We start from the raw sequence: 114,014 nt of genomic DNA, 5'->3' as shown, positions 1-114,014 counted from the left end.
ACCGTAACCTATGATTTCGAACGTCTGATGGACGGCGCTAAGTTGCTGAAATGTTCAGAGTTTGGTGACGCGATCATCGAAAACATGTAATCCAGATTCTGGGTTGTATAAGAATGGGAGCCGATTGGTTCCCGTTTTTTTACCTGCAAAGTGCTTTCCTGGAACTTAGACTATTAAACTCATTTTAATAGCACTAAAGATTAAATTTTTATCTTTGTCATTACAATTCTATTTATTGATAAAAGATATCCATATCTTTCAATATTTATTTAATTCTATCCGGGTATGAGAACTAACTATAATTGAGTGGTGTTGGTATATTATTGATTGTTAGATGCAAAACAGTCGTTTTAAAAACAAGAAAATATTGGGAGTATATTAAAGGTGGTGGCGTTTTAATGTTGTTTTACTCTAATTTTAAGTCCATTTTTATCAGCATGCTATGATAATTTGTTATTCTGAATGCTAATAATGTCCAAAAAAGAACATTTTTCCCGATTGATTTTTTATTACCTTTCTGTTTTTATCTTGGCGACATGCTTGAGACATAAAATTCAAAGCATGACTCCTTATTATGTGTGTAACTTACTATTAGTTGATGATGAAAATGGTTATTAAAATGCTAAGTTTAAAAACGGGTTTAGTGGCTGTTACATTTTGTTTTGCTATGACAGTTTATGCAGGAGAAAGCGTAGTCACCGGCGGTTATGTACATACCCGGACAGATGGACAGAACCTTAACGGTCTTAACGCTAAATATGGTTATACCCCAGATGAAAGTGATTTAGGCGTTATAACATCCTTAACTATTTCGGCAAATGACGATAATGATATAGATCGTGGTTATGGTTCTGCATTAGCCGGTGCAAGTTATAAAGTAAATGATGTGATAAAACCTTATGTAATGGTGGGTATTGGGAGAGGTGCGATCAAAGCTAATGGTGAAACTGATACTTCTACAGGTTTTGCCTATGGTGCTGGTATTCAGTTTACCCTCATTGCAGCTTTCACTGTTGATGCAGGCTATGAAGGTTCTAAGGTCTCTGGCGCGCAAGCTAATAGTATTGTAGTCGGCGCCGGCTGGAAATTCTAAGGTTATTTATATGAATAAATTAATGATAATACTGGTTGCATTTTCTACTGTTTCTTTGATGTCTGGTTGCGTATCAGAAGAACAACGCTTAGCTAAGTGCGAAGCGAAGGGAATTAGCCGTGATGTTTGTTATCACGAAGAAAAAGAATATTGGAATAATTACAGTGCTAACATGAGTCGACTGCAGGCTGCTAATACACAAGCAGATGCTTTTAAAGAGTCTATGAGTGATCGCAAGAAGCATAAGCATTATGATGACGATTAATATTTTAGACCACGTACTTACTGTCTTGAGCGCTTATGCTCTTAACATTATAATCATTTATTAATTATTCAAATGCTTATGCTCAGGAATCACTCTCAAAAGCGTATTTTTTTCTGTATATAGTGATGAAATAATGCAGCGCCAGCATGGACTGCAATCAGAAGTAACAGATATTGGCGAGTTGACTCCCCCCAAGGCCAGAGGTATTTATGATAACAATGGCCTTACTTTGATTTCAGAAAAACGCTTCGCCTGCTGTATGCAATCATTCTTTTGATGAAAGTTTGTACGGGAATACGTGCAGGGCATTGGCTGCAATGGGGTAAACACCAAGGCCTTCTGTTCGAGCTTTAATTTCCTCGAATGAGAGTGAAGGGGAAGGTTCTCGTCCTCCCCACAGATTAATACCTTCAGGAACATCGTCCCGACTGTACTCCTCGGCGATCTCAATAGTTCCGCCGCTATTCAATTCGATCACGACGCTTTTTCCGTCAACAGGAATTAGATTCCCTTCATTGTCAGTGATAAAGATTTTCATTTGCTTACCTCTTATTAGTACATTCATATGATAGCAAAATTGGAAGGAGGGATGTCATTATCGTTATGATCTTTCCAGGGATTATTTTTTATAAAAATCAATTTCTTATGTTGTAGCTTTGGAAGTGTGACTGGGCGCATGGCGACTTTTGATTCTATCTACCATGCTCTGTAGAGATAAATTAGAACACGTCAATGCTCATCGCAACGACTGATCAGTTTTCACCACGGGACATGAGAATGCGCAAAGTACTTTTACCGGTAACCGCAGCGGTGTGTCTTTTTTTGATAGGTGTTTTTATTCTTAATATGCAGCTGTGGTATTCCTCTTCGACAGAAATCCTTGGAGGAGCCAGATATGCCGCGAAAAATATGGATAACATACTGGATGAAGCTTTCCAGGCAACTCGAACCGCTATGCACATCGCCGAAAAAAAATGCGATCTGGAGGGTCAATACCAACTTGGAACTGAAGCTGCACTTCGCCCTCATTTGCGAACGCTGATCATTATCCGACAGGGGAAGCTTTGGTGTACGTCACTGCCAGGTAATCGGATCTTGCTTAAGCAAATTCCGGTGATTACTGATACAAATTTGCTGCTTACTCCCGCAAGAAATACGGAAAATGAGATACCCGTTCTGCTGTATCAAACTCGTTTTCAAACCAACCACATCATTGTCACTATTAGCGGGGTGCATATCCGTGGAGCATTGAATGTTCCGTTAAAGGGGGTGACATATTCACTACTCGTAGGTGACGAAGTGCTTGGTTTATTGGGTGATGTGAAAACCGTTACAGCAAGCTCACAGATGTCTGGTCAGGTGAATTCCGCAAAGTATCCGTTCAGCATTATTTATAATGAACCGCCATTGTTTAGTGCAAAAAGGCTGGTTACACAAGGTTCAGGGATTCTGGTTTTTATCCTGTTAATATCTTTCGCAGCCGCTTATGCCATTGATAAATATCTAAATAAGAACGATACCCCAGAAGAAACGTTGCGCAGAGCGATAGTAAAAGGAGAGATCGTGCCTTTTTATCAACCTATCGTAAATGGTCGTGAGGGGACGTTACGCGGTGTTGAAGTGCTGGCCCGATGGAAACATCCAAAAGCCGGATATATCTCTCCTGCCTCCTTCATTCCCGTCGCCGAAAAATCAGGCCTGATAGTGCCACTAACTCAAAGTCTGATGAGGCAGGTTGCGGCGAATATGAACGCCATTGCCAGCAAACTGCCATCTGGATTCCATGTCGGTATTAACTTCAGCGCATCCCATATCACTTCCCCTACATTTGTTGAAGAGTGTCTGAAATTCAAAGATAGCTTCAGCCGCCATGATCTCAACCTTGTGATTGAAGTTACTGAGCGTGAGCCATTACATGTAGATGAAGAACTTGTGCAGAGGCTCAATATCCTGCATGAAAATGGCTTTGTGATTGCGCTTGATGATTTTGGTACGGGCTATTCTGGGCTTTCTTATTTGCATGACCTGCACATTGATTACATTAAAATCGATCAGAGCTTTGTGGGAAGGGTTAATGAGCTTCCCGATTCAACCCGAATTTTGGATTGTGTTCTCGATCTAGCGCGCAAGCTATCTTTAAGCATCGTTGCGGAAGGAGTTGAAACGAAGGCCCAGCTCGATTATCTCAACAAAAACAACATTGTTTTCCTGCAAGGGTACTATTTCTATAAACCAGTAACCTTCACAGAGTTCGTCATGATTCTGCTGGCAAAGCCTAAAGTGAAGGTTTTTGTCGAATAAGTACATGACAACCTTATTGATGAAAAGGGATCATGAAATCTGCTTCGGGAGTAAAAATCCGATGATTATCTTTATCGTGAGACAAATCTCAGATTCTGTTATTTAAAATCTATACCCTTATCGATGTGGTGGTTATTTGTGTTTTCATATACAGCAACTGGATAATGGCATGGCAGATATAACATTCGCGATGGAGCGTGATTCAAGTCACAGTGCAGCGAAAAAAGAGTTGGATGTGCGAAACAATACGAAGTACACAAACCGCAACCAGCTTGCGATTGCCGCAGTACTGTTATTAGGTGGTATCGTCGGGGTTATTGTTTTGGCATTGTATCTAATGGCACAAGAAGGGGTGTTTCTGTATTAATTATTTAAATATTCTTATGTGTTAAATTAAGTTGCTGATTATATATTATGTCGTCTGTTAATAATATCCGACTGGTCGGGGTATTAGTGTGCCCAGACCAGCAGGATTGATAAAATTAGAACTGATAGTTTAACGATACCCAGTAGTTACGGCCCGGGTTTACGTATCCGGTAGTGGATTGTGCAGTCTGATAATAATCACCTGCGTAGGTGCTATTACGGCCCACCTGGTAAAGTTTAACCTCGCTAAAGTCTTTATCCAGCACGTTATTAACTGCCGTATTAAGTGTCAGATCTTTGGTCAGTTTGTAAGACATTCCCATGTCCAGGACGGTCCAGGCTTTTAAATTAGCACCTTTATCGTCATAGACGGCTTTTTGTACTGCGCTGAGATTGTCGTAATTTTCCGTGAAGCGTGGGGCCTTACCGCGATAACGTGCGCTCAGCCAGGCGTTCATATCTTCCGTTGCCTGCCAGTTCAGACGGGCGTTAGCCATATGCTTTGGTGTATAGCTTAACGGCGCGCCTTTATTGTCACCATCTTTTTGCTTGCTCTGAGTGTAGGTGTAGTTGAGAGATAAGGTCAGCACATCCGACCATAGAGGGAAGGTGCTGGCAAATTCAACGCCATCGGTCCTCGCCTTGCCGCTGTTGGTATAACTGTTGGTATTATCATCGATAGAATACGAGACAATTTTATTTTTGTATTCAGTATAGAAGCCGGTAATGTTGGCGTTAAGCCCGGCGTTGTTCTCGTAATACAGCCCGGTTTCGTAGCTGATGCTTTCCTCAGGTTTGAGGTCCGGGTTACCGACTGTATTCACCGTTCCCTGCGCGGTTACACCGCTGATCCCGTTATGTAACTGGCTCAGTGATGGTGCTTTATAACCTGTCGTTACGCCGCCTTTGAGGGTCCATTCATCAGATACGTCCCAGACCATATACGCACGTGGGCTGAGATGACCGCCAAAGACATCGTTATGCTCATAGCGTGTTCCTGCTGTTAAGGCCAGCGAATCGAGAATATGCCATTCATCTTCGGCATAGGCTGCCCACGTTTTTTGGTGGAACGTCTCGCCGGTATTGGCCAGCACCACACCATCTTTCATCCGTGCATCCCAATATTCCCCGCCGAGGGTTAACAGATGCGAATCACCTAGTGGTGTCAGCAGCACGGAGTCCAGAATGACGTTGGTGTTCTTCAGTTCACGCGCGTCACCGGCCCGACCTGCGTTCTCTGGCGTGAGTGCGGAGGAGACCAGTTGTCGGCCCTTGTTCTCGGTTTCATTCCAGCCGAGGGAGGATTTCCAGGTGCCGAACGTTAAGGCGGTATCGTGGCCGAGGGTCACTTTGTTACGCTCATAGCGCAGCGTTTTATCATAACCTCCCGTCAGGTTACCCAACTGACCGTCATCGTTGTCATAACGCTGTCTGGCGGAGTCGAGATCCAGCCACAGCGTATTGCTTTCATTGGCTTTCCAGTCGAATCGCGTGCCAATATTGTAGTTTTCCGACTCGGTTGGATAAGGTACGCGGGTGGAAGAGGTATCGCTCAGCGAAGTGACGCTGGAACCCTGACGCTGGGTTGTGCTCCCCCGAACCTGCATATCCAGTACGCCCGCGATTAACGGGCCGCTTGACCAAAAGTTGGCGACCGTACTGTTACCCCATTTATTGCTCTCTTGCAGGTTAACGCCGGTATTGATGGAAGTGCTCCATTTATCGGTGCTTTTTTTGGTGATGATATTCACCACGCCACCGATTGCGTCGGAGCCATAAAGCGTCGACATCGGGCCGCGGATAACCTCAATATGATCGATTGCCGCCAGCGGGGGCATAAAGCTGGTATTCATGGCAGAGAAGCCGTTTGGCGTCACGTCGCTGCTGCCGTTTTGACGAATACCGTCAATCAGGATCAAGGTATAGCTGGCGGGCATGCCACGGATGCTGATCTCCAGACCGCCAGTTTTACCGGTGCTGCTTTCAACATCTACCCCTTCAACAGAACGCAGGGCTTCACCTAAGTCATTATATTTATTGGTTTGTAACTCTTGCTGCGAAATAACAGAGACGCTGGCGGCGGCATTGGTGATTTTCTTTTCGTAACCGGAAGCGGTTACCACCATGACATCTTCAGCAAATACCAGGGGGCTGGAAAATCCTAAACAGGACAGAACGACAGAGGCAACGGGTTTTAAACGCATAGTCAAACTTCCTTTGTTAAAAATCAAAGGCAGTAAGATAAGTGATCGTAATGATAATACAAATAATTATCATTACAAATTTACATAACTTGTCACTTCTGGTGTTTTTTTTGAATAAATATACATAAATTGTCATTAATTTTAGATAAGGAAATGGCAGGAAGGGTAAATAGTCAGCATGAGTAATTATTAGATAGGGATTAATATTCCTTTGAATAAATGGCGAGGGATTAATCTATATTTTGAGATTCACATCGTACTCATAACGGAGTATCAGAAAAAAGTATGATAATTTTAGAAAATCGTCATACTTTTCTGCGCCGCATCATTTTTTTCGTCATTTCTGTCCGCCATAATCCCTTCCCCAGGAGACTGCTTAACGACTGTAAATCGTTATGCAGCATAAAAATAACGTAAATCTGGATAACATAATGATCAAAGGCAAGCTGGCACTGCTTACGTGCGCATTGACTCTCGCATTAACCTCACCACTTCTCGCCGCGCAAAATGCGAGCGAAGGGCAGACGTTAAAACTGGCAATTGGACCGGAGCCAACGGAAGGTTTTGACCCGATGTTGGGCTGGAGTCATGGCAGCTATCTGCTTTTGCATGCACCATTATTAAAACAAAATGCAGATATGAGCTGGGGAAACCTGCTGACGGAAAAAGTAGAGACCAGCGCAGACGGCAAAACCTGGACGTTGACGTTAAAACCTGACCTTAAATTCTCTGATGGTTCGCCGCTAACCGCTGAAGATGTGGTGTTCACCTATAACAAAGCAGCAAAAAGCGGCGGCAAAATCGACATGGGAAACTTCACCCATGCCAGTCTGAAAGATAACCGCACGGTAGAAATTACGTTGCGTAGCCCGCAAAGTACCTTTGTGAACGTGCTGGGTTCATTAGGAATTGTTCCGCAAAAACGGTATGACGAAAAAACATTCGCTAAAAATCCGATTGGCGCGGGTCCGTATCGACTGGTGAGTTTTCAGCCGGGGCAGCAGTTGATCGTTGAGGCTAATCCCTGGTATGCCGGTAAGAAAAATGATTTCACTAAGCTGGTGTTTGTCTTCCTTGATGAAGATAACGCTTATGCCGCAGCGCGTAGCGGCCAACTGGGACTCGTACGTATCGCGCCGTCGATGGCGGTCGCTCCTCAGCAGAAAAATTTGAAACTTTGGGTACGCGACAGCGTGGAAAACCGGGGCATTGTGTTCCCGATGGTTCCTGCAGGTAAAAAAGACGCCAATGGCTATCCGATTGGGAACGATATCACTGCCGATGTTGCCATCAGGCGCGCCATCAACTACGCCATCGACCGTAAGCAGCTTGCCGATCAGGTCATGGAAGGTCATGCGATTCCGGCGTATAGCGCGGTTCAGGGTCTGCCATGGCAGGGACAATCAGTTGCGTTCAAAGATGGCGATAGCGAAAAAGCGCGAACGATTCTGGAAGAAGCCGGCTGGAAGGTGGGTAAAGATGGCGTACGTGTGAAGGACGGTAAAGATGCTCGCTTAACGTTGTGGTACGCCAGCGGTGACAGTACACGCCGGGATTTAGCCGAAGCCGTACGTGCGATGCTGGAGCCAGTGGGTATTCAGATTTCTCTGCAATCCGGGAGCTGGGAAACTGTTGAGCGGCATATGCATGCCAACCCGACGCTGTTTGGCTGGGGAAGTCTGGATCCGATGGAGCTTTTCCATCACTACAGTAATCAGGCTGCGGGCGTGGAATATTACAATCCAGGCTATTACAGCAATCCTGTCGTTGAGCAGCATCTTAAACAGGCAATTGACGCTCCGGACTGGCAAAAAGCGTTGCCGTTCTGGCAGCAAGTTGAGTGGGATGGCAAGCAAGGGGCTGGCGTGCAGGGCGATGCTGCCTGGGCATGGTTGCTGAATATTCAGCATACCTACCTGGCAAATCCGTGTATTGACTTAGGTAAAGGCGCACCGGAGATTCACGGTAGCTGGTCACTGCTCAATAATCTGGATGAATGGACCTGGACCTGCCGTTGATGAAGTCTGTTGTGGGCCATTTTCTACGGCTGATAGTGTTATTAGTGCTGGTTGCGGCTGGCACTTTTGTGCTGCTCAGCTTTTCTCCGGTCGATCCGATTCGGGCTTATATCGGCAACGATCTCCTGCATGTGCCGCCGGAGCAATATGCGCGTATCGCGGCTCGCTGGGGATTGGACCAACCGCTATGGGAGCGTTTTGGTCACTGGTTTGGCCGTGTATTACAGGGCGATCTCGGCTACTCAATGTTGTTTAACGCGCCGGTTGCCAGCGTGATCAAGGAGCGCTTTGCGACTTCGTTTGCGCTGCTTGGTGGCGCGTGGCTACTCTCTGGCATATTGGGAACGGCAATGGGGTTTGTCGCGGGTCGCTACCTGAATCGCTGGCCGGATAAAGCAATCTGTCGCCTCAGTTATCTGCTTTCTTCGCTGCCGACCTTCTGGATTGGCATGCTGTTGCTGGCATTATTTGCCGTGCGCTGGCCGGTATTTCCGGTCTGCTGCGCGTGGGAGCCGGGCAATAGCGGCGATATGGCGACGCTGACTGAGCGTCTGCGCCATCTGGTGCTTCCCGTTTGCGCGCTCAGTTTGCTGGGACTGGGACAAATTACGCTTCATACGAGGGAAAGCATCGCCAGCGTGATGAAAAGCGATTTTGTCCGTTTTGCGCGTTCTCAGGGAGATAAGGGCTGGTCACTGTTACGCCATCAGGTTCTGCGTCATGCAATTACGCCTGCGCTGTGTTTGCAGTTTGCCTCGCTGGGGGAGCTGTTGGGAGGCGCATTATTGGCCGAAAAAGTCTTTGCTTACCCGGGACTGGGGCAGGCCACTATTGATGCCGGATTACGTGGTGATCTGCCGTTACTGATGGGAATTGTATTGTTCAGTACCGTATTGGTGTTTATTGGTAACTCGCTGTCTACCTGGCTTGTCCGTATGTTGAACCGTGCTCTGGAACGACCTGATGCTCTATAACCCGACGCCGACGCTGATTCGTCTTTTGCTCTCTTTTAGCTGCCTGTTATTCATTGCAGTGTATGGTGCCGCAATGCTGGATAACCCGTTGAGCGTTAATCTGCTTGCCCGGCATTTACCGCCTGATGCGCTGTACTGGTTTGGCACCGACAACCTTGGTCGCGACCTGTGGATCCGTTGTTTTCAGGGTGCACTAACCAGTCTGCAAATTGGTATTGGTGCGGCGTTGTGTAGCGGTTTCATCGCGTTAGTGATGGCGGCGGTTTCGCGCATACATCCGCGTCTGGATGTGCTTATGCGCCTGATTACCGATGCCATGCTGTCGATGCCGCATCTGCTGTTGCTCATTTTGATCTGTTTTACGCTGGGCGGTGGGAAAAACGGCGTGATTATGGCGGTTGCGCTGACCCACTGGCCGCGTTTGGCGCTAATCCTGCGTGCTGAAGCGCAGCGCGTGGCCCACAGTGACTACTTGACGCTGACCTGGCGTCTGGGGCACGGCCATTTTTACTGCTGGCGACATCACTATCTACCCGCCTTATTACCTCAATGGCTAACGGGAACACTACTGATGTTTCCCCACGCGGTGTTGCACAGTGCGGCGTTAAGCTTCCTCGGTTTTGGGCTGGCACCGCATGAACCGTCACTGGGACTGCTGCTGGCGGATGCGCTGAGATTTATCAGTCATGGCGATTGGTGGTTGGTGCTGTTTCCGGGACTGATGCTGTTCAGTCTGGTGATGTTATTCGATCAGCTCGCAAGGGCGGTACATCGTTTATGGTTACGAGGTGACGCATGTTGAGTTTAAGACAGGTCTCGCTGGAGGTGGCGCGTTATCGCTGGTACGGCGCGAGAAACTGGTCTTCGCTGTTGCAGGATATCTCTTTCGACGTGGCACCGGGTCAAATGGTGGCGTTAGTGGGAGGAAGCGGGGAGGGTAAGAGCCTGCTGCTGCAATGCCTGCTCGATCTCTTACCGGAGAATTTGCGCTTCCAGGGCACTATCACACTGGAGGGCAAAACGCTGAACAGCGATGATATTCGCAAATGTCGTGGCGATACCTTCAGCTATGTCCCGCAAGGCGTTCAGGCGCTTAACCCGCTGCTCTCGATTGAAAAGCATCTGCGCAGGGCATGCCAGCTTTCTGGCCAACAATGGAATGCCGGAAAAATTGAACGATTGCTCCAGCGTAGCCGACTGGAAAGTCGCGTATTAGATGCTTTTCCGCGCCAGCTTTCAGGCGGTATGGCGAAACGTGTCCTGGCCTGTCATGCGTCTCTGAGTCAGGCTCGCTATATTCTGGCGGATGAAATTACCGCCTGGCTTGATGCACCTCTGGCTAATCAACTCCTTGAACAGTTGCGTGAGCAATGTGAGCAAGGGGCTGGCGTTTTATGGGTAACGCATGACCTCACGCTGGCGGCCCGCCATGCGGATCGTATTGTCGCGTTGCATCAGGGAAGGGTGTCGGATAACGTCAGCCGGGAACAGCTGTTACGCGGAGAGATTAGCGAACATCTGCAACGACAATGGCGGGCGCTGCCTGAAAGAAATCAACTTTTTGGAGAGCGCGATGTTGTGCTGTCGTGATGTAACAATCCGTCAGGGAGAAAAGGTTCTGTGGCAAAATCTGACCTTCTCTCTACACCCTGGAGAACGTATTGGGATTTGTGCGCCAAGTGGGACGGGCAAAACGACGCTGGGACGCGTGCTGGCGGGCTGGCAGAAACCAACTTCGGGTGACATTCTGGTTGATGAACAACCGTTACCGATGCACCAGTATTGCCCGGTGCAACTGGTGCCACAGCATCCGGAATTAACTTTTAACCCCCGACGCAGCACCGGTGATGCGGTTCATGATGCCTGGCGACCGGATGCTGAAATGCTTACCCGTCTTCACATCAACCCAGAGTGGTTAACTCGCCGCCCCGGACAACTTTCTGGCGGTGAACTGGCGCGAATTGCTTTACTTCGTGCGCTGGACCCGCGGACACGTTTTCTTATTGCTGATGAAATTACCGCCCAGCTCGATCCTTCCATTCAACGGGATATCTGGGCGCTGCTGCTTGAAGAATGCCAGCGTCGGCCATTGGCTATGCTGATTATCAGCCATCAACAGGCCCTGCTTGAGCAGCTTTGTTCCAGCAAACTCCTTGTAACGTGAAATGAGATAAGGCTTGTAGCTGATCTATTGATTAAATTGATATGTTATATTATAACATTCACTCGCAAATGATTTGAGGGTGAAATTTTGGCTATTTGTATTAAAAAACTGACAATTGCTCTGGGGATGCTTGTAGTCAGTGGTTCGGTTATGGCGCACGGTCATCATTCCCATGGTGCGCCGATGAGCGAAGCAGAACAAAAGGCGTCGGAAGGGGTTTTTGATGATAACCAGGTGCAAAATAGGGCGCTGACCGACTGGGATGGCATGTGGCAATCTGTCTATCCGTATCTGGTCAGCGGCGAGCTTGATCCGGTCTTCAAAAAGAAAGCGGAGAAAGACAAAAGCAAAACGGCAGAACAAATTAAAGATTACTACCGTAAAGGTTATGCAACCAACGTAGACACCATCGGCATCGAAAATGACGTAATGGAATTTCACACCGGTAATCAGGTTGCATCATGTAAATACGACTACGCCGGTTATAAAATTCTGCACTATAAGTCAGGCAAGAAAGGTGTACGTTATCTGTTTGAGTGTAAAGACGCTAACAGCAAAGCACCTAAATACGTGCAATTCAGCGATCATATTATCGCGCCGCGTAAATCGAGCCACTTCCATATCTTTATGGGAAATACCTCGCAGGCAGCCTTGCTTGAAGAGATGGAAAACTGGCCTACCTACTACCCTTACCAGTTGAAGGGAGAAGAGGTTGTGGATGAGATGCTGCACCATTAATCCGGGCTAACCTTATCTGTACACACCCGTCACCAGTGGCGGGTTTTTTAATTCATAACCTTCTCTTTCCATCACCCGATGCATTCGTTAGCATATTGTCTCGCAGCAAGTGCATGTGTTTTTTCAGGAAGAGGTTAACGTGTTCGCAGAGTATGGAGTTCTGAATTACTGGACGTATCTGGTGGGGGCTATTTTTATCGTGCTGGTACCGGGGCCAAATACGATATTTGTGTTGAAGAACAGCGTTGGTCGGGGAGTGAAGGGCGGTTATCTCGCCGCAAGCGGTGTGTTTATCGGCGATGCCGTGTTAATGTTTTTGGCCTATGCCGGAGTTGCCGCATTGATCAAAACAACGCCCGTTTTGTTCAACATCGTTCGCTATCTTGGCGCGTTTTATCTGCTGTACCTCGGTGCGAAGATCCTGTATGCAACACTGAAATCGAAAGCTGGCGATGCCGCGCCTGAAGAAGTCCCGTTTGGCGCTATTTTTAAACGTGCGTTAATTCTGAGCCTGACGAATCCTAAAGCTATTTTGTTTTATGTGTCGTTCTTCGTGCAGTTTATTGATGTCAATGCGCCGCACTCAGGGCTGTCATTCTTTATTTTGGCTATTACGCTTGAGATAGTGAGCTTTTTCTATCTGAGCTTTCTTATTTTCTCCGGCGCGTTCGTGACGCAGTATATCCGTACGAAGAAAAAACTGGCCAAAGTGGGTAATTCCCTTATTGGTCTGATTTTTGTTGGTTTTGCCGCTCGTCTGGCCACGCTTCAGTCGTGACGCCATTGGCCCGTTGGTTACGGCGGGCCTTCAATATTACACCCTGCAATTCATTTATAATTGTATTGTTATAACCAATAAATGGTATTTCAAATGAATATTATGAGGCGTACCCTGTGTACAGCAGCGGTTCAGTAAGAACTCGCTGGTTGTCGACTGGAAAAGGGAAGAAAAATGCTTCAAATTCCACAGAACCATATCCATACACGCTCTACCCCATTCTGGAACAAAGAAACGGCACCTGCCGGAATTTTCGAACGCCACCTTGATAAAGGAACCCGTGCCGGGGTTTATCCTCGACTTTCGGTTATGCAGGGGGCGGTCAAATATCTCGGATACGCAGATGAACATAGCCCGGAGCCCGTAGAGGTGATGGTTATTGAAGCCGGTCAGTTTGGCGTTTTTCCACCGGAAAAATGGCATAACATCGAAGTGATGACCGACGACACTTACTTTAATATCGATTTTTTCGTTGCCCCGGAAGTTCTGATGGAGAGCGCGAATCAACGAAAAGTCGTGCGTACCGGCAAGGAGTAAATCATGGGCAAAGCAACCTATACCGTAACAGTGACCAATAACAGCAACGGCGTGTCAGTCGATTATGAAACTGAAGCGCCGATGACGCTGTTGATTCCGGATGTGGCCGCTGAAGTGGTTAAAGACCTGGTCAATACGGTACGTTCATACGATACCGAGAATGAGCACGACGTCTGCGGCTGGTAGATGTTAGCCTCTGCCTCTGATTGCATATTTTCGTTTTTGATTTATAAACCGCACTGCGTTTCTCTGGCGCAGAGCGGTTTTTTTATCCGTGTTAAACCTGGAAATATCCGGAAAAAGATTTCTTAAGAATACCTTAAGAAATCCGCATTGATTGCTAATGTTGGATCATTCACAGGGGTTATGATCGTGAAACAGTCACAATACAGAACCTCGCTTATGAAACTGAATACCCGACTAACATTACCCACTTTCATTCTTGGGCTGATCATCGTAGCGATCCCGTTCACTGCGAACTGGAATCTACCTTTGCTCAACGGTACTGTCGTCAGATGGATTGAGAATGGCCAGGCGTTATGGCTGCTGTTTGGAGCGCTTTTTACTCTCAGCTACATCCGGCCTTTATCACGTCCTGAAGGCGAGAAACAATTTTGGCTTTGGGCGGCTGTGTGGTGGTTGGTGTTGCTGGGTCGCAGTACCAGTTGGGGCCGTGATTATTTCCCCGAGCACCCTAAACTTCTGTTCAGAGTTATCTCAGTGGTATTGATTGCAATGATTATTCTGCCTGTCCTGATATCAAAACGCTTACGCCAGGATATTGCCCGTCGCTTACGCAATGAACCGCTGCCGCTATGGCTGTTAGCGATCACCACCTGTGCATTTTTGATCTCCGATACGGTAGAGCATCATCGTCTGCTGGCCCCTGTCTTTTTGCACAACGCGCAGTACGGCGATCTCATTGAAGAGCTGTATGAACTCCCGTTTATGGTAGGATTGTTCCTGATGAACCTCGGTTTTATGCAGCGGGATAAGCAGGAAGAATCTGCTGCCATTCGCTTTAGTGAACCACAGCTGGCGAAGTAACGAGAAAATACCTGAGTCTGGATGACCAGACTCAGGCGGTTAGCGAGGTGACTTACGCAATGGCCTCGCACAAGCGTGATTTCATGTCGCTATACGTCTGTGCGGCATACTTTTCAGCCCATCCCTGATCGCTAATGTGCTCAATACTTACGGCGCAATATTTGGTTTCCGGCGTTTTCGAAATAGGATCGAGGTTATCCTGGGTTAACTCGTTACACGCACCAATCCACCATTGATAGGTCATATACACCGTTCCGGTATTGATACGCTCGGATACATCCGCGCGGCTGATGACCTTACCACGACGCGAGCTGACCCATACCAGGTCACGATGACGAATACCCAGTTTTTCTGCATCATGAGTATTGATTTGCACATACCCAGGCTCATCTGCCAGGGCTTGCAGCGCTGCGCAGTTGCCGGTCATTGAACGACAGGAGTAGTGCCCAACTTCACGCACGGTACACAGGACCAGCGGATACTTTTCATCAGGAACTTCTGCGGGCGCTCGCCATTGTGCGGCAAACAGTTTGCCTTTGCCATTGGCGGTATCAAACTGGCTGTTCGCGTAAAGGTAAGGTGTGCCGGGGTGATCGAGCTCCGGACATGGCCACTGAACATGCCCCATTTCACCCATTTTCTCATAGGTTACGCCGTAGAACAGCGGGCACAGCTCGCGCATCTCATCCCAGATTTGCTGGTTACTTTGATACCGCATGGGATAGCCCATTTCACTGGCCAGCAGGCTGATGATCTCCCAGTCACGCTTGACATCACCTGAGGGTTCAATCGCTTTTTCAAAACGCTGGAATCCACGATCGGCGCAGGTAAAGACGCCGCCGTGTTCGCCCCAGGAGGTAGCCGGCAGGAGGACGTCGGCCATTTCCGCTGTCTTGGTCATGAAGATATCCTGCACGACAATAAAATCGAGCGCGTTAAACCCTTCGCGGACCAGACCTAAATCGGCCTCGGTTTGCAACGGATCTTCCCCCATGATGTAGTAGGCTTTAATTTTGCCTTCAATAGCCAGATGCGGAACTTCGGTGATGCGCGTCCCAACCTTGTCATCCATCTGATTAACGTCAATGCCCCAGGCGTTGGCGAATTTCTCCCTGACGGTGAAATCGGTCACGTCCTGATACCCAGGGAACTGGTTAGGCAGTACCCCCATATCGCACGCGCCTTGCACGTTATTCTGCCCACGCACCGGCCCAACGCCGACGTTAGGACGTCCCAGATTGCCGGTCAGCAACGCCAGGCTCGACAAACCACGAACCACGTCAACGGCCTGGCCAAACTGGGTGACGCCCATTCCCCACATCACGGTTGCCGATGGCGCTGCGGCAAATGTACGCATCGCCTGACGAACCTGCTGTGCGGGAACACCCGTTAAATGTTCAACGGCTTCAGGCGCATAGTCCTTCACGGTTTCCCAGTATGTTTCCAGTCCTTCCGCATGCTTTTGTACATACTCGCGATCGTAGAGTTGCTCTTCGATGAGGACATGGCCAAAGGCGTTAACCAGTGCCATATTACAACCGTTTTTTAACTGCAAATGTTGGTCAGCGATACGAGCAGTTTCAATACGACGTGGGTCGCAGACAATGATTTTTGCGCCGTTCTGGCGAGCTTTAATTACCCGGCGGGCCACGATCGGGTGCGAGTCGGCGCAGTTATAGCCAAAGATCAGCAAGCATTTTGAGTTTTCAATGTCGCTGATGGAATTGCTCATGGCGCCATTGCCTAATGTTTCCTGTAACCCGGCAACGGAAGGGCCGTGACAGACACGGGCGCAGCAATCGACATTATTGGTATGGAGAACGCCACGTGCGAATTTTTGCATCACGTAGTTGGTTTCATTCCCTGTTCCACGTGAAGACCCGGTGGTCATAATGGCGCGGGGGCCATAGGTATTTTTGATTTCAGATAAGCGTTTTGCGGTGTAACGAATGGCTTCATCCCAGCTAACGGGAGTGAATTTTCCACCTTTTTCATAACGGATCATCGGGCGAGTCAGACGGGGAGTCAGAAGGCGAGTGTCGTTAAGAAAATCCCAACCATAGTAGCCTTTCAGGCATAACTGATTTTGGTTCGTTACACCCTCTGCGGCCTCGGCGCGGATGATTTTGTTATTCTCAACAACAAGCTTGAGCTTGCACCCGGCCCCACAGTATGGGCATACACTGGTGATTTTTTTCATCAATAACAGACCTGTTAAATGCTGAAATAGCGCGAATTGTAAACGGAGCCGCGCGATACGCATCGCGGACTACGATTTGTCATAGTGACCGGCTGTTTAAGCATAAATCGTGCCAGAAGTGAAAACCCAGTAATTGCAGGGACTGAGGGCGAATGAGTAAAGCAGAATGACTGACGATTCGACATTAATGACGAGCTACGTCAGGGAAAATGTCGCATCGAATGGTTTAACCTTATGAAAGATCAGAAAAAGATGAAAATAGCAGGTGATACCGATCACAAATTTTAATTTTTCAGCGCTATGCTATGCTTTTATACAACGAGCGAATCGTTAACTTAAAAACATAAGTGAGGGATATTATGGGCATTATTTCATGGGTGATTTTCGGTCTTATCGCTGGGATTTTGGCAAAATGGATTATGCCGGGTAAAGATGGCGGCGGATTCTTTATGACCATCATCTTAGGGGTTGTCGGTGCGGTAGTGGGTGGCTGGATCAGTACCTTCTTTGGTTTTGGTAAAGTTGATGGTTTCAACTTTGGCAGTTTTGTCGTAGCGGTTATCGGTGCGATTGTGGTGTTGTTTATCTATAGAAAAGTCAAAAGTTAAGTAAACATGCAGACAATAGAGGCCACTGATAAGTGGCCTTTTTCTTTGGTTACCACCACCCCAGTTCCGTGCCCAGAACCACGATGATAGCCACGCCAATCATAATAAGCGTTGTTTTTTTCATCGTTATGCTCCAGGCGCAGCGTAACCGCCAATAAAAAACCAGGATAAGAAAACGACAGCGGAAATGAAAATAATGACAGGGAAAATAATACCGAGTCGCATACGATTATCTACCAGAGTTATTTAAAGACGAGTCAGCATAGCAGGGGTTAATGTACGACAAAAGCGGTTTTATCCTGACGCTTTTTATCCTTGTACATTGCGCTGTCTGCGAGATGAAGCGCACAGTTTACATCAGTCTCCAGCGGATCAATTTCCACCACGCCCAGACTGGCACCAGGATAAAACAGATGAATATCGCCCAGGTGATAGTCGCCGCAAATTTGCTGCTGCAACTGATGTTTCACCTGCTGCAGACGAACACGTTGCTCCCTGTCATCTTCCGGCGACAGGCGAGCGACTAAAAATTCGTCACCGCCCAGTCGACCGAGAATGTCATTATCACTACATTTACGCAGCAGGCGGTGGCCAATCTGGATCAGGAACTGGTCGCCAACCTCGTGGCCAAAGCGGTCATTGATCAATTTGAAATCATCCAAATCGATATAGGCGACAACTATCTTCTGCCTGAGGTGGCGGGCGAGCGAAAAAAGGGTCTCTACATTTTCAAAAATTGCGCGCCGATTCGGTAATCCGGTCAGGGCATCGGTGTAGGAGTGAGCAATCAGCGCAGCGTTCGCTTCACGTAACTGAGCAACCAGCGACTCTTTTTGAATAGACTGGGCGATTAGTCCGGCAAACAGATGCAACACCTGTTCACCACGTTCGCTTAACGCATGCTGGCGGCGACTGGTGGCGCAGAGCGTACCGTAAAACGTTCCGTCCGGAAGATGAACGGGAGTACTCAGAAAAGTGGTGATGTCCAGTGCGCGAGCGGTGGTACATTCCGGCCATCGTACGGGCACGTTGTCGCTGTACAGACAGTTTTCCTCAATAGCGCGTTTGCACAGCGTCTCATCCCACGGTACGGACAGCCCTTCGGGGATCTGCATTTGGCAGCTATTACGCGCATACAGAATATGCTGCAGACGGGCATCCAGATCGACCTTGGTCAAGTATGTAGATTCCATCTCAGTCACTACTTCCAGCATTTCCAGAAGTTGGCGTACCAGACTCTCAACTGACTGCTCCGTGGCTAAGGATTGTGAGACTCTGGCAAGGATCATGTCCGACATGAGGTGTAAATACTCCTGAGTGATGACAAGGCTGGCGTGGGCGCATGATAGAACATCAGGGAGCAAGATGAAACACGTGTTTCTGGCTGAAATGTAATCATAAAATTGAAATTAGAACGTAAAACATGGAGATAGAAGGGAAGTCGGGGTAACCTGCCGGAATAATACTTTTAAACAGGAGTAGAGATGAAACTAGCGTCTATTATTTTGCCCGGCTTGCTGGTGCTGGCGGGGTGTACAACGCAGCCTGATGCCCCTAAACCACCAAAAATCGGCATGGCGAATCCGGCATCGGTGTATTGCGAACAAAAGGGCGGTACGCTGGTTGCGGTGCAGACTCCGCAAGGCGTAAGGTCAGACTGCAAACTACCCGGAGGGGAAGTGATTGATGAATGGGCGCTCTGGCGTAGAGATCATCCGACAGCGGGCAAGTGATACGCGGTCAGCATTGACGTAGCCACTCAGCGAGCACCAGCGCGTGGTTTTGCTGGGTATTTTTCGCCGCATACAGTAGCGTTAAGGTTTGCTGTCGGGCAATCTCTGCGAGGCGCTTTCCTTCTTGCTGCTGTTGAGCCAGTTCAGCGCGATATTGCTCAGAAAAATGCGAGAAATCAATCAACTCTGCGTGGAATGCCTTACGTAAATCAGATGACGGGGTAAGTGCTTTATTCCATTCGTTGAAAATAAGATCGCTCTTTTTCACCCCGCGAGGCCATAACCGGTCGACCAACACGCGGTAACCATCGCTTTTTTCTGCCGGGTCATACACACGTTTGCACTGAATATTCATCTCTTCATCCGCTCCATTAAGCTATCGCTATTACGGTTAAATAAGATCGTAAAACGTGACCATTATAGCATTCCGCCAGCCCTGACTCCCAATTTAAGGGATTGTGATACCAACAAAAAATCGGTAGGCTGAGGCTCCTTATAGTGTCCCTCATTGTCTGGACATAAGGAACGTTTAATGGAAATTTCCCCGATTAAAGATACGCTTCGCATTGCGCTGGTGGGCGATTACAACCCCGATATTGTGGCGCATCAGGCTATTCCTCTTGCCATTGATGATGCCGCTGCCGTCCTGGAATTAGTGGCTGATTATGACTGGCTAACCACATCTGATATCAGCAGCAGTGAGGACCTGGTAGGTTATGATGCCATTTGGGTCGTTCCAGGCAGTCCTTATCGCCACCTGGAAGGGGCGCTGATCGCGATACGCTATGCGCGTGAAAACAGCATCCCATTCCTGGGTACCTGTGGCGGCTTTCAACATGCCATTCTGGAGTATGCCCGCAACGTGCTGGGCTGGATCGACGCCGCCCACGCGGAGACGGACACCACGGGTCGGATGGTGATAGCACCGTTGACCTGCTCGCTGGTAGAAAAAACGGATGATATTGAGCTTCGGGCCAATACGCTGATTGCCAAAGCCTACGGACGGGATGTTATCTCGGAGGGATATCACTGCAACTACGGCGTATCGGAAGATTTTGCCGCTGAGCTGGAGCGTGGCGATCTCCGTGTGACCGGTTGGGATGAGGCTGGTGATATTCGTGCCATTGAGCTGGTGACACATCCATTTTATGTCGGCACGCTCTTTCAGCATGAACGCGGAGCGCTGGCGGGAAAACCCGTACCTCTGGTTCAGGCGATGCTGCGCGCCGCGCGCGGATAAATATTGGGCAGGTTGTCCGCGAACCTGCCCTCTGCATTATGCGCTCGCGATCTCCCGATTGCGCCCCGCGCACAAACCAAACACCGCCATCAGCATCGCTAACACGGCGACACCCGTTAATGGAATCAGCCAACTACCGTTGAGGTCGTGAATTTTCCCCATCAGCGGTGGCCCGCAGGCGGCCAGTAAATATCCGACAGACTGCGCCATGCCGGAGAGCGCTGCAGCCTGATGCGCTGAGCTTGCGCGCAGGCCAATAAAGGTTAAGCCGAGGATCATCGTCGCGCCTGAGCCAAAGCCAAACAGGATGGTCCATAGCAATGCCTGTTCGGGCATTATGGCGAATCCCGCCGCGCCGACGGCGCACATTAACGAAACCAGAGCGGCGATGGCGCGCTGATCCTTAAATCTGTTCAGGACGAGAGGGATCAATATTCCCGGCGCGGCAGTCGCCAGCTGCAGTAAACCATGCAACGAACCGGCCTGAGATTCACTGTAGCCATGGCTAATTAAAATGGCGGGTAGCCAGCCAATGATGACGTAATAGACAAGGGAGTTGATCCCCAGAAACAGCGTCACTTGCCAGGCTAGGCCAGAGCGCCAGATCGCGCGGGAATGCAAGGCGCGCGAGTTACTCAGGCTGGCATGAGCAGTCTGGCGGCATTGGGGCAACCAGATAATCAGCGCCAGCAGCGGGAAGGCCATCAGCACCATCAACGCACCGCGCCAGTCAAATCCATTTAGTGCCAATGGAACCACAATTGCCGAGCCCAGTGCCGCCGCCGCGCCCATGGTCAGCGAGTATGCGCCAGTGAGTTTCGCCACATGCTGGGAAAAATCACGCTTAATCAATCCGGGTAACAGCACATTTCCCAACGCGATTCCGCAACCAATGATGGCGGTACCGCTAAACAGGAACCCTGAGGAAGGCAGCGAACGAATCGCAATACCTACGCAAATCAACAGCATCGCGGCAAACAGGCTACGTTCGATGCCCCAGCGGCGCGCAACGGCGGCAGCCAGGGGTGATACCAGCGCGAAGGCCAGCAGCGGCAGGGTAGTCAGAAGCCCAGTCTGGGCGGTACTCAAGCCGTAGTCGGCGCGAATGGCATCCAGCAACGGGGCTGCGCCGGTAAAGGTGACGCGCAGTGTGGTGGCAATCATCAGGATCCCCGCGATCAGCAACGCTGCATTTTTGCCACGGGAGGAAGGTGTAGTAATCATTTTTTTCTCATATCGTCAGGCGAGGCGATACTTTAGCGTTTTTACACTATGGATGAATCAAGCTAAAATGACAGATTATCGCTAAAATAGGACATTCTTATGTTGGGACTGAGACTGGATGGATATGAGCCCGATTTGCACCACGATGCGGCGGTAGCATTTTGTATTCAGGCTCGGGAAGATGAACTTTTCAGTCCGCTGCATCAGCATCGTAAGGGACAGTTGATCCTGGCGCTGCATGGCGCGATCACCTGTGAAGTTGAAAACGCTATGTGGATGGTGCCTCCGCAATATGCGGTGTGGATCCCTGGCGAAATTCCACACAGCAACCACGTTACCGTGGGCGCGCAATTGTGTTTTCTATTTATTGAGCCGCAGGCTGTCGTGATGCCTGAACGTTGCTGCACGCTGAAAATCGCCCCGTTATGTCGGGAACTCATTCTGGCGCTGGCGTCCAAATCGGATGCTCAGCGACTGGAACCGGCAACTCAGCGGCTGACGCAAGTGTTGTTTGATGAACTCCCGCAGCAACCCCAGGAGCAGATGCAGTTACCGGTTTCCGATCACCCGAAAATTCGCAGAATGGTCGCAACGATGGCGAAAGAGCCTGCACAATGGCAGACGTTGGGACAATGGGCCAGCGTATTTGCGATGAGTGAACGTAACCTTGCTCGTCTGGTCGTCAAAGAAACGGGGTTGAGTTTTCGCCGCTGGCGTCACCAGCTCCAGCTGATTCTGGCGTTGCAGGCGTTGATCGATGGCCGCAATGTACAACAGGTCGCGCAAATGCTCGGGTACGATTCGACCACGGCATTTATCACTATGTTCAAAAAAGGCCTGGGGCAGACGCCAGGCCGTTATCTGAACGGGCTGGCTACTGCTTCCCAACAATCAACGAGACCAGGCCTGCCGCAATAAGCGGCCCCACCGGCACACCGCGAAACAGCGCCACGCCCAGTACCGTGCCCACCAGTAATCCGGCAACAAGCTGGGGCTGACTGCCCATTAGCGTAACGCCGCGTCCGCCGAGCCATGAGACAAATACCCCGACGGCAATAGCGACCAGTGATTTCCAGTTTACAAAGGAGTGGATGAGCGTGGAGGGCGGTAGCGTTCCGCTGGCGATCGGTGCCATGACGCCAATGGTCAGAATGATAATCCCGACGGTCAGGCCCTGTTTTTCAATCCAGGGGAAGAAAGTATTCAGAGGGGTAACACGGACAATGATCAGCACCAGAATTGAAACAGCGACAGTGGTGTTGTGGCTGACAAAGCCCAGAGCTGCCAGTCCGAGGAGGATCAGCAGAGTGACATCAAACATCGTAGTTTCCTTGCCAAAAGAAAAAATAAGCCTGCTTACTGTACGCGTAAATGCGTGACGGAACAGGCTTTTTTTAATGATTATGATTTTTTTTGGGCTAACGCACGATGCGACGTTTTTTACTGCTAACGCAGACTATTATTGTTCGCGGCGGAAAGGGATTAATTCAGGTTGCGCGATACGCAGGTAATCTGCGGTATCCATGATCACGGATTTTTCCAGCAACCCGGCATTAAACGCAATTTCATGAAAACGCTCAAACAATAGCGGATCAGCGACCAGCTTGAGATTAGGATGAAAACTGAACGGTGGGATAGCGCCAAATACGCAGCCAGTCAGTTCATCTACCTCCGCCGGGCTGGCAAGAGACGCTCTCAACCCGCCAATATGGCTGGCTAACCGGCTCAGGTCGGCCTGCTGATCGGCAGAGAGGATCGCCAGAACATGCTGATTGACGCCGTTGCCTTTTACTTTGCAGACCAGCGCTTTTGCTCCCTGGCCCAGTGCGGTACCACGAATTTCAGAAACTGCCTCACATTTGCCGACGGCTTCATGGCTTACCACGCGGTACGTTGCGCCTTGCTCTGACAACAGCGAGATTAAACGCTGATGCGTTGCGTTACCTTTGTTCACTTCCGTCATGACTTACTCCTGGTACAACAATGAAAATCCTGCAGAAAAATAATCACGCACCGGCGTGTTTTTTCTGTTTGTTCAGATAGAGCTGTGCATCAGATGCTTTGTAAGCATCATCAATAGTGTCGTTCGGCTGCATATTATAAACCCCGGCGGAGAAGCTGATGGATATATCATGCGCAATAATTTGTAAGTTATAGCGAATTCTCTCCAGCAGGCGGGGCGTTAAATCACTGGGGTGGTCGATGAGGATAATACAAAACTCATCGCCGCCGAGGCGGATGGCGTAGTCGCTTTTGCGAATAGAGCTTTGAATGGCTTTGGCCAGATGAGTGATAATCCGATCGCCTTCTTTATGCCCTAACGTGTCATTGATGACTTTCAGTTTATCGCAGTCGATGGCGATAAAGGTGACGAGCGTTCCCGTGTTCACCAACTGTTGCAAACGCTGCTCAAGCGCCGGCGTTAAAATTTTACGGTTGTAGAGCCCGGTCATCGCATCACTAACATTTTCCCGCGTGACGTTGTGATACAGCCGAAAATGCGTTCTGACCATATTCAGCAGTAATATCGTTGCCAGTAAATAGAATGCGAATATCTTCCAGGACGAGACAATAAAATACATAACATCGAGTGAGAGTGTGATGCGTATACCACCGGGTATGTCCTTCTCATAGTGAACATAGCGGAACAGATCGGTTTCACTTTTATGAACGAGAATCTCTTTACCGGAGCTGGTATCCGAGACCGTTACGTTAAGATAGCGCCAGACGAGAGGGCGGTCGCTGGTATAGAAAATATTCTGTAAATTCTCTTTATTAATATCTACCATCACCACACCTTTTAACTTACCGGTGTAGTAGACCGGTGTTAAAAAGCTCATCACTTTTTTCTCGGTCAGGTTATCTTCATAAATACTGGAAATCACCGTGCGGCCGGTGAAAATACCATCAATATCATTTTGGTCGATTCCCAGCGTACCTTTTTGCAAAAACGACCAGTTGTGTATCGCAAATTTCCGCGAGTCGATCAAATCATAGAAATAGACGTAGTTATTTTTGAGATCGACGTAATATCGAAATTTATACTCTAACGTCCCTAATCCCTGACCGTAATCTTTCTGCTGACGATTAACATTGACCGCCCGGTCAAAAGAAGGCAGCAGAAAAATGTCATCAAGCTGTTCACTACATTTTGTTGAGGTGGTCTGCAACGTACCGTGCAATGGCAGATAGTTGTGCTTAGTAAGGTTGAGCCCATGAGCGCCGTTAACGCTGTCGAAAGCGGTGCAAAGTGCTTTTTGCTGTTCGAGAGAGGCTGGCTCCTGGGGGGACGAAAATGTGCGCATCAGATGGGCTGCGATGCTTTGATTTGTGTACTTATCATAGAGAAACGATGAGTCGGCTTTCTCATTGATATAGCGCATGTACGCATTCATTGCTTTATCGCTGGCAATGAGCTCATAAACCAAAAAAGAAGACGTCAAAACAATTACGCTGACGGAGATAAAGAGCCTGAGCGCTTTATGATGCAATTTCATAATGATTTACAGCCCTGTAAGTCTGATAGTTCAGTCTATCACACGGCATACATCCGCTCTAACGCTACGGGCAAGGACATTTTGTAATAAAAATCATTCGCGCGCTTCACCTTTAACTCTTAATGTTGTATTTATAATGCATCTTATAAAAGGAGACAGGCCAATGAGCGCGACTGAAAAAGCGGGTCATACATTTTTAGCCAGCCTGGGCAAAACACGTCTGCGTCCGGGCGGCGTTGAAGCAACAGAATGGTTGTTTAGCCAGTCACAACTGACGCCCGGCAGCCAGGTTCTGGAAGTGGCCTGTAATATGGCCACCACGGCAATAGAGATAGTTCAACGCTTTGGTTGTACGGTCTACGCTATCGATATGGATAAAACCGCGCTGTCTAATGCCAGAAATAATGTGGCAGCAAATGGTCTGGAAAATCACATCCATGTGATGGCTGCGAATGCCAGTACCCTGCCTTTTGCGGATAACAGTTTTGATGTTGTGATTAACGAAGCCATGCTGACAATGTATGCCGATAAAGCGAAGGCGAAGTTAATTGCCGAATATTATCGCGTGTTGAAGCCCGGTGGGCGCCTGCTCACCCACGATATTATGTTCACCGTCCAAAAACTGGGCGCGGGCGAACAGGGCCAGCTTGTCGATGTGGTGAAATCAAACGTTAGCCCAATGACCAGACAAGGCTGGCGTGATTTGTTTCTTAACTGCGGGTTCGAACAGGTCTTGCAGCAGAATGGCAACATGTCGCTGATGTCACCGCGCGGATTAATTCGTGATGAAGGGCTTACAGGGGCAGTTAAAATTGTGTTTAACGGCTTACGCACGAGCGAAAATCGTCGTCGGTTCCTGAAAATGTTTCGCTTCTTCCGTTCGCAACGTCATCAGCTAAACTACATTGCCTGCTGCTCTGTTAAGGGAAAATAAAAACAGGATGGGGCACTATTTATAAAATCAGTCAGCACATCTACGCGCTGACTGATTTGTTTAGATTAATTGTTACTGGTCGTACTTTGCTTATGAAACAGTTCGCGAAATACCGGGTAAATATCATCCTGGTCGCGGATATGCTGCATCGCAAAGTTATCAAAGGTTGATTGCAGATGTTCGTATTCACGCCATAAGGTTTGGTGGGCGCGGCGAGTGATTTCGATATAGCTGTAATAGCGTACCACTGGCAGTAGCTTTTTCGCCAAAATCTCATGACACAGCGGTGAATCATCTGCCCAGTTATCACCGTCCGATGCCTGTGCAGCATAGATGTTCCACTGGGCAGGGTTGTAGCGATCTTTCACCACTTCATCCATTAACTTCAGCGCACTGGAGACAATGGTTCCCCCGGTTTCCTGAGAGTAGAAGAACTCATGTTCATCCACTTCTTTCGCCTGGGTATGGTGGCGAATATAAACCACCTCCACGTTCTTATAGGTCCGGCTTAAGAACAGATACAGCAGGATATAAAAACGTTTAGCCATATCTTTGGTCGACTGATCCATCGAACCAGAGACGTCCATCAGGCAGAACATCACCGCCTGGCTGGAAGGGTCGGGGCGTTTTTCATAATTTTTGTAGCGTAAATCAAAGGTGTCGATAAATGGCACGCGTTCGATTTTTGCCCGCAGTTCGGCAATCTCTTTGCGTAACCGTTCCTCTTCCAGCAACTGCGCTGGTTCGCTTTTCGCGATGGTTTCCAGATCCGCTTCGAGAGCATGCAGTTCGCGACGCTTACCCGCTGTCATCGCCGTACGGCGCGCCAGTGAGTTTTGCAGGGATCGCACCACGCTAATGTTGGCAGGCACACCGTTAGAGGTAAAACCTGCCCGGTGTGTTTTATACTCCGTTAACTGACGCTGCTGATTCTGCTTCAGGTTAGGAAGTGCTAAATCTTCGAACAACAGATCAAGATATTCATCTTTAGAGATCTGAAAGACGAACTCATCCTGACCCTCACCATCCTGGCTGGCCTGGCCTTGTCCACTTCCTGAGCCGCCACCGCCGCCCTGTGGGCGTTCAATGCGGTCATTCTGCACAAAATGGTCGTTACCCGGATGTACGCGATGGCGCAGGCCACCACGTCCCTGATGAAACATTGGTTCGCTAATATCATCAGTCGGAATAGAGACAGATTCGCCGCTATCCACATCAGTCACCGAACGCTTGTTAATGGCCTCGGAGATCGACTGTTTAATTTGCGATTTATAACGGCGTAAGAAGCGCTGGCGGTTTACCGTGCTCTTGTTTTTGCCGTTAAGACGCCGGTCAATAAACCAGGTCATAAGCCCCCCGTACTGCCAACTGTTCGCCATGTCTGTAAGTGCCGGATGGCGCTGTCGCTATCCGGCCTACGGAACATTGTTTTGCAAGCCCGGTAAGCGCATGCGCCACCGGGCACTTATGTTAAGACGATTTACGTACGCGCAAATACCATTCGCACAGTAAACGCACCTGTTTACGCGTGTAGCCTTTTTCCATCATACGGTCGACAAAATCGTCGTGTTTTTTCTGCTCGTCAGTCGAGGTTTTAGCATTGAACGAAATGACCGGCAGCAGCTCCTCGGTATTGGAGAACATTTTCTTCTCAATAACCGTGCGTAGTTTTTCGTAACTGGTCCAGTTTGGATTGCGACCGCTGTTATTCGCTCTGGCACGCAGAACAAAGTTGACGATCTCGTTACGGAAATCTTTCGGGTTACTGATACCCGCCGGCTTCTCAATTTTCTCCAGTTCTGAGTTCAGTGACTCGCGATCAAACAGCTGACCGGTATCTGGATCGCGATACTCCTGATCCTGAATCCAGAAATCCGCATAAGTGACATAACGGTCGAAAATGTTCTGTCCGTATTCGGAATAGGATTCGAGATAAGCTGTCTGGATCTCCTTGCCGATGAATTCAGCATATTTCGGGATCAGATAGCCTTTCAGGAACTCAAGATAACGCTCAGCTTGCTCCTGCGGGAACTGTTCACGCTCGATTTGCTGCTCCAGTACGTAGAACAGATGAACCGGGTTAGCTGCCACTTCGGCATGGTCAAAGTTAAAGACGCGAGAGAGGATCTTAAACGCGAAACGCGTGGACAGACCGTTCATTCCCTCATCAACCCCGGCGTAATCCCGATACTCCTGATAGGATTTCGCTTTTGGATCGGTATCTTTCAGGCTTTCGCCATCGTAAACGCGCATCTTCGAGTAAATGCTCGAGTTCTCAGGTTCTTTCAGGCGAGAAAGAATGGTAAAGCGAGAGAGCGTTTCCAACGTGCCCGGTGCGCAAGGCGCATGGGTCAGCTCACTGTGGTTAAGCAGTTTTTCGTAAATTTTGATCTCTTCAGAGATCCGCAGGCAATAAGGCACTTTGACGATGTAAACACGGTCAAGGAACGCCTCATTGTTTTTGTTATTACGGAACGTTACCCATTCAGACTCGTTCGAGTGGGCAAGAATAATCCCGTTAAACGGCAGGGCGGAGATACCTTCTGTCCCGTTGTAGTTTCCTTCCTGGGTGGCGGTCAGCAGAGGATGCAGCACTTTAATCGGTGCTTTAAACATCTCAACGAACTCCATAATCCCTTGGTTTGAGCGGCACAGTGCGCCCGAATAACCGTAGGCATCAGGATCGTTCTGGGCGTGGTGTTCGAGTTTACGAATATCCACTTTCCCGACCAGCGCAGAAATATCCTGGTTGTTTTCATCACCAGGCTCCGTTTTAGCGATAGCGATCTGCTCCAGAATAGACGGCCAGACTTTTACGACGCGGAATTTTGTAATGTCCCCGCCAAAATCATGCAGACGTTTAGCAGCCCACGGCGACATGATCGTACCGAGATAACGACGCGGGATCCCATACTCTTTTTCCAGGATCTGCGCGTCTTCCTGCGGATTAAACAGGCATAACGGATGATCGTTGACTGGGCTACGTTCGCCATTCGCGCTCAGGACATAAATCGGTACTCGTTGCATCAGCGACTTCAGCCGCTCAGCAAGAGATGATTTCCCCCCTCCCACAGGCCCCAGCAGATACAGAATCTGCTTCTTCTCTTCCAGACCTTGAGCCGCATGCTTCAAATAAGAAACAATCTGCTCAATGGCGTCTTCCATGCCGTAAAACTCTTCAAAAGCGGGATAGCGTGCAATTACCCGATTCGAAAAGAGTCGAGAAAGTCGAGGTTCATGGGCAGTGTCAACCATGACAGGCTCACCAATAGCCATTAATAGCCGCTCTGCCGCGTTGGCATAAGCACTGCGATCTTGCCGACAAGTGGTAAGAAACTCCTGCAGCGTGAACTCTTCGTCCTTGGCAGCTTCATAACGCTGGCGATAGTGATCGAATATATTCATGGTATGCCGTCCTTTCGTTTTTTAGCACATGTTAAGAGCCGTTCATATGAATAGTAGAGGCCCCTGAAGAGGTAAACTGAACGACGTCGCTGCTGAAGAAATAAGCAACTCTCATGCCATTTTAGTGGTCAGGAGATCAACGTATTCGGTGATACACCTTCTAAAATTAAGCGTAGATGGCATTTGCAAAACTTGCCTGTGTGCGCAAATGAATTTCAATGGCATATCAATAACTCATCAGCAAAAAAAGCACATCTTATGTAAAGAATTGGAGCGGGATTCATGCGGTGTTCACCGTGCTGCAAGCAAAATGTCATCACTCGCTGAGAAATTAGGGGGTTACATTCTGGGGTGAATACGTAAAATAGTTGGGCTGAAGCGTATTGGCGGTTACACTTTGACCGCTACACATTTGAATAAGGAATTATGGATTGTGACCAAACTCAAACTTCTGGCACTTGGCGTCCTTGCCGCAACCGCAGTTAGCACCGCACAGGCGGAAAGTCAGTGGACTGTTGGCGCGGGTGTTGGTGTGATTAACAGCCCGTACAAACAGTATGACCGCGATGTTTACCCTGTTCCGGTTGTCACCTATGAAGGCGATAATGTGTGGTTCCGCGGCTTGGGTGGCGGTTACTATTTGTGGAATGATACGGCAGATAAGCTTTCCATCATGGCGTACTATGATCCGACGCATTTCAAGCCGGGTGATAGCGATAGCCATGCTTTACGCCAACTCGACAAGCGTAAAAGCAGCTTGATGGCTGGTCTATCATATGTACATAACACCCAGTATGGTTTCCTGCGTACCGCACTGGCGGGTGATACCCTGGATAACAGCAACGGCTTTATCTGGGATCTGGCCTGGCTCTACCGTTACACCAATGGTGGTCTGACCCTGACGCCGGGTATCGGTGTGCAGTACAGCAGCGAAAACTACAACGACTACTATTATGGTGTGTCCAATCACGAGTCTCGCCGCAGTGGTCTGAATAGCTACAACGCTGACGATGGATGGGACCCGTACCTGGAGTTGACCGCGAGCTATAACTTCCTTGGCAACTGGAACGTGTACGGCACTGGCCGTTATGTGCGTTTGAGTGATGAAGTGAAAGACAGCCCGATGGTCGATAAGTCCTGGTCTGGCATCTTCTCGGTAGGTGTGACCTACAAGTTCTGATACTACTCGGTGTCAAACTCAAGCCCGCGCGATATGCGGGCTTTTTTACGTCATTAAAATTAAGACAACCCCCAGATCATGATGGTGCAATTTGTGCACCCTAACAGGACACATGCACGTTGTTTTGCTTTACTGTGGTGCATTAACACAGGAGGGTGCGATGACAGCGAAACAGGTGACGTTTACAGACCAGGTATCGCTTCCTGCTATTGGGCAGGGAACATGGTACATGGGCGAGGATCCAAGCCGACGCCGGGATGAAGTGTCTGCGCTGCAGGCCGGACTGGATCTCGGTCTGCGATTGATTGATACCGCAGAAATGTACGCTGATGGTGCAGCGGAAGAGGTGGTGGGTGAAGCATTAATGGGACGGCGTGATAGCGCTTTTTTAGTCTCGAAAGTTTACCCATGGAATGCCGGTGGACAGAAAGCCATTGCCGCCTGCGAAGCCAGCCTGCGTCGACTGAAAACTGATTATCTGGATCTCTATTTGCTGCACTGGATGGGCGATTTTTCATTTGCAGAGACCGTCGATGCCATGGAAACACTGATTACGCAGGGGAAAATCCGCCGTTGGGGCGTCTCAAATCTCGATTATGATGATATGCAGGCGTTATGGCAGGTACCCGGTGGACGGGAGTGTGCAACTAACCAGGTGCTTTATCATTTAGCCTCGCGCGGTATTGAATATGATTTACTGCCGTGGTGCCAGCAGCAGCAGATGCCGGTCATGGCATACAGTCCGCTGGCCCAGGCGGGACGGCTGCGTGGCGATTTGCTTTCTAATTCCGTGGTGAATGACATTGCGCGCGTGCACAATGTTAGTGCTGCACAGATTTTGCTGGCGTGGGTGATTCGTCAGTCGGGTGTAATAGCAATTCCAAAAGCCGCAAGCGTAGCGCATGTCGAACAAAATGCCGCCGCGCTGGAGATAACGCTCTCTGTAGATGAGCTGAAGCAGTTAGATAAGGCGTATCCGGCGCCAAAAGGTAAAACAGCGCTGGATATGGCCTGATTTGCCAAATGACGCTGCTCACGCAGCTTATCAGGCCAACGGCTGCGTGTGGTTTGCATGCCGCATCCGGCATGTTGCACTGATTTGCCTGATGGCGCTGCGCTTATCAGGCCTACGACTGCGTGTGTTTGTAGGCCGGATAAGGCGTTAGCCGCATCCGGCATGATGAGCAGAGTTATCTTAGCGTTTAGCAACACGAATAGTCTGCGCGAGGCGAGATGGTTTTTCTTCGGTGGTTTTCTGCGGAGCGGTCGCGTAAGCCGTTTCTACACAAACAAACGTTTTGTAGCCATCATCCGGCATGTCGCCCATACTGACGGACAGCGCCGGGCCAGGGTTCCAGCCCACGACATTCAGGTGGTGGTGGTGGACAACGTCGATATTGCGATTCAACGCATTATCATGAATCACGCTGCACGCTTCCGGATTCAGATAGACACGATCGGTGCGGTCCGGGAAGGTCTGGATACCATCAGCCAGCACATCTTCTTTAGCATCATTCACTTTATCGATCAGGCGATCGCCGAGACCACTAACTTTCACTGCCGCAATGTCACCAACGTTGAAATAGGTATGCAGTGCCGAGGTGGTTTCAAACTCACCGTGAGCTTCCAGCACCATCTCACAGGTGGCTCCCACTTTGAAACGGGCCAGCAGGCAAAACTCGTGCGGCCAAAGCTGACGCGTTTCGGCATTACTCTGCAGTTCAAACGTCAACACCACGCCATTGTCGTCTTCGTTGTGCGCTTTCAGCGTCCATGGCAAGTTACGGGCAAAACCATGCGAAGGCAGGCCCTGCTGAGCAGCCGGACCAAACCACGGCCAGCAAATTGGTACGCCGCCACGCAGCGCTACGCCGGTTTTAAACGGGGTATTGTTGCTTAACCACAGGACTTCCTCTTCGCCGTTTGGTTTCCAGGAAAGAAGATGTGCGCCCTGTAGCGCGAAAGACGCTTTAACCTGGGGGTGATCGACAACAAGAACCTCAAGCTCATCAAGCTGACGGCGGGAGAGGACAGGGGTAAGCTGTTCAATGACCGGGAGAGCGAAAATTTTGTTAATCATGATGCAATCCTTGGTATGTGAATATTTTGGTCATAAAAAAAGGCGACCGAAGTCGCCTTTTTGGATCAGATACTCATCTCAACTTATTTGGAGATGTGAGCAATCAGGTCCAGAACTTTGTTGGAGTAACCGGTTTCGTTGTCGTACCAGGATACCAGTTTCACGAAGTTGTCGTTCAGTGCGATACCAGCTTTAGCATCGAACACGGAAGTGCAAACTTCACCGTTGAAATCGGTAGATACTACGTCGTCTTCGGTGTAACCCAGAACGCCTTTCATCGGGCCTTCGGAAGCAGCTTTGATTGCTTTCTTAATTTCTTCGTAAGAAGCAGCTTTTTCCAGACGAACGGTCAGGTCAACAACGGATACGTTCGGGGTAGGAACGCGGAACGCCATACCAGTCAGTTTGCCGTTCAGTTCTGGCAGTACTTTACCTACAGCTTTAGCTGCACCGGTAGAGGACGGGATGATGTTCTGGGATGCGCCGCGGCCGCCGCGCCAGTCTTTGTGAGACGGGCCATCAACGGTTTTCTGAGTAGCGGTGGTCGCGTGAACAGTAGTCATCAGACCTTCGATGATGCCGAAGTTGTCGTTGATAACTTTAGCCAGCGGAGCCAGGCAGTTAGTGGTGCAGGAAGCGTTAGAAACGATGTCCTGACCTTCGTATTTGTCAAAGTTAGCGCCTTTAACAAACATCGGAGTGTTATCTTTGGACGGACCAGTCAGAACCACTTTTTTCGCGCCAGCAGTGATGTGCTTACGAGCGGTTTCATCTGTCAGGAACAGGCCAGTAGCTTCAGCTACTACGTCAACACCAACTTCGTCCCATTTCAGGTTAGCCGGATCACGTTCAGCGGTAACACGGATTTTTTTACCGTTTACGATCAGATGACCGTCTTTCACTTCAACGGTACCGTTGAAACGGCCGTGAGTGGAGTCATATTTCAGCATGTAAGCCATGTAGTCAGCGTCTAACAGGTCGTTGATTGCAACGATCTCGATGTCAGAACGTTCTTGAGCAGCACGGAAAACAATGCGACCGATACGGCCAAAACCGTTGATACCTACTTTGATAGTCATATATTCCACCAGCTATTTGTTAGTGAATAAAAGGTTGCCTGTAAAATTACAAAAACCTTACGCAGCGTCAAGCGGAATCGTGTCAATCATTGCGACAAATCAATCTGCTGCCTAAGCTTTGCGCAACTGACTCGCCTCACTCTTCCTTTGGGCTTGAAACCACATGGGGTCGGCGGCCCGAATTTTAAAGGGCAATCAAGATAAAAACGTGATTCTGATCACGAATTGCAGGCTGCCATTTCGCAAGGATCAAGTTTAGAACAAAAGTTCGCACTCCGGTGTTAATGTTTTGTTAGAATCTGTCTCGCGATGTGAGTTTAGATAAAGCGAGATGTGAGCAAATGGCTAATCAACCTTCTCCAGAAGAACTGAAAAAAAATTTAACCGAAATGCAGTTCTACGTGACGCAGAATCACGGGACAGAACCGCCATTTACCGGGCGTTTGCTGCATAACAAGCGAGACGGCATCTACCACTGTCTGATCTGCGATAAACCGCTATTTCGTTCCGAGACAAAATATGACTCTGGCTGCGGCTGGCCCAGCTTTTACGAGCCTGTCAGCGATGAGGCTATCCATTACATAAAAGATACGTCACACGGCATGCAGCGCATAGAAATCCGCTGCGGAAACTGTGATGCGCACCTGGGACACGTCTTCCCGGATGGGCCGAAACCTACCGGTGAACGGTACTGCGTTAACTCAGCGTCTTTGAACTTCACTGATAGTGAAAACGGTGAGCAAACCAAGGGTTGAAGAAACGATTCAGCAAATTATTCTACGGAGAGTGGATTTAACATGAATCTTGATGAGATGATCAACAGTATGACGCCGGAAGTTTATCAGCGCTTATCGACTGCCGTTGAGCTCGGAAAATGGCCGGATGGGGTAGCGCTAACAGCAGAACAAAAAGAGAATAGCTTACAGTTGGTGATGTTATGGCAGGCGCGTAACAATATTGACGCGCAGCATATGACGATTGATACCAACGGTGAGATGGTGATGAAGAGCAAGCAGCAGTTGAAGGTTGAGTTTGGTATTACGCCCGAACCGATTGCGACGTTTAAATCCTGATTACCCAGGCCCGGCAGACATCGATGTCGGGCCTGCAGTTGATGTTATTTCTTATTCATCATCGCTTTCAGATCGGCGAACGGGTTGTATTTCGCTTCGCCTACGGCCTTTTGCGCATCTTCTCCTGCAACCACCGTTGAACCATACTGGTCCGCTTCCGTATATTTGGAATGCTCGTGATCGTGGCAGTACAGGCACAACATTTCCCAGTTGCTACCATCTTCTGGGTTATTCGAGTGATCGTGATCGATATGGTGTACCGTCAACTCGCGCAAATTTGAATACACGAACTCACGGGAACAGCGTCCACAGACCCAGGGAAAGAGTTTAAGCGCCTTTTCCCGGTAACCGACTTCCAGACGGGCGTAATTTTTAGGGATAAAAGCCATAAAGCTCATGCCTCCAGTAGAAAATGAAGAGCTGCGCCAAAAGCTGGCGCAGCAGAATGCGCTAATCATAACCTATTGTGTCAGGCGTTGGGATCAGTGTTTGATGCCTAATGAATCGGCTAACTGCTTCGCCAATTGATTATTGTCATCTGCGCCGTACTCCCAGAACATGGCGCCTCCCAACCCTTTGCTTTTGATGTAGTCGGCTTTGATCGCCACCGAACGCGGATTTTCATAGGAGAGGGCAAAGAGTGTTTTTCCATCCGCAGACTGCACCGACAGCCACGGCACTTTCGCTTCATCATCCCAATGTTGGCTAAAGCGTTTTTGCGGATCGTTGATCAACTTCGCCACGATATCGTTGTACTTCACGTAGGTATCTTTGCTCAGGTCGACGCCCAGTGATTTGAACAACTCAATTTGAGCTGACTCGAAATAGGGCTGGGTAGCCGGTTTTTTCTGCGCGTCAGGTTTGCTCCAGTCAATACCTGGCTCAACGGCGCGTTTTGGTACGCGTCCATAAAAGCCAATGCCCAGATTCATTTGGCTCGGTTTCAGACCGGCTGCGAGATAGTTACTGACCACAAAATCGGCGCTGTATTTATCCGCCGCGGCGACCGTCGGCCATTGCGTCGAATCATACAGGTTCGAGTTAAAATACTGGGTGCCGTAAGCCATGTCATAGGTCATCAGGTTGATGTAGTCGAGCGATGGTGCAATGGCTTTTACATCCACCCAGCTTTTCGGACTTTCTGCATTTGCGCCCACGGCGATGGTCAGCAGTTTTTTATGCCCCAATGCGGTCCGCAGTTCTGTTAGCAGCGCGGTAAAGTTAGCGCGGTCAGCCGGTTGGCTTTCGACCAGTCCCCAGGCTCCGTTAACCGGATATTCCCAGTCGAGGTCGATGCCATCCAGACCATATTTCGCAATTATCTCTTGCGCAGACTGAATAAACACTGCGCGCGTATCCTTCGTTGCCGCCGCACCAGAGAATCCACGCGCTTCCCAACCGCCGACGGAAAGTAACACTTTCAGGTTTGGATTTTGTTTACGCAGCTGTGGAATTTTCAGCAAATCATCCTGCACTTTCTGTGAAAGCCAAATTTGATGCAGTTTGCTGGCGTCTTTTAAGGCGTCATTGGTCTCGTCTTTTTCGTTGTTGTAGACAAGGCCAAACGAATAGTTGAGATGAGTTATCTGGCGAACATCCAGTTTATTGATGTCGCCGCCAGGACCGGCAGTGACGTCGCCACCGCCATTAAAGTAGCCAACTGACATCAGTGAATTGGCGGAAACAACGCTGGCGCAGAGCAAGGGTAATGCTGCCAACAAAGGCAATAGTTTCATCGGTGTTCCTCTTTGACATTTAAACAAGTAAACACGCCACGGAAATGGCGTGGCGAAAAAAACAGCACCCGCAGGTTAACAGTTTCATAACAGGAAAAATGCGAAGGGGTTCACGCCATTTTAGCGAAGCGGCTGCCAGGTTCACTTGGTTTTCAATTCATCTTTGCACTTATTTGTGATCTTGGTTGTGAAATGCAGATAATAATCTGTGTTTTAAAGATTTTGTGTTGACCTCAAAAATTATATGGATAAGTATGATTGTCACTGATGCAAAACTGAACACAAAGGAAAATTCAATGAAAGCACTGGCAAGATTTGGCAAGGCCTTTGGCGGCTATAAGATGATTGATGTACCGGAACCAGTTTGTGGCCCGGATGACATCGTGATTGAAATCAAAGCGGCGGCTATCTGCGGCGCGGACATGAAACACTACAATGTTGATAGCGGATCTGATCAATTTAACTCCATCCGCGGCCATGAGTTCGCCGGTAAAATTGTCCGCGTTGGCGACAAAGTTAAGGACTGGAAAGTCGGTCAGCGGGTGGTTTCTGACAATAGTGGACATGTCTGCGGTGTTTGCCCGGCCTGCGAACAAGGCGATTTTCTGTGTTGTACAGAAAAAGTGAACTTAGGTCTCGACAACAACACATGGGGCGGAGGGTTCTCTAAATATTGCCTGGTGCCGGGAGAAATCCTCAAAATTCACCGCCATGCGCTGTGGGAAATCCCACAAGGCGTTGATTATGAAGAAGCGGCGGTGCTGGATCCTATCTGTAACGCCTACAAATCTATTGCTCAGCAATCCAAATTCCTTCCCGGCCAGGATGTCGTGGTTTTCGGCACCGGCCCATTAGGGCTCTTTTCCGTGCAAATGGCGCGCATTATGGGGGCCGTTAATATTGTGATGGTCGGGCTGGAAGAGGATGTTGCCGTACGCTTCCCCATCGCCAAAGACCTGGGCGCGACAGCTGTCGTTAACGGTTCGACCGAAGATGTGGTTGCACGTTGCCAGGAAATCTGCGGTAAAGACAATCTGGGGCTAGTCATTGAATGCTCTGGTGCCAATATAGCTCTGAAACAATCGATCGAAATGCTGCGCCCGAATGGTGAAGTCGTTCGCGTCGGCATGGGCTTTAAACCTCTCGATTTCTCCATCAACGACATCACCGCGTGGAACAAAAGCATCATTGGCCATATGGCCTACGATTCTACATCCTGGCGCAACGCCATACGCCTGCTGGCCAGCGGAGCGATCAAGGTCAAACCGATGATCACTCACCGTATCGGCCTATCGCAATGGCGCGAAGGATTTGACGCCATGGTCAATAAAACCGCGATTAAAGTCATCATGACTTACGACTTTGATGAATAACATGTTTATTAAAAGGACGTTATCGCATGGAACAAATAGCAAAACCGCACTGCGGCGCCAGACTGGACAGGCTACCTGACTGTCGCTGGCATACGTCAATGTTTGCGATGGTTGCCTTCGGATTACTGGTTTGCTGGAGTAATGCCGTCGGCGGATTAATTCTCGCGCAGTTAAAAGAACTTGGCTGGACTGATAATTCCACCACCGCCACGTTCTCTGCCATTACGACGGCAGGAATGTTTCTCGGCGCGCTCGGTGGGGGAATTATTGGCGATAAAATCGGGCGTAAAAACGCATTTATTCTATATGAAGCGATTCATATTATTTCTATGATCGTGGGTGCGTTTTCACCCAATATGACCTTTCTGATCGCCTGCCGTTTTGTAATGGGAGTTGGATTAGGCGCGCTGTTAGTGACCTTATTTGCCGGGTTTACCGAATATATGCCTGGTAGAAATCGTGGTACATGGTCGAGTCGGGTCTCGTTTATCGGCAACTGGTCTTATCCACTCTGTTCGCTGATTGCGATGGGGCTGACGCCACTTATCAGCACGGAATGGAACTGGCGCGTACAGTTGTTGATTCCTGCGGTGCTGTCGCTCATAGCAACGGTTATTGCCTGGCGCAGTTTCCCTGAGTCGCCTCGCTGGCTGGAGTCTCGCGGGCGCTACCAGGAAGCCGAAAAGGTGATGCGGGCAATTGAGGAAGGTGTCATTCGACAGACCGGTAAGCCGCTGCCTCCAGTCGTAATAGATGATGATGGCAAACAACCGTGTTCTGTTCCGTACTCCGCATTATTAACAGGGGTGTTACTGAAGCGGGTTATTTTGGGTTCCTTTGTTCTGATTGCCATGAACGTCGTCCAGTACACCTTAATTAATTGGCTACCGACAATATTTATGACACAGGGCATTAATCTGAAAGACTCCATTGTCTTAAATACCATGAGTATGTTCGGCGCGCCGTTTGGGATTTTTATCGCCATGCTGGTAATGGATAAAATTCCGAGAAAGACCATGGGTGTGGGGTTATTAGTGTTAATTGCCGTGCTGGGATATATCTATTCACTGCAAACCAGCATGCTGCTGATTACGCTAATTGGTTTCTTCCTGATTACTTTTGTCTATATGTACGTTTGCTACGCCTCGGCAGTCTATGTTCCGGAAATATGGCCAACCGAAGCGAAACTCCGCGGTTCTGGTCTGGCGAATGCGGTAGGACGTATCAGTGGTATCGCTGCGCCTTATGCGGTCGCGGTATTGCTTAATGGTTATGGAGTGACGGGTGTATTTGTACTGCTGGGTGCGGTCTCCATTATTGTCGCTGTCGCCATTGCTACCATCGGAATTGAAACCAAAGGCGTCTCTGTCGAAAGTCTCGGTATTGATGCAGTTACCAGCAAATAATATTGATGGGAAATAAAATGAAAAATTCAAAAGCGATATTAAAAACGCCGGGCACGATGAAAATCATTGCCGCCGATATCCCGGTGCCAAAAGAGCACGAAGTGCTGATTAAAGTGGAATACGTTGGAATTTGTGGATCAGATGTTCATGGTTTTGAATCAGGTCCTTTTATTCCGCCGAAAGATCCCAATCAGGAAATTGGTCTGGGGCATGAATGCGCCGGTACGGTGGTGGCAGTAGGGAACCGTGTGACTAAATTTAAACCCGGCGACCAGGTGAATATCGAACCGGGCGTGCCGTGCGGTCACTGCCGCTACTGTCTGGAAGGGAAATACAACATCTGCCCTGATGTTGACTTTATGGCCACGCAACCTAATTATCGCGGCGCGCTAACCCACTATCTGTGCCATCCGGAGAGCTTCACTTACAAGTTGCCCGATAATATGGACACCATGGAAGGCGCGCTGGTAGAGCCCGCGGCGGTAGGGATGCATGCCGCAATGCTGGCGGACGTTAAACCGGGCAAGAAAATCGTCATTCTGGGGGCGGGCTGTATTGGTTTAATGACCCTGCAAGCCTGTAAATGTTTGGGTGCTACCGACATTGCGGTGGTTGATGTCCTGGAAAAGCGTCTGACCATGGCCGAGCAACTTGGCGCGACGACCGTGATCAACGGGGCGAAAGAGGACACCGTTGTCCGCTGCCAGCAGTTCTCCGGAGATATGGGGGCCGATATTGTTTTTGAAACCGCAGGTTCAGCGATCACTGTTAAGCAGGCTCCATATCTGGTAATGCGCGGCGGGAAAATCATGATCGTGGGTACTGTACCTGGTGATTCAGCGATTAATTTCCTCAAAATTAACCGTGAAGTGTCTATTCAGACCGTTTTCCGTTATGCCAACCGCTACCCGGTCACGATTGAAGCCATCTCCTCAGGGCGTTTTGATGTGAAGTCGATGGTGACGCATATTTACGATTATGAAGATGTTCAGCGCGCGTTTGATGAATCCGTTAATAACAAATGTGAAATTATCAAAGGCGTTATTAAAGTAAATTATTAATCTATTGAAAAGGGAGAAATAACCATGCTGGCAGATATTAAATATTGGGAAAATGATGCTCAAAATAAACATTATGCAATTGCCCACTTTAACGTGTGGAATGCGGAAATGTTAATGGGAGTGATTGATGCGGCGGAAGAATCTAAATCGCCGGTAATTATCTCCTTCGGTACCGGCTTTGTGGGTAATACCTCGTTTGAAGATTTTTCGCATATGATGGTTTCTATGGCGAAAAAAGCCTCGGTGCCGGTTATTACCCACTGGGATCACGGACGCAGCATGGAGATAATCCATAACGCATGGGCCCACGGCATGAATTCACTGATGCGTGATGCTTCCGCTTTTGATTTCGAGGAGAATATTCGCCTGACCAAAGAGGCGGTCGATTTCTTCCACCCGCTGGGTATTCCGGTCGAAGCAGAGCTGGGCCATGTGGGTAATGAAACGGTCTACGAAGAGGCGCTGGCGGGTTATCACTACACTGACCCAAGCCAGGCGGCTGAGTTTGTCGAGCGTACCGGCTGTGACTCGCTGGCGGTAGCGATTGGTAACCAGCACGGCGTCTACACCTCCGAACCGAAACTGAACTTTGACGTGGTTAAACGAGTGCGTCAGGCGGTATCCGTTCCGCTGGTGCTGCACGGCGCGTCCGGCATTAGCGACGCGGATATCAAAAAAGCCATTTCATTAGGCATTTCGAAAATCAATATTCACACCGAACTGTGCCAGGCCGCAATGGTGGCGGTGCAGGAGAACCAGGACCAGCCGTTCCTGCACGTTGAACGTGAAGTACGTAAAGCCGTAAAAGCGCGCGCGCTGGAGAAAATCAAATTGTTTGGTTCAGACGGTAAAGCGGAATGACAATATGGATAATATCGAGGTTATTTGTATAGGGGCGGCAATTGTTGATATTCCCTTGCAACCAGTGAGTAAAAATATCTTTGATGTTGAATCTTATCCATTAGAACGAATAGCTATGACCACGGGAGGTGACGCTATTAATGAGGCGACGATTATTTCTCGCCTCGGCCATCGCACGGCGTTAATTGGCCGGGTAGGTGACGATGCTGCGGGGCATTTTATTGTCGACCACTGCCGTCAGGAGAATATTGATATTAAAAGCCTGAAGCAGGATGCTGATATTGATACTTCCATTAACGTGGGTTTAGTCACCGCTGATGGTGAACGCACCTTTGTGACTAACCGTAACGGCAGCTTATGGAAACTGAATATAAACGATGTTGATTTTGACCGTTTCTCTCAAGCAAAGCTGCTGTCGCTGGCGAGTATTTTTAATAGCCCGTTGTTGGATGGCGATGCACTGACGGCAATTTTCACGCAGGCGAAAGCGCATAAGCTCATTATCTGCGCGGATATGATTAAACCGCGACTGAATGAAACGCTGGACGATATCCGTGAAGCGCTGAGCTACGTGGATTATCTGTTTCCCAATTTTGAAGAGGCAAAACTGCTCACTGGGAAAGAGACGCTGGATGAGATTGCCGACAGTTTTCTGAACTGTGGCGTGAAAACCGTCGTGATTAAGACCGGCAAGAGAGGCTGTTTTATAAAGCGTGTTGACATGAAAATGGAGGTCCCGGCGGTGTCAGGAATTACCGCCATCGACACCATCGGCGCGGGGGATAACTTTGCTTCAGGATTTATCTCCGCGCTGCTAGAAGGCAAACCGCTTCGCGACTGCGCGCTGTTTGCTAATGCAACGGCGGCAATATCGGTACTGAGCGTGGGTGCCACGACGGGTGTGAAGAACAGAAAGCTGGTTGAACAACTTCTTGACGAATACGAAGGGTAATAGCGGCAGATGAAAATGATTCCTTTAGGAAGTACGGATATTACGCTTTCCCGCATGGGATTAGGCACATGGGCTATTGGCGGTGGTCCGGCATGGAATGGCGATCTCGATCTGCAGATTTGTATCGATACCATTGTTGAGGCGTATCGCTGCGGTATCAATCTGATTGATACCGCGCCAGGCTACAACTTTGGCAACAGTGAAGTGATTGTCGGTCAGGCGCTGAAAAAGCTGCCGCGCAGCGAGGTAGTGGTTGAAACCAAATGCGGCATCGTCTGGGAGCGAACAGGCAGCCTGTTTAACAAAGTGGGCGATCGCCAGCTGTATAAAAACCTTACGCCTGAGTCTATTCGCGAAGAGGTTGATGCCAGCCTGCAAAGATTGGGTATCGACAGTATTGATATCTATATGACCCACTGGCAGTCGGTCGAACCCTGTTTTACGCCGATTGCGGAAACCGTAGACACGCTGAACGCACTGAAAAAAGAGGGGAAAATCCGTTCGATTGGTGCGGCGAACGTCAATGCCGGGCATATCAGGGAGTATCTCAAACACGGTGAGCTGGATATTATCCAGGCCAAGTACAGCATTCTTGACCGGGCGCTGGAAGCTGAACTGCTGCCGCTATGTCAGCAGAATGGCATCATCGTGCAGGTATATTCACCGCTTGAGCAGGGGTTGTTGACCGGTACTATCGCCCGAGATTATGTTCCTGGCGGCGCGCGGGCTAACAAGGTCTGGTTTCAGCGGGAAAATATGTTGCGGGTGATTGATATGCTTGGGCAGTGGCAGCCGCTTTGTGAAAAATACCGCTGCACAATTCCCGCACTAGCTCTGGCGTGGATTTTAAAGCAAAGCGATTTGATCACCTTACTGAGTGGCGCAACCGCACCTGAACAGGTTCGCGAGAATGTCGAGGCGTTAACCATTCCCCTGACAGATGATGATTCATTATTGATGAGGCGAATGGCGGAAGCGTTGGATATAAATTAATTCAGATAGGATTGACCTCTGTTTCTGTGTAAAAGAGTATTAAAATCTGTGATTCAGACATGTTCTTTTGAAAATAAATATAGCCTGTGAGATACTAGGGTCTTATTATTACTTTGCAGGAAACAGAGGTATCATCGTGGCGGCAAAAGACAGGATTCAGGCCATTAAGCAAATGGTGGCTAACGATAAGAAAGTGGTGGTATCTAATTTAAGTTCAATCTTTCAGGTGACTGAGGAAACGATTCGCCGCGATCTTGAAAAACTGGAAGATGAAGGTTTTTTGACCCGAACATATGGCGGTGCAGTGCTCAATACCACTGCGTTGTCCGACAATATTCATTTTTATAAGCGTGCGAAATCTTTCTTCGAAGAAAAGCAGATCATTGCACGTAATGCATTACCGTTTATTAAAAATAAGACCACAATGGCTGCCGACTCCAGCAGTACCGCGATGGAATTATTAAAGCTGTTGAAGGAAAGAAACGATCTGACGTTGCTTACCAATTCGGCTGAAGCATTTCATGAGCTGGCGCAGTCAGAAATTAACGTGGTCTCTACTGGCGGTGAGCTGAATAAGAATACGCTGTCGCTGCAGGGAAGAATCACCAAGGAGATTATCAGCCGCTATCATGTTGATATCATGGTGATGAGCTGCAAAGGTTTGGATATGCAGAGTGGGGCGCTTGATTCTAATGAAGCGGAAGCGGAAATCAAAAAAACCATGATCCGCCAGGCGACTGAGGTGGCCCTGTTAGTTGATCACTCAAAGTTTGATCGTAAAGCTTTCGTTCAGCTAGTGGACTTTAGCCATATTAATTACCTAATAACCAATAAGGCACCGGGTGCAGAGTGGATTGCATTTTGCAAAGAGAATAATATTCAACTCGTTTATTAACTATAGCGAGGGTTGTGTCGATATTATTTTAGTTTGCACCTGGGAAATGCCATAAGAATCTAATGATGATGGATGGCGCGGCAAAATTGCTTCTGCCGCGATCGCCATACTTTCTATTTAGCTGAATTTGAGGCATCCAGATGGAACAATGTGACCCTATCGGCGCAAGATTAGATCGCTTACCTTTATCTCGATTTCATTTTCGTATTTTCGGCATTATTAGTTTTAGTTTGTTAATAACCGGTTTTCTCAGCTATTCCGGGAATGTGGTATTAGCAAAATTAGTCAACACTGGCTGGTCAAACAATTATCTAAATGCCGCGTTTACCTCAGCGCTGATGTTCGGCTACTTTATCGGTTCACTAGCCGGCGGCTTTATTGGTGATTATCTCGGTCGACGCAAAGCGTTCCGCATCAATTTGTTAATCGTCGGGGCCTCAGCCTGCGCTGCAACGTTTGTGCCCAACATGTACTGGCTTATCTTCTTCCGCTGTCTGATGGGGATTGGAATGGGGGCGCTAATTATGGTGGGCTATGCCTCATTTACAGAATTCATTCCACCCGCGGTACGTGGGAAATGGTCTGCCCGTCTGTCATTTGTCGGCAACTGGGCACCAATGCTATCTGCGGCAATTGGCGTCGTGATCATTGCACTTTTAAGCTGGCGGGTGATGTTTCTGCTCGGTGGCATGGCAATGCTGTTGGCCTGGTATCTGTCGGGAAAATACTATATTGAATCCCCACGTTGGCTGGCTGGTAAAGGGAAGAGAAGCGAAGCTGAAAAACATCTTATGCAGGTTGAATCGCAAATTGAGCTAGAAAAAAACATCACTTTACCATCCTGCCGGAACGAATGCCCGTCGGCGGATTTAAGCACGGCAAGTGGTTCATTTTGGCTATTGTTTAAGGGGCCAATGTTGCGCTGTACACTGGTGGCGATCACGGTGCTTATCGCAATGAATATTTCGCTCTACACCATTACGGTATGGATCCCGACTATATTTGTTAATTCGGGAATCGATGTAACGAAATCCATATTTATGACCGCGATAATTATGATTGGCGCGCCAGTTGGGATATTTATTGCCGCGTTAATTATCGATCGCTTTCCACGGCGATTGTTTGGCTCATTCTTGTTGATTATTATCGCATTGCTCGGGTATTTCTATTCACTTCAAACTGAAGAGTGGGCCATTCTGAGCTACGGGCTGGTGATGATTTTTTTTCTGTATATGTATGTCTGCTTTGCCTCTGCAGTTTATGTCCCAGAACTATGGCCCACGCACCTAAGATTGAGAGGATCAGGTTTTGTTAATGCGGTGGGAAGGATTGTCGCTGTGTTTACGCCCTATGGCGTCGCTATTTTGTTGACCCGCTATGGCTCCGTTACGGTCTTTATCGTGTTAGGGAAGGTGCGAACAAGTTCCTGATATGAGATCATCATATTCATCCGGAGCGCATCCCAGAGGGACATCATGAGCCATCAACTCACCTTCGCCGATAGTGAATTCAGCACTAAGCGCCGTCAGACCCGAAAAGAGATTTTCCTCTCCCGCATGGAGCAGATTCTGCCATGGCAGAATATGACCGCTGTCATCGAGCCGTTTTATCCCAAGGCGGGCAATGGCCGACGGCCCTATCCGCTGGAGACCATGCTGCGTATTCACTGCATGCAGCATTGGTACAACCTGAGCGACGGTGCCATGGAAGATGCCCTGTACGAAATCGCCTCCATGCGCCTGTTTGCCCGATTATCCCTGGATAGCGCCCTGCCGGATCGCACCACCATCATGAATTTCCGCCACCTGCTCGAGCAGCATCAACTGGCCCGTCAATTGTTCAAGACCATCAATCGCTGGCTGGCCGAAGCAGGCGTCATGATGACCCAAGGCACTTTGGTGGATGCCACCATCATTGAGGCACCCAGCTCTACCAGGAACAAAGAGCAGCAACGCGATCCGGAGATGCATCAGACCAAGAAAGGCAATCAGTGGCACTTTGGCATGAAGGCCCACATTGGTGTCGATGCCAAAAGTGGCCTGACCCACAGCCTGGTCACCACCGCGGCCAACGAGCATGACCTCAATCAGCTGGGTAATCTGCTTCATGGAGAGGAGCAATTTGTCTCAGCCGATGCCGGCTACCAAGGAGCGCCACAGCGCGAGGAGCTGGCCGAGGTGGATGTGGACTGGCTGATCGCCGAGCGTCCCGGCAAGGTAAAAACCTTGAAGCAGCATCCGCGCAAGAACAAAACGGCCATCAACATCGAATACATGAAAGCCAGCATCCGTGCCAGGGTGGAGCACCCGTTTCGCATCATCAAGCGGCAGTTCGGCTTCGTGAAAGCCAGATACAAGGGGCTGCTGAAAAACGATAACCAACTGGCGATGTTATTCACCCTGGCCAACCTGTTTCGGGTGGACCAAATGATACGTCAGTGGGAGAGATCTCAGTAAAAACCGGAAATAACGCCAGAAATGGTGGAAAAAATAGCCTAAATAGGCTGATTCGATGTGTTTGCGGGAAAAAAATCGGCCCAGATCCGCGAAATTTTAATCAGCGAGTCAGCTTGGGAAGAAATGACCTGCTTATTCGCACCTTCCTTAGGAGTAATGTTGGTTCTATGCGCGCTGATTCTTTTTTGTTTTGGCATCGAAACACGCAAAGTATCGCTGGAAGAGATTTCAGCGCTGGCCTGAGATAACGCGCCGACAGGAGTGACCCTGTCGGCATCGCTTACGGTTGGGTTTCCAGCCAGTCGTCCAACGTATACAGCGTTGCACCCGCCGCCGCCATTTCTATAAAGGCGTTTGCACTGTCCTGGGGTTGAATATTAACCCCACGGCAGCCGTCGGTAATAACGCTGACGGTGTAGCCAAGATCGAGCGCATCCAGTACGGTGAATTTAACGCAATAGTCGGTTGCCAGACCCATGATGATGAGCTCGGCAATGCGGCGTTCGAGTAGCCATGCATTCAGCGCGGTAGCCTGACGACGACCGTTATCAAAAAACGCACTATAGCTGTCGACCAGCGGGTTCTCACCTTTAGTGAACGTTTGAGTTATCGCACGCTGGTTCAGCAGCGGATGCAGGGCTGCACCTGCGCTGTTTTGTACGCAATGATCGGGCCAGAATGTCTGCGCCAGTCCATCGAGTTGTCCCTGGCTGTAGGGCTCGACCTGATGCTGGCTGGCAAAACTACTGTGATTAGCCGGGTGCCAGTCCAGACTGGCAACGACCATGTCGCCGCGTAAGGCACACCAGTCAATCAGACGGTTGGCAATATCGATTGTGCTGTCACCTTGTGGGACCGCGAGGGCACCACCGGCACAAAAGTCATTTTGTAAATCGACCAACAGTAAGGCTTGGGCCATGGGCATAGACTCCTTTAATCGTCAGGCGTGAGCTCACCACGCAGATTTTGCGTCATCGCTTCACGGATCGTCTGCGTATCCAGTCCCTGACTCAGCAAATAGTGCAGTTTGGTGAGTGTGGCTTCGACGGTCATATCCGCGCCGCCAATCACGCCAGCATGCGCCAGCGCATTGCCTGTCGCGTAGCCCCCCATGTTCACCTTGCCGGACATACACTGCGTAAGGTTCACCACCACAATGCCACGCGAACTCGCATCTTCAAGTTCTTTCAGGAACTCTTTATTCTGCGGCGCATTCCCCACGCCGTAGGAGCGCAAAATTAATGCTTTTACAGGTTGGCGCAGGAAGTTGCGTACTACATCAGCGGAGATCCCCGGATAAATGGTGACCACGCCAATCGGTTGCGGAGTGATAGGATGCACAATCAACTCACCTGTACCGTGAGGTGCGGGCGGAGTTCCCAGCCGACGAATGTGGATCCCGGCTTCCAGCAGTGGTGCAAGGTTGGGTGAGGCAAACGCGTCAAAACCATCAGCATGCGCTTTAGTGGTCCGATTGCCGCGAAACAATCGATTGTTGAAAAACAGGGTAACTTCATTGATCGGGTAATTTGCTGCAACGTACAACGCATTCAGCAAATTGATTTGTCCGTCAGAACGTAGCTCTGCCAATGGGATTTGTGACCCTGTCACAATGACCGGCTTGCCCAGATTCTCCAGCATAAAAGAGAGCGCCGAAGCCGTAAACGCCATGGTGTCAGTGCCGTGCAGAATGACAAAACCATCGTAATCGTCGTAGTGCGCTTTAATGTCTTCCGCAATATGCTGCCAGTCTTCCGGCGTCATATCGGAGGAATCCATCAGCGGGGCGTATTCGTGGATGGTGAAATCTGGCATCTCCGGACGGTGGAATTCAGGCATCAATGCCAGCTGGCGCTGCAGATGACCGGAAACGGGAATATAACCCTGTTCTGAGCGCTGCATACCAATGGTACCGCCGGTATAGGCAACGTAAATTGATTTTTTCTGCATGACTTTTCTTCTGTCTCAAAGAAAACCCCTCTTCATCCCGAAGAGGGGTCAATAGTTAGCGAACGTTGGCGCAGGTCAGGCAAAACGCATAGCGGTTTTGCGGATCGTTGAATGCGGCCAGCTTATCGCTTTCGGCTTTTACTGCACTGGCCGCAGAGGCCAGCGGTGGTGGGAGCATAGCCTGAATGGCGTCAGGCAGCATGGCGCGAACGGAGCCTGACATGCTGTCCATCACCATATCAACGAATGTCGGTTCGTCCTGATAATACGCAATGTGCCATTGTTTCAGTTTGGCCAGCTCAGCCGCTTTCGCCACGGCGTCATCAAAATCACCCAGACTGTCTACCAGACCGTTGGCTTTTGCATCCTGTCCGGTCCAGACGTGGCCCTGCGCGATTTTGTCAATCTGCTCAGGTGTTGTTTTACGCGCATCTGCGACCAGCGTGATAAAGCGCTTATAGCCGTTCTCGATGCTAAGTTGCATCATTTGCTGCACTTCTGGTGGTAACGCTTTGGTGATGGAGATATCCGCCAGTGGGGATGTCGCCACGCCGTCGGTGTGTACGCCAATGGAATCCAGACTGTTTTCCACGGTGTTGATCACGCCAAAGATGCCGATTGAACCGGTCAGCGTGCTGGGGTTCGCCACAATGTAGCTTGCTGGGGTGGAGATCCAGTACCCACCGGATGCCGCCATGCCGCCCATGGACACCACAACCGGTTTACCCGCCGTTTTTGCCGCAGCCAGCTCAGCACGAATGACTTCGGAGGCACTGACGCTGCCGCCAGGGCTGTTCACGCGCAGAACAATTGCTTTCACTTTCGGATCAAGACGGGCTTCGCGGATCTGCGCGGCAGTCGTGTCACCGCCCACATTCCCAGGGGTTTCTTCACCGTCCATAATCGCGCCATTGGCGAAGATAACGCCAATGCTGTCTCCAGTATCCGCTGGCGTTTTCAGTGAGTAATCGTAATAGCTGACAGCGCGATAATTTTTATCCGCTTTGCTCCAGCCAAACTGTTTGGTCAGCATTTTTTCGACTTCAGCGCTGGAGGCCAGTGCATCTACCAGTTTGTTGTCGAGCGCATATTTCGCGGTATCACCATCGACTTTTGTCAAACCGTCCAGCATGGCCTGTGCGCCAGGGAACACCTGCTGAGCAGGGATCTGGCGATTGGCAGCAACCGTGTCGAGATAGTTCTGCCACAGCTCGCCGATCCAGCGGCTGTCAGCTTCACGCGCGGCAGGAGACATATCATCACGGATAAACGGTTCTACGGCAGACTTATAAGTTCCGACACGGAACACGTGTGTGGAAACTTTCAGCTTGTCGAGCAGGGACTTGTAGTACAAACCGTTGGTGGCAAAGCCGTGCAGATCAACGGAACCCTGTGGAGAAAGATAAATTTTATTGGCGAAACTGGCGAGGTAGTACTGCCCCTGGCTGAAGTTATCGCCTACGGCAAAGACCGGTTTGCCGCTGTCGCGGAATTCCCGCAGCGCTTTACCGATATACTGCATGGAAGGCTGGTCGGCCCCGGCAAAATTTTTCAGATCCATCACAATGCCGGTGATGTTGCGATCTTCTTTTGCCTGGCGAATAGTATTCACGATATCGAACAGGGAGTTTTCCTGCAGGCGATCGGAACTGGCACCAAACAGCTGACGACCAATAACGCTTAAGCGACTGGTGCTCGACGGCTTATCGACAATGACCCCCGAGATATCCAGCAGCAGTGCGCCTCGCTCAGCGTGTTCACTGGTATTGCTGCTGCTGACCTGCATCCAGATACCCACGCCCACCAGCACCAAGAAGATGAAGAACAGGTTAAGCACAAATTCACGGACGAAATTAAGTAATCGCCACGTCCATTTAAAAAATCCGGCAATAAATCGCCACAGGGTTCGCATGTATTCTCCCTACCGATTAACAACACGCCATCCCGAAATCCCGGAGAAAGGCGATAAGATGAGGCTATCGTAATGACCAGACAGGCACTTGTCAGCAGGAATCACCGCCTGTGCTGTAACAAAATCCGCTCACGTGTTAATTTTGTGAACAAATCTCATTGTTGGAGTTAAGCAAATGGATGCACTCGAATTACTTATCACCCGTCGTAGCGCTTCTCGTCTTGTCGAGCCGGCCCCGGCCGGAGAGCAACTGCAAAACATTCTGCGGGCGGGAATGCGCGCACCGGACCACAAAACGCTGCAACCGTGGCAATTCTATGTCATTGAGGGTGAAGGGCGTGAACGCTTTAGCACCGTACTTGAGAAAGGCGCGATTGCCGCAGGTAGCGATGAGAAAGCTCAGGAAAAAGCGCGCAACGCACCGTTTCGCGCGCCGCTGATTATTACCGTGGTGGCGAAATGTGAAGAAAACGACAAGGTTCCTCTGTGGGAACAAGAAATGTCTGCCGGTTGTGCGGTGATGGCTATGCAGATGGCCGCAATTGCCCAGGGCTTTGGCGGTATCTGGCGCAGTGGTGCATTAACCGAAAGTGCGGTCGTTCGTGAAGCATTCGACTGTCGCCCGCAAGATAAAATCGTCGGTTTCCTCTATCTGGGTACACCGCAGCTAAAAGCATCCACGACGATCAACCTTGCCGATCCGAGCGCATTCGTCCGTTATTTCTGATATCAACGGCAAAACTGTCTGGATTCTGAGCAAAGACACTCGAATTCAGACAGTCACTCTTACCACATCATGGAATGAGCGCTACCATATCCGGATTGCAATGACAGGAGATGTCCATGAGCGAGCAAGCTATTCGTTTAACGCAATACAGCCACGGAGCCGGTTGCGGTTGTAAAATTTCCCCAAAAGTGCTGGAAACCATCCTGCACAGCGAGCAGGCGAAGTTTGTTGATCCGAACTTACTGGTGGGTAATGAAACTCGCGACGACGCGGCCGTATACGATTTGGGAAACGGCACCAGTGTTATCAGCACCACCGATTTCTTTATGCCGATTGTCGATAATCCGTTTGATTTTGGCCGCATCGCCGCCACTAACGCCATCAGCGATATTTTCGCCATGGGCGGCAAACCGATTATGGCAATTGCTATTCTGGGCTGGCCGCTGGATAAGCTGGCACCGGAAATCGCCCGCGAAGTCACCGAAGGCGGACGTTTTGCCTGCCGTCAGGCGGGTATTGCGCTGGCGGGCGGCCACTCTATCGATGCCCCAGAGCCTATCTTTGGCCTTGCGGTAACTGGCGTTGTGCCGACCGAACGCGTGAAGAAAAACAGCACCGCAGAGGCAGGGTGTAAGTTATTCCTGACCAAGCCTCTGGGGATTGGCGTTCTGACGACAGCAGAGAAAAAATCACTACTGAAGGAAGAACACAAAGGACTGGCGACAGAAGTGATGTGTCGGATGAACATTGCCGGTGCGGCATTCGCCGATATCGACGGCGTGAAAGCCATGACCGACGTTACCGGTTTTGGTCTGCTGGGGCATCTGAGTGAAATGTGTCAGGGCGCAGGCGTTCAGGCGCAAATTATCTACCAGGATATTCCTAAGCTGCCTGGCGTTGAAGAATACATCGCGCAAGGTGCGGTACCCGGCGGTACCCAACGTAACTTTGCCAGCTACGGACACCTGATGGGTGAAATGCCGCAATCGGTACGCGATCTGTTGTGCGATCCGCAAACTTCCGGTGGCCTACTGCTGGCGGTAACGCCGGAAGCTGAAGCCGAAGTGAAAGCGGCAGCGGCGCAGTTCGGTATCGATCTCACCGCCATTGGTGAGTTAGTGGAAGCTCGTGGCGGTCGCGCCATGGTTGAGATTCGTTAACTCGATGCGGTTGTTTATTGCCGAAAAACCAAGTCTGGCGCGTGCTATCGCCGATGTGCTGCCAAAGCCGCATCGCAAAGGCGATGGTTTTATCGAATGCGGAAATGGACAAGTGGTGACCTGGTGTATTGGTCACCTGCTTGAACAGGCGCAGCCGGATGCCTACGACAGTCGTTATGCTCGCTGGAGTCTGGTCGATCTGCCGATTGTCCCGGAAAAGTGGCAACTGCAACCGCGCCCCTCGGTGACCAAACAGCTCAACGTCATTAAGCGCTTTTTGCATGAGGCCAGCGAAGTTATTCACGCCGGTGACCCCGATCGTGAAGGGCAACTGCTGGTGGATGAAGTGCTGGATTACCTGCAACTGGCGCCTGAAAAGCGCCAGAAGGTGCAGCGTTGCCTGATTAACGACCTCAACCCGCAGGCCGTTGAGCGGGCTATTGAGCGGCTGCGCGCCAACAGTGAGTTTATTCCGCTGTGCGTGTCGGCACTGGCGCGAGCGCGTGCGGACTGGTTGTACGGTATCAATATGACGCGCGCTTACACCATTCTCGGACGTAACGCGGGCTATCAGGGCGTACTTTCGGTCGGGCGCGTACAAACGCCGGTGCTCGGGCTGGTTGTGCGTCGTGATGAAGAGATTGAGAACTTCGTCGCCAAAGACTTCTTTGAAGTGAAAGCGCATATCGTAACGCCCGCCGATGAGCGGTTTACCGCTATCTGGCAGCCGAGTGAAGCGTGTGAGCCGTATCAGGATGAAGAAGGGCGCTTGCTGAATCGCACGCTGGCTGAACACGTGGTGAACCGAATTAACGGTCAACCGGCGATAGTCACCAGCTATAACGATAAACGGGAATCAGAATCCGCGCCGTTACCGTTCTCGCTGTCGGCGTTGCAGATTGAAGCGGCGAAGCGCTTCGGTTTAAGTGCGCAAAACGTTCTGGATATCTGCCAGAAGTTGTATGAAACCCATAAGTTGATTACCTATCCGCGTTCGGATAGCCGTTATCTGCCGGAAGAGCACTTTGCCGGACGTCATGCGGTACTGAACGCGATTAGCGTCCATGCACCGGATCTGCTCCCGCAACCGGCGGTCAATCCCGATACGCGAAATCGCTGTTGGGACGACAAAAAAGTGGATGCGCACCATGCCATCATTCCTACCGCGCGCAGTTCATCCATTAACCTGAACGACAACGAAGCGAAAATCTACAACCTGATTGCCCGTCAGTATCTGATGCAGTTTTGCGCGGATGCGGTATTCAGAAAGTGCGTGATTGAGCTGGACATCGCCAAAGGCAAGTTTGTCGCCAAAGCGCGCTTTCTGGCGGAAGCCGGATGGCGCACGCTGCTTGGCAACAAAGAGCGCGACGAAGACAACGACGGAACGCCGTTGCCGGTGGTGGCAAAAGATGACGAACTGCTGTGCGAAAAAGGCGAAGTGGTTGAACGTCAGACTCAACCACCACGTCACTTTACCGATGCCACGCTGCTGTCAGCGATGACCGGGATTGCGCGATTCGTGCAGGATAAAGATCTGAAAAAGATCCTGCGTGCAACGGATGGTTTAGGTACAGAAGCGACGCGCGCCGGAATTATCGAACTGCTGTTTAAGCGCGGGTTCCTGGTGAAAAAAGGACGGTATATCCATTCTACCGACGCGGGAAAAGCGCTGTTCCACTCGTTGCCAGAAATGGCGACGCGTCCGGACATGACCGCGCACTGGGAATCTATCCTGACCCAAATCAGCGAAAAGCAATGTCGCTATCAGGATTTCATGCAGCCGCTGGTGGGGACGCTGTATCAGCTTATCGATCAGGCGCGCAGCACACCGGTACGACGCTTTCGTGGAATTGCTGCACCTGGCGGTAGTGGTGGCGATAAGAAAAAGAGTGCGCCGCGTAAACGTCCGGCGAAAAAAAACCCGCCATCTGAAGAGGCGGGCCTGTAAGTTTGTAGGCCTGATAAGCGTAGCGCCATCAGGCTTTGCCGGATGCGGCACCTGTGCCTTATCCGGCCTACGGGTCTACAGAGAAGATATTAAATCACACCCTGGCCCAGCATCGCGTCGGCTACCTTCACGAAACCCGCGATGTTGGCGCCACGTACGTAGTTGGTCTGTTTGCTTTCGCCGCCGTATTCAACACAGGCATGGTGAATATCCAGCATGATGTGGTGCAGACGCGCATCCACTTTCTCCGCTTTCCAGCCCAGACGTGCGGCGTTTTGCGCCATTTCCAGACCGGATGTCGCCACACCACCGGCGTTGGCGGCTTTACCCGGTGCGAACAGTACACCTGCCTCGAGGAACAGATCGGTGGCCTCGATAGTGGTCGGCATGTTTGCCCCTTCGGCGACAGCTTTCACGCCGTTGGCGATCAATACGCGTGCTGCATCGACATCCAGCTCGTTCTGCGTGGCACACGGCAGGGCGATATCGACCGGAACCGACCACGGCTGTTTGCCTTCCAGATAGGTCAGGCCAAACTCACGGGCATAATCTGCTACGCGACCGTCGCGGCTGTCTTTGATTGCGCACAGCCGCGCCAGTTTTTCTTTGGTAAATCCACTTTCGTCAACTACGGTACCGCTGGAATCGGAGGCGGTAACAACCCGCGCGCCAAACTCCATGGCTTTCTCAATGGCGAATTGCGCCACGTTACCGGAGCCAGAAACCGCTACGCGCATGCCTTCAAAGCCCAGACCATGGCGTTTGAGCATCGCTTCGGTGAAATACACCAGACCGTAGCCGGTGGCTTCCGGGCGAATCAGGCTGCCGCCGAAAGAGAGACCTTTACCGGTAAAGACGCAGGCGCTGTTGTTGGAGAGTTTTTTCATCATCCCGGCCATAAAGCCGACTTCACGGCCGCCCACACCGATATCGCCCGCCGGAACGTCGGTATCGGGACCTAAATGGCGGAACAGTTCGGTCATCAGCGCCTGGCAGAAACGCATGATTTCGCCTTCGCTTTTCCCTTTTGGATCGAAATCGCTCCCGCCTTTACCCCCGCCCATTGGTAGCGTGGTGAGGGCATTCTTAAACGTCTGCTCGAAGCCAAGGAATTTCAGGATCGACAGGTTCACGGAAGGGTGGAAACGCATACCGCCTTTGTATGGGCCAATGGCAGAGCTAAACTGCACGCGCCATGCGCGGTTGACCTGCACCTGATTGCGGTCGTCCAGCCAGACTACGCGGAACTGGATCACGCGCTCCGGTTCAACCAGACGTTCCAGCAATGACATCTGGCGATAACGCGGGTTTTGCTCAAGGAAAGGCCACAGCGTGGTCATTACCTCACGAACGGCTTGCGCGAACTCGGTTTGATTCGGGTCGCGCTTTTGCACATGGTTAAGGAATGACTCCAGAGAACATGTCTGATCCATAGATATAAGAACCTCTTATGTATTGATATGGTTATATTTTTGATTTTTGTGTTAAGTGTTGTGCAGTTTTTGACTATACCATCAGCACTGTGACGCGACGCAAGAAAAAATTAACCCCGCTAAGTAAATTAATATTGCGTGGTGGGTCATAACCAAAAACGATGATCGAAGAGGCTAAAGTTTCTGCCGATTTATACCGTTATACTGAGCATAATTGTCAGTTAAAAAGGAAAGAATATGCGCCGTTTAATCGTGGCAGGCGTGTTGGCCCTGGTGTCCGGCGCGACGCTGGCAAATCAGCCTTATCGCCCGGATGTGCAGGTTAACGTACCGCCGGAAGTGTTCAGTTCCAGCGGTCAGCGGGCGCAGCCCTGTAGCCAGTGCTGTATTTATCAGGATCAAAACTATTCAGAAGGGGCAGTGATTAAAGCTGACGGCGTCTTGCTTCAGTGCCAACGCGATGAGAAAACGATCAGCACAAATCCGCTGGTCTGGCGTCGCGTAAAAGAATAAACGCTTCCAGTAGTGGGATATCGGCAGGCGCCAGCGGATAACGCAGCGCCTCTTCGGGTGAACACCAGACGATATCCTGATGTTCATACGCCTTCAGTTCCCCCTGATATGACGGTACATGCCAGGCATGTAAGTGAATCAGTCGGCCCGAAATCTCGCGTTGATGGCTGGCAATGTAGCGCCCCACGACTGCCTCAATGCCCAACTCTTCACGCAGTTCACGGAACAGCGCCTCGGGCTGACTTTCGCCCGATTCAACCTTACCGCCGGCAAACTCCCACATGCCTGACTGATCCGCATGTAGCGGACGCTGAGCCAGTAAAATTTTGCCATCACGTTCAATGATAGCGGCGACCACGTCGAGGGTTTTCATTATATTCATCAAGATCTAACAGCAGAAAATGACATACTATCGTTATCTTTGTTTTATCTAAAGTATTCAGGAGCCACCGTTGAACGAACCTCAGTCGTGGGTAAAGCCGTTAACGCGTATCCCTTCCAGTCTAAAACCGCTCGTTGCTACGCAGAAAAAACATTATGGCGATGTGCTGCATCCCACGCGCTGGTGGGGGCGGATGCCGTTTCTGTTCTGGCTGGTGGCGCTGTTTGTCGGGTTTCTGGAGCGTAAAAAGGCGCGTTTAACGCCGGTGATGCGCGCGCTGTTGATGACCCGCGTTTCTCAGGTGTGCCACTGCGCTTTCTGCGTTGATGCCAACAGTTTACGGTTGGCTGAACGCTGTGGCGCGCTGGATAAAGTCTTACAGGTTGCCAACTGGCAAGAATCGGCGCTATTTAGCGCAGAAGAGCAAGTAGCTCTGGCCTATGCCGATGCGGTGACCGCAACGCCTCCACAGGTTGATGATGCGCTGAAAGCGCAGATGAAGCAGCATTTTACCGATGATGCCATTACGGAAATGACCGCGCTGATTGCGTTTCAAAATCTCTCTGCGCGTTTTAATGCTGCTCTCGATATTCCTTCCCAGGGGCTGTGCGACAGCTTTAAAGGACGCCCGCATGCTTGATCGTCATATTCATCCGCGATTAAAACCGCTTTTGCATCGCTGCGTAAGCATTATTGATAAACCGGCGATTACCCCGGACGGGCTTACGCTGGTCGGTTTTGCCATTGGCGTGTTGGCCTTGCCATTTTTGGCGTTAGGCTGGTATCTGGCAGCGCTGGCGGTCATTGTGCTCAATCGGCTTTTTGATGGGCTGGATGGGGCTCTGGCGCGGCGCAGAGGGCTAACCGACGCAGGCGGATTTCTTGATATCACGCTCGATTTTCTGTTTTACGCCTTAGTGCCATTCGGTTTTATGCTCGCCGATCCGGCGGCTAACTCGCTGGCTGGCGGCTGGCTGCTGTTCGCCTTTATGGGAACCGGCAGCAGCTTTCTGGCCTTTGCCGCGCTGGCGGCGAAACATCAAATTGATAACCCGGGCTACGCGCATAAATCGTTTTATTATCTGGGGGGACTGACCGAAGGTACTGAGACGATTTTGCTATTTGTGTTGGGTTGTCTGTTCCCGGAATATTTTGCCGTGATGGCGTGGGTCTTTGGCGCGCTGTGCTGGATGACGACATTTACCCGGATCTGGAGCGGATACCTGACACTGAAAGCGGTTCAGCGTCAGGCGTAGCGTATTGCGTTGCCGGATACGCTTATCCGGCAATAATGACAATCTTACTTACTGGCGTCCGGGCCCCGTTCACCGCTGGCAACCGGATTTTTTGGATTGCTGCTCCACTCATACCAGCCGCCGTCGTAGACGGAGACGTTTTTCCAGCCCATCGCGCGGGCATACATAAACGTTTCTGAAGCGCGCCAGCCGGTACCGCAATAGAAAGAGACCTGTTGATTCGGCAGGATATTCCATTGCTGCCACATGGCGGCGATGTCATCCGCGCTGCGCATGGTGCCATCCGGGTTATGAAAATCTTCCATATGCGTGGAGTCGCTGCCTGCGTGGCCCCAACGTGCACCTGCAATCTCACCTTTTGGCTTAATGTAGCTATAGCCGCTGGTGGTACCGACAAATTCTGGCCATGAACGAATGCTCACCAAAGACGCATCCTGGCGATGCAGCAGACCGCGAGCCTGTTCCATATCGAGCATCAGCTGCGGCTGGGCAGGGATTTTCACGCCGAAATCAGGTTCTGGTTTCACCGTTGGCGGAGTTCCGCGTTCGACCGGTAAACCTGAGTCGGACCAGGTTTGCCAACCGCCGTCGAGAAGACGAACATCTTTCACGCCTGCGTACAGCATAATTTGCGCCACGCGAGCAGCGGCATAGACATCGCGACCGTATAAAATCACCGTGGTGTCGTGGCGGATACCGTGTTTCGCCAGCATCGCTTTGAGCTGCGCGTCGGAAACTTTATTCCACAGCGGTTCGCTTTCAACTTCGTTGGTATCAATGTAGCCCGCACCAGGGATGTGGCTGAGCAGATACAACTTCGGCGCGCCCCAGGCGGCCTCAATCACTTTCCAGTCACCCGCCGGTTTAGCGGTTACGTTTTTACCCTGCTGCAGGTCGTGCAGCCACTGCGGGTACACCAGCTGTTCGAAGTGCGGCAGACGTTGCAGGCGGGCTGGGTCCGTAAGCGCATCGCTGAGGGTGGAGATATGGTTAAAGCCAACTTTTTGCAGGCGGGCTTTGACAGCCTGTATGTCGTTATCGCTACCATACAGCGCTACTGGCGCATCAGTTTTCAACTGATGTGACTGAATCCAGGCGCTGAGTTGTTCATCATTCATCTTGTCGAGCCAGGCGGCAGACAGGTTCAGTGCGGAAGGTTCGTGTCCTGAAGGACCATTAAGCGACTGCGGCCAGCCGTTGTAAAAAGCGCTCTGACGGGTATCGATCGCCGCGCCTTGCTTTTGCTGTAACTGGTCGAGGGTGAGCGTCTGTGCTGTTTCAGCTGCCCAGGAAGAAGCGCAAGCGAGCCCTAAAGCCAGTGCCAGCGCGGTCATTTGAGAAACACGTTTCATCGAATAGCCCGACGTTGAAAAAAAGAGGACGACATTCTGTGCCGCCGGTTAAGTAAAAACCTTGCGTTAACGCAGCATATCGCCACATTCACGCCCAGTTTTCCATCTGAAGTACGCGGCCTGCTGGTGGAACGTCCTGCGCGTCATGGGTCACCTGTACCACCGGGATCCCCAACTTACGCACCTCGGTGAAGACCCATTGGCGAAAGGTGTCGCGTAGCGACGCATCCAGCCGACTAAAGGGTTCATCAAGTAACAGTGCCTGGGGCTGAGCCAGTAGCGCGCGGAGCAGGGCGACACGCGAGCGTTGTCCGCCGGAGAGCGACGCCGGATCGCGCGAATAAAAATCGGTCAGGTCAGCGCGCGCGAGAGCACTTTCCACCGCATGTCGTCTGGCGGAACCCTGCAGGCTGGCAGGTAGGGCCAGCAGTAAATTCTGCCCAACGCTGAAATGGTCAAACAACAACGCATCCTGGAACAGAATGCCAATCTGGCGCTGCGCCGTAGGCAGCGAGTCAACGCGTCGTTCGTTGAGCCACAGCTCGCCTGATGCCTGAAACTGAGGCGACAACGCCCCGACCATCCACGAAAACAACGAGGACTTTCCGCTGCCGGAAGAACCCATAATCGTGACAATGTCACTTTTATCAACCTGAAAGGTAACGTTCTTCAACAGCGCAGTCGCACCCTGGTACAACGAAACGTTATGCACAATGAGCATTAGCGGAGTCCTTGTCGAAAGCGGCCAATCCACGCGGCGAGAAAGGCTGCGAGTGCGAAAACGAGCAGTGGTAGAAGAAGCTGCCACAACGCTTGTGTTGCCAGAATCTCGCTGCTACCGCCGCTGCTTAATGCCACCGCTTCGGTGGTCAGCGTGGAATAGCGTCCGGCACCTAGCCATAGCGTCGGCATATACTGGGCGATACTGACCGAGAAGCCAACTGCGAAGGCAATCAATGCCGGACGCACCAGCTGCGGGCATTTCACCAGCCAGAATATCCGCCCCTGCGACCAGCCCAGCGTTTGTGCAATCAAAATTAATCGCGGGTCAATGCGCTGCCAGGCCGGTTTAAGCACAAATAGCATCCAGGGCATCACCCACAGCAGGTGGCCCCAGATAATGGTCGTCATCAGTCCATCCTGTCCGGCATATAACGCCAGCAGATATTGTCCGGTTACCAGTGGTAGCGCAGGCAAAATGAGCGGTAGCCAGACCCAGCGGTGCCCGGTTTGTGGACCCCATTCCAGCCAGACAAAAAGTATCAGTAGCGCTAACACGCTGGAAAGGAGCCCTAGCTGCAGGCTATTGCTGAGCGCCTCGTGGTTTAGTGAGGAATAGCTGGCGATAAGCGCCAGTACAAGCGCGCATACCACACCGCTGACGGGCAAGATCTGTACCAGCGGGCGTGCGATTGTTATAGGTGAAAAATGCAGGCGTTCACCATTTACTGCCGGGATAGTACGTCGCCAGGCGCGCCACAACAGATAACTCACCAGCGCGATAATGAGGAGTAACAGCACCAGCAACAGGCTGGCGAGTGCGCCTTTCGCCTGCTGTTCGACATCGCCCTGACTGAGCCATTGCCAGCTCAATACGGCCAGTGTTGGCGGATTTCCGGGGCCGAGGACGATTGCCACATCCACAACGGAGAGTGACCAGGCAACAATCGCCAGCATAGCTTTGCCTAATGCCGGGCCGATAGCGGGCAGTACCAGCCAGTTCAGGCATTGCAGTCGGCTGTAACCCAGCGAATCCAGCACGATAACCTGCTGCGAAAGTTGTTTTTCACTCAGTAGAGCCGAGAGGATCCATAACAAAAAAGCGCTCTCTTTCACCGCCAGCGTCACGCCAAGCCCAATGCCGTAACGGTCTGGTTGTGGGCTGAGGAACGGTAGCCATTGCCAGATTTTACCGCCTTCGGCAAAAACCAACAGCACGCTGGTGGCGAAGGCAACATGCGGGATCGCCAGCAGCCACGGAAGACGGGTGCTTAGTCGCGCCCAGCCTGCACCGGGCCATAAAGCGAGGATCGCCAGCAGCGCGATGATTAGCGCGCCGCCGGCAGCCAGTCCTGTGGAAACAAGTGTCGCCAGTAACGCCTGCGGAAGTTGAGGGTCGGCAAAGAGAGCCAGCCAATGGGGTAGGCTAAGGGCTGGCGCTATCAGAGAGAAAGCCGCTGGCACCAACGGCAGATAAACTGCCGCCATGATGGCCCAGAGTAGCAAAATTAATGCGTACCGTAGCGGCGTAGCCATTCTTGTTCCAGAGCGTTTACCCAGGCAGCATGCGGTTCCGGCAGAACGGCAGGGAGTCCTTGTGGGATCCGTGCCAGCAGCGCATCACGCTGTTCGACAGGTAATTTTTGTGGATCAAGCACCGAAGGATCTCCCCAGACAGTTGAGTCGGCTTTACGCAGTTGTGCTTCGGGCGAAAGCAGGAAGTTTGCCACGACTTTTGCTGCGGCACTGGCGCGGGCATTCGCCGGAATGGCAACAAAGTGCACGTTGCCGAGCATGCCCTGTGAGAAACCAAAACTGTAGCTGCTTTTAGGCAATTCGCCGCTGGCTACTTTTTGCTGCGCGTGGGCTGGGTTAAAGGTCAATGACAAACGCAGGGTGCCGCTATTGAGCAGTACATCCATTCGTGCTGGCGTGGGCGGAAAATCTTTGCCTTCACGCCAAAGTACAGGGTGCAAGGTATCAAGATAATGCCACAATGGCGCGGTAACGTCGGCGAATGTCGCTGCATCTGGCGCAACTTTCAATGCTTGTGGTTTGGTGGTGAGCGAAATTAACAACTGCTCCAGAAACGCCGTGCCGGTAAAGTCTGGCGGGCGCGGATAGGTCACCGTGCCAGGGTGCGCCTGCGCAAATTCAAGCAGTGCCTGCGGAGATTGCGGCGGCTGTGCGGTGAGATCGCGCCGGGCAATAAAGGTGAGTTGGGCACCGCCCCACGGTGATTCAGCCCCCTCCGTTGGAACGGAGAAATCTTCGGTCACCGGTTTCTGGGTATCAACATAGCGCCAGTTAGGCAGCGTTTGCGCCCACTGAGTTTGCAGAAGCCCGGCTTCTTTCAGGGTGCGGAAGTTTTCGCCGTTAACCCACAATAAATCGACAGAACCCCCGGTTTTTCGCCCGGATGCTGCTTCTGTCTGGATACGTTTTACCGCGTCGGCGGCATCTGCGAGACGTACGATTTTCAGGTTAATTGCATAGTGCGTTTTCATCTCGCCGCTAACCCAATCGAGATACTGGTTAACTGCATTGTCGCCACCCCAGGCGTTGAACCACACCGTCTGACCGCGGGCATCATTTTTGATTTGTTGCCAGCCGTCGTCCTGGGCAAACGTCGCCAGCGGACAGAGCATTAAACTCAGGCACAATAAGCAGTAACGCATAGTATCTCCATGGCTAAAAATGGGGGAAGTCTCAGGTTTTTTTTCGCTGATGTTCAAGATAAAGGCTTCTCGCCACTGAAATTATTATGCTCAGAGCGAACAGGATGAACAGGCCGGTTACAAACCAAAATGTACCGCCGGTTAACAGGCTACCCGCCCATGAATAGACGATAGTGGCGGGTAACTGACCGATGCCGGTGGCGATGAAAAAATGGCGAAACCGAATCGAGGTCAGGCCTGCTGCGTAGCTTACCGGATCGAACGGTACAAAAGGTAACAGGCGACAGACCAGAATGGTGTGCTTGCCATAGCGCTCGAAAAAAGCGTCCATGTTGTTCAACACCGTTTTTCCGGTCAGTTTCTCCACCGCGCCACGGCCTAAAACGCGGGCAATAAAAAAGCACAGCGCCGCGCCTGCCATTGCGCTGCACCAGGACAATATGCCGCCCCAAAATGCACCAAACAGCGAGGCGTTGGCAAAGGTGATCACAAAAGCGGGAAGCGGGGCGACGATGGCCTGCAAGATCATCAGGAAGAATGAAACGACCGCCGCCTGAGTTCCGTAAGAACGAATAAAATTCTCAATTGCATGCTGATCGAGCGTGGCAAATGCCGCCAGGCTGCTGTGGAGAAAATCGCTCACGCCAGGTATCCACGCCCACGCCATCAGCGCGAGCAGCAGCAGGATTATCACTCCGGCGCGGTAGTAATGGATGCGTCGTTTTATCATTTATCTGCGCACTCGTGAGGAACTGATGGATCGACATGCTTATAACGGGCCCAGGCTTTGGTTGCCTGCACGAGGGCGAATAACGCCAGCCCCGCCACGCTGAGTTTACCGATAAATGCCCAGCTAATTCCTTCGCTGGCCAGTTCGTGCGACATCAGCGTATAAATAAAAATGCCTGGTAAAGTGGTTGCCGCAGATATCACGGTAAATGACCAGAACGGAATGGCCGTCAGCCCATAGGCGTAATTTTGAATATTATAAGGGAACAGCGGCACGAGCCGGGTGAGAATCAGAAAGTCAACTCCGCTATGGGCAATGCCTTTTTCGATAGTCTGAAACATTGTCGTATGCCCAACGTATTTCAGGAGCAGATCCCGTCCAAGCCAGCGAGCCAGCAAAAACGACAGCGCCGAGGCCACGGTTGCTGCCACTAACGAGATAAGCGTCCCTGCCACGGGGCCAAACAGCACACCGCCGACGATCACCAGGATGCTGCCGGGGATCAGACACAGCGCAGCAACAATAAACAGCAGGATATAAAGCGTATAGCCGAACATACCGCTTTGGCGGATGACGTCTTGTAAATGATGGAAATTGGTTATCAGGTCGGTCAGACCATAATGATGGAAAACTCCCGCCAGAACGCAGAACAGGACCGCGACAATCAGCAGCCGGTATTCTGCTTTATGCGAACTTCTTTTTCATGGGGGTTCTCCTGTAAAACCGAGTGCAATGGAGCATTTTCGTCAGCGAAAAGTGCGCGCGAAGATATAATAAATTCCCGGCCGCAACAATGTATTACCGTCGCTTTATTGATTTTGCACAGAATAACAGACTCTCCAGGCCGGGCCCGGAGAGTAAAAAAACATAGAAGGTCAGACGCGGAATTTAGCCCATACCGGCGCATGGTCGGACGGTTTTTCCATACTGCGAATTTCATAGTCGATGCCGGTTTCTTCGCAGCGTTCCGCCAATGGGTTGCTCGCCAGCAGCAGATCGATACGCAGGCCACGGTTATCGTCAAAGCCTTTTGAGCGGTAATCAAACCACGAGAACTGGTCATTCTTTTCAGGATTTGCGTGACGGTAGGTATCCACCAGACCCCAGCCCAGCAGGCGTTCCATCCACTCACGCTCCTCCGGCAGGAAGGAACATTTTCCGGTACGCAGCCAGCGTTTACGGTTCTCTTCGCCAATGCCGATATCGAGATCGGTTGGGCTAATATTCATATCGCCCATGATCAATACCGGATTGTCGCGCTTCAACTCTGTCTCAAGATAGTTTTGCAGGTTCTGGTAAAACGCGGCTTTGGCCGGGAATTTAGCTTCATGGTCGCGGCTTTCGCCCTGCGGGAAATAGCCGTTGATCACAGTGATGCTGCCCAGAGGGGACGGAATCTCTGCCATGATAATACGACGCTGCGCTTCTTCGTCATCGCCCGGGAAGCCACGACGTACCGCAATTGGCGTTTCTTTCGTTAACAACGCGACGCCGTAATGGCCTTTCTGGCCGTGATAAAAGACGTTGTAACCGAGCTTTGCTACCTCTTCGAGAGGGAACATATCGTCGTGGACTTTTGTCTCCTGTAAGCCAATAACATCCGGTTGATGTTTTTCGACAATGGCTGCCAGTTGATGGGGACGGGCACGCAGGCCGTTGATATTAAAAGAGACAAATTTCATAGTCACTGCCACTTTGCAAGATGAATAGTGCAAGGATGGTAGCAGAATTTCTGCAGACTGACTGCTTCTTGTCACCTGATTCCAACAATGATTGCTAATGGTGTTAACGATGGAGCAAAAACTGCACCGTTTTGGCGCGAAGCGCGCCGGAATGGAGCAATAATTTCCGAAAAATTTCGTATACGATCACAATTCCAGAATTATATTTGGCGACTGAATAAAACTGCGTTTTTTCCTCTGTTTAGTCACCTGATGCGCAAACATATTCACTTTATATGCACGTATAGTGAATATCGTCACGTTGTAACCTGTTGATATTCCGTCCTCGACCTCCGTTTATGCACTTTTTTCGCTGGCTGGCACGAACCCTGCAATCTACATTTACACCGCAAACACTATATTTATTAACATATAAATAACCTTTTATTTACCGTTGAGGTCGCTATGTCTCTGTCAATTACGCGTGAAAATTTTGATGAATGGATGATGCCTGTATACGCTCCGGCCCCTTTTATTCCGGTGCGGGGTGAAGGTTCACGTCTGTGGGATCAGCAGGGTAAAGAGTATATCGATTTCGCGGGAGGCATTGCGGTTAACGCGCTGGGTCACGCCCATCCGGCATTGCGCGAGGCATTAAACGACCAGGCGAGCAAATTCTGGCATACCGGAAATGGCTACACCAACGAGCCGGTATTGCGTCTGGCGAAAAAGCTGATTGACGCCACCTTCGCCGAGCGCATTTTCTTCTGTAACTCCGGCGCAGAAGCCAACGAAGCGGCACTAAAACTGGCGCGTAAATATGCCCACGATCGTTTTGGCAGCCAGAAGAGCGGGATTGTGGCGTTTAAAAATGCCTTCCATGGCCGCACGCTGTTTACCGTCAGCGCCGGTGGTCAGCCCGCCTATTCGCAGGATTTCGCGCCGCTGCCGCCGGATATCCGCCATGCCGTGTATAACGATCTCGATTCTGCCAGCCAACTGATTGATGACACGACCTGTGCGGTCATCGTCGAGCCTGTCCAGGGCGAAGGCGGCGTGGTGCCGGCAACAAACGCGTTTTTGCAGGGGTTGCGTGAATTATGCGATCGCCATAATGCGCTGCTGATTTTTGATGAGGTTCAGACCGGGGTTGGCCGTACTGGCGAGCTGTATGCCTATATGCATTACGGCGTTACGCCGGACCTGCTGACGACAGCTAAAGCGCTGGGCGGTGGTTTCCCCATCGGCGCACTGCTGGCGACAGAGCATTGCGCCAGTGTGATGACGGTGGGTACGCACGGTACAACGTACGGCGGCAACCCGCTGGCGACGGCGGTGGCGGGTAAACTGCTGGAAATTGTTAACACGCCGGAAGTTCTCAACGGAGTAAAACAGCGCCACGACTGGTTTGTGGAGCGTATTAACGCCATTAACGAACGTTTTGGACTGTTTAGTGAAATTCGAGGACTCGGGCTGCTGATCGGCTGCGTGCTGAACGCGGAATTTGCCGGGAAAGCGAAACTCATCTCGCAAGAAGCGGCTGTTGCCGGGGTGATGGTACTGATTGCTGGCGCTAACGTGGTGCGTTTTGCGCCAGCGCTCAATGTCAGCGAAGAAGAAGTTGCCACCGGACTGGATCGCTTTGCGCTGGCCTGCGAACGCATTAAAGCAGGAGGTTCATCATGATGGTGATTCGTCCCATTGAACGTGCTGATATCACCGCGTTGATGCAGCTTGCCGGTAAGACCGGCGGCGGATTGACCTCGCTACCGGCGAATGAAGCGACGCTAATGGCGCGTATCGAACGTTCGCTACAAACCTGGCGCGGTGAGTTGCCCAAAAGTGAACAGGGATATGTGTTTGTGCTGGAAGACAGCGCCAGCGGAACTGTGGCCGGGATTTGCGCCATTGAGGTGGCGGTAGGACTTAACGATCCCTGGTACAACTATCGGGTCGGCACACTGGTCCACGCCTCGAAAGAGCTGAATGTGTATAACGCGCTGCCGACGCTGTTTCTGAGTAACGATCACACGGGTAGCAGCGAGCTTTGTACGCTGTTTCTCGATCCGGACTGGCGAAAAGAAGGCAACGGCTATTTGTTGTCAAAATCGCGCTTTATGTTTATGGCCGCGTTTCGTGACAAGTTTAATGAGAAGGTCGTGGCTGAGATGCGCGGCGTGATCGATGAACACGGTTACTCGCCGTTTTGGCAAAGCCTCGGCAAACGTTTTTTTTCAATGGAATTCAGCCGGGCGGATTTTCTCTGCGGAACAGGGCAAAAAGCGTTTATTGCTGAATTAATGCCCAAGCATCCTATTTACACCGATTTCCTGTCTGATGAAGCACAAAGCGTGATTGGTCAGGTTCATCCGCAAACGGCGCCCGCGCGGGCGGTGCTGGAGAAAGAGGGCTTTCGCTATCGCAACTATGTCGATATTTTCGACGGCGGGCCGACGCTGGAATGCGATATTGACCGGGTGCGGGCGATTCGTAAAAGCAGGCTGGTGGAAGTGGCGGAAGGTCAGCCAGCAACCGGCGATTATCCGGCCTGTCTGGTTGCCAATGAAAACTATCAAAACTTCCGCGTCATGCTGGTTCGCGCAGACCCGGATACCCAACGTCTGGTACTGACGGCGGCACAACTGGATGCCCTGAAATGCCACGCGGGCGACCATGTACGTTTTGTGCGTCTTTGTGCAGAGGAGAAAACAGCATGACACTATGGATAAACGGTGACTGGGTGACGGGACTGGGCGAGCGTCGGGTGAAAACCAACCCAGTAGGTGGTGATGTGCTGTGGCACGGCAATGATGCCGATGCCACGCAGGTGACGCAAGCGTGCCAGGCTGCGCGTGCAGCTTTTGCCGGTTGGGCTAAACAGCCCTTCAGTGAACGCCAGGCGATTGTTGAAAAGTTTGCTTCATTGCTGGAAAGCAATAAGTCCGAGCTAACCCAGATTATCGCCAGGGAAACCGGCAAACCACGCTGGGAAGCCGCGACTGAACTGACGGCGATGATCAATAAAATCGCCATCTCCGTCAAATCTTACCATGCCCGTACCGGAGAGCAGCACAGCGAACTACCGGATGGCGCGGCAACGTTGCGCCATCGCCCACACGGCGTGCTGGCGGTTTTTGGTCCGTATAACTTCCCTGGTCATTTACCCAATGGCCATATTGTTCCGGCATTACTGGCAGGCAATACGTTGATTTTCAAACCCAGCGAGTTGACGCCGTGGACCGGTGAAGCAGTAACAAAGCTGTGGGAACAGGCGGGATTGCCGCCGGGCGTGCTGAACCTGGTGCAGGGCGGACGTGAAACAGGGCAGGCGCTGAGTGCGCTGGAAGACCTCGATGGTCTGCTGTTTACCGGCAGTGCCAATACCGGTTATCAGTTGCATCGGCAGTTATCCGGTCAACCGGAAAAAATCCTCGCCCTCGAGATGGGGGGTAATAACCCGCTGATTATTGAGAATCCGGAGGATATTGATGCCGCGGTACATCTGACCATTCAGTCCGCATTTGTCACCGCCGGACAGCGCTGTACCTGTGCCCGCCGCCTGCTGGTAAAAAAAGGCGTACAGGGTGATGCGTTCCTGACGCGTCTGGTGGAGGTTAGTCAGCGTTTAATGCCCGGCAACTGGGATGCGGAACCGCAGCCGTTTATGGGCGGACTGATTTCCGAACAGGCCGCGCAGCATGTCTATGATGCCTGGCAGCGTCTGGCGTCGTTGGGGGGACGTACGCTGTTGGCGCCACGTCTGGTGAAAGCGGGAACGTCACTGCTGACCCCTGGAATCATTGAACTGACCGGGGCGGCGAACGTACCTGATGAAGAGGTTTTTGGGCCGCTGCTTGGCGTATGGCGTTATGACAGTTTTGATGAGGCGATTCGTGTGGCGAACAACACCCGCTTTGGACTGTCGTGTGGGTTAGTTTCGCCCGATCGCGGCCAGTTTGAACAGCTACTGCTGGAGGCACGAGCAGGGATCGTCAACTGGAATAAGCCGTTAACCGGCGCTGCGAGTACCGCACCGTTTGGCGGCGTTGGCGCTTCCGGGAACCATCGCGCCAGCGCGTGGTATGCCGCAGATTATTGCGCCTGGCCGATGGCAAGTCTGGAATCACCGGCCTTAACGCTGCCAACGGCGCTTAGCCCCGGGCTGGATTTTTCTCGCGAGGATAATCTATGAAAGCCCGTGAGGTAAATTTTGATGGTCTGGTGGGATTGACTCACCACTATGCAGGATTGTCATTTGGTAATGAGGCCTCAACCAAACATCGATTTCAGGTGTCGAACCCGCGTCTGGCGGCGAAGCAAGGTCTGCTAAAGATGAAAGCGTTGGCGGATGCGGGTTTTCCTCAGGCGGTGATCCCCCCCCACGAGCGGCCTTTTATTCCGGTTCTGCGTCAGTTGGGTTTTAGCGGCAGTGACGAACAGGTGCTGGAGAAAGTGGCGCGTCAGGCACCTCACTGGCTCTCCAGTGCCAGCTCCGCATCGCCTATGTGGGTAGCGAATGCGGCAACGGTTTGCCCTTCAGCAGATTCGCTGGACGGGAAAGTGCATCTGACGGTGGCGAATCTGAATAATAAGTTCCACCGTTCGCTGGAAGCGCCTACTACCGAAGCGTTGCTACGGGCGATTTTCCGTGATGAGAATAGTTTTGCTGTCCACGGTGCGTTACCCCAGGTTGCGCTTTTCGGTGATGAAGGGGCGGCAAACCATAACCGCCTCGGTGGAGATTACGGCGATCCCGGTGTACAGCTATTTATTTACGGTCGTGAAGAAGGCAATGCATCCCAGCCGAAGCGCTATCCGGCAAGGCAATCCCGTGAGGCCAGTGAGGCGGTCGCACGACTGAATCAGGTTAACCCGCATCAGTGTATTTTTGCTCAGCAAAACCCGGATGTCATCGATCTTGGTGTGTTTCATAACGATGTGATTGCGGTGTCGAATCGCCAGGTGTTGTTTTGTCATCAGCAGGCGTTTGTTAGACAGCAGGCGTTATTAGAGCAGTTGCGTAGTCAGGTGGCAGGTTTTACCCCGCTGGAAGTCCCGACTGCGGAAGTTTCGGTGCAGGATGCGGTGACTACCTATCTGTTTAACAGTCAGTTGCTGAGTCGTGACGACGGTTCGATGATGCTGGTCCTGCCGCAGGAGTGCCGGGAGCATACTGGCGTGTGGCGGTATCTGAACCGTCTTGTCGAGGAAGACAATCCGATCGATGACCTGCGGGTATTCGATCTGCGTGAAAGTATGTCCAACGGCGGCGGTCCGGCATGCTTGCGCCTGAGAGTGGTGCTCACCTTGCAGGAACAGCAGGCGGTGAATCCGGCGGTTATCATGAACGATATGCTGTTTAACACGTTGAATAACTGGGTTGACCGTTACTATCGCGATCGTCTTACCGCTGCCGACCTTGCCGACCCACAGCTGTTGCGCGAGGGGCGTGAAGCGCTGGATACGCTGACGCAATTGCTTAAACTCGGCTCTGTGTATCCTTTCCAGTTGGAGGGGATGCGCCATGGATAACTTTCTGGCTATCACGCTCGCAGGCGCCACTCCAGAGAAAACGCAAGGAACCATTCATGGTTTTGACTGGCAGTGGATCGGTCACGGAATTCTGGAATTGACGCCGCTTGCACCCGTTGAACATTCTCTGGTGCTGTCTGCGGGGATCCATGGCAATGAAACCGCGCCGGTAGAGATACTCGACTCATTGTTGTCCCGGTTATTTAGCGGCGAGCTGGCACTAACATGGCGGCTACTGGTGATTCTGGGAAACCCGCAGGCGCTTGCTGCGGGAAAACGGTATTGTCATAGCGACCTGAATCGTATGTTTGGCGGCCGGTGGCAGATTTTTACCGCGAGTGAAGAAACGCGCCGAGCCCATGAGCTTGAGCTGTGTCTGGAGGATTTTTATTCGCGGGCGAAAGAGCCAGCACGCTGGCATCTGGATCTACACACCGCGATTCGCGGTTCACAGCATCTGCGCTTTGGCGTGTTGCCACAACGCAACGTTGCCTGGGATGAGGGTTTTCTTGAATGGCTGGGATATGCGGGACTGGAGGCGCTGGTCTTTCATCAGACGCCTGGCGGCACGTTCACCCATTTTAGCGGGGAACATTTTGGCGCACTGGCCTGTACGCTGGAACTCGGTAAAGCGCTGCCGTTTGGACAAAACGATCTGTCCCAGTTTGCGCAAACGGCAGACGCACTGGCGCAGTTGCTGCGAGGCGAGCGAGTATCGACGGGAGAAACATCTCCGCTGCGCTACCGCGTAGTGTCGCAAATCACGCGACGTAGCGACGATTTCATTCTTCATATGGATAACCAGACGCTCAACTTTACCCCTTTTAAAGAGGGAACCTTGCTGGCGCAGGACGGTGATGAACGTTTTATTGTCACCCATGATGTTGAATACGTTCTCTTTCCGAATCCCAACGTGGCCTGTGGTTTACGTGCCGGGCTGATGCTCCAAAAAATGTGATAAATATATATGCCTTGCAGGTTTATCCTTCAGGGCTTATTTTTGCGTGCTGTTTTTATTTATTACGGATTATTCCTGGTGAATTGCTTTCTTAATAAGCAGGGTTCAGGTATAGTTCTTCATAATCCTTTCAAAATCATCCTGTTGTAATTTTTTATTGCAACTCTGCGCAATTTATTCTTTTTTTCTTCATAATTGATGAAAATTTGTTTTTTATACTTTCACTGTTTTACCGTTGCTCTGATTAATTGACGCTTAAGCCGGTAAAGTTAATCTCGTCAACACGACATCACATTGCATAAGAGTCGCATGAGTGTCGTAAAAATAACTGAAAGAAAGGATAGAAATTATGCGTAAACTGACTGCTCTGTTTGTTGCCTCTACTCTGGCCCTGGGTGCTGCCAACCTGGCTCACGCCGCTGACACGACAACAGCTGCGCCAGCTGATGCCAAACCGATGATGCACCACAACGGTAAATTCGCCCCGCATCACGACATGATGTTCAAAGACCTGAACCTGACCGATGCTCAGAAACAGCAGATTCGCGAGATCATGAAAGGTCAACGCGACCAGATGAAACGTCCGCCGCTGGAAGAGCGTCGCGCGATGCACGACATTATTGCCAGCGACAGTTTCGATAAAGCGAAAGCCGAAGCGCAGATTGCGAAGATGGAAGAACAGCGCAAAGCCAACATGTTGGCGCATATGGAAACTCAGAACAAGATTTACAACATTCTGACCCCGGAACAGAAAAAGCAGTTTAATGCCAATTTTGAGAAGCGTCTGACAGAACGTGCAGCGCAGAAAGGTAAAATGCCACAAGCTGCCGAGTAATCGATCAGCGTCTACACTAAATCATTCATGCTGTGTTGCACTGATTGCCGCACAGCGTGAAACCAAACTCAAGACCGCCGCTCTTGTCCACAACACGTTTAACGATGTGGGCAGGATCGGCGGTTTTTTCTTTCCTGCCTATTGCACCGGACACACGACACGCTATTCTCCTGAAGCCCGTGAAAATTCTACCTGGATCAGCGCGTTATTCTTTTTTGCAAAACACCGGGTTCATCGCTAAGGCAAATCAACTCTGCTGCCGATAACAATAATCTGCAGGGTGAACATACCAATGATGATTTATGGCTGCCTGTTTACGGCGGGTTGCCGTGCTGCGTCTTTCTGGAGGGATGATGGAATACTTTGATATCCGCAAAATGCCGGTCAATCTGTGGCGAAATGGTGCGGGAGAAACCCGTGAGATTTGCTGTTTTCCGCCAGCAACACGAGATTTTCACTGGCGGGCGAGTATCGCCTCCATTGCAGCCAACGGAGAGTTTTCTCTCTTTCCCGGCGTAGAACGCGTGATTACTCTACTGGAAGGTGGAGAAGTGACCCTGGAAGAGTCAAACACCTTCACACATACTCTGAAACAGCATCAGCCTTTTACCTTTGCCGGTGACAAGGTGGTAAAAGCGAAGCTGACAGAAGGGCAGATGTCGATGGATTTCAATATCATGACCCGACGGGATGTCTGCCAGGCGAAAGTCAGAGTTGCCGACCGTACGTTTACGACTTTTGGTTCGCGCGGCGGCGTGGTATTTGTTATCAGCGGTGCCTGGCAACTGGGCGATAAGCTACTGACTGCCGATCAGGGTGCAAGCTGGCACGACGGTAAACACACCTTACGACTGCTGGAGCGCGAGGGAAAACTGCTGTTCAGCGAGATTAACTGGATGCCGGGCCATTCTCCGGACGCAGTTCAATAATGTCATATTGACCAGACAGAACAGGCCGACAGAGAATTTTGTAGCCATCATGGTCAAAGCCGGCCGGCATACGCGCCAGGGTAGCCGCTTCATCCAGCGTTGAAACGGCTCCCAACCACAGCCAGTTGTTGATGATATGGTACTGTGTCATTTCAGCGCGGGTTTCCTGCAGCGCAATGGCATTGCTCCATGGCCAGCAAATCACTCTCACTCTTTCCAGCGCCTCTAACAGACGCAAATGATGGGCTTCATGACTCTCTTTCCCGCAGCACGCTCCGGCGCATCGCTTAAGCGCGGAGCGAAAACAGGCGCGCCCGCGACTCAGGGGTTCCAGCCCCAACAGGCCGTAGCACAGCTGCTGTTCATCCGCGAGGCTTTGCAACGCTTGTAGCGCTGCGCGACGATTGGCAAACAGGCCAAACAGATTGGGGGCATGGGAGAAATCAATATCTCGTGCGTAGACAACCTGAACAGTTCGGTCGGTAAGCTGCAAGGCGCAAAGCTGACGATTGCGCCGCAGTCGTTTATTAAACAACGGCTGTTGTTCTTTGATCAATCGCGCTTCCAGCAGCAGGGCACCAATTTCTCCCGCGGTACAAATCCAGCTAATGCGTTTGGCCTGACGCAGCATTGCTGCTTCGTTTGCGGTACGCAGATGTGCCATCACGCGGCTGCGAATATTGACGCTTTTACCAATATAGAGCGGCATAGTGTCGCTTTCACTGTGAAACAGATAGACGCCTGGCACGGCGGGAAGCGCACTCAAAAATGGACGCAGGTGCTCAGGATATTCATAGATTGCCGCTGCCTCAAATGTCAGGCGCGGGGCTGATTGACGCCGTACCACTTCTCACTCCGGATGCTGGTTATTCATCCAGTGTAGCAGTTTGGAACCGATTAAAAAAGCGGCATCAGATCAGGAAAAGGGACCGGACAGCGGTGATCTCAGTGCTATCCGGCAATATGTGACTAAAAGAATTACGCTTTTTTCCAGAAGTCATCAAACACCGTAATCGGTGTGCGACGTTTGTGCTCGGTCTTCAGATACCAGCCTTCAATTTTTTTCACGACGTCGGCAGCCAGCGTTTTTCCTTCCAGATAATCGTCGATGTTGTCATAGGTGACGCCTAATGCGGCTTCATCCGGCAGAGAAGGACGATCGTCTTCGAGATCGGCGGTTGGTGCTTTCTTATATAAATGTTCCGGGCAACCCAGCGCGGCAAGCAGTTGCTTACCCTGACGCTTGTTCAAACGGAAAATAGGGTTAATGTCAGTACCGCCATCGCCGTATTTGGTGAAAAATCCGGTGATGGCTTCTGCTGCATGATCGGTTCCCACGACAACGCCGCTGGTCATGCCGGCGATACTGTACTGAGCCTTCATACGTTCACGGGCTTTTTCATTGCCACGGACAAAATCGCTCAGTTCAATACCCGCTTCACGCAGGGCCTGTTCACTGGCCAGTACCGCACCCTTAATATTGACGGTGAGTACGCGGTCCGGTTGGATAAAGGCGATGGCATCCTGACAGTCCTGTTCATCAGCCTGAACGCCATATGGCAGACGTACGGCAATAAACTGCAGCGCGTCATTCCCCGTTTCTTCGCGAAGCTCGGAAATAGCCATCTGGCATAGTTTTCCCACGAGCGTTGAGTCCTGCCCGCCGCTAATCCCTAATACCAGTGATTTCAGAAAGGGGTAGGTCTGCAGATAAGATTTAAGGAAATCCACGCTGCGGCGAATTTCTTCTTCTGCATTGATGTGCGGTTTTGCGCCAAGCGCCTGGATTATCTCTTGCTGCAGAGTCATTTAACCCCCTATGGAAAATGAAATGATCAAAAAAATGATGTGTTAAAATTATCGCGTTGAGGCCCAAACGACAAGGGATGCGAGCATCATTTTGTTTTAATAGAATTTTCCGAAACTGCCTAAGTATCATCTGATTGCTTGAAAAATGCGTTGTTGTGCTCCAGGCTTATATAACACGCTGAAATACAAGAGGACGGAATATGAACAAGAACCTAACAGGAATTCTGAGTGCAGCGGCTGTTTTGACTATGCTGGCAGGGTGTACGGCTTACGATCGTACCAAAGACCAATTTGTTCAGCCCGTGGTGAAAGATGTGAAGAAAGGGATGAGCCGGGCGCAGGTGGCGCAGATTGCCGGTAAACCTTCTTCTGAAGTCAGCATGATTCATGCGCGAGGGACATGCCAGACCTACATCCTGGGTCAACGAGATGGTAAAGCTGAAACCTATTTTGTTGCTTTAGATGACACCGGACATGTGATTAACTCCGGTTACCAGACCTGCGCAGAGTACGACACCGACCCGCAGGCGGCGAAGAAGTAACAACTGCTTATTGCCTGAGCATTCAGACGAACCGGCCATCGTGCCGGTTTTTTTGTGCCGAACGATCTTATTTATTGCCGCGAATTATTTGCCCGAAATGTGAGGGGGGTCATAACGACAGGTCAAGGAGAGACAATTTAGTTGGTCAAGGAAATACCATCCACTGGTGCAATCCCGTATACTCATTTCAGCCACCTAAAAAAGTAATTTAGCTGACGCAAGTTACCCAGAGCATGGATGCAGGTTATGGCTTGCGGAGTGTCTGGTTGACAGATAATCGCATATGAGGATCGTTTTAATGGAAAAGAAACACATTTATCTGTTTTGTTCTGCGGGCATGTCGACTTCATTGTTGGTTTCGAAGATGCGTGCTCAGGCCGAAAAATACGAAGTGCCGGTTATTATTGAAGCGTTTCCTGAAACGCTGGCCGGAGAAAAAGGTCCAACGGCCGATGTCGTGTTATTAGGTCCACAAATTGCTTATATGTTGCCCGAAATTCAGCGTTTGTTACCCAACAAGCCTGTGGAAGTGATTGACTCGCTGCTGTATGGCAAAGTCGATGGTTTAGGCGTGCTTAAGGCTGCTGTTGCAGCAATTAAAAAAGCCGCAGCAAATTAATTATTTTATTTTAATTTTTCCCGTCAAAGAGTTATTTCATTAACATTCACCGCAATTTTTAATTGCGGTATTTAAGGGTATTTTTCTATGAGTAACGCTATTGCTTCACTTGAAAAGGTACTCCTTCCTTTTGCTGTAAAAATTGGAAAGCAGCCACACGTTAATGCAATCAAGAACGGTTTTATTCGTTTAATGCCGTTAACCCTCGCAGGGGCCATGTTTGTATTAATCAATAACGTTTTCCTGAGCTTTGGGGAGGGGTCGTTTTTTTATTCAATGGGCATTCGACTTGATGCTTCAACTATTGAAACGCTGAATAGCTTGAAAGGCATTGGTGGAAACGTCTATAACGGTACGCTGGGTATCATGTCATTGATGGCACCGTTCTTTATCGGCATGGCGCTGGCAGAAGAACGTAAAGTCGACTCACTGGCTGCCGGGCTGTTATCTGTCGCCGCGTTTATGACCGTAACGCCTTATAGCGTGGGTGAAGCCTATGCCGTTGGTGCGAACTGGCTCGGCGGTGCCAATATTATTTCCGGTATCATTATCGGCCTCGCGGTCGCGGAAATGTTCACCTTTGTGGTTCGTCGCAATTGGGTCATTAAATTACCTGATAGCGTACCGACATCTGTATCGCGCTCTTTCTCTGCGCTGATTCCTGGCTTCCTTATCCTCTCCATTATGGGGATCATCGCCTGGGCATTGAACACCTGGGGTACGAACTTCCACCAGATCATTATGGATTCCATTTCAACTCCGCTGGCGTCGTTGGGCAGCGTGGTGGGCTGGGCCTACGTGATTTTTGTTCCGCTGCTGTGGTTCTTTGGTATTCACGGTTCACTGGCGCTGACTGCGCTGGACAGCGGTATCATGACGCCATGGGCGCTGGAAAACATCTCTATCTACCAACAGTTTGGTTCCGTAGATGCCGCGCTGGAAGCCGGTAAGACGTTCCACGTCTGGGCGAAACCGATGCTCGACTCCTATATTTTCCTTGGAGGTAGCGGGGCAACGCTGGGTCTGATTATCGCTATCTTCCTGGCATCGCGTCGTCCTGACTATCGTCAGGTTGCTAAACTGGCACTGCCATCAGGTCTGTTCCAGATTAACGAACCCATCCTGTTCGGTCTGCCGATCATCATGAACCCGGTGATGTTTATCCCGTTCATCCTGGTTCAGCCGATTCTGGCGGCGATTACGCTGGCAGCTTATTACTCAGGCATTATTCCACCGATTACCAACATTGCACCGTGGACCATGCCAACCGGTTTGGGCGCGTTCTTTAACACCAACGGTAGTGTCGCTGCTCTGCTGGTCGCGCTGTTCAACCTCGGTATCGCAACGCTGGTTTACCTGCCGTTCGTGGTGGTAGCCAACAAAGCGCAGAACGTTATTGACCAAGAAGAAAGCGAAGAAGATATCGCTAACGCATTGAAATTCTAAATTTAATCCGGCATGGCTTCACGGTCATGCCGGACTGAACCAGAGGAAAAAAGTATGTTGGATATCGAGAATATCGTCGACACGCAGTCCGAAGCAGAAGAACTTGAAGAAGTGGTGATGGGCCTCATCATCAACTCCGGTCAGGCGCGTAGCCTGGCGTACGGTGCACTTAAAATGGCTAAGCAAGGCGATTTCGAGTCGGCCAAGGCGATGATGGACCAGTCTCGTCTGGCGCTGAACGAAGCGCACCTCGTGCAAACGAAACTGATTGAAGGCGATCAGGGCGAAGGTAAAATGAAAGTTAGCCTGGTGCTGGTCCACGCGCAGGACCACCTGATGACATCAATGCTGGCGCGTGAGCTGGTGACTGAACTGATTGAACTTCACGAAAAGCTGAAATAGCGAGGAGTGCATAATGCAGCTACAGATTAACGCACCGGAAATCAAAACTGTTTATGAACAGCAACTGTTTAATGGCAAAAATTTCCATGTGTTCATCTATAACAAAACTGAGAGCATCAGCGGGCTGCATCAGCATGACTACTATGAATTTACCCTGGTTTTAACCGGGCGCTATTATCAGGAAATCAACGGTAAACGCGTACTACTCGAACGTGGAGACTTTGTCTTTATCCCGTTGGGATCGCACCACCAAAGTTTTTATGATTTTGGTGCGACAAGGATCCTTAACGTCGGCATCAGTAAACGTTTTTTTGAACAGCACTATCACCCGCTACTGCCATTTTGTTTCGTTGCATCGCAGGTCTATCGGGCGAATAACTCGTTTCTTACCTATATTGAAACGGTTATTGCATCACTTAACTTTCGCGAGAGCGGACTGGATGAATTTGTAGAAGTGGTCACCTTCTATATTATTAATCGGTTACGTCATCACCGCGAAGAGCAGGTGTTGGATGATATTCCGCAGTGGCTTAAAACCACCGTTGAGACCATGCATGACAAACGGCAGTTTAGCGAGAATGCGCTGGAAAATATGGTACAACTGTCCGCGAAATCCCAGGAGTACCTGACCCGCGCAACCCAGCGTTATTACAGCAAAACGCCGATGCAGATTATTAATGAAATCCGCATTAACTTTGCTAAAAAACAGCTGGAAATGACGAACTATTCTGTAACGGATATTGCTTACGAGTCTGGCTACAGTAGTCCAAGCCTGTTTATTAAAACGTTTAAAAAGCTGACGTCGTTTACACCGAATAGCTACCGTAAGAAATTAACTGAATTTAATCAGTAGATATTATTTGCCAATAACCCATTTTTTATAGCTTGCCCAAAATAGCGTCGGGACAGCCACGCTATACCTGACATACGGGTTGAGCATAATACACGTCAGTGTTTTGACACTGAAGGGAGAAAGTATGAGCCAGAAATTAAAAGTCGTCACTATCGGTGGCGGGAGCAGCTACACCCCTGAATTACTTGAAGGCTTTATTAAGCGCTATCATGAATTACCGGTTTCTGAGTTGTGGCTGGTTGATGTCGACGGTGGAAAAGAGAAACTGGACATTATTTTTGACCTATGCCAGCGCATGATCGATAAAGCCGGCGTGCCGATGAAGTTGTTTAAAACGCTGGATCGCCGTGAAGCACTGAAAGATGCTGATTTCGTTACCACCCAGCTGCGTGTAGGGCAACTGCAAGCCCGTGAAAAGGATGAACGCATTCCGCTGAGCCACGGGTATCTGGGGCAGGAAACCAACGGCGCTGGCGGGCTGTTCAAAGGCCTGCGTACCATTCCGGTTATCTTTGATATTGTTAAAGATGTGGAAGAATTGTGCCCGAATGCGTGGGTGATCAACTTCACTAACCCAGCCGGGATGGTGACTGAGGCGGTTTATCGCCATACGAATTTCAAGAAATTCATCGGCGTATGTAATATTCCGATCGGCATGAAAATGTTCATCAGCGACGTGCTGGCGCTGAAAGAGAGTGATGACTTATCTATCGACCTGTTTGGTCTGAATCATATGGTCTTCATTAAGGATGTTCTGGTCAACGGTGTGTCACGCTTTGATGAACTGCTGGACGGCGTTGCTTCGGGTCAGTTGAAAGCCTCTGGCGTGAAGAACATCTTCGACCTGCCGTTCAGCGAAGGGTTGATTCGTTCGCTGAAGCTGCTGCCGTGCTCGTATCTGCTGTACTACTTCAAGCCAAAAGAGATGCTGGCGATCGAAATGGGCGAGTACTATAAGGGTGGCGCACGTGCTCAGGTAGTACAAAAAGTAGAAAAACAACTGTTTGATCTCTATAAAAATCCTGAGCTAAACGTTAAACCGAAAGAGCTGGAGCAGCGCGGCGGGGCCTATTACTCCGATGCGGCCTGTGAAGTGATCAATGCCATCTACAACGACAAACAGACTGAGCACTATGTCAACATTCCACATCATGGGCATGTTGATAATATTCCTGCGGACTGGGCGGTTGAGATGACCTGTACGCTGGGGCGTAACGGTGCTACGCCGCATCCGCGAATTACCCATTTTGATGAGAAAGTGCTCGGCCTTATCTATACCATTAAAGGTTTTGAAGTGGCGGCGAGCAACGCAGCGTTGAGCGGTGAGTTGAATGATGTGCTGCTGGCGCTGAACCTGAGCCCGCTGGTGCATTCTGACAGCGATGCCGAAATTCTGGCGCGTGAGCTGATTCTGGCGCATGAAAAATGGCTGCCAAACTTCGCCGGGTGCATTGAGAAACTCAAAAGCGAACAACACTAACCGAGGTCGGCTATGGAACGCGTACTGATTGTAAATGCGGATGATTTTGGCCTGAGTAAAGGACAAAACTACGGCATTGTTGAAGCTTGTCGCAATGGTGTTGTCACCTCGACCACGGCGCTGGTTAACGGTGCGGCAATTGACCATGCGGTACAGCTGAGTCGCGACATACCTGAACTTGCCGTCGGAATGCACTTTGTTCTGACGCTGGGCAGGCCGTTGACGGCAATGCCAGGCCTTACTCGTGACGGTGTACTGGGGAAATGGATCTGGCAGATGGCGGAGGAAGACACTCTGCCGCTGGATGAAATTTCTCAGGAACTGGCCGCACAGTATCAGCGTTTTATTGACCTGTTCGGGCGGGAGCCGACGCATCTGGATAGCCATCACCATGTGCATATGTTCCCGCAAATTTTCCCTATCGTAGCAGGGTTTGCTGCCCAGAAGGGGATTGCGTTGCGTATCGATCGTCAGGCGGTATTCCAGGCGTCTGACTTACCGGAAACCTTACGGACTTCCCAGGGATTCAGCAGCGAGTTTTACGGTGAGGCGATTTCTGAAGCTCTGTTTTTGCAGATGCTTGATGCGTCAGCCGATCGCGGAGAATCCTCGCTGGAAGTGATGTGTCATCCGGCTTTTATCGATGACATTATTCGTCAAAGTGCCTACTGTTACCCCCGCTTAACTGAGCTCGACGTGCTGACGTCTTCGTCACTGAAATATGCTATTGCGGAGCGCGGTTATCGTCTTGGCAGTTTTCTAAACGTGTAATTCCTGAGTTTGCGGCGCTTGATGCGCCGCATTTTTTTAGGCCGGAATCGTGTCTATTTTTCCGGCGCGTGACCAGACGCGGTGCGCGGTCATCAGCGTCAGCAGGGTATCCATGAACTGTGTGTCTGCACTGTCCGCTTCCACCACGCCTTCTTCTCCTTCCTTTTTGATATTCAACGTTGCTTTAAACCGACGAGCATCGCCAGCCAGGGCGATAGGTTTTAAGTGTTTATACGCTTCGAGTAAGTAATATCGGGCATCTCCGTTCATTGCGATATCCGCAATATTCCCACATGGAACAATGACTGCATCGACCGTCAGGGATGGCGAACCCGCAAAGGTACCGGCGATTGTCAGAACGGAGCCATCGTCGGCAACCACATTCCCCATTCGGGAATAGAGCAGTTTGGCATGAACACCTTCGGCCTGTAGGGCTTGCATGATGGCGAGCAGATCGGCCGATTTCACCTGGTCATTAAGTAAAATGGCGACCACACGGCCCTTAATCTCACCTTGCGCACCTGCATATAAACTGAGTGACGGCGCATTTTTCAAACCGTTGACGTTGGCCGGCGGTATAATTTTGGTTTGTTCCTCAGTGAGTTCAAAACCGAGATTCCCGGCAACCGCCGTGGCGAGGGCAGTATCAATATGAGCTAACTGTTCGACCACTCTTTCTCTGATATAGGGGCGCGTAACTTTGCTAAGTTCGAAACTGAATCCGCCTATAATATGCTGCTGTTCAATTGGCGTCTGACTTAGCCAGAACAGACGAGGCTGCGCATAGTATTCGCCGAAAGAGGGGCTGCGTTCGCGGATTTTGTTTCCTTCAATCCGTTCCTGGTACGACTCAAATCCACCGCGTTTTGGCCCCGGAGGTGTTTCACGCGGCCAGTTATCATTGATGGAATTCGGTTCATAGTTGGCCGGGTTAGTATCGATGTCCATGCGATGCATGCCGTCACGCTGGAAATTATGATACGGACAGGTTGGGCGATTAATTGGGATTTCATGGAAGTTGGGCCCGCCCAGACGACTGATCTGGGTATCGGTATAGGAGAACAAGCGGCCCTGCAACAAGGGATCGTTAGTAAAATCGATGCCCGGGACGATGTGTCCGGGATGAAAAGCTACTTGCTCATTTTCGGCGAAAAAATTGTCCGGATTGCGGTTTAGCACCATTTTACCGACGAGTTGTACCGGAACCAGTTCTTCAGGTATCAATTTCGTTGGATCGAGCAGGTCAAAATCGAACTTGAATTCGTCCTCTTCAGGAATGAGCTGTAGCCCCAGTTCATATTCCGGATAATCGCCCGCTTCAATCGCCTCCCACAGATCGCGGCGATGAAAGTCGGGATCCCGACCGGTAAGTTTTTGCGCTTCATCCCATACCAGCGAAGCTTTGCCTGCCAGCGGTTTCCAGTGGAAACGGGCAAAGGTGGCTTTCCCTTGCGCATTAATCAACCGAAATGTGTGAATACCAAAGCCTTCCATCGTGCGATAGCTGCGCGGAATACCCCGATCGGACATTGCCCATATGACGTTGTGCAACGTTTCAGGCTGTAATGAGACATAATCCCAGAAGGTGTCATGGGCGCTTTGGCCCTGCGGGATGGCCCAATGCGGCTCCGGTTTAACTGCATGGACGAAATCTGGGAATTTATGGGCATCCTGAATAAAGAAGATGGGAGTATTGTTTCCCACCAGGTCGAAAATGCCCTCTTCAGTGTAAAACTTGGTCGCAAATCCCCGTATATCTCTGACCGTATCCGCAGAGCCTGCGCCGCCCTGAACCGTAGAGAATCGGACAAAAACCGGGGTGATTTTATTTTCATCACTCAGAAAGTCCGCTTTCGTCGTCGCGCTGAGACTGGCATAGGGCTGAAAGTAACCGTGAGCGGCAGAACCTCGGGCATGTACGATCCTCTCCGGGATGCGTTCATGATCAAAATGGGTGATTTTTTCCCGCAGGATGAAGTCTTCCAGCAGAGTTGGCCCACGGTTTCCGGCGCGCAGAGAGTTTTGATCGTCCGCAATGCGCACGCCCTGATTGGTGGTCAGGGCAAAATCCTCGCTTCCTTTGCGAAAACTGTCCAGCGCGTTGAGTTTGTCACTTGTGACGTCAGGCGCTTTTAAGCTGCCGGATGTGGTGGGTTGCATGCCTGGTGGTGTGGGTTCAGGTGCTGGCTGATGTGAACCGTCTGCTGGCGCCAGTGAGTCAAGTCCTGGCTGGGATTCGCTGGCATCATGAACCGGCGCTGAGTGATGGAGTGGGTGCTTATCGTTCTGTGACATTAAACTCGTCTCCTGTTTTCATCGCTGAAAGGGTCGTTGTTGCTGTCAAAAACTTTAACTATAGACCACTCATTCAGCGGCGCAGGTACAGGTCGATGACGTAAAGCGCGATGAACCAGGCAAACAGCGCACGCAAGGCAGGACGTCAGGAGGCAAAATCGGCTAAGATAGCAGTTTTCTGATTTTTAGAATTTGTCTTTAGTGAAGCAACTGATTATGAAACCTCTTCGCCAACAAAATCGTCCGGTTATCAGCTATGTTCCTCGCGTGGAGCCCGCTCCACCAGAGCATGCGATTAAAATGGATGCGTTTCGTGACGTATGGATACTGCGCGGAAAATATGTCGCTTTTGTCTTAATGGGGGAGTCGTTTCAACGTTCGCCTGCATTTACGGTCCCGGAATCAGCGCAGCGCTGGGCTAATCAGGTTCGTCAGGAAAATGAACTGAGCGATTAATGGATATAAAAAAACCGCCGGATCATGATACTCCGGCGGTTTTTTGTTTTTTAGCTGACAGACTTAGCGATGCGCCAGTTCGGCGTTATCGTCGCTGTCCAGAATTGTTTTATCGGTCTGCTTCAGCCATTGACTGGTCAGCGTACCGGCAGTCATGGAACCGCTTACGTTCAACGCAGTACGCCCCATATCGATCAGCGGTTCAACGGAGATCAACAGCGCAACCAGCGTGACCGGCAGACCCATAGCAGGCAGAACGATCAGCGCGGCAAACGTTGCACCGCCACCGACACCCGCAACCCCTGCGGAACTCACGGTCACGATACCAACCAGCGTGGCAATCCACATTGGGTCCAGCGGGTTGATTCCAACGGTCGGCGCGACCATTACTGCCAGCATTGCCGGGTACAGACCCGCACAACCATTCTGGCCAATCGTGGCGCCAAAAGAGGCGGCGAAAGAGGCGATGGATTCAGGCACGCCCAGACGACGGGTTTGCGCTTCAACGTTCAGCGGAATTGAGGCTGCGCTGGAACGGCTGGTGAAGGCGAAAGTCAGCACCGGCCACACCTTACGGAAGTATTTCAGCGGGCTAACGCCGTTAATACCCAAGAGGATCCCGTGAACCACGAACATAATGCCCAGACCGAGATAAGAGGCCACGACGAAGCTACCCAGCTTAATGATGTCCTGAAGGTTGGAACCGGCAACCACTTTGGTCATCAGCGCCAGAACACCGTACGGCGTCAACTGCATCACCAGACGAACCAGCTTCATCACCCAGCTTTGCAGGGTATCGATAGCCACCAGAACGCGCTCGCCTTTTGGTGCATCATCTTTTAGCAGTTTCAGTGCGGCTACACCCAGGAATGCTGCGAAGATAACTACGCTGATAATCGACGTCGGGTTGGCGCCAGTCAGATCGGCAAACGGGTTTTTCGGAATAAACGACAGCACCAGTTGCGGAACGCTGAGGTCAGCCACTTTGCCAACATAGTTGGTTTCAATCGCGTTCAGACGGGCCGTCTCGGCACCACCTTGCACCAGACCTTCGGCGGTCAGGCCGAACAGGTTGGTCACCAGAACCCCAACCAGTGCGGCAATCAGCGTGGTAAACAGTAGCGTTCCGATGGTCAGGAAGCTGATTTTACCTAACTGAGAGGCATTGTGCAGACGCGCAACGGCGCTGAGAATAGATGCAAATACCAGCGGCATAACAATCATCTGCAGCAACTGGACATAACCGTTGCCGACAATGTTGAACCACTGTACGGAATCTTTAAGAACCTGGCTGTCGGAACCATAAATGGTGTGCAGGGCAAGGCCGAACACGACACCCATGACCAGACCGACCAGTACTTTTTTGGCCAGACTCCACTGTTTGTGCCGGGCTTGCGCCAGCACGAACAGCAGCACTATGAACACGATAATGTTCGCGATTAAAGGAAAGTTCATCCCCGTTCTCCTGATCTTATTATGCGTATCACCGTTTAAAGGTGATTCTGTTGGCGCAAGATTAGCAGAACTGTGACATGCCTCTTATATTCAAATGGAATTGTTTATACCGAAAATGACTTTTTGGCTGATTTATTAGTCAATCTGATGCGTTATGAAACGATTGAACTGCATTTGTAGCGTATTAATCATCTGCGAAGACCAGCGTACAGCGCTGTTCTCTTGTACGGTCTGCGGCATCCAGATTGCCCATGCGAACAGTGCCATGCACAGAAACCGCTCCAGTTGGTTGCCTTTTTGCGGCACGAGAATGGGCAGACGAAAACGCCAGCGGCAGGGCCAAAGCAGGGGAACGCCCGCTGGGGTCAGCATATCGGCCAGAATATGGCTGAGATAACCGAGAACCATACCTTGTAAGGCATCAGCCGGTATTATCCAGGTGTCCGGGACTTTCAGGTAAAACGTGGTCAGCAGGGCAAAGACTGCAAGCAGGCTATGCGTAAACCCGCGATGACCAAATGCCCGGGCAATGGGTTTTGATATCCACTTCAGACGCTGCCCCAGCAGGGATTTGGGATGATCAATATCCGGCAGCAGGCACGTTAAAATGGCGGAAGGAACAATATGCCACCAGTCACCCTGCGCAAGAATGGGCGTTAGCTCGGCATTCTTGGCAAATACCGCACAGGCAATAGAAAAAAGAAGGTGGCCTTCCGCCGTCATGATAAAACCCAATAAACTGTCGATTCATACAGTATAGGGGTTTTATACAGTAGGCGGAAGAGGTGACGTTGTAACCCTTTGTCACAAGTGCGCCATTACCGCGCCAGCCAACCGCCATCCACGGCTAGCGTATAGCCATGAATATAGTCAGAGGCGGAACTTGCGAGGAATACGACCGGGCCTTTCAGATCATTTGGCGTGCCCCAGCGCCCTGCGGGAATACGATCGATAATCTCCTGATTGCGCTCGCTGTCTGCGCGCAGCTGCTGGGTATTATTGGTCGCCATATAGCCGGGTGCGATAGCATTGACATTAATTCCTTTGGCCGCCCATTCATTGGCGAGCAGGCGAGTGATGCCCAGTACGCCGCTTTTTGATGCTGTATAGGAAGGGACGCGGATTCCGCCCTGAAAAGAGAGCATCGAGGCAATGTTAATAATTTTTCCGCCATTGCCCTGAGCCAGAAACTGGCGCGCCACGGCCTGTGACAGAAAGAAAACAGATTTGAGATTCAGATTCATCACGTCATCCCAATCCTTTTCACTGAAGTCCAGCGCATCCTGACGGCGTATGGTTCCCGCATTGTTGACCAGAATATCGATCCGGCCAAACGCTGACACCGATTGTGTCACGATGCTGGTGAGAGCATCTTGTTGGCTGAGGTCGGCCTGAATAGCCATAAAACGTCGACCGAGGGCGTTAATTTTCTCTGCGGTTTCATGTGGTATTTTACGATTCACGCCGACTACATCGCAGCCCGCTTCAGCCAGCGCCACTGCCATACCCTGCCCAAGGCCGGTGTCACATCCAGTGACGATGGCTACTTTACCTTCGAGACGAAAAGCTTCCTGAATCATGTTTACCTCAACTATTTATGTCATTAACGCTTGCTCTATAGGGCAAGGATAGGAGAGGTTAAACAGAAACACAATTAAAAATGAAACGATGTTTTAAAAATAAAAAATCTGAGAGAGCGGGCAATACGATCATTGCCCGTTATAGGATTAGCCGCGCAGATGAACGGCAGTAAGTTCGGTGAGCGAGGTTAGTTTGACGTCGGCAAGAACGAAGCGGGGATCTTCCTGATTCTCATGCGCTGGTACGACGATGGAACGCATACGGGCGGCTTTCGAAGCAATCATGCCGTTTACCGAATCTTCCAGTGCTACGCAGTTTAACGGGTCAATGCCCAGTTTTGTGGCGCAATCGAGATAAACCTGCGGGTGCGGTTTGCTGTAGGGCAGTTTTTCTGCAGAAGCCAACGCGTCGAAGCTGCTGCGCAGATCAAACATGGTCAGCACTTTTTCCAGCATATGCAGCGGCGAGGCGGATGCCAGTCCTACTTTGATTCCCTGAGATTTGCACAACGCCACGGCTTCACGCACACCCGGCAGCAGTGGTTTTGTTTCTTCCACTAACGCAATGGCCCGGGTGATGATGCGCTCGGTGACCTCCTGACGTGAGGGACCGTTCCACGGTTGCTGCGCAAACCACAAATCGACCACCATATCGATGCGTAAGCCAAGGGTGTCGGGAAGTTCATGGCGGCGGGAGATATCAACGCCTAAACTTGCTATCACATCCAGTTCAGCCTGATCCCAAAGCGGTTCAGAATCGACCAGTAATCCATCCATATCGAAAATTGCAGCAAGAATTTGACGCGGGGTTGACATTACAACCTCTCCTTTACGGTGATAAAAGGGATTAAGAGCCAGTCAAAACAGGCTCTGAGCGTTCATTATGACTAATTCAGCAGTATACCGCCTTTAAAGATCAGGCGAAAACGGTTATCAACGGGTAAACTTAGGCCAAAATGACACGTCTTTATCAAGGGGAACTCATGACGTATCAACAAGCTGGACGCATTGCCGTCTTGAAAAGGCTGGCGGGATGGGTAATTTTCATTCCCGCGCTGATTTCAACACTGGTTTCTGTACTGAAGTTTATGTATGCGCACAGCGAAAAGCAGGAGGGAATTAACGCGGTCATGCTCGATTTTGCTCACGTGATGATCGATATGATGCGGGTTAATACACCTTTTCTTAACGTGTTCTGGTATAACTCGCCAACGCCCGATTTTCAAAGTGGACTGAATCTCGTTTTTTGGCTGATATTCATCCTGATTTTTATCGGTCTGGCGTTGCAAGATTCAGGCGCCAGAATGAGCCGCCAGGCACGTTTCTTACGCGAAGGCGTTGAGGATCAGCTGATTCTGGAACAGGCAAAAGGCAGTGAAGGATTATCCCGCGAGCAACTTGAGTCGCGAATTGTGGTACCGCACCATACGATCTTCTTACAAATTTTCCCGCTTTATATTTTGCCGGTGATCGTTATCGTGATCGGCTACTTCTTCTTCTCATTGCTGGGCTTTTTGTAAGTGCCGCTCTATCGGGCCTGCCACGTTGCGAAACGGCAGGCCTGATAAGCAACGCGGTACGTAGTTAAGCAGCGAGTAATCTATCCAGCGCTTTCTGCGCCACAACCAGATGCTGTCCTCCGAACAGAATTGCTCGATTCAGCAGCGTATAGAGCTGGTAGATTGGCTGCCTGTCAAGAAAGTCCAGCGGTAGTGGTGAGACAGACTGGTAACCGTCATAAATTTGCGGCGGCTGATCGATATGTAACGGCAGCATTGCCAGGTCGCACTCTCTGTCCCCCCAGTAGCAGGCAGGGTCAAAGATGTACGGACCGTTAGGACCGAGGGCGCAGTTCCCGGACCACAAATCACCGTGCAGGAGAGACGGCTGCGGCTGATGAGAAGAGAGACGTTGCTGGACATGTTCGACGATGGCATCAATATTGCCAAACGCAATGCCTTTTTCAGCGGCGAGTTCCAGTTGCCAGCCTATACGCTGCTCGGCGAAAAAGGTTGACCAGCGACGTTGCCAGGTATTGGGCTGCGGCGTGGTAGAGAGCGCGTTATCAAAGTCGAGACCAAACTGAGGCTGGTCGCTCCATTCGTGCAAATGCGCAAGCTGTTGACCGAGGATAAACGCGTTATGCGCATCAAGCGGACGGGGAGGGAGGAAATCCATCACCAGAAAGCTGTAATCTCTGTCTGCGCCTACTGCCCAGACTTTCGGTACCGATACAGTTTGACTGCGGGAAAGTAGCTCCAGCTGATCGGCTTCTGCCGTAAAGCCGGTTAACAGCTCTCTTTCATCGCATTTGACGAAAAAATCTCGCCCCGCATAGCGTAAATGCCATGCGGCGTGAATCTCTCCGCCGGGCAGTTCATTACGCAGTTCGATTTCGCCTTCACCTAATTGCTCGCTTAAAAGACGACTGATAGCCTGCCACATGATGTCTCTCCCCATGTTGTCTGCCAGATCATAAGGTTAGCGCAAGAATGCGGTTAAAAAACACGAACTGACGCACACCACGGACGCGTCATCGCTGGAAAGGCACTTAATGTTTGTCGCTCTTTTTCACCCCGTACCGTTGTGGAGACGTCTGACTACACATGATTCACTTCTTTGTAATCACGTGATTTTTTATCATAGTCGCATAACACCCATGCTGACAGTTTTACGCGAGAATCCCCCTTTCTCTTCAAAAGAGGGACGGTGTCATTACTGAGTGAGATACGAATAAATTTTTTGCGTGTCGTCCAAAGAGCACAGGCGCGTACCCTGATTTAGCGTTGCAGCGCTACCTGCGGCGACGCCGTAACGAACAATATCCTCAAAAGGTGCATTCTCAGCCAGTTTAAGCGTCATGGCCCCGACCATACTGTCGCCCGCGCCTACGGTGCTTTGACTTTTCACCGGTGGCGGAACCACCTGAACGCAGGTATCTCGATCTACGCCCAGCGCCCCTTGCGGCCCAAGCGAGACCACAACGCGGTGCGCTTTTCCACTATGTACGATTTCCTGTGCGGCCTTGCGCACATCATCGGGCTGTGTCAGTTCTCGATTTACCAGCGCACTCAGTTCTTTGAGGTTAGGTTTGACCAGTTCGATATTGCCGATGGCTAACGCCGCCGTCAGTGCTTCACCTGAACTGTCGACAATACAGCGGATCCCCTGTTTTTGTGCGGTGGTAATCAGTCGGGTCAACTTCTCAAGCTGTACGCCGGGCGGCAAACTACCGCTGATGACCAGCAATGCACCAGCTTCAATTTCCAGCACCTGATCCTGAAGTTGGTAGAACTCGTCATCGGTCAGCGCAGCGCCAGGCATGACAAAACGATACTGTTCGCCGCTGGACTCAACGTGGACATGAAGATTTTGTCGGGTCCAATCTTTGGCTTCGACGGTGGATACGGGAACATTTTCGTCGGCGAGCAATGCAACAAGATGCTCTCCGGTTGCACCCCCCGCGGGGAAAATCGCCGTTGCGGTTCCGCCAAGATGGGCAATTGCGCGAGCAACGTTGATGCCGCCACCGCCGGGTTCAAAAACTGGCGAGGTACAACGAAGCTTACCTTCCGGGTAAATTTGCGGGGTGATTGTTGCGCTATCGAGAGAGGGCGCAAGTGTTAACGTATAGATACGTACCATCTTTACCTCCTGTTAGGCTGTCCTCAGTCTGGCACTTAACCTCCCGAAAGTGAAGTAATTAACAACATGATTTTTCATATCTTTATTTAAAATTATCGTCATAAAGTTATATAAATAAAATAAAGGTTTAGGAACGCTCTTATTCAAAAAATGAAATAAGAATTTATTGCTATGTTATTCGAGTCTTTTTATAATTTGTTACCTTTCAAGGGTCTTTTGTCATTGATCCATATGAAAGTTTCCGAGACCGTAATGGTCTCTTTTTTTGTTGTACGGACTCTTAATAAATGAAGCTTTTGAAGACAGTGCCCGCAGCATTGCTGCTGACGGGAGGCCTGCTTGCGTCAATGCATGCTGCCGCCGATGATTCCGTTTTTACTGTCATGGATGACCCTTCCAGCGCGAAAAAACCCTTTGAAGGTAACCTGAACGCGGGATATCTCGCCCAGTCAGGCAACACAAAAAGTTCTTCTTTAACCGCAGATACCACCATGACCTGGTACGGCCAAACGACCGCATGGTCTCTGTGGGGAAATGCCAGTAATACCTCCTCAAATGATGAGCGTTCATCGGAGAAATATGCCGTAGGTGGCCGTAGTCGTTACAACATGACCGACTATGACTATCTCTTTGGACAGGCAAGCTGGTTGACCGACCGCTACAACGGCTACCGCGAGCGTGACGTGCTGACCGCGGGTTATGGTCGTCAGTTCCTCAACGGGCCTGTGCACAGCTTCCGTTTCGAATTCGGTCCTGGCGTGCGCTATGACGAGCACACGGATGGCACCACCGAAACACAGCCGCTGGGCTATGCGTCCGGGGCCTATGCATGGCAGATGACGGACAATACCAAGTTTACTCAGGGTGTGTCGGTATTCGGCGCTGACGATACCACACTCAACTCTGAAACTGCCCTGAACGTTGCTATCAACGAACACTTTGGGTTAAAGGTGGCTTACAACGTGACCTGGAACTCTGAACCACCGGCAACAGCGCCGGAGCATACCGATCGCCGCACGACAGTTTCCCTCGGCTATCGGATGTAGTGACAAGCCGGGTCAAATAAATGACCTGGCTTTTCTAAATTAAAGTTAAGTTTATTTAACATTTAATTTGCGTTTTATTTTTCTACTTGGCCATAACGCGTTATTTTCAGACGAATTCGATTAATCGATAAATAAACGAAATCGGAACAGCGGGTGAGCGTCATTTAGCCCCAGATCATCGCAGCCCAGCGCAGCATCAACATGGCCGCACAAATAACGAGCAGAATCACAACCATCTTCCAGTGTTTCTTCGCAAAGCGATTTGTGGGCATTGTTTTTTTCCTGCTCAGGTTAGATGACTTTGTGCAAGTGTAACAAAGATGGTTGGGTGTCAGTGAATTGATTTACATCATAGAGCGCGCGTTGATTGCTGCTTTGATCGACCCGTAATGCCGTGTACACTGTCAAACGGTGTTATCAAAAAGCGGGTGTAGGTCCAGTGTGGTCTTTAAGGCGACCAGTGACATATTTCGCAGAGTGAAGCGGGAATCAGCCCACACCTTTTTGATAATTTTAAATATTGAATCTTTGTATGTGATCTTACGTGTGGGTCACCACTGCAAATAAGGATATAACATGCCTGTTATTACTCTTCCTGATGGCAGCCAACGCCATTACGACCACGCTGTAAGCCCCATGGATGTTGCGCTGGACATCGGTCCAGGTCTGGCGAAAGCCACTATTGCTGGCCGTGTTGACGGTGAGCTGGTAGATGCTTCCGATCTGATTGAGCATGATGCGAAGCTCTCCATCATCACCGCGAAGGATGAAGAAGGTCTGGAGATCATTCGTCACTCCTGTGCGCACCTGTTAGGGCACGCGATCAAACAACTCTGGCCGCACACCAAAATGGCGATCGGACCGGTTGTTGATAACGGTTTTTACTACGATATCGATCTTGACCGTACGTTAACCCAGGAAGACGTCGACGCGCTTGAGAAGCGGATGCACGAGCTCGCTGAGAAAAACTACGATGTCATTAAGAAGAAAGTCAGCTGGTACGAAGCGCGTGAAACCTTCGTGAAGCGTGGCGAGACCTATAAAGTCTCCATTCTTGATGAAAACATTGCCCATGATGACAAGCCTGGCTTGTACCATCATGAAGAATATGTCGATATGTGCCGTGGCCCGCACGTGCCGAATATGCGTTTCTGCCATCACTTCAAACTGATGAAGACCGCTGGGGCATACTGGCGTGGCGACAGCAATAACAAGATGCTGCAGCGTATTTATGGTACTGCATGGGCAGATAAAAAAGCCCTGAATGCCTACCTGCAACGTCTGGAAGAAGCGGCCAAACGCGACCACCGTAAAATCGGCAAGCAGCTTGACCTGTATCACATGCAGGAAGAAGCGCCGGGTATGGTGTTCTGGCACAACGATGGCTGGACTATCTTCCGTGAACTGGAAGTCTTTGTTCGCTCAAAACTGAAAGAATACCAGTATCAGGAAGTGAAAGGTCCGTTCATGATGGACCGCGTGCTGTGGGAAAAAACAGGTCACTGGGACAACTACAAAGATGCGATGTTCACCACCTCTTCTGAGAACCGTGAATACTGCATTAAGCCAATGAACTGCCCTGGCCACGTACAGATCTTTAATCAGGGTCTGAAATCCTATCGAGATCTGCCGCTGCGTATGGCTGAGTTTGGTAGCTGCCACCGTAATGAACCGTCAGGTGCGCTGCATGGCCTGATGCGTGTTCGTGGCTTCACTCAAGATGATGCGCATATCTTCTGTACTGAAGAGCAGATTCGTGATGAAGTTAACGCGTGCATTCGTATGGTCTACGATATGTACAGCACCTTTGGCTTCGAGAAAATCGTCGTCAAACTGTCCACTCGCCCCGAAAAACGTATCGGTAGCGATGAAATGTGGGACCGTGCTGAAGCTGACCTGGCCGTTGCGCTGGAAGAAAACAACATCCCGTTTGAGTTCCAACTGGGTGAGGGCGCGTTCTACGGTCCGAAAATTGAATTTACCCTGTATGACTGCCTCGATCGTGCATGGCAGTGCGGTACTGTACAGCTGGACTTCTCCCTGCCGTCCCGTTTAAGCGCCTCTTACGTTGGCGAAAACAACGAACGTCAGGTGCCGGTTATGATTCACCGTGCAATTCTTGGGTCGATGGAACGTTTCATCGGTATCCTGACTGAAGAGTTCGCTGGCTTCTTCCCGACCTGGCTTGCGCCGGTTCAGGTTGTGGTCATGAACATCACCGATTCTCAGTCTGAATACGTTAACGAATTAACGCAGAAACTACAAAATGCGGGTATTCGTGTAAAAGCAGACTTGAGAAATGAGAAGATTGGCTTTAAAATCCGCGAGCACACTTTACGTCGTGTCCCTTACATGTTGGTCTGTGGCGACAAAGAGGTAGAAGCAGGCAAAGTTGCCGTGCGTACCCGTCGTGGCAAAGACTTGGGCAGCCTGGACGTAAATGAAGTGATTGAGAAGCTGCAACAAGAGATTCGCAGCCGCAGTCTTCAACAACTGGAGGAATAAGGTATTAAAGGCGGAAAACGAGTTCAAACGGCACGTCCGAATCGTATCAATGGCGAGATTCGCGCCCTGGAAGTTCGCTTAACAGGTCTGGAAGGCGAAGCTTTGGGTATTGTGAGTCTGAGAGAAGCGATCGAAAAAGCTGAAGAAGCTGGAGTAGATTTAGTTGAAATCAGCCCTAACGCCGAACCGCCAGTTTGTCGTATTATGGACTACGGCAAGTTCCTTTATGAAAAGAGTAAGTCTTCTAAGGAACAGAAGAAAAAGCAAAAAGTTATCCAGGTTAAGGAAATTAAATTCCGTCCTGGCACCGACGATGGCGATTACCAGGTAAAACTCCGCAGCCTGGTACGCTTTCTGGAAGATGGCGATAAGGCTAAGATCACGCTGCGTTTTCGCGGTCGTGAGATGGCCCACCAACAGATCGGTATGGAAGTGCTCAACCGCGTCCGTGACGATCTGAGTGAACTGGCAGTAGTCGAATCCTTCCCTACGAAGATCGAAGGCCGCCAGATGATCATGGTGCTCGCTCCTAAGAAGAAACAGTAAGGCCTTCAAGTAGCAATGTCTGTGGAGCCTACGGGTTCCACAGCTGTTGTTCGCCTACGTTTCGTTTATTAACAATGCGAAGTGGAAGTTATTAAAATGCCAAAAATTAAGACCGTACGCGGTGCTGCTAAGCGTTTCAAAAAAACCGGTGGTGGTGGATTTAAGCGTAAGCACGCAAACCTGCGTCATATTCTGACCAAAAAATCTACTAAGCGTAAACGTCACCTGCGTCCAAAAGGCCTCGTGTCTAAAGGCGATCTGGGTCTGGTTATCGCGTGCCTGCCGTACGCATAAGCCGTTAACGTTTAATTCATTTTTTTACTAAGAATATAGATACAGGAGAGCACATATGGCTCGCGTAAAACGTGGTGTAGTTGCCCGTGCACGTCACAAGAAAATTTTGAAACAAGCTAAAGGCTACTACGGTGCGCGTTCTCGCGTATACCGCGTTGCCTTCCAGGCTGTTATCAAAGCTGGTCAGTACGCTTATCGTGACCGTCGTCAGAAAAAGCGTCAGTTCCGTCAACTGTGGATTGCGCGTATCAACGCAGCAGCACGTCAGAACGGTATTTCTTACAGCAAATTCATCAACGGCCTGAAAAAAGCCTCTGTTGAAATCGACCGTAAGATCCTGGCTGACATCGCAGTATTCGACAAAGTAGCGTTCACCGCTCTGGTCGAAAAAGCGAAAGCAGCTCTGGCATAAGCCGGTGAAAAGAGGGAGCCTGGCTCCCTCTCTTTTATTTGCAGTACAATCAATTAGTTGACAATTTATCCGTAAGCCTTTTCAATAAAGGTTGTCCGGTTTTTACCACACAAGGTAACGCAAGCATGAATGCTGCTATTTTCCGCTTCTTCTTTTACTTTAGCACCTGAAATCAGGAGGCTTGCGCGTGAAAGAAGAAACGGAAAACAGCGCCTAAAAGCCTCCCTGGTGGAGGCTTTTTTTATACGCGTCATCCTTCAAGTTGTCTCTGTATTGGCTGCATTCGCTCTTTTGCTGCGTTGATACAACTTGAATGATTTTGCGTATATATGAGCGACTAGTGAATATCGCAACATAACGAGGAAAACCATGTCACATCTCGCAGAGCTGGTTGCCAGTGCAACGGCCGCCATTAACCAGGCTTCAGATGTTGCCGCGTTAGACAATGTCCGCGTCGAATATTTGGGCAAGAAAGGGCACTTGACCCTTCAGATGACAACCCTGCGCGAACTGCCGCCAGAAGAGCGCCCGGCAGCAGGTGCGGTGATAAACGAAGCCAAAGAGCAGGTGCAGCAAGCGCTGAACGCGCGTAAGGCCGAATTAGAAAGTGCTGCTCTGAATGCTCGTCTGGCTGAAGAAACTATGGATATCTCCCTGCCAGGGCGTCGTATCGAAAACGGCGGTCTGCATCCTGTAACGCGTACAATTGACAGGATTGAAAGTTTCTTTGGTGAGCTGGGCTTTACCGTGGCGACTGGTCCGGAAATCGAAGATGACTATCATAACTTCGATGCGCTGAACATTCCTGGCCATCATCCGGCGCGCGCTGACCACGACACTTTCTGGTTTGACGCGACGCGTTTGCTGCGTACGCAGACTTCCGGCGTGCAGATCCGCACCATGAAGGAAAAACAGCCGCCGATCCGTATTATCGCCCCGGGCCGTGTATATCGTAACGATTACGATCAGACTCACACCCCGATGTTCCATCAGATGGAAGGGCTGATTGTTGATACCAACATCAACTTCACCAACCTGAAAGGCACGCTGCACGATTTCCTGCGCAACTTCTTTGAAGAAGACCTGCAGGTTCGTTTCCGTCCTTCCTACTTCCCGTTCACTGAACCTTCTGCGGAAGTAGATGTGATGGGCAAAAACGGTAAGTGGCTGGAAGTACTGGGTTGCGGGATGGTTCACCCGAACGTGCTGCGTAATGTTGGCATCGATCCGGAAATCTACTCGGGCTTTGCATTTGGTATGGGGATGGAGCGTCTGACCATGCTGCGTTACGGTGTTACCGATCTGCGTTCTTTCTTCGAAAACGATCTGCGTTTCCTCAAACAGTTTAAATAAAGGCAGGATAAAACAATGAAATTCAGTGAACTGTGGTTACGCGAATGGGTAAACCCGGCGATTGATAGCGATGCTCTGTCAAACCAAATCACAATGGCGGGTCTGGAAGTTGACGGTGTGGAACCTGTTTCCGGTGCGTTCAACGGCGTTGTGGTGGGTGAAGTGGTTGAATGTGGCCAGCACCCGAACGCTGACAAACTGCGTGTCACCAAAGTGAATGTAGGCGGCGACCGTCTGCTGGACATCGTCTGCGGTGCGCCAAACTGCCGTCAGGGGTTGAAAGTGGCTGTGGCAACCGTTGGTGCCGTTCTGCCGGGCGATTTCAAAATCAAAGCCGCGAAACTGCGCGGTGAGCCGTCTGAAGGTATGCTGTGCTCATTCTCTGAGCTGGGTATTTCCGACGATCATAACGGGATTATCGAACTGCCGGCCGATGCGCCAATTGGCACCGATATCCGTGAATACCTGAAGCTTGACGACAACACTATCGAAATCAGCGTCACGCCGAACCGCGCCGACTGCTTAGGCATTATCGGTGTCGCACGTGATGTTGCTGTGCTGAACAAAGCTCCGCTGGTTGAGCCGGAAATCGCGCCTGTAGCGGCAACCATTAGCGACGTCCTGCCGATTCAGGTTGAAGCCGTGGAAGCCTGTCCACGCTATCTGGGCCGCGTGGTTAAAGGCATCAATGTTAAAGCGCCGACCCCGCTGTGGATGAAAGAAAAACTGCGTCGTTGCGGTATTCGTTCAATCGATGCCGTGGTTGACGTGACTAACTATGTGCTGCTCGAACTGGGCCAGCCGATGCACGCATTCGACAAAGACCGCATTGAAGGCGGAATTGTTGTCCGTATGGCAAAAGAGGGTGAGACCCTGGTATTGCTGGATGGCAGCGAAGCGAAGCTGAATGCGGATACGCTGGTGATTGCGGACCATAACAAAGCGCTGGCGATGGGCGGCATCTTTGGTGGCGAACATTCCGGCGTGAATGATGAAACGCAAAACGTCCTGCTGGAATGTGCATTCTTCAGCCCGCTGTCTATTACCGGTCGCGCACGTCGTCACGGTCTGCACACCGATGCTTCTCACCGCTATGAGCGTGGTGTTGATCCGGCTCTGCAACATAAGGCCATGGAACGTGCAACGCGCCTGCTGATCGATATCTGCGGCGGCGAAGCGGGTCCAGTCATTGACGTGACGAACGAAGACACGCTGCCAAAACGCGCAACCATTACGCTTCGTCGTAGCAAACTGGATCGTCTGATCGGACACCATATTGCGGATGAGCAGGTGAGCGACATTCTGCGTCGTCTGGGTTGTGACGTGACGGAAGGGCAGGATGAGTGGAAAGCGGTCGCGCCGAGCTGGCGTTTCGATATGGAAATCGAAGAAGACCTGGTCGAAGAAGTCGCCCGCGTATACGGTTATGACAATATCCCGAACACGCCGATCCAGGCGGGTCTTATCATGGGTACGCATCGTGAAGCGGATTTGTCGCTGAAACGTGTAAAAACCATGCTGAATGACAAAGGCTACCAGGAAGTAATTACCTACAGCTTCGTCGACCCGAAAGTCCAGTCGCTGCTGCACCCGGGTGAAGAAGCGCTGCTGCTGCCAAGCCCAATTTCTATTGATATGTCGGCTATGCGTTTGTCCCTGTGGACCGGCTTGCTGTCTACGGTAGTGTATAACCAGAACCGTCAGCAGAACCGCGTACGTATTTTTGAAACGGGTTTACGTTTCGTACCGGATACACAGGCCAATCTCGGGATCCGTCAGGATCTGATGCTGGCGGGCGTGATCTGCGGTAACCGTCATGATGAACACTGGAATCTGGCAAAAGAGACCGTTGATTTCTATGATCTGAAAGGCGATCTGGAAGCGGTTCTCGACCTGACCGGCAAACTGGCAGACATTCAGTTCAAAGCTGAAGCGAATCCAGCACTGCATCCGGGTCAGTCTGCGGCGATTTATCTGAAAGGTGAACGTATTGGTTTCATTGGGGTTGTTCATCCTGAACTGGAACGTAAACTGGATCTGAACGGTCGCACTCTGGTGTTTGAACTGGAGTGGAATAAGCTCGCAGACCGCGTGGTGCCTCAGGCGCGTGAAGTTTCTCGCTTCCCGGCGAACCGTCGCGACATCGCGGTTGTTGTGGCCGAAAACGTTCCCGCTGCGGATATTTTATCCGAGTGTAAGAAAGTTGGCGTAAATCAGGTAGTTGGCGTAAACTTATTTGACGTGTACCGCGGTAAGGGTGTTGCGGAGGGTTATAAGAGCCTCGCTATCAGCCTGATCCTTCAGGATACCAGCCGTACACTTGAAGAAGAGGAGATTGCCGCTACCGTCGCCAAATGTGTAGAGGCATTAAAAGAGCGATTCCAGGCATCATTGAGGGATTGAACCTATGGCGCTTACAAAAGCTGAAATGTCAGAATATCTGTTTGATAAGCTTGGGCTTAGCAAGCGGGATGCCAAAGAACTGGTCGAGCTGTTTTTCGAAGAGATCCGTCGTGCTCTGGAAAATGGTGAGCAGGTAAAACTCTCTGGTTTTGGTAACTTCGATCTGCGTGATAAGAATCAACGTCCGGGCCGTAACCCGAAAACGGGCGAAGATATTCCCATTACAGCACGGCGCGTGGTGACCTTCAGACCCGGACAGAAGTTAAAAAGCCGGGTCGAAAACGCAACGCCCAAAGAAGAGTGATTTAACGATCCGTTAAGTCACTTGCTCTGCCATCAAAGCGGCAGCGCAAACCATGATATATAACTAAAAAGGCCGCTCTGCGGCCTTTTTCCTTTTCACTACCGAATCAGCACCGTAGAATCACCTTCATCTCTTTTCAGCAGAATGGAAAACATGCTGACTTTCGCCCATCAACAGCAGCGTCGAAATGTGCGCTGGATACTGTCACTGTCAGTACTTATGCTACTGGCAACGATTCTAAGCTTGTGCGCAGGAGAACAATGGATCGCTCCCGGCGACTGGTTCAGCGCCCGCGGCGATCTGTTCGTCTGGCAAATCCGACTTCCCCGTACCCTTGCCGTTTTGCTGGTAGGCGCTGCGTTGGCCTTATCAGGCGCAGTGATGCAAGCTCTCTTTGAAAATCCGCTCGCCGAGCCGGGATTATTAGGCGTGTCTAACGGCGCGGGAGTCGGGCTTATCGCGGCGGTGCTGCTGGGGCAGGGGCAACTTCCCGGCTGGGCATTGGGCCTTTGCGCCATTGCCGGGGCGCTGATTATCACGCTCATACTGCTACGTTTCGCCCGCCGTCATTTGTCTACCAGTCGTCTGCTGCTGGCAGGGGTGGCGCTGGGGATTATCTGTAGCGCGCTGATGACATGGGCCATCTACTTCTCCACATCATTTGACTTACGACAGCTGATGTACTGGATGATGGGGGGCTTCGGTGGCGTAGACTGGCATCAGGCCTGGCTCATGGTGGCGTTGATTCCGGTACTGGTGTGGATCTGCTGTCAGTCGCAGCCGATGAATATGCTGGCATTAGGAGAGACGTCTGCTCGTCAGCTGGGGCTGCCCCTATGGTTCTGGCGCAACCTGCTGGTGGTCGCCACGGGCTGGATGGTCGGCGTGAGCGTGGCTCTGGCAGGGGCGATTGGTTTTATTGGGCTTGTGATACCGCATATTTTGCGACTGTGCGGCCTCACCGATCACCGTGTTTTATTGCCAGGTTGTGCGTTGGCTGGTGCAATCGCATTACTGTTTGCTGATGTTGTCGCGCGTCTGGTGCTGGCCTCGGCTGAGTTACCTATCGGCGTGGTGACGGCCACCATGGGCGCACCGGTATTTATCTGGTTATTGTTAAAAGCCGCGCGCTAGAACGCGTTGGTTCGGTCTATGATTAAAAACTGAAAATCCACCTGTTGTTCTGGAGATGCTATGCAAAACACTATCCTCGATACAGAAGTGACGACCATCGACGGCGAGGTTACCTCACTGCAGCCGTATTCCGGAAATGTGCTGTTAATCGTCAACGTTGCTTCAAAATGTGGACTGACGCCGCAGTACGAGCAACTGGAGAATCTGCAGAAAACCTGGCACCAACAGGGCTTCAGCGTTCTTGGTTTCCCTTGCAATCAGTTTCTGGGCCAGGAGCCGGGCAGCGAAGAGGAAATAAAAACGTACTGCAGTACCACCTGGGGCGTAACTTTCCCGATGTTCAGCAAAATTGACGTCAACGGCGAGGGACGCCATCCGCTGTATCAGAAGCTGATTGATGCCGCGCCAACGGCCGTTGCACCTGCGGATAGTGGGTTCTATGAGCGAATGGCGAGCAAAGGTCGTGCGCCGCTCTACCCGGACGATATTCTGTGGAATTTCGAGAAGTTTTTAGTGGGTCGCGATGGAAAAGTGCTGCAACGATTCTCACCGGATATGACGCCTGAGGATCCCATTCTGGTGCAAACCATCAAGCAGGCGCTGGCAAACTAATGTCTCGATTGATGCAGCTACAGGACGTCGCGGAATCGACCCGTCTTGGCCCGCTTTCTGGTGAGATAAAAGCAGGAGAGATCCTGCATTTAGTGGGACCAAACGGTGCCGGAAAAAGTACGCTGTTGGCGCGTATGGCGGGTCTGACGAACGGAGAGGGCAGCATCACTTTTGGTGATATGCCGTTGGAGGAATGGCCGGCTGCCAGGCTGGCGCAATATCGTGCCTATCTTGCGCAACAGCAAAATCCGCCGTTTGCGATGCCGGTCTGGCATTTTCTGACGCTGCATCAACCCGACAAAGCACGTACCGATCTGTTACAGGAGGTCGCCGATGCGCTCGGCCTGGGAGATAAACTGGGGCGCGGCGTGAACCAACTCTCCGGCGGTGAGTGGCAGCGTGTGCGCCTGGCTGCGGTTATTCTGCAGATTTGCCCACAAGCGAATCCATTAGGTCAGCTTTTACTCCTGGATGAGCCGATGAACAGTCTGGACGTCGCGCAACAAAACGCACTGGATCGATTGTTGAGTCAGCTGTGTTTGCAGGGCATAGCGATTGTGATGAGTAGTCACGACCTTAATCACACCTTACGCCATGCGCATAAAGCCTGGCTACTCAAACGTGGGAAACTGCTTGCCAGTGGTTCTCGAGATGCGGTACTGACGCCGGCCAATCTGTCTGCGGCCTATGGTGTCAACTTCCGACGTTTGGATATTGAAGGGCATAGAATGCTCATATCAACCACTTAAGTTAAATGGGTTCTTGAAAATCATATAATTTCCACGCTAAATTGGTATAAAAATAAAATTCAGAGGATTCGTACTGAATGCGCTTTTGGCTCCTTTTAATCACAGCATTGTTTTTGGCGGGCTGCAGCAGCCATCGTGCGCCTGCGCCAAATGCCCGCTTGTCGGATTCAATCGCCGTTATTGCCGGTCTTAATGATCAGCTACAAACCTGGCATGGCACACCCTATCGTTATGGTGGTATGAGTCGTAGCGGGGTGGATTGTTCTGGATTTGTTTTGATGACGATGCGCGATAAATTCGATCTGCAACTCCCACGCGATACGCGTACGCAATCAAAGATTGGTACCGAAATTGATAAAGACGATTTGCTGCCCGGTGATCTGGTTTTCTTTAAAACCGGGTCTGGGGAAAGCGGTCTGCATGTCGGTATTTACGATACCAATAATCAATTTATTCATGCTTCAACCAGCCGTGGAGTGATGCGCTCGTCTCTGGATAACGTTTACTGGCGTAAAAACTTTTGGCAGGCGCGACGTATTTAATCCTCACAACTCCGAGGCTGCCATCGAGTGGCAGCCTCGACATCACCGTTTGAAAGTTAACTTTTATTTCTGCTTTTGGTTAGACAATACCCATGAACATTAAGAGCGTATCTTGCTAAAAATATGATTTATTCCGAGATATTAAAAAGTGCAAAGCTGGATATTCGCTTATAATCAGGATAAGCTAAAAAAAAGGATTCGATTTACCGGCTAAAAAGGGAAAAATGAAAGGGCCTCTACTTGCATCAGCAGTAACGTATTTCTTCATCCTTTGCTACAGGATGCCGGATAACACCCATGCAGCGGGGCTGGCACGATGATTGTTTCACTGGATAATCTTTACCATTCTGAGTTCTCTTTTCTTCCTGCGAGAAGCGAAAAAGGCGATCTTGAATTCGTCGACATCATCACCAATTTCGCCAGTGCACATGGGGATGTGCGTATACCCACCGAGCTGGTCCTACCTCGGATGTCAGACGACGAACAATGTCGTTTATTTGTAGAAAAACTAGAATTAATCGAAACGTGCCAACATTTTTTTATTCAGCGAAAAGTATTTGCCTGGATTAATTTAACGCCAGCAATTGCTAATACTTTATTATCAGATACTGAACTTGCTTCACAAGTTGAACGATTTTCATTTCTGGAACTGACTATTAATGAAAGCTATCCGGAGTTAAACAAAGGTAAAGATAATCCAACATTGGCCGCACTTGCTGCGCGATTTCCATTAGTCCTGACAAACTATGGTGCTGGCGGTATATCAACCCGGGCAATTTTTGACGGCCTGTTCAAACGCGTCGTTCTGGATAAAAACTTTGTTCAACAAAGGATTGCACATATTTCGTTTGAGCCGTTTATGCGGGCTATTCTGGCGCAACTATCTCCCAGCTGTGAGTCAATAATCATTAGCGGAATTGATACACAAGAGATGCTGGAGCGCGTTTTGCCTGTAGGATTCAGTGCCATGCAGGGAGGATTGTGGCCTGCAGTGCCTCCTGCGCAGATAATTTCGCTTGCTAAGATATAACCCTTTTATTTGCTGGTGTTTAACAGGCTATTAACAGTCTACACTAGAGGCAGGAGGCCCTATGACCCTGTCTTTTACCACTCGCTGGCGTGATGAACTACCAGCAACTTATACCGCGCTTTCACCCACCCCTTTGAAAAATGCGCGCCTTATCTGGCATAACGATGCGCTGGCGGAGCAATTAGCTATTCCTGCGGCGCTATTTGATATTTCAACTGGTGCGGGCGTTTGGGGAGGCGAATCGCTGCTTCCCGGAATGTCGCCTTTAGCCCAGGTTTATAGTGGGCATCAGTTCGGCGTCTGGGCTGGTCAGCTTGGCGACGGACGTGGGATCCTGCTGGGCGAACAACAGCTTGCGGATGGTTCAACGTTTGACTGGCACCTGAAAGGCGCCGGACTCACGCCGTATTCCCGCATGGGTGATGGGCGCGCCGTGCTGCGCTCGACCATTCGCGAAAGCCTTGCTAGCGAAGCGATGCACTACCTGGGAATACCGACCACGCGGGCATTGTCGATTGTCACCAGCGACACGCCGGTGTATCGCGAAACGGTCGAAGCGGGGGCGATGCTTATCCGCGTGGCGCAAAGCCATATGCGGTTTGGCCATTTTGAGCATTTTTACTATCGCCGGGAGCCGGAAAAAGTGCGTCAGTTGGCTGACTTTGCGATTCGCCATTACTGGCCGCAATGGCAGGAAGACGCCGATAAATATCAGCTGTGGTTTAACGATGTTGTCACGCGTACTGCGACGTTAATCGCTGACTGGCAGGCGGTAGGGTTTGCGCATGGTGTTATGAATACGGACAACATGTCGATTCTGGGTCTGACGATGGATTACGGTCCATTCGGTTTTCTTGATGATTACGTGCCCGATTATATCTGCAACCACTCTGACAACCAGGGGCGATACAGTTTCGATAATCAACCGGCCGCCGCGTTGTGGAACCTGCAACGTCTGGCGCAAACCCTGTCGCCGTTTATCCCGGTCGAGGCGCTCAATGATGCGCTGGACAGTTACCAACTGGCGCTGTTAACTCGCTACGGTCAGCGGATGCGGCAAAAGCTCGGCTTCTTTAGCGAGCAGAAAGACGATAACGAACTGCTTAGCGAGCTGTTTAGTCTGATGTCGCGGGAAAGAAGCGACTATACGCGAACGTTTCGCATGCTCAGCCAAACGGAACAACACAGTGCGCAATCTCCGTTGCGCGATGAGTTTATCGACCGCGCAGCGTTTGACGACTGGTTCACGCGGTATCGCTCGCGCCTTCAGCAAGACAATATTGCCGATGCTGTCAGACAAACCCAGATGAAGGCGGCTAACCCGGCGATGGTATTACGTAACTGGCTGGCGCAACGGGCGATTAGTCAGGCAGAACAGGGGGATTACGCCGAGCTGCATCGGTTGCACCAGGCGTTGCGTACCCCGTTTGCTGATCGTGATGATGACTATGTCAGCCGTCCACCTGACTGGGGCAAACGGCTGGAAGTGAGTTGTTCAAGCTAAGGGGCCAGAAATACCTGCGGGGAGGCGTTGGCCGGATGCTGGCCAACGTGTACCTGAGCACCGTACCAGCGCTTCAGGTCATCGGCCTGTAACACAGTTTCCGGTGTTCCCTGCGATACCAGCCTGCCGTTGTGCAGCAGCACTATTCTGTCTGCCCACAGTGCGGCGAGGTTCAGATCGTGAAGCACAATGCACACATGCAGCTCTCCCGAAGAGGTAAGCGTTTTTAGCATGCGCAACAGATGCTGCTGGTGGTAAAGATCCAGCGCGGAGGTCGGTTCATCAAGGAATAACCAACCGCGAGGCGCACCGTCGCACCAGAGTTGTGCCAGCGCACGGGCTAACTGTACTCGCTGTTGCTCGCCGCCGGAAAGCGCGGCGTATTGCCGACCCGCCAACGGTGTGCATCCGGTCATTTCCATCACCTGAGCGATAAGCCGGGGCTCCTGCTGTTGGGTCCACGGCGCGCGGCCCATCGCGATGACGGCCTCTACCGGCCAGTCGAATCCCAACTGTGTTTGCTGGCGCATTACTGCCCGATGCCGCGACAGGGTCTGGGTAGGCCATTCCTCCAGCGGTTTGTCTGCCAGCACGCAGCGCCCGGTTGCTGGTTTGAGAAAACCGGTCAGCAGGCGCAGCAGGGTGGATTTCCCCGCACCGTTTGGGCCGATGAGCGCAACCAGTTCACCTTTTGTAAGGGTGAGCGATACGTCGTCAATCACCGCTCTGCCAGCTACGTGATAGTGAAGCCCTTCAGCGATGAAATGTTCAGCCATGCGCTCCTCGCTGACGAAAAATAAGCCATAAAAACCACGGAGCGCCGAGAAGACTGGTCAACAGACCGACTGGCATCTCCGCAGGCGCAGCCGCAGTACGGGCCAGGGTGTCGGCAATCAGCAATAAAAACGCGCCCGCCAGCACGGAACCCGGAATAACGGCCCGATGGTCTGAGCCGAGCCACATACGTATTAAATGTGGGATTACCAACCCGATAAAGCCAATCACGCCGCTTACCGCCACGGCTGAGGCAACCAGTAATGCGCTACAAAGCAGCAAAATACGCTGTATTGTACGTACATCAACGCCGAGATAATGCGCCTCTTCCTCACCCAGTTGCAGAAGATTCAGCGCCGGAGCAAGTCGCCAGATGATCAGCACTGTCGGGATTGTCAGCGAAGTGACAGCCAACAGCGTGGACCACTGTGCGGCCCCCAGACTTCCCATTCCCCATAGCGACAGCTGGCGCAGTTGCGAATCATTACTGACCCACGACAGTACGCCAACCGCCGCCCCGCAGAGCGCGTTGATGGCAATGCCGACCAGCAGCAGGCGGGAGAGCGAACCGTCGCGCTGTTGGCTGAGGATAAAAATCACTACTGTTGCCGCTAGCGCGCCGAAAAAAGCGGCCAGCATTGGAGCATACAACATCATCAGCGCGGGCAAAGAGACAGGCAGCACCACCCACAGTGCCACAGCGCAGGCGGCGCCGCTGCTTATTCCCAGTAATCCAGGGTCTGCAAGCGGATTGCGAAACAGTCCCTGCATCACGCAGCCAGCGAGCGCCAGAGAACCGCCAATCACCAGCGCCAGCAGGACGCGGGGAAGGCGAATCGTGATCCAGATTTGACGCAGTGCCTCATCGCCATCACGCCAGAGCAGACTTACCGGCAGGCGCAACGCGCCAAAACCGGTAGCCAGAACCGTCATTGCAACCAGCATCAATGCCAACATCCACAACGAACAGGTGATCCGCCGGAACATCAGGGCAATTGCTCCGCTTTAGCACGAAGCTGCAAAATAGCCTGTGGCGTGCGAACGCTGAAGCCCAACAGCGCCATATCGTCAACCTGCAATACCTGTTTATTCCTTCCGGCAGGTGTTTGCGCAAGTCCCGGTAGCGCCCACAGGTTATCTTCGCCACCCATCGCCTTAACGCCGTCCTGCGAAATCACCACCAGATCGGGTTGGCTGGCAATGACGCCTTCTTGTGACAGCGGCTGATAGCGATTAACGCCCTGCATGGCGTTGCGTAGACCTGCGGCACGAATCGCCGCATCGGCTCCGGTTTGCTGGCCCGCCGCCATTGCGGTCATCCCGCCATGATTGAGAATAAACAGCACACGTTTATTAAGTTCAGACGACGGGAGCGTCGCCAGTTCCTGACGTAACGTTGCGCGCAGCGTTTCGCCGTCGGCCTCCCGATGAGTAGCCTCAGCGATAACCCGAACTTTTTCATCAATCGCGTTAAGATCGTTGCTTGCTGGGATCGTGACAACCCTGACGTTGCTCTGCTCAAGCTGTTTTAGCGCTAAAGAGGGCTGTGCCTGCGCGCTGGCAAGGACCAGCGTAGGGCGGGTAGCCAGGATCCCTTCGGCGTTGAGCTGGCGCAAATAACCAACATCAGGTAACGCGGTTGCCGCAACAGGCCACTGGCTTGTGCTGTCTCTCGCCACAAGGGAGGGTTGTGCTCCCAGTGCGTAGACAATCTCGGTGACATCGCCACCGAGCGCAACAACCCGTTCCTCGGGCGCAGCCAGCGCCTCGAAGGGCAGCAGCGCGATCAGGGCCAGCAGTTTTTTCATGCGGCCAGTCCTTTCGGCGTCAGTGCGTCAATCTGTGCGCGCCATTGTGTCTGCTCCGGCTCGCCTTCCGTACGTTGACCATACAGCTGGGCGATTTGCGTGCCGTCGGCAGCAAACAGCTCCAGACTGGTGACGTGACCATCGGCGGTCGGTTTACGCGTCACCCACGTTTCCGCCACGCTCTCTTCCAGTAGATGCAGGGTAAATGTTGGGTTGAAGATGTTCAGCCAGCCTTTCATCGGCACCAGTTTTTCTATTACGCCGGTAAATATCTGTACACAGCCGCGATTACCCACAAAAACCATAATTTCGTTGCCATCCTGACGCGCGGTGTCGAGCAATTGCGCCAGTGCGCTATTAGAAACCTTACAGGCCAGGTCGTCGCCAACCAGATTAAACGCCTGTTGGCGGGTGAGATCGTGGCGTTTCAGCAGACCGAAGAACTGATGGACATCGGTCATCGCTCGCCACTCTTGATCAACAGTCTGTGCGTCGACAGTGACGGCGGCAGGCACAGAATTGTTGACGGGTTGCAGCACCAGCGGCGGGTTTTCTGCAAAGATGAAACGGGTCAGCAACGCCGCCCATTCCTCAACGAAGGTATTTTGTGTGGTATAGACCTTCAGCAGTGCGTCTCCCTGATGGTCAAAGAATTGAATGCTCTGACGCTCGCCGTGGGCGGTAGTCTCACTGATATGAAAAGCGCTTGCCCACTGATTGAGGAACAGGCGCAGGTCGAGGGCACGCGGATTAAGAACTAGCCCGGCATGGCCGTTCAGGTGCTGATTGGTAAAAGCGCCAACCTGTTCATGCACCGCATATTCGTTGCGGCAAATGCATTTGGTTTCACCTACGGCTTCCAGTGCGCCGAGGATTTCGCGGACTTCGCCACGTAAGCGCCAGGCGTCATGGCCGACGCGCGCAAAGGTCAGTTCGGCTTCGCTAATATTCATCAATCCTGCAATGTCACGTGCGTATTTTCCGGGATTTTCTTTCTTCAGTTCCAGCCAGCGTGTGTAATGATTCATTGTCTCTTCCTTCCAGATTGCGGCCCCGGCGAACCGGGGAAAAGTGATTACCACTGATAACTCACGAAAATTTTGCCATTACGACCATCCTGCGGAATGCCTTGCGGCGACCAGTACTCTTTGTCAAAGGCGTTGCCCAGTACCAGCGTGGTGGTCATGCCTTTCAGCGCTTGTTGGCCCTGATAGCTCACGTAAAAATCGTTTACCGCATAGCCAGGCTGTTTAGCGTAGGTGCTGCTGATATGCGTTGAACGGTCAGCAAATGTCCCAATCCAGCCTACGGAGAAACCGCTGTGCGCAACCGGCACATTCAGTTTGCTGGTGACGGTGTCGGGGTTAATGCTGGAAATGTATTCACCTGTGTCAGTATCTTTGCCGCGTGTGCGGTTATAGGCCATGTCGAGGCTGAACAGGTCGGCGGTATATTTCGCCATCACGTCCCAGCCCCAGATTTTGGCATTGGGAACGTTATAGGACATGGTTGTCGCAGCGGCGAAGTCAACACTGGTGGAGATGTAATCTTTTGCTTTGGTGTCGAAATAGCTGGCTTTAAATTCGAGCGCATCGCTCGCCATCAGCAGATCGTCAAAGCGCAGGCCAAATCCGTATTCCTGCGTTTCGTTGGTTTCCGGGCGCAGGTTAGGGTTTGGAACCCAGTAGTTAGTGTAGAAACGACCAATCGAGAAGTGTTTCGCATCGTTATACATTTCGCCCATGGTTGGCGCACGGAAGGCCTGAGCGTATGAACCGAACAGCATCAGCCAGTCGGCTGGCGTAACGGTGAGTCCGGCGCGGGACGACCATTTGTCAGCATCAACATCTTCATAGCCGTCGCTGCTGCCGCGATAAGAGTCATAACGGGTACCGCCCAGCAGCGTAACCGGCAGGTCGCGCAGGGTGATTTCATCCTGTAGCCAACCGGAGCTGAAATCGATCTTTGCCTCCGGGAAACCGGTGGTTGAACCACCCGGTTGTTGTTCCTGGCGATAGTACTCACCGCCGTAGGTCAGCAGGTGAGATGCAAAAGAGTCGGTAAACAGGCGGCTGCGGTTGTCGATCTTCCCGCCTTTGGTGGTTTGCTTGCGAAATTCGCCAGTGTTATCTGCGTTCTGAGCATTAATGCGCGCTTCGGACCAGTAGATACGGGCATCCGCGTTCAGCCAGTCATTGTCCGCAGGAGCAAGCGAGTAGGTCAGTTGCGCATCACGCTGGATCGTTGAACGGTTGGTCATCGGGTTGCTGGCATCCGCCGCACTGGTCTGCGGGTTTTTAGGTTCCCGGGCGTCATTGTTGTAGTATCGCAGCGAGCCGGCCAACGTCTGGGCGCTGTCAATTTTCCAGCTACCTTTCGCCAGCATATTGTTGATCGCTTCATCGTTTGGCGCTGTAGTACCGTCGCTTTGGCGCAAATCACCGCGATCGCGACTCGACCATGCAAGCAGTCCGTCCAGCGTATCGGTGCGCCCAAATGCGCTGGCGCCCATACCGAGGCTGTGATCGCCGGTTGCCGCGGTACCGAACACGCGGTAACCGCTGTTTTGTCCGGCTTCCAGCAGATCTTTGGCATCCGCAGTGTCATAGGCGATCACGCCGCCCAGCGCGCCGCTACCGTACAGTAGTGCGGAAGGGCCACGAACGACTTCGATACGTTTGATAAGCGCCGGGTCGAGGAAGGTGCTGTTCAGGTGTCCGGTGTCAGTTCCCTGACGAACGCCGTCAACCAGTACCAGAACGCCACGTCGATCGTAGCCGCGCAGATTCACGTCCTGGCCGTTGGTACGACCCGTTCCATCGAGGGTTAGACCCGGAACCGTCCGCAACAGATCGGCTGCCGAACTGGCGGTCTGGTTTTCCGGGGCGGTGGCATCAATCACGCTGACCATCATCGGCGCTTCAAAGGCACTACGGGCATTGCCGGTGGCGGTGACGGTCATATCCTCGACCGCCGCATAGGCTACGGTGGGCAGGTTACTGACAATCGCCAGCGCCAACAGCGATGGGCGCAGGGAAGCGGTGTGCAGGTAAGGCATAGCAACTCTCCATTAGGAAATCGAAAAGCGCTGGCTGCCTGGGTATGACCTGGGTGGCTGGCGAAATGTGTTGTTTATTTAGTCAGAATGAGTTTTCCGGCTTGCGTCTGGCGCAGCAGGTAGTGCTGACCATCATGTTCTATGATCACGCGTCCTTCGTTACCCAGCAGGGTTTTACTGTCAATTCGTCGCTCGTTTGGCGCGACGGAAGGCGGTGTTGTGTCTTTTGTAGGCGTAGCCGTTGTGTTATCCATACGTGACATAGTGTTTAAAAATAACAATCAATGTAACAATGATAATCATTATCATCAAACTGCAAATTTGCGGCAAGCGTTTTTGTGAAATAATTGTGACGAGAACGTTTTTTGCACAACAAGCGGGGAAAAACAAAGGATTAGCACCGGGCAAAGTGATATTGCCCGGCGAACAGCATTAAAAACGGCTATCAACCGCAGAGGCGAGTTTTTCAACCAACAGTTCAGTATCTTCCCAGTTCAGGCACGGGTCGGTAATGGACTGACCGTAAACCAACGGCTGGCCGCTAACGATTTTTTGAGTACCTTCACGCAGGAAACTCTCCGCCATGATCCCGGCAATTGCCGTCGAACCGTTACGAATTTGCTGGCACACGTCGTCACAAACGTCCAACTGACGACGATGCTGCTTCTGGCAATTGCCGTGGCTAAAATCGACCACCAGATGCTCAGGCAGGGAAAATTCGTGCAGGGTATCGCAGGCGGCGGCAATATCTTCAGCATAATAATTCGGCTTTTTACCGCCACGCATGATGATATGCCCGTAAGGGTTACCGCTGGTCTGATAAATGGTCATCTGACCGGTTTTATCCGGCGAGAGGAACATGTGACTGGCGCGGGAGGCGCGAATCGCATCGACGGCGATGCGCGTGTTGCCATCCGTTCCGTTCTTAAAACCGACCGGGCAGGAGAGCGCGGAGGCCATTTCACGATGGATCTGACTTTCGGTGGTGCGCGCGCCAATAGCTCCCCAACTGATTAAATCGGCAATAAACTGGCCGGTCACCATGTCGAGGAATTCAGTCGCCGTGGGGACGCCCAGTTCGTTGACCTGCAACAGCAGTTTTCGCGCCAGTTCAATACCGTGGTTTACACGATAACTGCCGTTCAAATCCGGGTCGGAAATCAGGCCTTTCCAACCCACGACGGTGCGTGGCTTTTCAAAATAGGTACGCATCACGATTTCCAGACGCGCCTGGTGCTTTGTGCGCAGCGCCTGTAATCGTGTCGCGTATTCCATCGCGGCATCAAGATCGTGAATCGAGCAGGGACCTACGATCACCAGTAAACGGGGATCTTCACCATTTAAAATTTTTTCTATCCGACGTCGGGAGTCCGTAACATGACGGGCGACGGAGGATGAAACAGGATGCCGTTGCGCAAGCTCTGCTGGAGTGACCAGGTTGTCAATACGCGCAGTACGGAGTTCATCGGTTCTGTTCATTACTTGTCTCAGAAATTTGTTGCTTCAACGGCAGGACTACCGGGAAGTGATGTACATCACAATATCACACTCATCCTGCCTGGTGGCGAGCATAATAACAAAAAAACGAACCAATGCACTAGCATTCTAGTACATGCGGCGATTCAGTCCCATGATATCGAGGATCTTGGTAGCAATCTCTTCTACCGAATAATTGGTACTGTTCAGCCAGGGGATCTGGTTTTTCCGGTACAGCGCTTCTACCTCAGCAACTTCCATTCGGCATTGGCGCAGCGAAGCGTACCGGCTGTTCTCACGGCGCTCTTCGCGGATGGCCGCCAGGCGCTCAGGGTCGATAGTCAGACCGAACAGCTTATGCTGCAACGGCTTCAGGGAGGCGGGCAGCACCAAATTATCCATATCATCGGCAATAAAGGGGTAGTTGGCGGCGCGGATACCAAACTGCATGGCCAGATACAAACTGGTCGGGGTTTTGCCGCAACGAGAAACACCAAGCAGGATCACCTGGGCCTGATCAAGGTTGCGCAACGAAATACCGTCGTCGTGGGCGAGGGTGTAGTCAATGGCGGCAATGCGCGCGTCGTACTTGTTGAGGTTACCGGGATTCAGACCGTGCGTGCGATGGGCGATAGGTGTAGGGTCGAGCTTCATCTCGTGTTGTAGTGGGGCAACCAGCGCCTGTACTATATCCTGACAAAATCCCTCGCTTTGCAGAATGATTGAGCGAATTTCGGGCAGGACGATGGAGTAAAACACCAAAGGGCGCACGCCAGTTTGTTGGTAGATCGCGTCAATCTGGTCTTTAACCGCGCGCGCACGACTCTCATTTTCCACAAACGGCAGCGTAATGCTGCTGATCGTGACCGGAAATTGCGACATCACCGCGTGACCCAAGACCTCGGCGGTGATGGCCGTACCATCAGAAATATAAAATACGTGACGATCAACAGCATTATCCATTTTGCTCATCCTGGGCAGACATAATTCTCTGAAAGCATAAATTAAAATTCGCCAGAAGCGAATATTGCTGCATCTTTTTTATAAAATGAAACGGTATTTTTATAATTAATGAAAAGTACATTTCATTTTTCGGAACAAATGTTTATACCGGTAGTTTTTGTGGAGATCCCCTGTGGCTCGCGGGTTTGCGCAAATGCGGAAACAATCTGAAAAAATAAAAAATAAAGTTGCTTGAACGATTCACCGTTTTTTTCGCTGGAGTAAATATGCAAAGATAATTACGCAAAATTGAGTTTCCTAACCTCGTTCAAATATAAGGATTGTTCGATGTCCAACAATGGCTCGTCACCGCTGGTGCTTTGGTATAACCAACTCGGCATGAATGATGTAGACAGAGTTGGGGGCAAAAATGCCTCCCTGGGTGAAATGATTACTAACCTTTCAGGTATGGGTGTTTCCGTACCGAATGGTTTTGCAACGACCGCCGACGCGTTTAACCAGTTTCTGGACCAGAGCGGTGTAAACCAGCGCATTTATGAGCTGCTGGATAAAACGGATATTGACGATGTCACCGAGCTTGCAAAAGCCGGCGCGCAGATCCGCCAGTGGATTATCGACACTCCTTTCCAGCCGGAGCTGGAAAATGCCGTCCGCGATGCCTACGCGCAGCTGTCAGCGGACGATGCCAATGCCTCTTTTGCTGTGCGATCTTCCGCTACCGCAGAAGATATGCCAGATGCGTCATTTGCCGGTCAGCAGGAAACCTTCCTCAACGTCCAGGGATTTGATGCCGTGCTGGTTGCCATCAAACACGTATTTGCCTCGCTGTTTAACGACCGCGCGATCTCTTATCGTGTCCACCAGGGTTATGACCATCGTGGCGTAGCGCTCTCTGCGGGTGTGCAGCGGATGGTGCGTTCTGACCTCGCGTCTTCCGGCGTCATGTTCTCCATCGATACCGAATCCGGTTTCGATCAGGTGGTGTTTATCACGTCTGC

Annotated in this window: 116 protein-coding genes, 4 pseudogenes and 1 other annotated feature (2 of these 121 only partly in view); of the genes and pseudogenes, 72 read left to right on the top strand and 48 right to left on the bottom strand. The window is 51.0% G+C overall.

Annotated elements, in window-relative coordinates; all coding sequences use genetic code 11:
- The 3 genes and pseudogenes from SK39_RS25240 to SK39_RS01925 form a co-directional block, all read left to right on the top strand.
- Window positions 1-90: pseudogene (locus SK39_RS25240) on the top strand (NADP-dependent isocitrate dehydrogenase) (its annotated part extends 75 nt beyond the left edge of the window); the annotation flags it as partial.
- 517 nt (window positions 91-607) lie between these two features.
- Entirely contained in the window at window positions 608-1,093 is a 486-nt protein-coding gene (locus SK39_RS01930) for an outer membrane beta-barrel protein (protein WP_048217387.1), read from the top strand.
- Between the two features lie 10 nt (window positions 1,094-1,103).
- Window positions 1,104-1,358, top strand: a complete 255-nt coding sequence (locus tag SK39_RS01925; RefSeq protein ID WP_003846687.1) for a hypothetical protein — start codon at window positions 1,104-1,106, stop codon at window positions 1,356-1,358.
- Window positions 1,359-1,418: 60 nt separating this feature from the next.
- Here the strand turns inward: SK39_RS01925 and SK39_RS27755 are convergent.
- Window positions 1,419-1,519 (bottom strand): annotated as a pseudogene (locus tag SK39_RS27755) (cytochrome b); the annotation flags it as partial.
- A 104-nt stretch (window positions 1,520-1,623) separates the two neighbouring features.
- Window positions 1,624-1,896 (bottom strand): hypothetical protein, encoded by a 273-nt coding sequence (locus SK39_RS01920; protein WP_003030757.1) that lies wholly within the window; start codon window positions 1,894-1,896, stop codon window positions 1,624-1,626.
- A gap of 239 nt (window positions 1,897-2,135) precedes the next feature.
- Here SK39_RS01920 and SK39_RS01915 point away from each other — a divergent pair, with 239 nt between their 5' ends.
- Together SK39_RS01915 and SK39_RS01910 are read left to right on the top strand one after the other, a co-directional pair.
- Window positions 2,136-3,659 carry an EAL domain-containing protein gene (locus SK39_RS01915; protein ID WP_032936138.1) on the top strand — a complete coding sequence of 508 codons (1,524 nt, stop codon included), beginning with the start codon at window positions 2,136-2,138 and terminating at the stop codon, window positions 3,657-3,659.
- Between the two features lie 169 nt (window positions 3,660-3,828).
- Entirely contained in the window at window positions 3,829-4,026 is a 198-nt protein-coding gene (locus SK39_RS01910) for a hypothetical protein (RefSeq protein WP_032936137.1), read from the top strand.
- Between the two features lie 115 nt (window positions 4,027-4,141).
- Here SK39_RS01910 and SK39_RS01905 read toward each other — a convergent pair whose 3' ends face one another.
- Window positions 4,142-6,229: a TonB-dependent receptor gene (locus SK39_RS01905; protein WP_032936136.1), complete on the bottom strand. Its 2,088-nt coding sequence runs from the start codon at window positions 6,227-6,229 to the stop codon at window positions 4,142-4,144.
- A gap of 395 nt (window positions 6,230-6,624) precedes the next feature.
- On the opposite strand from SK39_RS01905, the gene SK39_RS01900 reads away from it, so the two are divergent.
- The 10 genes from SK39_RS01900 (at window position 6,625) to SK39_RS01855 (ending at window position 14,485) form a co-directional block, all read left to right on the top strand.
- A complete protein-coding gene (locus SK39_RS01900) occupies window positions 6,625-8,247 on the top strand; it encodes an ABC transporter substrate-binding protein (RefSeq protein WP_032936133.1) in 1,623 nt (540 codons plus the stop codon).
- Window positions 8,247-9,221: an ABC transporter permease gene (locus tag SK39_RS01895; protein WP_032936455.1), complete on the top strand. Its 975-nt coding sequence runs from the start codon at window positions 8,247-8,249 to the stop codon at window positions 9,219-9,221. Before SK39_RS01900 ends, SK39_RS01895 begins: the two co-directional genes overlap by 1 nt.
- Window positions 9,211-10,023 (top strand): ABC transporter permease, encoded by an 813-nt coding sequence (locus SK39_RS01890; protein WP_003030742.1) that lies wholly within the window; start codon window positions 9,211-9,213, stop codon window positions 10,021-10,023. Before SK39_RS01895 ends, SK39_RS01890 begins: the two co-directional genes overlap by 11 nt.
- Window positions 10,017-10,811, top strand: a complete 795-nt coding sequence (locus SK39_RS01885; RefSeq protein ID WP_003846680.1) for an ATP-binding cassette domain-containing protein — start codon at window positions 10,017-10,019, stop codon at window positions 10,809-10,811. The genes SK39_RS01890 and SK39_RS01885 overlap by 7 nt, the downstream gene beginning before the upstream one ends.
- Entirely contained in the window at window positions 10,795-11,385 is a 591-nt protein-coding gene (locus tag SK39_RS01880; RefSeq protein WP_016150096.1) for an ATP-binding cassette domain-containing protein, read from the top strand. Before SK39_RS01885 ends, SK39_RS01880 begins: the two co-directional genes overlap by 17 nt.
- 87 nt (window positions 11,386-11,472) lie before the next feature.
- Window positions 11,473-12,123 carry a metal-binding protein ZinT gene (zinT, locus tag SK39_RS01875; RefSeq protein ID WP_003840861.1) on the top strand — a complete coding sequence of 217 codons (651 nt, stop codon included), beginning with the start codon at window positions 11,473-11,475 and terminating at the stop codon, window positions 12,121-12,123.
- Between the two features lie 139 nt (window positions 12,124-12,262).
- Entirely contained in the window at window positions 12,263-12,901 is a 639-nt protein-coding gene (gene leuE, locus SK39_RS01870) for a leucine efflux protein LeuE (RefSeq protein WP_003840862.1), read from the top strand.
- 174 nt (window positions 12,902-13,075) lie between these two features.
- On the top strand, window positions 13,076-13,438 hold the full coding sequence (yeaR, locus tag SK39_RS01865) for a DUF1971 domain-containing protein YeaR (protein WP_003030735.1): 363 nt from the start codon (window positions 13,076-13,078) through the stop codon (window positions 13,436-13,438).
- Window positions 13,439-13,441: 3 nt separating this feature from the next.
- Entirely contained in the window at window positions 13,442-13,624 is a 183-nt protein-coding gene (locus SK39_RS01860) for a DUF1869 domain-containing protein (protein WP_003840863.1), read from the top strand.
- Between the two features lie 216 nt (window positions 13,625-13,840).
- The gene (locus SK39_RS01855; protein WP_003840864.1) at window positions 13,841-14,485 is read left to right on the top strand and encodes a hypothetical protein; all 645 of its coding nucleotides are present in this window, start codon (window positions 13,841-13,843) and stop codon (window positions 14,483-14,485) included.
- 52 nt (window positions 14,486-14,537) lie between these two features.
- Here SK39_RS01855 and fdhF read toward each other — a convergent pair whose 3' ends face one another.
- Window positions 14,538-16,685 (bottom strand): formate dehydrogenase subunit alpha, encoded by a 2,148-nt coding sequence (gene fdhF, locus SK39_RS01850; protein ID WP_016150099.1) that lies wholly within the window; start codon window positions 16,683-16,685, stop codon window positions 14,538-14,540.
- 359 nt (window positions 16,686-17,044) lie between these two features.
- Here fdhF and SK39_RS01845 point away from each other — a divergent pair, with 359 nt between their 5' ends.
- Window positions 17,045-17,293 carry a GlsB/YeaQ/YmgE family stress response membrane protein gene (locus tag SK39_RS01845; protein WP_003030729.1) on the top strand — a complete coding sequence of 83 codons (249 nt, stop codon included), beginning with the start codon at window positions 17,045-17,047 and terminating at the stop codon, window positions 17,291-17,293.
- Between the two features lie 49 nt (window positions 17,294-17,342).
- Here SK39_RS01845 and yoaJ read toward each other — a convergent pair whose 3' ends face one another.
- The 3 genes from yoaJ to SK39_RS01840 are packed head-to-tail and all read right to left on the bottom strand — an operon-like array spanning window position 17,343 to window position 18,591.
- Window positions 17,343-17,417: a protein YoaJ gene (gene yoaJ / locus SK39_RS27040; RefSeq protein WP_099530266.1), complete on the bottom strand. Its 75-nt coding sequence runs from the start codon at window positions 17,415-17,417 to the stop codon at window positions 17,343-17,345.
- Between the two features lie 2 nt (window positions 17,418-17,419).
- Window positions 17,420-17,518, bottom strand: coding sequence for a YoaK family small membrane protein (locus SK39_RS27035; protein ID WP_032941789.1), 99 nt, complete (start codon window positions 17,516-17,518; stop codon window positions 17,420-17,422).
- 47 nt (window positions 17,519-17,565) lie between these two features.
- Window positions 17,566-18,591 (bottom strand): sensor domain-containing diguanylate cyclase, encoded by a 1,026-nt coding sequence (locus tag SK39_RS01840; protein ID WP_032936130.1) that lies wholly within the window; start codon window positions 18,589-18,591, stop codon window positions 17,566-17,568.
- A gap of 186 nt (window positions 18,592-18,777) precedes the next feature.
- Between SK39_RS01840 and SK39_RS01835 the strand changes: the two genes are divergently transcribed.
- Window positions 18,778-19,026, top strand: a complete 249-nt coding sequence (locus SK39_RS01835) for a putative hemolysin (protein ID WP_003840866.1) — start codon at window positions 18,778-18,780, stop codon at window positions 19,024-19,026.
- Window positions 19,027-19,033: 7 nt separating this feature from the next.
- Here the strand turns inward: SK39_RS01835 and SK39_RS01830 are convergent, their stop codons facing one another.
- Window positions 19,034-19,381 (bottom strand): DUF488 domain-containing protein, encoded by a 348-nt coding sequence (locus SK39_RS01830; protein ID WP_003030722.1) that lies wholly within the window; start codon window positions 19,379-19,381, stop codon window positions 19,034-19,036.
- A 177-nt stretch (window positions 19,382-19,558) separates the two neighbouring features.
- On the opposite strand from SK39_RS01830, the gene SK39_RS01825 reads away from it, so the two are divergent.
- A complete protein-coding gene (locus SK39_RS01825) occupies window positions 19,559-20,266 on the top strand; it encodes a CTP synthase C-terminal region-related (seleno)protein (protein WP_003846671.1) in 708 nt (235 codons plus the stop codon).
- A 36-nt stretch (window positions 20,267-20,302) separates the two neighbouring features.
- On the opposite strand, the gene SK39_RS01820 is transcribed toward SK39_RS01825, so the two are convergent.
- Window positions 20,303-21,490, bottom strand: a complete 1,188-nt coding sequence (locus SK39_RS01820) for a CynX/NimT family MFS transporter (RefSeq protein ID WP_048216546.1) — start codon at window positions 21,488-21,490, stop codon at window positions 20,303-20,305.
- A gap of 99 nt (window positions 21,491-21,589) precedes the next feature.
- Between SK39_RS01820 and SK39_RS01815 the strand changes: the two are divergent.
- A pseudogene (locus SK39_RS01815) lies at window positions 21,590-22,382 on the top strand (AraC family transcriptional regulator); the annotation flags it as partial.
- Here the strand turns inward: SK39_RS01815 and SK39_RS01810 are convergent.
- The 3 genes from SK39_RS01810 to dgcJ all read right to left on the bottom strand — a co-directional run bounded on the left by SK39_RS01810 (window position 22,365) and on the right by dgcJ (window position 24,987).
- Entirely contained in the window at window positions 22,365-22,811 is a 447-nt protein-coding gene (locus SK39_RS01810; protein WP_003832453.1) for a DUF441 domain-containing protein, read from the bottom strand. The pseudogene SK39_RS01815 and the gene SK39_RS01810 overlap by 18 nt on opposite strands.
- A 138-nt stretch (window positions 22,812-22,949) precedes the next feature.
- On the bottom strand, window positions 22,950-23,453 hold the full coding sequence (locus SK39_RS01805) for a YbaK/prolyl-tRNA synthetase associated domain-containing protein (RefSeq protein ID WP_003030712.1): 504 nt from the start codon (window positions 23,451-23,453) through the stop codon (window positions 22,950-22,952).
- 43 nt (window positions 23,454-23,496) lie between these two features.
- Window positions 23,497-24,987 (bottom strand): diguanylate cyclase DgcJ, encoded by a 1,491-nt coding sequence (gene dgcJ / locus SK39_RS01800; protein ID WP_003846667.1) that lies wholly within the window; start codon window positions 24,985-24,987, stop codon window positions 23,497-23,499.
- Window positions 24,988-25,150: 163 nt separating this feature from the next.
- Here dgcJ and SK39_RS01795 point away from each other — a divergent pair, with 163 nt between their 5' ends.
- Window positions 25,151-25,921 (top strand): class I SAM-dependent methyltransferase, encoded by a 771-nt coding sequence (locus SK39_RS01795; RefSeq protein WP_048216545.1) that lies wholly within the window; start codon window positions 25,151-25,153, stop codon window positions 25,919-25,921.
- A gap of 65 nt (window positions 25,922-25,986) precedes the next feature.
- Here SK39_RS01795 and SK39_RS01790 read toward each other — a convergent pair whose 3' ends face one another.
- Both SK39_RS01790 and yeaG read right to left on the bottom strand, forming a co-directional pair.
- Window positions 25,987-27,270 (bottom strand): YeaH/YhbH family protein, encoded by a 1,284-nt coding sequence (locus SK39_RS01790; RefSeq protein ID WP_003030708.1) that lies wholly within the window; start codon window positions 27,268-27,270, stop codon window positions 25,987-25,989.
- A gap of 121 nt (window positions 27,271-27,391) precedes the next feature.
- Window positions 27,392-29,326 carry a protein kinase YeaG gene (yeaG, locus tag SK39_RS01785; protein WP_003030707.1) on the bottom strand — a complete coding sequence of 645 codons (1,935 nt, stop codon included), beginning with the start codon at window positions 29,324-29,326 and terminating at the stop codon, window positions 27,392-27,394.
- A 433-nt stretch (window positions 29,327-29,759) separates the two neighbouring features.
- On the opposite strand from yeaG, the gene SK39_RS01780 reads away from it, so the two are divergent.
- Both SK39_RS01780 and SK39_RS01775 read left to right on the top strand, forming a co-directional pair.
- Entirely contained in the window at window positions 29,760-30,506 is a 747-nt protein-coding gene (locus tag SK39_RS01780; RefSeq protein ID WP_003030706.1) for a MipA/OmpV family protein, read from the top strand.
- Between the two features lie 160 nt (window positions 30,507-30,666).
- Window positions 30,667-31,521 (top strand): aldo/keto reductase, encoded by an 855-nt coding sequence (locus SK39_RS01775; protein WP_032949094.1) that lies wholly within the window; start codon window positions 30,667-30,669, stop codon window positions 31,519-31,521.
- 180 nt (window positions 31,522-31,701) lie between these two features.
- On the opposite strand, the gene SK39_RS01770 is transcribed toward SK39_RS01775, so the two are convergent.
- Window positions 31,702-32,586, bottom strand: coding sequence for a D-hexose-6-phosphate mutarotase (locus tag SK39_RS01770; RefSeq protein WP_048216544.1), 885 nt, complete (start codon window positions 32,584-32,586; stop codon window positions 31,702-31,704).
- 83 nt (window positions 32,587-32,669) lie between these two features.
- Entirely contained in the window at window positions 32,670-33,665 is a 996-nt protein-coding gene (gene gapA / locus SK39_RS01765) for a glyceraldehyde-3-phosphate dehydrogenase (protein WP_003030697.1), read from the bottom strand.
- 341 nt (window positions 33,666-34,006) lie between these two features.
- Between gapA and msrB the strand changes: the two genes are divergently transcribed.
- Both msrB and SK39_RS01755 read left to right on the top strand, forming a co-directional pair.
- Window positions 34,007-34,420 carry a peptide-methionine (R)-S-oxide reductase MsrB gene (gene msrB, locus SK39_RS01760; RefSeq protein ID WP_003030695.1) on the top strand — a complete coding sequence of 138 codons (414 nt, stop codon included), beginning with the start codon at window positions 34,007-34,009 and terminating at the stop codon, window positions 34,418-34,420.
- Window positions 34,421-34,462: 42 nt separating this feature from the next.
- Complete coding sequence (locus tag SK39_RS01755; protein ID WP_003030693.1) at window positions 34,463-34,738, top strand: YeaC family protein; 276 nt, start codon at window positions 34,463-34,465, stop codon at window positions 34,736-34,738.
- A gap of 44 nt (window positions 34,739-34,782) precedes the next feature.
- On the opposite strand, the gene yajD is transcribed toward SK39_RS01755, so the two are convergent.
- A complete protein-coding gene (yajD, locus tag SK39_RS01750; RefSeq protein ID WP_003832478.1) occupies window positions 34,783-35,127 on the bottom strand; it encodes an HNH nuclease YajD in 345 nt (114 codons plus the stop codon).
- A 93-nt stretch (window positions 35,128-35,220) separates the two neighbouring features.
- Complete coding sequence (gene chiD, locus SK39_RS01745; protein ID WP_048216543.1) at window positions 35,221-36,474, bottom strand: chitinase ChiD; 1,254 nt, start codon at window positions 36,472-36,474, stop codon at window positions 35,221-35,223.
- 296 nt (window positions 36,475-36,770) lie between these two features.
- Here chiD and SK39_RS01740 point away from each other — a divergent pair, with 296 nt between their 5' ends.
- The 10 genes and pseudogenes from SK39_RS01740 to SK39_RS27480 all read left to right on the top strand — a co-directional run.
- Window positions 36,771-37,847: a zinc-binding dehydrogenase gene (locus tag SK39_RS01740; protein WP_044700068.1), complete on the top strand. Its 1,077-nt coding sequence runs from the start codon at window positions 36,771-36,773 to the stop codon at window positions 37,845-37,847.
- A 26-nt stretch (window positions 37,848-37,873) separates the two neighbouring features.
- Window positions 37,874-39,253: an MFS transporter gene (locus SK39_RS01735; RefSeq protein ID WP_047715846.1), complete on the top strand. Its 1,380-nt coding sequence runs from the start codon at window positions 37,874-37,876 to the stop codon at window positions 39,251-39,253.
- Window positions 39,254-39,270: 17 nt separating this feature from the next.
- Entirely contained in the window at window positions 39,271-40,314 is a 1,044-nt protein-coding gene (locus SK39_RS01730) for an NAD(P)-dependent alcohol dehydrogenase (RefSeq protein ID WP_003840875.1), read from the top strand.
- A gap of 24 nt (window positions 40,315-40,338) precedes the next feature.
- A complete protein-coding gene (locus tag SK39_RS01725) occupies window positions 40,339-41,175 on the top strand; it encodes a ketose-bisphosphate aldolase (RefSeq protein WP_003840876.1) in 837 nt (278 codons plus the stop codon).
- 4 nt (window positions 41,176-41,179) lie between these two features.
- A complete protein-coding gene (locus SK39_RS01720; protein ID WP_003030681.1) occupies window positions 41,180-42,127 on the top strand; it encodes a carbohydrate kinase family protein in 948 nt (315 codons plus the stop codon).
- 9 nt (window positions 42,128-42,136) lie between these two features.
- A complete protein-coding gene (gene ydjG, locus SK39_RS01715) occupies window positions 42,137-43,120 on the top strand; it encodes an NADH-dependent methylglyoxal reductase (RefSeq protein ID WP_008320453.1) in 984 nt (327 codons plus the stop codon).
- Between the two features lie 136 nt (window positions 43,121-43,256).
- Window positions 43,257-44,015 (top strand): DeoR/GlpR family DNA-binding transcription regulator, encoded by a 759-nt coding sequence (locus SK39_RS01710; protein WP_003030679.1) that lies wholly within the window; start codon window positions 43,257-43,259, stop codon window positions 44,013-44,015.
- 140 nt (window positions 44,016-44,155) lie between these two features.
- Window positions 44,156-45,445, top strand: coding sequence for an MFS transporter (locus SK39_RS01705; protein ID WP_048216542.1), 1,290 nt, complete (start codon window positions 44,156-44,158; stop codon window positions 45,443-45,445).
- Window positions 45,446-45,490: 45 nt separating this feature from the next.
- Window positions 45,491-46,471 carry an IS5-like element ISKpn26 family transposase gene (locus tag SK39_RS01700; protein ID WP_032637327.1) on the top strand — a complete coding sequence of 327 codons (981 nt, stop codon included), beginning with the start codon at window positions 45,491-45,493 and terminating at the stop codon, window positions 46,469-46,471.
- 147 nt (window positions 46,472-46,618) lie between these two features.
- Window positions 46,619-46,714: pseudogene (locus SK39_RS27480) on the top strand (hypothetical protein); the annotation flags it as partial.
- A gap of 37 nt (window positions 46,715-46,751) precedes the next feature.
- Here the strand turns inward: SK39_RS27480 and pncA are convergent.
- The 3 genes from pncA to sppA are packed head-to-tail and all read right to left on the bottom strand — an operon-like array spanning window position 46,752 to window position 50,333.
- Window positions 46,752-47,390 carry a bifunctional nicotinamidase/pyrazinamidase gene (gene pncA, locus SK39_RS01690; RefSeq protein WP_048216540.1) on the bottom strand — a complete coding sequence of 213 codons (639 nt, stop codon included), beginning with the start codon at window positions 47,388-47,390 and terminating at the stop codon, window positions 46,752-46,754.
- A gap of 14 nt (window positions 47,391-47,404) precedes the next feature.
- Window positions 47,405-48,421 (bottom strand): asparaginase, encoded by a 1,017-nt coding sequence (gene ansA, locus SK39_RS01685; protein WP_003030673.1) that lies wholly within the window; start codon window positions 48,419-48,421, stop codon window positions 47,405-47,407.
- Between the two features lie 55 nt (window positions 48,422-48,476).
- Window positions 48,477-50,333: a signal peptide peptidase SppA gene (gene sppA / locus SK39_RS01680; protein WP_048216539.1), complete on the bottom strand. Its 1,857-nt coding sequence runs from the start codon at window positions 50,331-50,333 to the stop codon at window positions 48,477-48,479.
- A 175-nt stretch (window positions 50,334-50,508) separates the two neighbouring features.
- Between sppA and SK39_RS01675 the strand changes: the two genes are divergently transcribed.
- The 3 genes from SK39_RS01675 (at window position 50,509) to SK39_RS01665 (ending at window position 54,171) form a co-directional block, all read left to right on the top strand.
- Entirely contained in the window at window positions 50,509-51,060 is a 552-nt protein-coding gene (locus tag SK39_RS01675; RefSeq protein WP_003030670.1) for an NAD(P)H nitroreductase, read from the top strand.
- A gap of 116 nt (window positions 51,061-51,176) precedes the next feature.
- A complete protein-coding gene (gene selD, locus SK39_RS01670) occupies window positions 51,177-52,220 on the top strand; it encodes a selenide, water dikinase SelD (protein WP_003840882.1) in 1,044 nt (347 codons plus the stop codon).
- Between the two features lie 4 nt (window positions 52,221-52,224).
- Entirely contained in the window at window positions 52,225-54,171 is a 1,947-nt protein-coding gene (locus SK39_RS01665; protein WP_048216538.1) for a DNA topoisomerase III, read from the top strand.
- Between the two features lie 89 nt (window positions 54,172-54,260).
- Here SK39_RS01665 and gdhA read toward each other — a convergent pair whose 3' ends face one another.
- Entirely contained in the window at window positions 54,261-55,604 is a 1,344-nt protein-coding gene (gene gdhA / locus SK39_RS01660; RefSeq protein WP_003832501.1) for an NADP-specific glutamate dehydrogenase, read from the bottom strand.
- A 237-nt stretch (window positions 55,605-55,841) separates the two neighbouring features.
- Here gdhA and SK39_RS01655 point away from each other — a divergent pair, with 237 nt between their 5' ends.
- A complete protein-coding gene (locus tag SK39_RS01655; RefSeq protein WP_016150109.1) occupies window positions 55,842-56,117 on the top strand; it encodes a YnjH family protein in 276 nt (91 codons plus the stop codon).
- On the opposite strand, the gene SK39_RS01650 is transcribed toward SK39_RS01655, so the two are convergent.
- A complete protein-coding gene (locus SK39_RS01650; protein ID WP_032936117.1) occupies window positions 56,077-56,490 on the bottom strand; it encodes a pyrimidine (deoxy)nucleoside triphosphate diphosphatase in 414 nt (137 codons plus the stop codon). The genes SK39_RS01655 and SK39_RS01650 overlap by 41 nt on opposite strands.
- A 79-nt stretch (window positions 56,491-56,569) precedes the next feature.
- Here SK39_RS01650 and SK39_RS01645 point away from each other — a divergent pair, with 79 nt between their 5' ends.
- Window positions 56,570-57,139, top strand: coding sequence for a carboxymuconolactone decarboxylase family protein (locus SK39_RS01645; protein ID WP_003030660.1), 570 nt, complete (start codon window positions 56,570-56,572; stop codon window positions 57,137-57,139).
- Window positions 57,132-57,755, top strand: a complete 624-nt coding sequence (locus SK39_RS01640; RefSeq protein ID WP_003846635.1) for a CDP-alcohol phosphatidyltransferase family protein — start codon at window positions 57,132-57,134, stop codon at window positions 57,753-57,755. Before SK39_RS01645 ends, SK39_RS01640 begins: the two co-directional genes overlap by 8 nt.
- Before the next feature lie 44 nt (window positions 57,756-57,799).
- On the opposite strand, the gene SK39_RS01635 is transcribed toward SK39_RS01640, so the two are convergent.
- From SK39_RS01635 to xthA, 7 genes are all read right to left on the bottom strand, one after another.
- Window positions 57,800-59,107, bottom strand: coding sequence for a sulfurtransferase (locus SK39_RS01635; protein WP_048216537.1), 1,308 nt, complete (start codon window positions 59,105-59,107; stop codon window positions 57,800-57,802).
- A gap of 88 nt (window positions 59,108-59,195) precedes the next feature.
- Window positions 59,196-59,828, bottom strand: coding sequence for an ATP-binding cassette domain-containing protein (locus SK39_RS01630; protein WP_032936114.1), 633 nt, complete (start codon window positions 59,826-59,828; stop codon window positions 59,196-59,198).
- Window positions 59,828-61,363, bottom strand: a complete 1,536-nt coding sequence (locus SK39_RS01625; protein ID WP_032936113.1) for an ABC transporter permease family protein — start codon at window positions 61,361-61,363, stop codon at window positions 59,828-59,830. The genes SK39_RS01630 and SK39_RS01625 overlap by 1 nt, the downstream gene beginning before the upstream one ends.
- Window positions 61,336-62,505: an ABC transporter substrate-binding protein gene (locus SK39_RS01620; protein ID WP_032936111.1), complete on the bottom strand. Its 1,170-nt coding sequence runs from the start codon at window positions 62,503-62,505 to the stop codon at window positions 61,336-61,338. Before SK39_RS01620 ends, SK39_RS01625 begins: the two co-directional genes overlap by 28 nt.
- Window positions 62,506-62,536: 31 nt before the next feature.
- Window positions 62,537-63,235 carry a TVP38/TMEM64 family protein gene (locus tag SK39_RS01615; protein ID WP_032936109.1) on the bottom strand — a complete coding sequence of 233 codons (699 nt, stop codon included), beginning with the start codon at window positions 63,233-63,235 and terminating at the stop codon, window positions 62,537-62,539.
- The gene (locus tag SK39_RS01610) at window positions 63,232-63,888 is read right to left on the bottom strand and encodes a TVP38/TMEM64 family protein (RefSeq protein WP_171279036.1); all 657 of its coding nucleotides are present in this window, start codon (window positions 63,886-63,888) and stop codon (window positions 63,232-63,234) included. Before SK39_RS01610 ends, SK39_RS01615 begins: the two co-directional genes overlap by 4 nt.
- Window positions 63,889-64,110: 222 nt before the next feature.
- Complete coding sequence (gene xthA / locus SK39_RS01605; protein WP_048216535.1) at window positions 64,111-64,917, bottom strand: exodeoxyribonuclease III; 807 nt, start codon at window positions 64,915-64,917, stop codon at window positions 64,111-64,113.
- Window positions 64,918-65,361: 444 nt separating this feature from the next.
- Here xthA and astC point away from each other — a divergent pair, with 444 nt between their 5' ends.
- The 7 genes from astC (at window position 65,362) to ves (ending at window position 73,150) form a co-directional block, all read left to right on the top strand.
- Window positions 65,362-66,582: a succinylornithine/acetylornithine transaminase gene (astC, locus tag SK39_RS01600; protein ID WP_003840894.1), complete on the top strand. Its 1,221-nt coding sequence runs from the start codon at window positions 65,362-65,364 to the stop codon at window positions 66,580-66,582.
- Window positions 66,579-67,613, top strand: a complete 1,035-nt coding sequence (gene astA, locus SK39_RS01595) for an arginine N-succinyltransferase (RefSeq protein ID WP_003030637.1) — start codon at window positions 66,579-66,581, stop codon at window positions 67,611-67,613. The genes astC and astA overlap by 4 nt, the downstream gene beginning before the upstream one ends.
- The gene (astD, locus tag SK39_RS01590; RefSeq protein ID WP_048216534.1) at window positions 67,610-69,088 is read left to right on the top strand and encodes a succinylglutamate-semialdehyde dehydrogenase; all 1,479 of its coding nucleotides are present in this window, start codon (window positions 67,610-67,612) and stop codon (window positions 69,086-69,088) included. The genes astA and astD overlap by 4 nt, the downstream gene beginning before the upstream one ends.
- Complete coding sequence (gene astB / locus SK39_RS01585) at window positions 69,085-70,428, top strand: N-succinylarginine dihydrolase (protein ID WP_048216533.1); 1,344 nt, start codon at window positions 69,085-69,087, stop codon at window positions 70,426-70,428. The genes astD and astB overlap by 4 nt, the downstream gene beginning before the upstream one ends.
- A complete protein-coding gene (gene astE, locus SK39_RS01580; RefSeq protein ID WP_048216532.1) occupies window positions 70,421-71,386 on the top strand; it encodes a succinylglutamate desuccinylase in 966 nt (321 codons plus the stop codon). Before astB ends, astE begins: the two co-directional genes overlap by 8 nt.
- 349 nt (window positions 71,387-71,735) lie before the next feature.
- A complete protein-coding gene (spy, locus tag SK39_RS01575) occupies window positions 71,736-72,221 on the top strand; it encodes an ATP-independent periplasmic protein-refolding chaperone Spy (RefSeq protein ID WP_003030629.1) in 486 nt (161 codons plus the stop codon).
- Between the two features lie 353 nt (window positions 72,222-72,574).
- A complete protein-coding gene (gene ves, locus SK39_RS01570; protein WP_003030626.1) occupies window positions 72,575-73,150 on the top strand; it encodes an environmental stress-induced protein Ves in 576 nt (191 codons plus the stop codon).
- Here ves and cho read toward each other — a convergent pair.
- Together cho and nadE are read right to left on the bottom strand one after the other, a co-directional pair.
- Window positions 73,110-73,997 (bottom strand): excinuclease Cho, encoded by an 888-nt coding sequence (gene cho, locus SK39_RS01565; RefSeq protein WP_003030624.1) that lies wholly within the window; start codon window positions 73,995-73,997, stop codon window positions 73,110-73,112. The genes ves and cho overlap by 41 nt on opposite strands.
- Window positions 73,998-74,128: 131 nt before the next feature.
- Entirely contained in the window at window positions 74,129-74,959 is an 831-nt protein-coding gene (nadE, locus tag SK39_RS01560) for an ammonia-dependent NAD(+) synthetase (RefSeq protein ID WP_016150123.1), read from the bottom strand.
- 200 nt (window positions 74,960-75,159) lie between these two features.
- Between nadE and osmE the strand changes: the two genes are divergently transcribed.
- The 7 genes from osmE to chbG all read left to right on the top strand — a co-directional run bounded on the left by osmE (window position 75,160) and on the right by chbG (window position 81,072).
- Complete coding sequence (gene osmE / locus SK39_RS01555) at window positions 75,160-75,501, top strand: osmotically-inducible lipoprotein OsmE (protein WP_003030621.1); 342 nt, start codon at window positions 75,160-75,162, stop codon at window positions 75,499-75,501.
- Window positions 75,502-75,799: 298 nt separating this feature from the next.
- Window positions 75,800-76,120 (top strand): PTS N,N'-diacetylchitobiose transporter subunit IIB, encoded by a 321-nt coding sequence (chbB, locus tag SK39_RS01550; RefSeq protein WP_003840900.1) that lies wholly within the window; start codon window positions 75,800-75,802, stop codon window positions 76,118-76,120.
- Window positions 76,121-76,207: 87 nt separating this feature from the next.
- Entirely contained in the window at window positions 76,208-77,566 is a 1,359-nt protein-coding gene (chbC, locus tag SK39_RS01545; protein WP_003030619.1) for a PTS N,N'-diacetylchitobiose transporter subunit IIC, read from the top strand.
- A gap of 54 nt (window positions 77,567-77,620) precedes the next feature.
- Complete coding sequence (chbA, locus tag SK39_RS01540) at window positions 77,621-77,968, top strand: PTS N,N'-diacetylchitobiose transporter subunit IIA (protein WP_003030618.1); 348 nt, start codon at window positions 77,621-77,623, stop codon at window positions 77,966-77,968.
- A 10-nt stretch (window positions 77,969-77,978) separates the two neighbouring features.
- Window positions 77,979-78,821 (top strand): transcriptional regulator ChbR, encoded by an 843-nt coding sequence (chbR, locus tag SK39_RS01535; RefSeq protein ID WP_085951594.1) that lies wholly within the window; start codon window positions 77,979-77,981, stop codon window positions 78,819-78,821.
- 124 nt (window positions 78,822-78,945) lie between these two features.
- Window positions 78,946-80,301: a 6-phospho-beta-glucosidase gene (locus SK39_RS01530; protein WP_003030616.1), complete on the top strand. Its 1,356-nt coding sequence runs from the start codon at window positions 78,946-78,948 to the stop codon at window positions 80,299-80,301.
- Between the two features lie 12 nt (window positions 80,302-80,313).
- Window positions 80,314-81,072, top strand: a complete 759-nt coding sequence (chbG, locus tag SK39_RS01525) for a chitin disaccharide deacetylase (protein ID WP_044700002.1) — start codon at window positions 80,314-80,316, stop codon at window positions 81,070-81,072.
- A 36-nt stretch (window positions 81,073-81,108) separates the two neighbouring features.
- Here chbG and katE read toward each other — a convergent pair whose 3' ends face one another.
- Entirely contained in the window at window positions 81,109-83,367 is a 2,259-nt protein-coding gene (gene katE / locus SK39_RS01520; protein ID WP_048216531.1) for a catalase HPII, read from the bottom strand.
- A 192-nt stretch (window positions 83,368-83,559) separates the two neighbouring features.
- Between katE and cedA the strand changes: the two genes are divergently transcribed.
- Window positions 83,560-83,823, top strand: a complete 264-nt coding sequence (gene cedA, locus SK39_RS01515; RefSeq protein ID WP_071524328.1) for a cell division activator CedA — start codon at window positions 83,560-83,562, stop codon at window positions 83,821-83,823.
- Between the two features lie 63 nt (window positions 83,824-83,886).
- Here the strand turns inward: cedA and tcyP are convergent, their stop codons facing one another.
- The 4 genes from tcyP to hxpB all read right to left on the bottom strand — a co-directional run bounded on the left by tcyP (window position 83,887) and on the right by hxpB (window position 87,674).
- On the bottom strand, window positions 83,887-85,278 hold the full coding sequence (gene tcyP, locus SK39_RS01510) for a cystine/sulfocysteine:cation symporter (RefSeq protein ID WP_003843455.1): 1,392 nt from the start codon (window positions 85,276-85,278) through the stop codon (window positions 83,887-83,889).
- 135 nt (window positions 85,279-85,413) lie between these two features.
- Window positions 85,414-86,013: a metal-dependent hydrolase gene (locus tag SK39_RS01505; RefSeq protein ID WP_085951595.1), complete on the bottom strand. Its 600-nt coding sequence runs from the start codon at window positions 86,011-86,013 to the stop codon at window positions 85,414-85,416.
- 83 nt (window positions 86,014-86,096) lie between these two features.
- Window positions 86,097-86,858: a 2-dehydro-3-deoxy-D-gluconate 5-dehydrogenase KduD gene (gene kduD / locus SK39_RS01500; protein WP_003840907.1), complete on the bottom strand. Its 762-nt coding sequence runs from the start codon at window positions 86,856-86,858 to the stop codon at window positions 86,097-86,099.
- Window positions 86,859-87,005: 147 nt separating this feature from the next.
- A complete protein-coding gene (hxpB, locus tag SK39_RS01495) occupies window positions 87,006-87,674 on the bottom strand; it encodes a hexitol phosphatase HxpB (RefSeq protein ID WP_032936086.1) in 669 nt (222 codons plus the stop codon).
- A gap of 167 nt (window positions 87,675-87,841) precedes the next feature.
- On the opposite strand from hxpB, the gene SK39_RS01490 reads away from it, so the two are divergent.
- The gene (locus SK39_RS01490) at window positions 87,842-88,378 is read left to right on the top strand and encodes a YniB family protein (RefSeq protein ID WP_003030600.1); all 537 of its coding nucleotides are present in this window, start codon (window positions 87,842-87,844) and stop codon (window positions 88,376-88,378) included.
- 64 nt (window positions 88,379-88,442) lie between these two features.
- Here the strand turns inward: SK39_RS01490 and SK39_RS01485 are convergent, their stop codons facing one another.
- Together SK39_RS01485 and pfkB are read right to left on the bottom strand one after the other, a co-directional pair.
- Complete coding sequence (locus SK39_RS01485) at window positions 88,443-89,303, bottom strand: fructosamine kinase family protein (protein WP_003840909.1); 861 nt, start codon at window positions 89,301-89,303, stop codon at window positions 88,443-88,445.
- Window positions 89,304-89,573: 270 nt separating this feature from the next.
- Complete coding sequence (gene pfkB / locus SK39_RS01480) at window positions 89,574-90,503, bottom strand: 6-phosphofructokinase II (RefSeq protein WP_048216530.1); 930 nt, start codon at window positions 90,501-90,503, stop codon at window positions 89,574-89,576.
- 287 nt (window positions 90,504-90,790) lie between these two features.
- Here pfkB and SK39_RS01475 point away from each other — a divergent pair, with 287 nt between their 5' ends.
- Window positions 90,791-91,549 carry a DUF481 domain-containing protein gene (locus tag SK39_RS01475; protein ID WP_003840911.1) on the top strand — a complete coding sequence of 253 codons (759 nt, stop codon included), beginning with the start codon at window positions 90,791-90,793 and terminating at the stop codon, window positions 91,547-91,549.
- Between the two features lie 164 nt (window positions 91,550-91,713).
- On the opposite strand, the gene yniD is transcribed toward SK39_RS01475, so the two are convergent.
- Window positions 91,714-91,821, bottom strand: a complete 108-nt coding sequence (gene yniD / locus SK39_RS27030) for a small membrane protein YniD (RefSeq protein WP_003030590.1) — start codon at window positions 91,819-91,821, stop codon at window positions 91,714-91,716.
- A 304-nt stretch (window positions 91,822-92,125) separates the two neighbouring features.
- Here yniD and thrS point away from each other — a divergent pair, with 304 nt between their 5' ends.
- From thrS to selO, 14 genes are all read left to right on the top strand, one after another.
- Window positions 92,126-94,054: a threonine--tRNA ligase gene (gene thrS / locus SK39_RS01470; RefSeq protein ID WP_003832572.1), complete on the top strand. Its 1,929-nt coding sequence runs from the start codon at window positions 92,126-92,128 to the stop codon at window positions 94,052-94,054.
- Between the two features lie 3 nt (window positions 94,055-94,057).
- Window positions 94,058-94,600, top strand: a complete 543-nt coding sequence (gene infC / locus SK39_RS01465; protein WP_048997935.1) for a translation initiation factor IF-3 — start codon at window positions 94,058-94,060, stop codon at window positions 94,598-94,600.
- A gap of 96 nt (window positions 94,601-94,696) precedes the next feature.
- Window positions 94,697-94,894 carry a 50S ribosomal protein L35 gene (rpmI, locus tag SK39_RS01460; RefSeq protein ID WP_003030583.1) on the top strand — a complete coding sequence of 66 codons (198 nt, stop codon included), beginning with the start codon at window positions 94,697-94,699 and terminating at the stop codon, window positions 94,892-94,894.
- A 55-nt stretch (window positions 94,895-94,949) separates the two neighbouring features.
- Window positions 94,950-95,306, top strand: coding sequence for a 50S ribosomal protein L20 (gene rplT, locus SK39_RS01455; protein ID WP_003030578.1), 357 nt, complete (start codon window positions 94,950-94,952; stop codon window positions 95,304-95,306).
- 120 nt (window positions 95,307-95,426) lie between these two features.
- Window positions 95,427-95,551: a sequence feature (Phe leader region), on the top strand.
- Window positions 95,432-95,476, top strand: a complete 45-nt coding sequence (gene pheM / locus SK39_RS27350; protein WP_001386830.1) for a pheST operon leader peptide PheM — start codon at window positions 95,432-95,434, stop codon at window positions 95,474-95,476. It overlaps the preceding feature by 45 nt.
- A 124-nt stretch (window positions 95,552-95,675) precedes the next feature.
- Entirely contained in the window at window positions 95,676-96,659 is a 984-nt protein-coding gene (pheS, locus tag SK39_RS01450) for a phenylalanine--tRNA ligase subunit alpha (RefSeq protein ID WP_048216529.1), read from the top strand.
- A gap of 15 nt (window positions 96,660-96,674) precedes the next feature.
- Window positions 96,675-99,062 (top strand): phenylalanine--tRNA ligase subunit beta, encoded by a 2,388-nt coding sequence (gene pheT / locus SK39_RS01445; protein ID WP_003030574.1) that lies wholly within the window; start codon window positions 96,675-96,677, stop codon window positions 99,060-99,062.
- A 4-nt stretch (window positions 99,063-99,066) separates the two neighbouring features.
- Window positions 99,067-99,366: an integration host factor subunit alpha gene (gene ihfA / locus SK39_RS01440; RefSeq protein ID WP_003030571.1), complete on the top strand. Its 300-nt coding sequence runs from the start codon at window positions 99,067-99,069 to the stop codon at window positions 99,364-99,366.
- Between the two features lie 153 nt (window positions 99,367-99,519).
- Entirely contained in the window at window positions 99,520-100,500 is a 981-nt protein-coding gene (gene btuC, locus SK39_RS01435; protein WP_003832584.1) for a vitamin B12 ABC transporter permease BtuC, read from the top strand.
- 60 nt (window positions 100,501-100,560) lie between these two features.
- Window positions 100,561-101,112, top strand: coding sequence for a glutathione peroxidase (locus SK39_RS01430; RefSeq protein ID WP_003030569.1), 552 nt, complete (start codon window positions 100,561-100,563; stop codon window positions 101,110-101,112).
- Complete coding sequence (gene btuD, locus SK39_RS01425; protein ID WP_003030567.1) at window positions 101,112-101,861, top strand: vitamin B12 ABC transporter ATP-binding protein BtuD; 750 nt, start codon at window positions 101,112-101,114, stop codon at window positions 101,859-101,861. The genes SK39_RS01430 and btuD overlap by 1 nt, the downstream gene beginning before the upstream one ends.
- A gap of 77 nt (window positions 101,862-101,938) precedes the next feature.
- Window positions 101,939-102,403: an NlpC/P60 family protein gene (locus SK39_RS01420; protein WP_003836644.1), complete on the top strand. Its 465-nt coding sequence runs from the start codon at window positions 101,939-101,941 to the stop codon at window positions 102,401-102,403.
- 316 nt (window positions 102,404-102,719) lie between these two features.
- Window positions 102,720-103,433: an EAL domain-containing protein gene (locus tag SK39_RS01415; protein ID WP_003836643.1), complete on the top strand. Its 714-nt coding sequence runs from the start codon at window positions 102,720-102,722 to the stop codon at window positions 103,431-103,433.
- 61 nt (window positions 103,434-103,494) lie between these two features.
- Window positions 103,495-104,937 carry a protein adenylyltransferase SelO gene (selO, locus tag SK39_RS01410; RefSeq protein WP_048216528.1) on the top strand — a complete coding sequence of 481 codons (1,443 nt, stop codon included), beginning with the start codon at window positions 103,495-103,497 and terminating at the stop codon, window positions 104,935-104,937.
- On the opposite strand, the gene SK39_RS01405 is transcribed toward selO, so the two are convergent.
- From SK39_RS01405 to ppsR, 8 genes are all read right to left on the bottom strand, one after another.
- Window positions 104,934-105,713 carry a heme ABC transporter ATP-binding protein gene (locus SK39_RS01405; protein WP_048216527.1) on the bottom strand — a complete coding sequence of 260 codons (780 nt, stop codon included), beginning with the start codon at window positions 105,711-105,713 and terminating at the stop codon, window positions 104,934-104,936. The two genes, selO and SK39_RS01405, sit on opposite strands and share 4 nt — an antisense overlap.
- Complete coding sequence (locus SK39_RS01400; protein WP_048216526.1) at window positions 105,706-106,698, bottom strand: FecCD family ABC transporter permease; 993 nt, start codon at window positions 106,696-106,698, stop codon at window positions 105,706-105,708. The genes SK39_RS01405 and SK39_RS01400 overlap by 8 nt, the downstream gene beginning before the upstream one ends.
- A complete protein-coding gene (locus SK39_RS01395) occupies window positions 106,698-107,519 on the bottom strand; it encodes a heme/hemin ABC transporter substrate-binding protein (RefSeq protein WP_048216525.1) in 822 nt (273 codons plus the stop codon). The genes SK39_RS01400 and SK39_RS01395 overlap by 1 nt, the downstream gene beginning before the upstream one ends.
- Window positions 107,516-108,547 carry a hematinate-forming heme oxygenase ChuS gene (chuS, locus tag SK39_RS01390; RefSeq protein ID WP_003843464.1) on the bottom strand — a complete coding sequence of 344 codons (1,032 nt, stop codon included), beginning with the start codon at window positions 108,545-108,547 and terminating at the stop codon, window positions 107,516-107,518. Before chuS ends, SK39_RS01395 begins: the two co-directional genes overlap by 4 nt.
- A 47-nt stretch (window positions 108,548-108,594) precedes the next feature.
- Window positions 108,595-110,577, bottom strand: a complete 1,983-nt coding sequence (locus SK39_RS01385; protein ID WP_048216524.1) for a TonB-dependent hemoglobin/transferrin/lactoferrin family receptor — start codon at window positions 110,575-110,577, stop codon at window positions 108,595-108,597.
- Between the two features lie 74 nt (window positions 110,578-110,651).
- A complete protein-coding gene (gene hemP, locus SK39_RS01380) occupies window positions 110,652-110,840 on the bottom strand; it encodes a hemin uptake protein HemP (RefSeq protein WP_003030556.1) in 189 nt (62 codons plus the stop codon).
- Window positions 110,841-111,009: 169 nt separating this feature from the next.
- A complete protein-coding gene (gene aroH, locus SK39_RS01375) occupies window positions 111,010-112,056 on the bottom strand; it encodes a 3-deoxy-7-phosphoheptulonate synthase AroH (protein WP_003030555.1) in 1,047 nt (348 codons plus the stop codon).
- Window positions 112,057-112,182: 126 nt separating this feature from the next.
- On the bottom strand, window positions 112,183-113,016 hold the full coding sequence (gene ppsR / locus SK39_RS01370; protein ID WP_003030553.1) for a posphoenolpyruvate synthetase regulatory kinase/phosphorylase PpsR: 834 nt from the start codon (window positions 113,014-113,016) through the stop codon (window positions 112,183-112,185).
- A gap of 327 nt (window positions 113,017-113,343) precedes the next feature.
- Here ppsR and ppsA point away from each other — a divergent pair, with 327 nt between their 5' ends.
- Window positions 113,344-114,014 carry the beginning of a phosphoenolpyruvate synthase gene (ppsA, locus tag SK39_RS01365; RefSeq protein WP_048216523.1) on the top strand. It continues 1,708 nt past the right edge of the window, so only the first 671 of its 2,379 coding nucleotides appear in the window; the start codon lies at window positions 113,344-113,346; the stop codon falls past the right edge of the window.

Origin of the sequence: Citrobacter sp. BIDMC107, from assembly GCF_001037575.1 — a bacterium.
Lineage (GTDB): Bacteria > Pseudomonadota > Gammaproteobacteria > Enterobacterales > Enterobacteriaceae > Citrobacter > Citrobacter freundii.
Note: the sequence above shows the minus strand (reverse complement) of the source record. Positions and strands in the feature narration are given on the sequence as shown.

Excerpts from the sequence above, each read along its gene's own strand:
- thrS (WP_003832572.1), top strand. The coding sequence starts at position 92,126 with ATGCCTGTTATTACTCTTCCTGATGGCAGCCAACGCCATTACGACCAC.
- yeaR (WP_003030735.1), top strand. The coding sequence starts at position 13,076 with ATGCTTCAAATTCCACAGAACCATATCCATACACGCTCTACCCCATTC.
- SK39_RS01415 (WP_003836643.1), top strand. The coding sequence starts at position 102,720 with ATGATTGTTTCACTGGATAATCTTTACCATTCTGAGTTCTCTTTTCTT.
- SK39_RS01835 (WP_003840866.1), top strand. The coding sequence starts at position 18,778 with ATGAAACTAGCGTCTATTATTTTGCCCGGCTTGCTGGTGCTGGCGGGG.
- pfkB (WP_048216530.1), bottom strand. The coding sequence starts at position 90,503 with ATGGTACGTATCTATACGTTAACACTTGCGCCCTCTCTCGATAGCGCA.
- xthA (WP_048216535.1), bottom strand. The coding sequence starts at position 64,917 with ATGAAATTTGTCTCTTTTAATATCAACGGCCTGCGTGCCCGTCCCCAT.
- nadE (WP_016150123.1), bottom strand. The coding sequence starts at position 74,959 with ATGACTCTGCAGCAAGAGATAATCCAGGCGCTTGGCGCAAAACCGCAC.
- pheS (WP_048216529.1), top strand. The coding sequence starts at position 95,676 with ATGTCACATCTCGCAGAGCTGGTTGCCAGTGCAACGGCCGCCATTAAC.
- SK39_RS01420 (WP_003836644.1), top strand. The coding sequence starts at position 101,939 with ATGCGCTTTTGGCTCCTTTTAATCACAGCATTGTTTTTGGCGGGCTGC.
- ydjG (WP_008320453.1), top strand. The coding sequence starts at position 42,137 with ATGAAAATGATTCCTTTAGGAAGTACGGATATTACGCTTTCCCGCATG.
- SK39_RS01790 (WP_003030708.1), bottom strand. The coding sequence starts at position 27,270 with ATGACCTGGTTTATTGACCGGCGTCTTAACGGCAAAAACAAGAGCACG.
- astE (WP_048216532.1), top strand. The coding sequence starts at position 70,421 with ATGGATAACTTTCTGGCTATCACGCTCGCAGGCGCCACTCCAGAGAAA.
- SK39_RS01895 (WP_032936455.1), top strand. The coding sequence starts at position 8,247 with ATGAAGTCTGTTGTGGGCCATTTTCTACGGCTGATAGTGTTATTAGTG.
- kduD (WP_003840907.1), bottom strand. The coding sequence starts at position 86,858 with ATGATTCAGGAAGCTTTTCGTCTCGAAGGTAAAGTAGCCATCGTCACT.
- ppsR (WP_003030553.1), bottom strand. The coding sequence starts at position 113,016 with ATGGATAATGCTGTTGATCGTCACGTATTTTATATTTCTGATGGTACG.
- chbA (WP_003030618.1), top strand. The coding sequence starts at position 77,621 with ATGTTGGATATCGAGAATATCGTCGACACGCAGTCCGAAGCAGAAGAA.
- chbG (WP_044700002.1), top strand. The coding sequence starts at position 80,314 with ATGGAACGCGTACTGATTGTAAATGCGGATGATTTTGGCCTGAGTAAA.
- SK39_RS01720 (WP_003030681.1), top strand. The coding sequence starts at position 41,180 with ATGGATAATATCGAGGTTATTTGTATAGGGGCGGCAATTGTTGATATT.
- SK39_RS01620 (WP_032936111.1), bottom strand. The coding sequence starts at position 62,505 with ATGCGTTACTGCTTATTGTGCCTGAGTTTAATGCTCTGTCCGCTGGCG.
- SK39_RS01775 (WP_032949094.1), top strand. The coding sequence starts at position 30,667 with ATGACAGCGAAACAGGTGACGTTTACAGACCAGGTATCGCTTCCTGCT.
- SK39_RS01860 (WP_003840863.1), top strand. The coding sequence starts at position 13,442 with ATGGGCAAAGCAACCTATACCGTAACAGTGACCAATAACAGCAACGGC.
- ihfA (WP_003030571.1), top strand. The coding sequence starts at position 99,067 with ATGGCGCTTACAAAAGCTGAAATGTCAGAATATCTGTTTGATAAGCTT.
- ves (WP_003030626.1), top strand. The coding sequence starts at position 72,575 with ATGGAATACTTTGATATCCGCAAAATGCCGGTCAATCTGTGGCGAAAT.
- SK39_RS01405 (WP_048216527.1), bottom strand. The coding sequence starts at position 105,713 with ATGGCTGAACATTTCATCGCTGAAGGGCTTCACTATCACGTAGCTGGC.
- fdhF (WP_016150099.1), bottom strand. The coding sequence starts at position 16,685 with ATGAAAAAAATCACCAGTGTATGCCCATACTGTGGGGCCGGGTGCAAG.
- msrB (WP_003030695.1), top strand. The coding sequence starts at position 34,007 with ATGGCTAATCAACCTTCTCCAGAAGAACTGAAAAAAAATTTAACCGAA.
- chbB (WP_003840900.1), top strand. The coding sequence starts at position 75,800 with ATGGAAAAGAAACACATTTATCTGTTTTGTTCTGCGGGCATGTCGACT.
- yeaG (WP_003030707.1), bottom strand. The coding sequence starts at position 29,326 with ATGAATATATTCGATCACTATCGCCAGCGTTATGAAGCTGCCAAGGAC.
- rpmI (WP_003030583.1), top strand. The coding sequence starts at position 94,697 with ATGCCAAAAATTAAGACCGTACGCGGTGCTGCTAAGCGTTTCAAAAAA.
- gdhA (WP_003832501.1), bottom strand. The coding sequence starts at position 55,604 with ATGGATCAGACATGTTCTCTGGAGTCATTCCTTAACCATGTGCAAAAG.
- SK39_RS01400 (WP_048216526.1), bottom strand. The coding sequence starts at position 106,698 with ATGTTCCGGCGGATCACCTGTTCGTTGTGGATGTTGGCATTGATGCTG.
- SK39_RS01770 (WP_048216544.1), bottom strand. The coding sequence starts at position 32,586 with ATGATTAACAAAATTTTCGCTCTCCCGGTCATTGAACAGCTTACCCCT.
- SK39_RS01625 (WP_032936113.1), bottom strand. The coding sequence starts at position 61,363 with ATGGCTACGCCGCTACGGTACGCATTAATTTTGCTACTCTGGGCCATC.
- SK39_RS01635 (WP_048216537.1), bottom strand. The coding sequence starts at position 59,107 with ATGAAACGTGTTTCTCAAATGACCGCGCTGGCACTGGCTTTAGGGCTC.
- selD (WP_003840882.1), top strand. The coding sequence starts at position 51,177 with ATGAGCGAGCAAGCTATTCGTTTAACGCAATACAGCCACGGAGCCGGT.
- SK39_RS01845 (WP_003030729.1), top strand. The coding sequence starts at position 17,045 with ATGGGCATTATTTCATGGGTGATTTTCGGTCTTATCGCTGGGATTTTG.
- yajD (WP_003832478.1), bottom strand. The coding sequence starts at position 35,127 with ATGGCTTTTATCCCTAAAAATTACGCCCGTCTGGAAGTCGGTTACCGG.
- SK39_RS01485 (WP_003840909.1), bottom strand. The coding sequence starts at position 89,303 with ATGTGGCAGGCTATCAGTCGTCTTTTAAGCGAGCAATTAGGTGAAGGC.
- sppA (WP_048216539.1), bottom strand. The coding sequence starts at position 50,333 with ATGCGAACCCTGTGGCGATTTATTGCCGGATTTTTTAAATGGACGTGG.
- astA (WP_003030637.1), top strand. The coding sequence starts at position 66,579 with ATGATGGTGATTCGTCCCATTGAACGTGCTGATATCACCGCGTTGATG.
- SK39_RS01630 (WP_032936114.1), bottom strand. The coding sequence starts at position 59,828 with ATGCTCATTGTGCATAACGTTTCGTTGTACCAGGGTGCGACTGCGCTG.
- SK39_RS01430 (WP_003030569.1), top strand. The coding sequence starts at position 100,561 with ATGCAAAACACTATCCTCGATACAGAAGTGACGACCATCGACGGCGAG.
- SK39_RS01490 (WP_003030600.1), top strand. The coding sequence starts at position 87,842 with ATGACGTATCAACAAGCTGGACGCATTGCCGTCTTGAAAAGGCTGGCG.
- SK39_RS01700 (WP_032637327.1), top strand. The coding sequence starts at position 45,491 with ATGAGCCATCAACTCACCTTCGCCGATAGTGAATTCAGCACTAAGCGC.
- SK39_RS01655 (WP_016150109.1), top strand. The coding sequence starts at position 55,842 with ATGCGCCGTTTAATCGTGGCAGGCGTGTTGGCCCTGGTGTCCGGCGCG.
- spy (WP_003030629.1), top strand. The coding sequence starts at position 71,736 with ATGCGTAAACTGACTGCTCTGTTTGTTGCCTCTACTCTGGCCCTGGGT.
- pncA (WP_048216540.1), bottom strand. The coding sequence starts at position 47,390 with ATGGCCCAAGCCTTACTGTTGGTCGATTTACAAAATGACTTTTGTGCC.
- SK39_RS01725 (WP_003840876.1), top strand. The coding sequence starts at position 40,339 with ATGCTGGCAGATATTAAATATTGGGAAAATGATGCTCAAAATAAACAT.
- ansA (WP_003030673.1), bottom strand. The coding sequence starts at position 48,421 with ATGCAGAAAAAATCAATTTACGTTGCCTATACCGGCGGTACCATTGGT.
- SK39_RS01755 (WP_003030693.1), top strand. The coding sequence starts at position 34,463 with ATGAATCTTGATGAGATGATCAACAGTATGACGCCGGAAGTTTATCAG.
- chuS (WP_003843464.1), bottom strand. The coding sequence starts at position 108,547 with ATGAATCATTACACACGCTGGCTGGAACTGAAGAAAGAAAATCCCGGA.
- SK39_RS01735 (WP_047715846.1), top strand. The coding sequence starts at position 37,874 with ATGGAACAAATAGCAAAACCGCACTGCGGCGCCAGACTGGACAGGCTA.
- SK39_RS01915 (WP_032936138.1), top strand. The coding sequence starts at position 2,136 with ATGCGCAAAGTACTTTTACCGGTAACCGCAGCGGTGTGTCTTTTTTTG.
- tcyP (WP_003843455.1), bottom strand. The coding sequence starts at position 85,278 with ATGAACTTTCCTTTAATCGCGAACATTATCGTGTTCATAGTGCTGCTG.
- SK39_RS01640 (WP_003846635.1), top strand. The coding sequence starts at position 57,132 with ATGCTTGATCGTCATATTCATCCGCGATTAAAACCGCTTTTGCATCGC.
- SK39_RS01840 (WP_032936130.1), bottom strand. The coding sequence starts at position 18,591 with ATGTCGGACATGATCCTTGCCAGAGTCTCACAATCCTTAGCCACGGAG.
- SK39_RS01395 (WP_048216525.1), bottom strand. The coding sequence starts at position 107,519 with ATGAAAAAACTGCTGGCCCTGATCGCGCTGCTGCCCTTCGAGGCGCTG.
- SK39_RS01615 (WP_032936109.1), bottom strand. The coding sequence starts at position 63,235 with ATGATAAAACGACGCATCCATTACTACCGCGCCGGAGTGATAATCCTG.
- SK39_RS01890 (WP_003030742.1), top strand. The coding sequence starts at position 9,211 with ATGCTCTATAACCCGACGCCGACGCTGATTCGTCTTTTGCTCTCTTTT.
- osmE (WP_003030621.1), top strand. The coding sequence starts at position 75,160 with ATGAACAAGAACCTAACAGGAATTCTGAGTGCAGCGGCTGTTTTGACT.
- SK39_RS01675 (WP_003030670.1), top strand. The coding sequence starts at position 50,509 with ATGGATGCACTCGAATTACTTATCACCCGTCGTAGCGCTTCTCGTCTT.
- rplT (WP_003030578.1), top strand. The coding sequence starts at position 94,950 with ATGGCTCGCGTAAAACGTGGTGTAGTTGCCCGTGCACGTCACAAGAAA.
- selO (WP_048216528.1), top strand. The coding sequence starts at position 103,495 with ATGACCCTGTCTTTTACCACTCGCTGGCGTGATGAACTACCAGCAACT.
- SK39_RS01825 (WP_003846671.1), top strand. The coding sequence starts at position 19,559 with ATGGAAATTTCCCCGATTAAAGATACGCTTCGCATTGCGCTGGTGGGC.
- SK39_RS01885 (WP_003846680.1), top strand. The coding sequence starts at position 10,017 with ATGTTGAGTTTAAGACAGGTCTCGCTGGAGGTGGCGCGTTATCGCTGG.
- SK39_RS01880 (WP_016150096.1), top strand. The coding sequence starts at position 10,795 with ATGTTGTGCTGTCGTGATGTAACAATCCGTCAGGGAGAAAAGGTTCTG.
- SK39_RS01385 (WP_048216524.1), bottom strand. The coding sequence starts at position 110,577 with ATGCCTTACCTGCACACCGCTTCCCTGCGCCCATCGCTGTTGGCGCTG.
- SK39_RS01805 (WP_003030712.1), bottom strand. The coding sequence starts at position 23,453 with ATGACGGAAGTGAACAAAGGTAACGCAACGCATCAGCGTTTAATCTCG.
- SK39_RS01810 (WP_003832453.1), bottom strand. The coding sequence starts at position 22,811 with ATGTTTGATGTCACTCTGCTGATCCTCCTCGGACTGGCAGCTCTGGGC.
- SK39_RS01920 (WP_003030757.1), bottom strand. The coding sequence starts at position 1,896 with ATGAAAATCTTTATCACTGACAATGAAGGGAATCTAATTCCTGTTGAC.
- SK39_RS01530 (WP_003030616.1), top strand. The coding sequence starts at position 78,946 with ATGAGCCAGAAATTAAAAGTCGTCACTATCGGTGGCGGGAGCAGCTAC.
- SK39_RS01650 (WP_032936117.1), bottom strand. The coding sequence starts at position 56,490 with ATGAAAACCCTCGACGTGGTCGCCGCTATCATTGAACGTGATGGCAAA.
- SK39_RS01855 (WP_003840864.1), top strand. The coding sequence starts at position 13,841 with ATGAAACTGAATACCCGACTAACATTACCCACTTTCATTCTTGGGCTG.
- SK39_RS01740 (WP_044700068.1), top strand. The coding sequence starts at position 36,771 with ATGAAAGCACTGGCAAGATTTGGCAAGGCCTTTGGCGGCTATAAGATG.
- btuD (WP_003030567.1), top strand. The coding sequence starts at position 101,112 with ATGTCTCGATTGATGCAGCTACAGGACGTCGCGGAATCGACCCGTCTT.
- astC (WP_003840894.1), top strand. The coding sequence starts at position 65,362 with ATGTCTCTGTCAATTACGCGTGAAAATTTTGATGAATGGATGATGCCT.
- yniD (WP_003030590.1), bottom strand. The coding sequence starts at position 91,821 with ATGCCCACAAATCGCTTTGCGAAGAAACACTGGAAGATGGTTGTGATT.
- SK39_RS01820 (WP_048216546.1), bottom strand. The coding sequence starts at position 21,490 with ATGATTACTACACCTTCCTCCCGTGGCAAAAATGCAGCGTTGCTGATC.
- SK39_RS01475 (WP_003840911.1), top strand. The coding sequence starts at position 90,791 with ATGAAGCTTTTGAAGACAGTGCCCGCAGCATTGCTGCTGACGGGAGGC.
- SK39_RS01795 (WP_048216545.1), top strand. The coding sequence starts at position 25,151 with ATGAGCGCGACTGAAAAAGCGGGTCATACATTTTTAGCCAGCCTGGGC.
- SK39_RS01930 (WP_048217387.1), top strand. The coding sequence starts at position 608 with ATGGTTATTAAAATGCTAAGTTTAAAAACGGGTTTAGTGGCTGTTACA.
- astB (WP_048216533.1), top strand. The coding sequence starts at position 69,085 with ATGAAAGCCCGTGAGGTAAATTTTGATGGTCTGGTGGGATTGACTCAC.
- katE (WP_048216531.1), bottom strand. The coding sequence starts at position 83,367 with ATGTCACAGAACGATAAGCACCCACTCCATCACTCAGCGCCGGTTCAT.
- SK39_RS01905 (WP_032936136.1), bottom strand. The coding sequence starts at position 6,229 with ATGCGTTTAAAACCCGTTGCCTCTGTCGTTCTGTCCTGTTTAGGATTT.
- chiD (WP_048216543.1), bottom strand. The coding sequence starts at position 36,474 with ATGAAACTATTGCCTTTGTTGGCAGCATTACCCTTGCTCTGCGCCAGC.
- SK39_RS01900 (WP_032936133.1), top strand. The coding sequence starts at position 6,625 with ATGCAGCATAAAAATAACGTAAATCTGGATAACATAATGATCAAAGGC.
- SK39_RS01665 (WP_048216538.1), top strand. The coding sequence starts at position 52,225 with ATGCGGTTGTTTATTGCCGAAAAACCAAGTCTGGCGCGTGCTATCGCC.
- pheT (WP_003030574.1), top strand. The coding sequence starts at position 96,675 with ATGAAATTCAGTGAACTGTGGTTACGCGAATGGGTAAACCCGGCGATT.
- astD (WP_048216534.1), top strand. The coding sequence starts at position 67,610 with ATGACACTATGGATAAACGGTGACTGGGTGACGGGACTGGGCGAGCGT.
- SK39_RS01830 (WP_003030722.1), bottom strand. The coding sequence starts at position 19,381 with ATGAATATTCAGTGCAAACGTGTGTATGACCCGGCAGAAAAAAGCGAT.
- btuC (WP_003832584.1), top strand. The coding sequence starts at position 99,520 with ATGCTGACTTTCGCCCATCAACAGCAGCGTCGAAATGTGCGCTGGATA.
- dgcJ (WP_003846667.1), bottom strand. The coding sequence starts at position 24,987 with ATGAAATTGCATCATAAAGCGCTCAGGCTCTTTATCTCCGTCAGCGTA.
- gapA (WP_003030697.1), bottom strand. The coding sequence starts at position 33,665 with ATGACTATCAAAGTAGGTATCAACGGTTTTGGCCGTATCGGTCGCATT.
- aroH (WP_003030555.1), bottom strand. The coding sequence starts at position 112,056 with ATGAACAGAACCGATGAACTCCGTACTGCGCGTATTGACAACCTGGTC.
- SK39_RS01910 (WP_032936137.1), top strand. The coding sequence starts at position 3,829 with ATGGCAGATATAACATTCGCGATGGAGCGTGATTCAAGTCACAGTGCA.
- SK39_RS27035 (WP_032941789.1), bottom strand. The coding sequence starts at position 17,518 with ATGCGACTCGGTATTATTTTCCCTGTCATTATTTTCATTTCCGCTGTC.
- SK39_RS01925 (WP_003846687.1), top strand. The coding sequence starts at position 1,104 with ATGAATAAATTAATGATAATACTGGTTGCATTTTCTACTGTTTCTTTG.
- SK39_RS01730 (WP_003840875.1), top strand. The coding sequence starts at position 39,271 with ATGAAAAATTCAAAAGCGATATTAAAAACGCCGGGCACGATGAAAATC.
- hxpB (WP_032936086.1), bottom strand. The coding sequence starts at position 87,674 with ATGTCAACCCCGCGTCAAATTCTTGCTGCAATTTTCGATATGGATGGA.
- hemP (WP_003030556.1), bottom strand. The coding sequence starts at position 110,840 with ATGTCACGTATGGATAACACAACGGCTACGCCTACAAAAGACACAACA.
- SK39_RS01705 (WP_048216542.1), top strand. The coding sequence starts at position 44,156 with ATGGAACAATGTGACCCTATCGGCGCAAGATTAGATCGCTTACCTTTA.
- chbC (WP_003030619.1), top strand. The coding sequence starts at position 76,208 with ATGAGTAACGCTATTGCTTCACTTGAAAAGGTACTCCTTCCTTTTGCT.